This window comes from Nocardiopsis mwathae (assembly GCF_014201195.1).
GTDB classification, from domain to species: Bacteria; Actinomycetota; Actinomycetes; order Streptosporangiales; family Streptosporangiaceae; genus Nocardiopsis_C; species Nocardiopsis_C mwathae.
On sequence record NZ_JACHDS010000001.1, the window covers coordinates 3,619,545 to 3,733,906 of the forward strand.

A 114,362-nucleotide genomic window follows, 5' to 3' on the forward strand; every position below is an offset into this window, starting at 1 on the left:
GACGTCCTGGTCCAGCCAATACTCCGCCGGGGCGTTGATGAAGAGCTTGTCGTCGGCCTCCATCACCTGGGCTTCGTTCTCGTTCTCCTGGACCGTGCCGGAGACGGCGCCGGAGCCGGTAACGGTGAGCGCGACCTCGTTGACGGCGCCCTGGTCCTCGCCGGACGGGGCGACCTGGCCCTGCACGGCCACGGCCGGCATCTCGCCGAGCGCCTTGACCGCGGCGTCGAGCACCGGTTTGGCGTCGACGGGGGTGGGCGACGGCGACGGCTCCTCATCGCCGCCGGGGCGCAACCCGCTCAGGTCGATCGCGCAGCCCGACGCACCGAGTGCGAGCGCGGCCGTCACGACCGCGACCCTGAGGGGTCCGCTCGATCGGCGTCTGTTGAGATTGACCGGCGCCATCTTGCCTCCAGTCCCCCACGGCAACGGGGTACACGGGATCGTTCGGGCTGTGCTGTGTTCGGATCTTCGGACGCGCGGGAGCACGGTCACGGTTCCGGGTGGACACGGGGGCGCCCAAGGGTTCCTCCGCGCGCGGTGGGGAGATCATCCCTGACATGATCGGCGCGGTGCCCCCGTCGCCTGCCAAGCGTATCGAACCCCTCAGCTCCTCCTGGCACAGAGAAGATCACGAAGTGGACGGGTTCCGCCTACGAATCGTAGCCGCACTCACATACCACATCGGCCACGTGGCCTTATCCGGTCACACGTGGCCTACAGGGCGCGGAACCGCCCGACACACACCAGGACCGGCGAGGGCGTTCCCCCACCGGTCCGGCGTCTTCCACCTTGCGGCGAACCGCGGTGCTCGGGGTGTGCTCAGCGCTGAGCACACCGGAGGACCTACCGCAAGGTCACCTCCTCGCCCGGAGGCGTCGGCGAGGAGAGCTTGTCTCCGCCTTCGAGCTCGTCGAGCTCGTCGAAGGCGTAGGCGCTCTCGGCGTGCAGCTCGTGGTCCAGGCCGTTGGTCTCGATGTGCTCGGCGATCCGGAAGCCCATGGCCAGGTCGATGACCTTGCCGATGACGTAGGTCACAACGAAGGAGTAGATGAGGACCGCGACGACCGCGATGACCTGGACTGCCAGGAGGGCCAGCCCGGAGGTGTCGATGAAGCCCTGCCCGGCGAGCAGCGGACCGAAGAGGCCGTTGGGCTCGCCGTCACCGGTGATCGAGGAGGCGAACAGGCCGATCAGGAGCGAGCCGATGATGCCGCCGACCAGGTGGACGCCGACCACGTCCAGGGCGTCGTCGTACTTGAAGCGGTACTTCCAGCTGATCGCGTAGGCGCACACGCCACCGGCGACGAGCCCCAGGGCGATGGCGCCGAGCGGGGTGAGGTTGGCGGCGGCCGGGGTGATGGCCACCAGGCCGGCGATGGCGCCGGAGGCGAAGCCCAGGGCGGTGGTCTTGCCGTAGCGCAGCAGCTCCACGAGCATCCACGCGCCCACCGCCGCGGCGGTGGCGACCTGGGTGTTGACCAGTGCGAGCGCGGCGACCTCATCGGCGGCGTAGGCCGAGCCCGCGTTGAATCCGAACCAGCCGAACCACAGCAGGGCGGCGCCGAGCAGGACGAAGGGCAGGTTGTGCGGGCGCATCTCGGTGGACCCGAAGCCCTTGCGCCGGCCCAGCACGAAGGTCAGGGCGAGCGCGGCCGCACCGGCGTTGATGTGCACGGCGGTGCCGCCGGCGAAGTCGATGACCTCGGCGCCGCCGATGCTGAGCGACTCGAACCAGCCGCCGCCCCACACCCAGTGGGCGACGGGGAAGTAGACCAGCAGCGACCAGACCGGGACGAACACGAGCCAGGCCCCGAACTTGGCGCGGTCGGCGATCGCGCCGCTGATGAGGGCCACGGTGATGACGGCGAACATCATCTGGAATCCGACGTCGACGAGCTCGGGGTGGCCGTCGTCGGCGACCTCGCCGACGAGGCTGTTGAGCCCGGCGTACTCCAGTCCGCCGATGAAGGGGGTGAGCGGTCCGGCACCGCCGCCGTAGGTCAGCGAGTATCCGACGACCACCCACAGGACGCTGACGATGGCGATGCTGGCGAAGCTCATCAGCATCATGTTCAGCACGCTCTTGGCGCGGGACATGCCTCCGTAGAAGAAGGCCAGGCCCGGTGTCATCAACATCACCAGCGCGGCGCTGACGAGCAACCACGCGGTGTTGCCGCTGTCGATCATGTCGCCTCCGAGAAAAACGAGGTGGGGGGTGTGCGATGCGGAGATCCGAGGAGATGGAGGGCGAGCACGTCGTCGGGCCCGGCGGGGATCTTCGTCGGGACGTAACCCTCCTGCCAGCGTGTTTCTCCGTGCGGCAGGCGGTATTGCGCGTATATGAAGAGATGGACCCGCGTGTTACGGGTAGGTGAATCGACAGGTCGAACCACCACACAGGGGAAATAGCGCTCCCTCGGCGCGGTGCGGCGACGGGCGTCAGGGAAGGGAGGCGTCGGCGGAAGCGCCGGAGGGCGTTAAGAACGCGTGAAGCCGGCGGGACCACCCGCCCGGATCGGGAACGATTTTCACTGGATTCGAAAACCACTGAAATTTGTGAATCTCATGAATCGAAACGGACCCCCATGACCGCACACCGCAGGACCGTGATCTCGGCCAGGGGCCTGACGAAGAGCTACGGCCGCACCCGGGCGCTGGCGGGCGTGGACCTCGACGTGCGCCAGGGCGAGATCTTCGGCTTTCTCGGCCCGAACGGGGCCGGGAAGACGACCGCCATCCGCATCCTGCTCGACCTGATCCGGCGCGACGGCGGCGAGGTGACCCTGCTCGGGCACGACCCGCGCACCGCCGGGGCCGGGCTCCGCGCCGACATCGGCTACCTGCCCGGTGAGCTGGCCATGAGCACCCGACGCTCTGCCCGCGAACTGCTGACCTACTACGGGAACCTGCGCGGCGGCGTGCACCCCTCCCGCATCGGCGCACTGGCCGAGCGCTTCAAGCTGGACCTGGACAGGCCCGTCCGCGGCCTGTCCAAGGGGAACAAGCAGAAGGTCGGTCTGGTGCAGGCGTTCATGCACGATCCCGCGCTGCTCATCCTGGACGAGCCCACCAGCGGGCTGGACCCGCTGCTGCAGCAGGAATTCCTGGCGCTGGTCCGCGAGACCCGCTCCGAGGGCCGCACGGTCTTCATGTCCTCGCACGTGCTCTCCGAGGTGCAGGCGGTCTCCGACCGCGCCGCCATCATCCGCGACGGACGCATCGCGGCCACCGAGAACATGGAGGAACTGCGCGACCGGGTGGCCCGCGAGTTCACCATCCGCTTCGCCGAGGAACCGTCCGCGGACGAGGTGGAGCGGTTCGGCGACGAGGCCGACGTCCAGGACCTGGCGGTGCACGGCGACACGCTCACCTGCGTCGTGCACGGCAGCCCGGACGCGCTGATCAAGCTCGCCGCCCGACACACCGTGCTGATGCTGAACAGCGAGGAACCGGACCTGGAACGGCTGTTCTTCACCCACTACGACAACGGCACGGGTGAGGAGGGGACACAGCGGGATGCTGATGCGTAACGTCTTCGGCAAGTTCCTTCAGGACATGCGGCGGTCGATCATCGCCTGGGCCGTCGCGGTCGCGGCGGTCACCGCCATGTACAGCGCCTTCTGGCCGGCCATGGCGGACTCGGCCGAGCTGATGGACGCCTACGTCGAGGCCATGCCCGAGGTCGCCCGGGCCATGGGCTGGGAGGACATGTCCTCCCCTGCCGGCTACCTCAACGCCACGGTCTTCGGGCTGCTCGCGCCCCTGCTGATGGTGATCGCCGCCATCGCGTTCGGCACCCGGGCCATCGCCGCCGACGAGGAGGAGGGCAAGCTGGAACTGGTCCTGGCCCACCCGGTCGGCCGGGTGAGCGTGCTGCTGCAGCGGTTCGCCGCGGTCGTGGTCGCCCTGGCCGTCATCGGGCTGGCCGCCCTGGCGACCCTCCTCCTGCTCGAACCCCTTCTCGACCTCGGTATCGGGCCCTACCACCTGTTCGCGGCGACCGCCACGACGGTGCTGATCGCGCTCGTCTACGGCTCGGTCGCGCTGGCCGTCGGCGCGGCCACCGGCCGTCGGTCCTACGCCCTGGGCGGCGCGGTCCTGCTCGCGGCGATCGGCTACCTCGGCAACACTTTCGCCCTGCAGGTCGAGGAGCTGGAGTGGATGCGGTTCCTCTCGCCGTTCTACTACGGGTTCGACCCGAACCCGCTGGTCAACGGCTTCGACCCCGCCTACGCCGCCGTGCTCGTCGCCGTTCCGGTCGTGCTGGTCGCCCTCGGCCTGGGCGCGTTCACCCGCCGCGACATCGCGGTCTGAACACCGCACGGCCGGTATCGGCACCGGTCGATAACGTGGCAGGGCCCGGTCGGGCGCACCCCGACCGGGCCCTGCCACGAGGGCGGCCACCCGCCGCCGTCGGGCGGTCAGTCCTCACCGAGGATCGCGTCGACGAACGCCTCGGCGTCGAAGGGCGCCAGGTCGTCCGGTCCCTCGCCGAGCCCGACCAGCTTGACCGGGACACCCAGTTCGCGCTGCACCTGGATGATGATGCCGCCCTTCGCGGTGCCGTCCAGCTTGGTGAGCACGATGCCGGTGATGTTGACGGCCTCGGCGAACACGCGTGCCTGGCGCAGCCCGTTCTGCCCCGTGGTGGCGTCGAGCACCAGCAGCACCTCGTCGACCTGGGACTTCTTCTCCACGACGCGCTTGACCTTGCCGAGCTCGTCCATCAGGCCGGTCTTGGTGTGCAGGCGCCCCGCGGTGTCGATGATGACCGTGTCGGCGCCCTCGTCCATGCCGCGCGCCACCGCGTCGAAGGCGACACTCGCCGGGTCGGCGCCCTCGTCCTTGCGGACCACCGGGGCACCGACGCGCGACCCCCAGGTCTCCAGCTGGTCGGCGGCGGCCGCGCGGAAGGTGTCGGCGGCACCGAGCACCACGCTGCGCCCGTCGCCGACCAGCACGCGGCCGAGCTTGCCGGTGGTGGTGGTCTTGCCGGTGCCGTTCACCCCGACGATCATGAGCACCGCGGGCCGGTCGCCGTGCGGGTCGGTGCGCACGGCGCGGTCGAGCCGGGGGTCGATCTGCGCGATCAGCTCCTCGCGCAGCATCCCGCGCACTTCCTCGGGAGTGCGGCCGCCCTGCACCTTGACCTTGGTGCGCAGGTTGTCGACGATCTGCGAGGCCGCGGTCACGCCGACGTCGGCGGTGATGAGCGTGTCCTCGATCTCGTCCCAGGCGTCGTCGTCGAGCTTGTCGGCGGAAAGGAGCGACAGCAGCCCCTGCCCGAAGGTGCTCTGCGAGCGGGCGAGCCGGGCGCGCAGCCGCACCAGCCGCCCGGCCGACGGCGGCGGGGTCTCCAGCTCCGGAGCCGCCGGGGCCTCGACGGGCGGTGCCTCCGCCGTGGCGGTGGCGGGTGCCCCGGCCGGTTCCTCCCGCTCCTCCGGTTCGGCGACGGCGGTGCCCGCTTCCGCGGTCGTCGCGTCCGTCACCTCGGCGGACGGCTTCTCGTCGGTGACCCCGGGGCGCCGGGGCCGGATCAGGAAGACGCCGCCGAACACCAGGACGGCGATGAGGAAGATCGCAACGGCGAAGATCGAGTAGTCCATAACGTCGTCCAGTTTCGCAGAAGCACGGGCACGATCGGATCACTGCGGGGGTGACGTGGGATGACATCACATCGAACGGTCGCGTGTCCCCCGCAGCACGATGATGAAGAACGGAGCGCCGAGGAAGGCCGTCACCACCCCCAGCGGGAGTTCGGCCGGGGCGATGACGGTGCGCGCCACGATGTCCACCAGCACCAGGAAGGCGCCGCCGACCAGAAGTGACATCGGCAGGATCATCCGGTAGCCGGTGCCCACCAGTCGGCGCACGATGTGCGGAACGACGATGCCCACGAACCCGATCAGCCCGCTGACCGCCACCGCCGCCGCGGTCGCCAGGGAGGCGGCGGAGATCACGATCAGCCGCACCGCCGTCGCATTGAGCCCGAGACTCACCGCCTTCTCGTCGCCGAGCGCGAGCATGTCGAGCAGGTAGCCGCAACCGAGCAGCACCACCATGGCCGCGACGGCATACGGCGTGACCATCACGATGTCATCCCAGCCGCTCCTGCCCAGTCCGCCCAGCACCCAGGCGTAGATGCGCTGCAGCTCCTCGATGCGCATCTGCTGCAGCAGCGTCTGTACCGCCGACAGGAAGGAGGAGACGGCGACGCCGGCGAGCACGAGCGAGGCCGTGCCGCCGCGCGCGGTGCTGTGGCCCAGGGCGTAGGCGGCGGCGACGCCCAGCAGAGCGCCGAGGAACGCCGCGACCGGGACCAGGGCGCGTGGTGAGTCGAACACGTCGCCACCGAAGGCGATCACCAGGGTCGCCCCCAGCCCGCCCCCGCTGGCCGCCCCCAACAGGTAGGGGTCGGCCAGCGGGTTGCGGAACACGCCCTGGTAGGCGGCGCCCGCACAGGCCAGCAGGCCGCCCACCATCGCGCCGAGGACGACACGCGGTAGGCGCAGCTCCACCAGGACCGCGGCCTGGCGGTCGTCGAGCGGGGACTCCATTCCCGGCCAGACGGGGGCGAGCAGGGCCCCGGCGATGTCGAGCGGGGTGATGGAGGCCGCCCCGGCGGCCACGCCGAGGACCATCGCCGCCACGAGGGCGGCGAGTCCGCCGAGGAGCCACGCCCACGACGGCCGGGAACGTCCGAACAATGGGGTCTAGCGCTCCTCGCCCGACGCGGCCAGGACGGCGTCGGAGACCTCCTGGGCCAGGTCGACGACGCGCGGCCCCCAGCGGGAGGAGATGTCCTCGTCCAGCTGCACGATGTCGTCGTCCTGCACGGCGCTGACCTTGTCGAAGGCGGGGCGCTCGGCCACATCCTCGACGGCGTCCGCGCCGCCGTAGGCGAGGAAGATCAGGTCGGGGTCGGCCTCGACGATGAACTCCGGGGAGAGCTGCGGGTAGCCGCCGGAGGAGGCGGCGTCGTCGGCCTCGTCCGCGATGTTGGTCAGACCGAACTCGTTGTAGATCTGCCCGATGAAGGTGTCGGAGGTCGCCGAGTACATGGTGTCGTCGACCTCGTGGTAGTAGCTCAGGTCGGTGTCGCCGAGCTTCTCCTTGGTCTCGTCGACGATGCCGGTGATCTCGGACTCGACCCGGTCGGCCTCGGCGTCGGCGCTCTCGGCCTCGCCGGTGACCTCGCCGAGCAGACGGATCTGGTCGTAGGTGTCGTCGAGGGTCGTGGCCGCGTCCAGGACCAGGACCGGGATTCCCAGCTTGTCCAGCTGCTCGGCCGCGTCCTCGGCGCTCCCGGCGAGGATCACCAGGTCGGGGTCCTCCTCGGAGATCGCCTCGACGCTGGGGGTGAAGCCGGAGAGGTCGGTGGTGGGCGCCTCCTCCGGGTAGTCGGAGTACTCGTCGGCGGCGGCGACCTGGTCGCCGGCGCCGATCGCGAAGAGCATCTCGGTGGTGCTGGGCGACAGCGAGACGATGCGCTGCGGCGCCTCGTCGATGGTCACCTCACCGCGGGCGTCGTCGACCGTGACGGGGAAGGCACCGCCGGAGTCGCCGGCCCCGGCGCCATCGGCGGTGTCGGGGCCGCCGCAGGCGGCGGTCAGAACCAGCGCGGCCGGCAGGAGGGCGGCCGACAGGCGGCGTGCGTTGCGCACGGGTCTCCTTCGAGGGACTCAAGGGCTGGGGGAAGGCTCCGAGTCCGCCGGTGTGGTGACGGACCGTCCTTTCCCACGAGGACAGGTGTCGTCGGCGGCTGGGCGAGGCGGCCTGGCTCGTCCCGGCACCCGGTCACGGGCGTCGGGCTCCACAGTTGCGGGACAGCGCCGGATTCCCCGACCACCTCACGGCGGCCGACCGGACTTCGCTCACCCAGTGCCGTTGTGCCGCCGGTACGTACCGCCGACACAACGTGTCCACTTTATCCCTTGTGGCCACTTCCATGGCGGGCCCATCGGCCTTCCCGGCCGCGACCCACGCCCCGTTTCGGGCAGAACGCCTTCTCCCCCGGTGATCTCGGGAGATCGGGAGATCGGTCGGACTCTCCGCCACGATTCGAACCGTTCTCCCGAGGTCACCGGAGGCAGGGGCGCCCACCCGCGCGAATCCGGGGCCGACCGGTGTCAGCGGCGGTCGAGGCGCTGGCTGATGACCTGGGAGATGCCGTCGCCCTGCATGGTGACCCCGTAGAGCGCGTCGGCCGCCTCCATGGTGCGCTTCTGGTGGGTGATCACGATCAGCTGCGAGCAGGACCGCAGCTCGTCGAAGATCACCAGAAGACGCTGCAGGTTGGTGTCGTCCAGGGCCGCCTCGACCTCGTCCATGACGTAGAAGGGCGAGGGCCGGGCCTTGAAGATGGCGGCGAGGAACGCGACCGCGGTCAGGGAGCGTTCGCCGCCGGAGAGGAGGGAGAGGCGCTTGACCTTCTTACCCGGGGGCCGGGCCTCGACCTCGACGCCGGTGGTGAGCATGTCGTCGGGCTCGGTGAGGACGAGCTTGCCCTCGCCTCCCGGGAACAGGCGGCCGAAGATCGCCGCGAACTCGCGTTCCACGTCGGCGTAGGCGGCGGTGAAGACCTCGCGGACCCGGGCGTCGACCTCCTCGACGATGCCCAGCAGCTCGCGCCGGGTCTTCTTGATGTCCTCCAGCTGCGCGGTGAGGAACGCGTGGCGCTCCTCCAGGGCCGCGAACTCCTCCAGGGCCAGCGGGTTGATCTTGCCGAGCTGGTTGAGCTGCCGCTCGGCGGTGCGGGCGCGCTTCTCCTGGACCTCCCGGACGAAGGGGACGGGCACGGCCTCGCCCTCGGGCGCGTCGGTCGGCGGCGGCACCGGGACGCGGGGGCCGTACTCGGCGATGAGCGTGGGCACATCCACGCCCATCTCCTCCACGGCCTTGGTCTCCAGCTGTTCCAGCCGCAGCTTGCGCTCGGCGCGGGCGACCTCGCTGCCGTGGACGACGTTGACCAGCTTCTCCAGCTCCACCGAGAGCTCCCGTACGCGCGCCCGCACGGTCTTGAGCTCGGCGTCGCGCACCGACCGCTCCTCCTCGGCCGTCGCCCGCTCGGCGTCGGCCGCGGCCAGGGAGGACTCGATGCGCCGGAGGGACTCGGCCGCCCCCTGGGCGACCGCCTTGGCGATGACGGACTGGCGGCGGCGGCGTTCGCGGCGGCGCGCGGCACGCTCGCGGCTCTGGCGCTCGGCGGCGGCCGCACGCATCAGGCTCTCGGCGCGCCCGGCGATGGACCGGACGCGCTCCTCGGCGGTGCGGACGGCGAGCCGCCCCTCCATCTCGGCTGCGCGGGAGGCGGCCGCGCGCTCCGCCAGGGCGTCGCGCTGCCCGGTGTCGGGTTCGCCGTCGTCGACGGGCTCGGCCTCGGCCTCGGCGAGGCGCTCCTCCAGTTCGGCGAGGCGGTCCAGGTCGCTCTGGCGCCCGGCGGCGGCCTTGGCCGCGGCGGCGGTGTAGCGCTCCACCTCGGCGGCGGCCGAGCGGGCCTGCCCGCCGAGCTTGCCGACCTGCTGGGCGACCTCGTTGCGGCGCTTGGCGGAGGCGCGGCGGCGGACGGCGATCTCCTCCACGGCGGCGGCCGCCTCGGCACGCTCACGCCTGGCCTCGTCCAGGTCGGCGGCGGCCCGCTTGGCGGCGCTGACGGCCTCCTCCAGGCGCTCGACGGCCTCGTCGACGGCGGCCTGCACCTCCAGCAGGCTGGGGGCGGAAGAGGAGCCGCCGTGCACCAGGGCGGCGGTGAACACGTCGCCGTCGGAGGTGACGGCCCGCACACCCGGGTGGGCGCCGATCACCGCGCGGGCCTGGGCGGCGCCGGCGACGAGGACGACCCGGTCCAGCAGCGCGGCGACGGCCTCGGCCAGGGACGGCGGAGGGGTGACGGCGTCGGCGGCGTAGCGCAGGCCGTCCGGCAGCCGCGGCCACCGGTCGCGCGGGGGCACGGTGCCGCCGCTCCCCGCCGATGCCGCGACGACGATCCCCGCGCGCCCGGCGTCGTCGTTCTTGAGCAGGTCGAGTGCGGCCGCGGCGGCGGGCGCGTCGGCGACGGCCACGGCGTCGGAGGCCACGCCGAGCGCTGCGGAGACGGCGGTCTCGTGGCCGGGCTCGACCTCGATCAGGGCGGCGAACGAGCCGAGCAGGCCGGGCAGCCGCTCGGCGGCGGAGAGCAGGGCGGCGGCGCCGTCCTTGCGGTCGAGGCCCATCTCCAGGGCCTCCTTGCGGGCGGCGATCGCGGCGCGCTCGCGCTCGGCCATGCTCTCGGCGTCGCGCAGCTCGCTGACCCGCGCCTCGGTGGCGGCCAGTACCTGCCGGGCATGCTCGTGGGAGGCGTCGAGTTCGGCGTCGCCCTCGTCGAGCCCGGCGGAGTCCTCGGCGGCCTGCTCGTATTCGGCCTGGGCGATCTCGGCGCGCTCGCGGGCCTCGGCCGCGGCGTCCTCCAGACGCTCCACCTCGGCCTCGCTGGCGGCCAGGCGGCTGCGCAGCGCGTCGACGCGGCCGCGGAGCTTGGCCATGCCCTCCCGGCGGTCGGCGGCTGCACGCGCGAGGTGGGCGATACGCCGCTCTTCTTCCTTCAGGCCGTCCTCGGCGGCGCTGCGCTCGGCGACGGCGGCCTCCAGGCGCTCTCGGGCATCGTCCAGGCGGAACTCCAGCTCCTCCTCCTGGGCGCGCACCTCTTCGGCTTCGGCCTCCATCTCCTCCGGTTCGCGGCCGTGCCGTTCCTCTTCGGGCTGGGCGGCGAGGTTGCGGTGGCGTTCGGCGGCCAGGCCCGCCACGGCGCTGAGGCGCTCCTTGAGCCGGGACAGACCGTGGAAGGTGTCCTGGGCCTGGGAGAGGACGGGAGCGGCGGCGGCTGCGGCGGCGTCCAGCTCGGTCTCGCGGGACTGGGCGTCGGCGAGCGCCTTCTCGGCGGCCTCGCGGCGGGCGCGGACGGCCGACTCGTCGGCCTCCTCCTTCTGCAGCGCCTCGGTGAGGGTGACGATGTCGTCGGCGAGCAGCCGGAGGCGGGCGTCGCGCAGATCGGCCTGGATGACGGCGGCGCGGCGGGCGAGCTCGGCCTGGCGGCCCAGCGGTTTGAGCTGACGGCGCAGCTCGGCGGTGAGGTCGGTGACGCGGTCGAGGTTGCCCTGCATCGAGTCGAGCTTGCGCAGCGCCTTCTCTTTGCGCTTGCGGTGCTTGAGGATGCCGGCGGCCTCCTCGATGAGCGAGCGCCGCTCCTCGGGGCCGGCGTGCAGGACGGTGTCGAGTTGGCCCTGGCCGACGATGACGTGCATCTCGCGGCCGATGCCGGAGTCGCTGAGGAGATCCTGGATGTCGAGGAGGCGGCAGGTGTCGCCGTTGATCGCGTACTCCGAGCCGCCGTTGCGGAACAGCGTCCGCCTGATGGTGACCTCGGAGTACTCGATGGGCAGGGCGCCGTCGGTGTTGTCGATGGTCAGACTGACCTCGGCCCGGCCGAGCGCGGGGCGGGAGGACGTCCCGGCGAAGATGACGTCCTCCATCTTGCCGCCGCGCAGCGACTTGGCGCCCTGCTCGCCCATGACCCAGGCCAGGGCGTCGACGACGTTGGACTTGCCGGAGCCGTTGGGGCCGACGACACAGGTGATTCCGGGCTCGAAGCGCAGCGTCGTGGCCGACGCGAAGGATTTGAATCCCCGCAGCGTGAGGTTCTTCAGGTACACGCCCGGCGGCCCTCCTCCCCTGCGCGCCCCCGCACGCCTGTGTTCATCGGCTCGTGCCCCACAAGGGTGCCATGAACGCCGCGCGGATGCCGCCTGATCGCCGCGGTGTCGGCCATGGTCATAGCCACAGCGGGGTGGCGCGACGGTGTTCGGGGGGCGGGCCGGGGGAATAGGGAGTCCGACCCTGGGCATAGCCGATTGCAGGATCCACCGAAGGTTGTGGGAATCGCCCCGGGGGTATGCCCTAGAGAAAGGGTCAAGGGTCGGAAAAGAACGGGCAAGGAGAACCCCTACACGAACCCTAGGGACGCCGGAACGCCGGGCGTCCCTTGACCGGCCGTTGTGTCAGGGCGGGTTCGCGATATGCGGGGTGGGCGTTACGCGAGTGCGGGCTCGCGATCGGTCGCACTTACCGTGACGTCGGTGACGGCTGCCGAAAGCTGATCGTTGTGGGCCTGAAGTCGTCCGATCTCGTCTTCGAGGTCACGTACTCGCTTCTGCAGCCGACGCATCTCCTGAACCATACGAGGATCAGGACCGCCAACGTGGCCGAACAGAGCCTTCGCCATGATGTGGGTCCTCCACACTGAGTGACCAGACTGTTGGCACGCACATTTGAGCCACGAATCCGCGGGCGGGCGCTGCTCGCCGTCCGCGTCGTGAAAGGAAAGGCGCGCGGTCTGCCTTCCAGCGTCTCACTATGGGCGCCCCTGGTCAAGATTGACTGAAACCGTAAGTAACCAAACAGTAACCGGGCATGTCACTTCGCGCGATTCGGCATCGGGTACCCCCGGTCGGATGCGCCCCGAACCGTCGCAGCAGCGGGCAGGCGGATCACGACGCGGCGCAACGGCGCCCACGAATCGCGTTGTCCTTCCAGCATACTCACCGCTCCGCGAATCCGGAGAAGGAACCCCCCGGTTTTCCCCAACGTTCAACGACCGAATCCACACGACCAGGCGTCTCACCGCTGCGCAGGTAGCCGAGCAGTTGCTCACACGCCTCTCGCGCCCCTTCCGCGACGACCTCCACGCGGCCGTCGGACAGGTTGGTGGCCGCACCGACCAGCCCGAGCTCCAGTGCGCGGGCCCGCACCGACCAGCGGAAGCCGACCCCCTGCACACGCCCGCGCACCCATGCGGTCATCCGCACATCGCTCACCCGTTCATCCCCGTTCATTCCTCGACTGCGGTCAGCGGGGAGCGGGTCCGCTCGGCACCCGCACGCCCCGCGGCCGGGGCTGGCACTTCGGGCAGCTGAACGACGACCGGTTCATGAAGGCGTCGCGACGGATCGGCGTGCGGCAGCGCTCGCACGCCGAACCCGCGCGCCCATAAGCCTTCAGGCCCCGCTCGAAGTAGCCGCTCTCCCCGTTGACATCGACGTAGAGCCCGTCGAACGAGGTACCCCCCTCGACCAGTGCCTCCCCCAGCACCGCCCGCACGTGTCCCAGCAGCTCGGCCACCTGCCGCCGCTGCAGCCCGCCGGTGGCTCGTGCCCAGTGCAGCCGGGAGCGCCACAGCGCCTCGTCGGCGTAGATGTTGCCGATCCCGCTGATCAGCGACTGGTCCAGCAGGGCGCGCTTGATCTCGGTGCGCTTGCGGCGCAGCGCCGCGGCGAACGCGTCGTCGTCGAAGGCGGGGTCCAGCGGGTCGAGCGCGATGTGCCGGACGGCGCCGGGCACCGCGGCGCCCCCGGCATCGGTGACAAGCGGTTCCACCATCAGGTGGCCGAACGTGCGCTGGTCGACGAAGCGCAACTCGGTACCGCGGTCGTCGAAGCCGAACCGCACCCTCAGGTGCTTCTCGTCCGCGCGCTGCGGCGGCTGCACCAGCAGCTGGCCGCTCATGCCCAGGTGCGCCAGGAGCGCCTCGCCGGAGTCGAGCGTCAGCCACATGTACTTGCCGCGCCGCGCGGTCGCGGTGATCTTGCGCCCGGCCAGCCGCCGGGCGAAATCCCCGGCTCCGCTCAGGTGGCGGCGCACGGAGCGGGGATGCAGCACCTCCACGGCCTCGACCGTGCGGCCGGCCACCCACCGGTCCAGGCCGATCCGCACCGACTCGACCTCGGGGAGCTCGGGCATGTACGCCTCAGTTCGCCTTCTCGTCGGCCTGCCGGTGCCGGGCCTCCTGGGCTGCGGCGCGGGCGCGGATGGCCTTCCACGCCGACTCGGCGGCCTGCTGCTCGGCTTCCTTCTTGCTGCGCCCCTGCCCCAGGCCGTAGTCCTCGCCCGCGACGCGCACGGTCGCCCGGAACGTCTTCTGGTGGTCGGGCCCGCTCTCGTCGACGTGGTACTCGGGCACGCCCAGCAGCTCGGAAGCGGTCAGCTCCTGCAGCGAGGTCTTCCAGTCCAGGCCCGCGCCGAGCCCGGAGGCCGTGGCGATCAGCGGATCGAACAGGCGGTGCACGAGCTTGGAGGCCTCGTCCAGGCCGCGGTCGAGGTAGACCGCACCGATGATGGCCTCCAGGGTGTCGGCGAGGATGGAGGACTTGTCCCGGCCTCCGGTGCCCTCCTCGCCACGGCCCAGCCGGATGTAACGCCCGATGTCGAGGCTGCGCGCCACGTCGGCCAGGGCACGCATGTTGACCACGGCCGCGCGAAGCTTGGCCAGCTGGCCCTCGGGCAGGTCCGGGTGCTCCCGGAAGAGCGTGTCGGTGACGACCAGGCCCAGCACCGAGTCACCGAGGAACTCCAGGCGCTCGTTGGTGGGCAGGCCGCCCTTCTCATAGGCGTAGGAACGGTGCGTCAGCGCGCGGGTGAGCACCTTGGAATCCAACTCGATGCCGATCGCGCGATGGAACTCCCGCGCCTCGGCCGCACTGAGCTGCGTGGCCACTGGACCTATTCACACCCCTTATTCCGGCGCCGCGCGTACCTTCGGCCCGAAGGGCGAACAGCCGTGGCCGAGGGGGCGACCGCGCCGCGCGTCCTGGGAGCCGATCCGGGAGCCCTGAGAACGAGGTGAGCGTCGCGGAAAGCAGGTCCTCCCGCCTCCGCGACGGCCACCACGGCCTCGGGTATGCCCGTGTCGGCGCATCCACTTCTCTTGTCCACATTGTTCGGCACACCCTCGGGTAGCCGAAAGGGCGGGCCCGGTTGACCGGGCCCGCCTCAGCACGCGCTTACGCCGGGTTGATGACCTGGCGGTTGTTGTAGGTGCCGCACGTCGGGCACGCCACGTGCGGGAGCTTGGGGTCGCGGCAGCGCGGGCAGTCGACCAGTACCGGGCGCGACGCCTTCCACTGCGAACGGCGGGTGCGGGTGTTGCTCCGCGACATCTTCCGCTTCGGGACAGCCACTTCAATCCTCCTGGGTCACCCGCGCGGTCGCGGGAAATCTCTCCTACATCCCCGCGGTCGCGGGAAAACGCTCGTGTTCCACCGGATCGTCCAACGCGCGCCGTGCGCGCGGTGCCTCACATCCGCGAAACCGAAGAACTCATCGGTCGCCGAGCCCGTCGCTCAGCTTCCGCAGTGCCGCCCACCGGGGGTCGACACGTTCGCCGTGGTCGTGCTCGGGGCCCGCCTCGGCAAGCTTCTCACCGCACTCGACGCACAGACCGGGACAGTCGTCCCGGCAGAGCGGAGAGAGCGGCAGGGCGAGAACGACCGCGTCGCGGACCACCGGTTCGAGGTCGAGAACTTCGCCCTCAAGATAGTAGTCCTCTTCGTCGTCCTTCGCGTCCACCCCGTCCGCGGCCCGACCCCTCAAGGCCTCGTCCTCTCCCGGGTAGTGGAAGAGCTCCTGGAAGGAGGCCTCAAGCGAATCGGATACCGGGTCCAGACAGCGGGAGCACTCCCCTGCCGTGACCGTCTGCGCCGTACCCGTGACCAGCACGCCCTCCATGACCGCCTCAAGCCGGAAGTCCAACTCGATGTCGGCCCCCTCGGGCACACCGGCCATCCCGGTCGCGAACGACTCGGGGGCGGGAGCGACACGATGCATGGTCCGCATCGAACCCGGCTGGCGCCCCAGAGGCCGGGTGTCGACCGCGAAGGGGGAACGGAGATCTGAAGGAGACAGGGTGATCGCGCTTTCGGTCATCGGGGTCCGTCGGCCCGCTCGCGCGGGCGACGGTGTGGTCGGTCACCGACACCGATCCGGCTCTGACAAGCAGGGGTCGCCCCCGCAACCGGATCCGTGACCATGGTCAACCCTGGATTCTACCGATCGGTCCAGGCCTCCCCCAAATCAGCGGCTCGGCTCCCCGCCCCGCCGAACCTCGGCGTACTTCTCCCGCAGCCGCGCCTCCACATAGGGGCTGACCAGGCTGCTGACGTCGCCGCCGTACTGCGCGACCTCCTTGACCAGGCTGGAGCTGAGGAAGGAGTACTGCGGGTTGGCCGTCATGAACATCGTCTCAACACCGGAGAGCCGGTAGTTCATCTGGGCGATCTGCAACTCGTAGTCGAAGTCACTGACCGAACGCAGGCTGCGGATGATCATGTCGATGCCGTTGGCACGGCAATAGTCCACCAGCAACCCGTCGAACTCGGCGACCCGCACGTTGTCGAGCTCGCGGGTGCACTCCCGCAGCATGTCCAGCTTCTCCGGGACGGTGAACAGCCCGCGCTTGTTGACGTTGTTCAGGACCGCGGCCACCACCTCGTCGTACTGCCGCGCGGCGCGACCGATGATGTCGATGTGACCGTTGGTGACCGGGTCGAACGACCCGGAGCAGACGACACGGCGCACGGTGCACCGCTCCTCTCTGGCGACCGGTGGGTGCGGGCGGTCGTTCCCTGCGGGGACGCGGGCGCCCGGACGGTCAGGTGGGTTCGGGAATGTCGGCGGCGCGACCGTACCAAAGGGACGCTTCACCGTAACGCCGGACCCTGTCCCCAACGTACCCCTCGGGCCACCGCGGCTCCGCGCCGCGGCTCGCGCGTTCGAGGACGACCAGCGCGTCGGGTGCCAGCCAGCCGCGGTCCCGCAGCAGCGCGAGCACGACCTCGACCTCGGCCTCACCGATCGCGTAGGGCGGATCGGCCACCACCAGGTCGTAGGCGCCGCCGCTCGGGCCGCGCTCCAGCACCCGCTCGACCTTCTCCGCCGCCAGCCCCGCCCCGGCCAGCCCCAGCGTGGCGATGTTCTTCCGGATGACCGCCGCCGCCCTGCGGTCGGCCTCGACCAGCAGCGCGTGCTCGGCCCCGCGGGACAGCGCCTCCAGCCCGATGGCGCCCGACCCCGCGTACAGGTCGAGCACGCGGACCCCGTCGAACGAGCCGAGGTCGTGCAGCGCGGAGGCGAACAGGGCCTCGCGGGCCCGGTCACTGGTGGGCCGGGTCGTGCGGCCGTCAGGGACCGCGAGCCTGCGCCCGCCCGCGGTGCCGGCGATGATGCGGGTCATGTGCGACACGTTAGCGCGCCCCGGGCTGCGCGGCCGTGCGGCGGCCCCGCGGCTCCGACGGCGCCGGCGGTCAGGTCTTCTCCAGGTACTCCGCTCGCTCCTCGGTGAGGAGTTCCTCCAGTGCGGCCGCCAGCAGCGGGTGCCCGGCCAGCTCGGGGTCGGCCTCGGTGTACTGCTGGGCCTCGCCGCGCGCCTCGCGGATGAGCTCCTCGTCACGCAGCAGGGTGAGCATCTTCAGCGAGGATCGCTTCCCGGACTGGGCGCCGCCCAGGACGTCGCCCTCCCGACGCTGCTCCAGGTCGACTCGCGACAGCTCGAAGCCGTCGGTGGTCCTCGCCACCGCGGCCAGCCGCTCGCGGGCCGCGCTCTCGGCGTCGGCCTCGGTGACCAGGAGGCACAGGCCGGGCAGCCGGCCCCGGCCGACCCGGCCGCGCAGCTGGTGGAGCTGGGAGACACCGAAGCGGTCGGCGTCCATGATCGCCATGACGGTGGCGTTGGGGACGTCCACCCCGACCTCGATGACGGTGGTCGCCACCAGCACGTCCACCTCGCCGGCGGCGAAGCGGCGCATGACGGCGTCCTTCTCCTCGGCGGCGAGCCTGCCGTGCAGCGCGGCCACCCGCAGGTCGGACAGCGGCCCCCCGGCGAGCCCGGCGGCGACGTCCGACACCGCCAGCGGCGGGCGCCGCGCGGCCGCCCCGGCGTCCTCGTCCACGGGGACGGCCGACTCCTCGGGCGCGTCGCCGTCGCCGTTGTCGTCCCCGCCGATGCGCGGGCAGACCACGTAGGCCTGCCGCCCCTGGCGCACCTCCTCTCGGATCCGCTCCCAGGCGCGCGCCAGGTAGTGCGGTTTGTCCCGGGCCGGGACGACATGCGTGGCCACGGGCGAGCGACCGGACGGCAGCTGGGTGAGGGCGACGACGTCGAGGTCGCCGTAGACGGTCATGGCGACGGTCCGCGGGATGGGTGTGGCGGTCATCACCAGCACGTGCGGGCGCCCATCGGCGGCCTTGGCACGTAGGGCGTCGCGCTGCTCCACGCCGAACCGGTGCTGCTCGTCCACGACCACCAGTCCGAGGTCGGCGAAGCCCACCCGGTCCTGGAGGAGGGCGTGGGTGCCGACGACGATCCCCGCGGCGCCGGAGGCGGCGTCCAGCAGCGCCTCTCGGCGGGCCGCGGCCCCCTGGGACCCGGTGAGCAGGGCGACCCGGGTGGCCCGCTCGGCACTGTCGGTGCTGTTTACGCGCTCAGCCTCCTCCCTCGCCTCCACCGCCCATGCGGATCGGCCTTCGGCAGCTGGCATCGGCGGCTCCGCTCGCTCGTTCGGCCTCGCGTCGCTGCCGCCTGCGCGCTCAGCCTCCTCCCTCGCCTCCACCGCCGACGCGGATCGGCCTTCGGCGAACGGCAACGACGGCTCCACTCGCTCGCACCGCTTCGCGTCGCTGCCGCCTGCGCGCTCAGCCTCCTCCCTCGCCTCCACCGCCGACGCGGATCGGCCTTCGGCGAACGGCAACGACGGCTCCACTCGCTCGCACCGCTTCGCGTCGAGCTGCCCGGCTCGGGCCATCGGCCCCAACATCGCGCTGATGGACCGGTGGTGCTGCTGGGCGAGGACCTCGGTGGGGGCGAGGAGTACCGCCTGCCCCCCGGCGTCGACGACCTGGAGCATGGCGCGCAGCGCGACCAGGGTCTTGCCGGCGCCGACGTCGCCCTGGAGCAGCCGGTGCATGGGGTGGGTGGAGTCGAGCCCCGCCGCGATGATGTCGCCGACCTGCCTCTGGCCGTCGGTGAGCGTGAACGGCAGTCGGGCGTCGAACGCGTCGAGCAGCCCGCCGGAGCAGCGGGGCCGGGGCCGGGCCGGCAGCGCGGCGGCCTCGTGGCGGCGGCGGGCCAGGGCGAGCTGCAGCACGAACGCCTCGTCCCATTTCAGGCGCTTGCGGGCGCGGCCGATGCCGGCCTGGTCGGCGGGCCGGTGGATCTGCTCCAGCGCCGTGTGCAGGGGCTGGAGGCGGTGGCGTTCGCGCAGGTCGGCGGGGAGCGGGTCAGGGATGTCGTCGATCTGGTCGAGCAGGGTGCGCAGGCACCGCTCGATGTCCATGGAGGAGATGTCCTTGGTCGCCGGGTAGATCGGGATGATCTGGTCGGTGAACTCGCGGACGCGCTGTTCCTCGTCGCCGTCCTCGGGCAGCATCTCGTACTTGGGGTGGGCGAGCTGGACGGTGCCGCGGTAGTCGTTGACCCGCCCGGCGAACAGGCCCCGGGCACCGACGCGCAGGTACTTCAGGTGGTACCCGGCCTTCTGGAAGAAGACCAGGGTGAGCCGGTGGGAGCCGTCGGTGATGACGACCTCCAGGCGCTCGGTCCTGCGCCCGGTGGCGCGCTGCCGGAATTCGCGGCGGCGCACGCTGTGCACGTCGGCCACGACCGTGACGTCCTCGCCCTCGGCCAGCGCGCCGAGCGGGGTGAGCTCACCGCGGGTGGCATACCGGCGCGGGTAGTGGCGCAGCAGGTCGCCGACGGTGTGCAGGTCGAGTTCGGCGGCGAGCTTCTTGGCGGTCGTGTCGCCCATCGTCCTGCGCAGCGGCTCGTCCAAAGCGATCACCGGTGTTCTCCTCACGCACAGCCCTGTCCACGGGTGCCGCGGCCCCACCCGCGCCCCCTGCACCACGGTAGAACGTGTGTACAGCGAAGAGGGGACGAAGGCCGGTGGCGGGCCCGCGGCGATCCGGGCGTGACTCCGGGGGACGCGCACCGGGTTATACTCGATCCAGCATCCCCACCTGCGGCGCCGCCCTACCGGCCGCCCGCACGGGGCTGCGGGGACCGGCCTGCCGGTTCCCGGCAGCGCGTATACGGTCCATCGCGCCGGTGCCCCTCCTCCGGTTGGGGGAAAGCGTCGGCTGTCGTGTACGCTTCCACGGTTGGCGCTCCCGCGCCGACTGTGTTCGCTTTACTCATCAGACCTCTCTCGGGTCGTTCACCGCGCGTGCGCCAGCGAGCGGACCCGAGCGCTTGAATGGAGTTACCGTGGCTTCCGTCTGCGACGTCTGCGGCAAGGGACCAGGGTTCGGTAACCGAGTTTCCCACTCGCACCGCCGCACCCGCCGCCGCTGGAACCCCAACATCCAGACCGTGCGCACCCGCGTGGGCGGTACGCCCCAGCGCAAGAACGTGTGCACCTCGTGCATCAAGGCCGGCAAGGTCGACCGCTGAGCCCGGCGGACGGTCGCTGACGACCTGAATTCCATACGCGCGTCTGAGGGCGCCACGGCGGACTCCGCCGTGGCGCCCTCAGGCGTTCGTCCTGCCCTCGTCCGTTGTTCTCGGGGGTACCGACCGAATCCTCGCCGGTGTTCGGTCGATACCCCCGAGAACAACGGGCAGGAAAGGCGCTACAGGTCGCAGAAATCGCCGTTGAGGGAGCAGCTGGTGGGGTTCCGGGCGGAGCCTTCGGCGGTGAAGTACATGGTGACCGAGTCGCCCGGAGCGAGCGCCGCCTGCCCGCCGAGGGGGCGGGCGATCAGCCCGCTCGGCGTGGTCTCCCAGGAGGCGTCCCAGGCCGATCCCAGGGTGAGGTCGGCGAATCCGAGGACCAGCTCCCAGCTCTCCAGAGCGGTGGGGCTGGTGTTGGTGATGGTGACGGCGCCCGTGAAGCCGGTGTCGGTGGTCTCGACGATCCGGTAGGTGACCGCGCCGGACGCCGACGCTCCCTGACCGGGCGGGGCGGTCCCGGCGGCGGAACGCGGCTGGTCGCCGCCGTCCGGGACCGCCGAGGCCGACGACTCGGCCTTGGGCGGCTCCAGCCGCTCGCTCGTCCCGGCGCCGGGCCCGGTCTCGTTGCCCGCGGGAGGGTCGCTGAAGCGCAGGTAGATCTGGGTGGTGCTGTAGCCGAAGAGCGTGAGTGCCAGGGTGACGCCGGAGATCAGCAGGACGGTGAGGAGACGCGGCGGCTGGACACGCTTGGGGACGGTGCTCTCCAACACGTACCCGACGCTCGCCAGTGGGCTGGTGTTCTCCGGCTCGGACCGGTGCGCGCCGCGCCGACTGCCGCCAGCCCCGCTATGCCGCCCCATGTACCGCCTTCCGACACATCCGCGCTTGATGCGGCTGTCCTCGCTGCCTTCCAGGTTGACACCGCGCCTGGTGACATCCGTGCCCGGTCGCGCCGACGGGCCCTCGCTCGCTCGTCGCCCCGCCGACCGGTGTCGGTTCCGGCGTCGTCGCGGGCGTGCACTGCATTCTCCCCATTCTCCCCCGGGCCGTTCGGGGCAGCAGCTTAGCGTGATTTACCCCTTAAAACCGACACCCCTCGACCCGTTACCCAATACTGACCCAGAGTGACGGAAGTTTTCCACCGAAATAGTCGTGACGCTTCCTCCGCCCACCTCGTCCTTGTCTCGGCCCGGCCCACCGAGGGGGTGCGAGGGGCCCGGGCGGTCAGCCGAAGTGCCGCCACCCGGCCGCGTCGGTCGGGCGGCCGTCGACCGTGACGGCGGGGGCGGCCGCCGCATCGGCCTCGGCACTCCGCGGCGCCACCGTACCGATGCGCGTCCATGCGTCGGGCAGCTCGGTGCCGGGCGGGAAGGTGGCCGCCAGGGCATGGTCCTCGCCTCCGGCGAGCATGAGCGCCGTCGCGTCGGCCGACCGCTCCCCGGCCAGCGCGGCCGCGGCCGCGCGCAGCTCGGGAGGGGGGACCAGGGCGGCGCGCTCCAGGTCGATCGTCACGCCCGAGGCGGCGCAGAGGTGCCCGAGGTCCTGCACCAGCCCGTCGCTGACGTCGAGCATCGCGGTGGCGCCCAGCAGGGCCGCCCGCGGCCCCTCGGCGTACGGGGGACGCGGGCGGCGGTGCTCGCGCAGGCACGCCTCGGGGGCGTCCAGGCCCCGGTCCAGCAGGGCGAGCCCGGCCGCCGACAGCCCGAGCCGCCCGGCGACCGCGACGACGTCGCCGGGACGCGCCCCGTCCCGGCGCACCTCCGCTCGGCCGCCCAGGTCGCCCAGCGCGGTGACGGACACCACCACGGTGTCGGAGCGCACCGTGTCACCGCCGACCACGGTGCCGCCCGCGGTGGCGCACTCGGCGGCCACGCCGGCGGCGAACTCGTCGGCCCAGTCCACGGCCAGGTCGGCGGGGACGCCCAGACCGATGAGGAGTGTGGTCGGCCGCGCGCCCATGGCGGCGACGTCGGCGAAGTTCTGCGCGACGGCCTTGTGGCCGATGTCGCGGGGCGTCGACCAGTCGCGGCGGAAGTGCCGACCCTCGACGAGCATGTCGGTGGAGGCCACGACGCGCCGGTCGGGCGCCCTGACCACGGCCGCGTCGTCCCCCGGCCCCAGGATTACGTCGTCGGTTCGGGGGAATCTCGCCGTCACGCGCTCGATCAGGCCGAACTCACCCAGGTCCCCAATGGTGCTCGCCACAGACCACAGGGTACGGTGACGCTCGCGCCGTAGTGGTCTAGACCCCGCGGCGGTCCGGGTGGCCCGGTGCCGACGGGCACGTTCGTCATTGTCCTGGAGGGGTTTCATGGTGGAGGCATACATCCTTGTGCAGACCGAGGTGGGGCGCGCCGCCGACGTCGCGCGCGAGATCGCCGCGATCGACGGCGTAGCCCAGGCTGAGGACGTCACCGGGCCCTACGATGTGATCGTGCGCGCGTCCGCCGACGACATCGACTCGCTGGGCCGGCTGGTGGTGGCCCGGATCCAGCGGCTCGACGGTATCGCCCGCACACTGACCTGTCCGATCGTCAAGATCTGAGTTCTCAGGAGTGCGGTGACGTGATGCGACGCGGGGCGACGGTGAGCGGAACGGGTGCGGTGCTGGCGCTCGGGCTGGCCTTGGCGGGCTGCACCGCCGGTTCGGTCGAGGTTCCGCCGCCCGACCCCGAGGGCCAGGCGGCGGACCAGTGCCGCGCGCTGGTGAAGCGGGTGCCCTCCGCCCTGTTCGGCGAGAACCGGGTCGAGGTGAGCCCCAGGTCCGACTTCGCCGCCGCATGGGGGGATCCCCCGATCGCGCTGCGCTGCGGGGTGGACCGCCCCGCCGGGCTGCGGCCCGACTCGGAGCTGATGGTGGTCAACGACATCGCGTGGCTGCCGGAACCGGAGGACCGCCCCAACCTGTTCACCGTCGTGGGGCGGGAGGCCTACGTCGAGATGTCGGTGCCGCCGTCCTACGGTGCACCGGCCGAGGGGCTGGTGGCGATCAGCGACCTGGTCGCCGACGAGATCCCCGCGCTCCCCGACGGGGAGCTCTAGGGCGTGTCCGGTGGATCGTGCCCCGGCCCGCGCCCCGGCCGGGAACGTCGGTCACGTGTTCCCCGCCCCTAGGGCGTGTTTGACGGATCATTTCCGGCTCGCGGCCACCGGAACGACGCTCGCTGCGCCGCTCCACTCGTAAAGCCGACCTGGATCGACTTCGTGCAGCGGCTTGCGAGCGCCGCCCCGGACGGCCGCTCACTTACCGGAAAGCATCCGCCAAAAACGCCCTAGTCTTCGTGCGGGTCCTGCTGCCCGGCCTGGTTCAGCGCGTCGAACCCGCCGGCCTCGTCGAACTCCTTCGCGGTGAAGCCGATCGCACCGGAGCAGGAGCCGCCCGGCTCGGGCACGTTCGGGCTCTGCTCGTAGGTGCGCAGGAACTTGTCCAGCCGGTCGTCGTCGGCGCCGTCGAGTCGCACCTGCTTGCCCCAGGCGGAGGCGACGACGGGCGCGGGGAGGTCGTCCTCGAATGGGCTGACCAGGACGTAACTACCGGGCGTGTAGCGGTCTTCGAGCTTCTTGACGTCGTCTTCGGGCAGGTCCGGCCGGTAGGTGATCCACACCGCGCCGTGCTCCAGGGAGTGCACGGCGAACTCGTCGACGACCGGCTCGGTGTAGACGCCGCAGTTCTGCCAGGCCGCGTTGTGCTCGCCCCCCGCGGGCGGGGTCTGCTCGTAGTCGACCTCGGCGGGCACGTGGCCCCGGTCGACGTCGAAGGACTCCAGGCCTTCGAGGTTGCCGCGGTCCCAGGCGGTGTAGGCACCGAATCCGACGAGGCCGAGCACGATGAGTCCGGCCATGGTGACCCCGGCGCCCGTCGCGATCTTGCGGCGGCGTTCCTGTCGCTCCCGCTGGGCGCGCATCTCGGCGGCTCGGCGCCGACGTTCCTCGGACTTCTTGCTCACGGTGTCTCCCTGGGGCGGCGACGTGCGGACTTTCCCTATGCTTTGCCTACATGCCCGAAAACGTCGGCTGAGGCAGGATGGTTCCGTGGGAAATGAAACCGAGACCGAAGGCGCGCCCGACCGCCCGCAACGGTCAGGGGCGGGACGCCCGGTACCGCTGTGGCTCGCGGCGGCCGTGGCGGCCCTCGCCCTCCTCGGCGGTTTCCTGCTGGGGCGCCCCGCGGTCCCGCTCGATACCAGCGCCGACGCGGGCTTCCTGCGCGACATGAGCGTCCACCACTCCCAGGCCGTCGACATGTCGATAGTGATCCTGGAGAAGACGGACGAGCCGAAACTCCGTACGGTGGCCCAGGACATCGCCCGCACCCAGCAGTCCCAGATCGGCCGCATGCAGGGGTGGCTGGTGCAGTGGGGCCTGAACATCCGCGGCGCCCAACCCCCCATGACCTGGATGGCCGGCCACGGCGCCCACGGTTCCGGCGAGGCGCCGGACACCATGCCCGGCTGGGCGTCGGAGGAGGAGATGAAGCGCCTGGAGGAGGCCGAAGGCGTCGAGGCGGAGGTCCTCTTCCTGCAGCTGATGATCGACCACCACAGGGGCGGCATCGACATGGCCGAAGCCGCGGTGTCGGCCGCCGACCGGCCCCTCGTCACCGACTTCGCGGCGGGCATGGCCGAGGCCCAGCAGGCAGAGATCGAGCTGATGGAGGACATGCTCGCCGACCGGGGTGCCTAGGGCGTGTTCCACGAAACACGCCGAGAACGGCGATGACCGGGACGAAGGGCAGGACGACGCCGGGGGAATCGACGCCTGCGGCCGTGATCACCGGGGGTCGGGGAGCCGCAGGTGCCAAGGAGGCACCTGCGGCTTCTTCTTGCGTGTGGGGCCGGTGGTACCGGACCGGCACCGCTGTGGACGGGGGACCTTCGGCTCCCCGTGGGCGCACCGAGTGACCTGGGATATCGCGTCCGTCCGGCTCTGCTCGGGCTTCGGGACGCAGGTCTAGCGTCACCACAGGGAGGCATCGGAGTCCGCGGCCGCGTACGCACGACACGCGCAGGTCCCAGGGTCACGCGTGATCCACGCCTCCCGGCCCTCGCTCGATCACTGACATTGGGTAGTACTACACTTCGTAGTACTACGGCCCGTCGCCCATAGGTCCCTGGAGAGGCGCTCAGATGGACGCGTTGGATCTCGCGCGGTGGCAGTTCGGACTGACCACCGTGTACCACTTTCTGTTCGTACCGCTGACGATCGGGCTGTCCGTCATCGTCGCCGCCCTGCAGACCGCGTGGTACCGCACCGGCAAGCACGAGTACCTGCAGGCGACCAAGTTCTTCGGGAAGCTCTTCCTGATCAACTTCGCCATGGGCGTCGTCACCGGCATCGTCCAGGAGTTCCAGTTCGGAATGAACTGGAGCGCCTACTCGACCTTCGTCGGCGACGTGTTCGGCGCCCCGCTCGCCATGGAGGCGCTGCTCGCGTTCTTCCTGGAGTCCACCTTCATCGGCCTGTGGATCTTCGGCTGGGACAAGCTCCCCCGCCGCGTCCACCTCGCCTGCATCTGGGCGGTGGCCGTCGGCACCAACCTCTCCGCCTACTTCATCCTGGCCGCCAACGCCTGGATGCGGAACCCCGTCGGCTACCGGATCAACCCCGAGACCGGCCGCGCCGAACTCACCGACATCTGGGCCGTCCTGGCCAACCCGCAGGCCTGGTCCACCTACCTACACGTCGTCTCGGCCGCGTTCATCACGGCCGGGCTGTTCGTCGTGGCCGTCAGCGCCTTCAAGCTCTGGCGCAACCGCGCCGAGAACGACACCGGCGAGCCCGGCGTCGTCCCGCCGAAGAACGACCACGAGCTGTTCCGCAAGACCATGCGAGCCGGCATGGTCGTGACCCTCCTCGCCGGGATCATCGTCGTCTTCTCCGGCGACCACCAGGCCAAGCTCGCCGCCGAGTACGAGCCCATGAAGCTCGCCGCCGCCGAGGCCCTGTGGGACACCGAGGAGGGCGCCGACTTCTCCGTCTACGCGGTCGGCGACACCGACGCGGGCGTCAACACGATCGACGTCACCATCCCCAACGTGCTGAGCTTCCTGGCCACCGGCGAGTTCGACGGCGAAGTGCACGGCATGAACAACCTCCAGAACGCCTACGAGGAGCTCTACGGTCCGGGCGACTACATCCCCAACGTCTTCGTCACCTACTGGTCGTTCCGGCTGATGATGGGGCTGGGCCTGGCCGGCGTGGCCCTGTCCGCCATCGGTCTGCTGCTCACCCGCAAGCAGCGGATGCCCGAGCCGCGCACCACCCCGGCCTGGCTGCCGGGCTGGACGAAGAACGGCTTCTACTTCGCCGCCATGCTGGCGCTGCCCGCCGCCCTGGCCGCCAACATCTTCGGCTGGCTGCTGACCGAGATGGGCCGCCAGCCCTGGACCGTCCGCGGCGAACTGCTCACCGCCAACAGCGTCTCCCCCGGTGTGAGCCTCGGCATGGTGGCCACCAGCCTCACCCTGTTCACCCTCACCTACGGGGTACTCGCGGTGATCGAAGCCGGGCTGCTGTGGCGCTACATCAAGGCCGGACCCTCGCACGTCGTCCCCGACCTCGATGAGGACGGCGACGACGGCGACGGCGACTCCGGCGACCGCCCCGTCCCCGCGTTCGTCTACTAGGAGCCGCCGCAATGGACCTCGACCTCGCACTCATCTGGTTCCTCGCCATCGCGATCCTCTGGACCGGCTACTTCGTCCTGGAGGGATTCGACTTCGGCGTCGGCATGCTGCTGCCGGTCATCGGCAAGGACAACACCGACCGCCGGGTCATGATCAACTCCATCGGCCCGATCTGGGACGGCAACGAGGTGTGGGTGATCACCGCGGTCGGCGCCACGCTGGCCGCCTTCCCGGCCTGGTACGCCTCCATGCTCAGCGGCTTCTACCTGCCGATGCTGATCATCCTGCTGGCGCTGATCGTGCGCGGCGTCGCCTTCGAGTACCGCGGCAAGGGCGACACCGATCGGTGGCGCGCACGGTGGGACGCGGCCATCATCTTCGGCAGCACCGCCCCGGCCCTGCTGTGGGGCCTGATCTTCGCCAACCTGATCCGCGGCCTGCCCATGGACGCCGACCACGTCGTCTCCGCCGGGCTGCTCGACATGCTCAACCCCTACGCCCTGCTCGGCGCGGCCACGACGATGTCGCTGTTCGTGCTCCACGGCGCGGTGTTCCTCACCCTCAAGACCGACGGCGAGGTCCGCGTGCGCTCCCGCGCGCTGCTGATCCGCGTCGCCTGCGTGGCGATCCCGGTGACACTGGCGTTCCTCACCTGGACCCAGCTGGCCTACGGCAAGCCGTGGACCTGGCCGGTCGCCGTCGTCGCGGGCACCGCACTGGTCATCGGGGTGATCCTGGGCGCCCGGGGCCGCGAGGGCTGGTCCTTCACCGCCACCGCCGCCACGATCATCGCGCTCTCGGTCGTCATCTTCGGGGCGATGTTCCCGACGGTGCTCCCCTCCACCACCGACCCCGCCTACAGCCTCACCATCGCCAACGCGTCCTCCGCGCCCTACACGCTCACCGTGATGTCGTGGGTCGCGGTCGTGTTCCTCCCGCTGGTGCTCGCCTACCAGGCGTGGAGCTACTGGGTGTTCCGCAAGCGCGTCACCCGCGAGCACATCGAGCCGGTCCCCGCTTACGGTGGATCCGGCAGCGGTGACGCCGACGGTCCCGCCGCATCGCCCGGCACCGGCTGAGAAAGGATCCGCGTCCCGCGATGAAGCCCCTCGACCCACGACTCGTCCGCACCGCGCGGGCGGTCCGGGTGCACCTGGTCGTCACCGTCGTCAGCGGACTGGCGATCACCGCTCTGATCCTCGCCCAGGCGTGGCTGCTGGCGCACGTCATCGCCGGTGTCACGGCCGGGGCGGGGGCGGACGGCCTGTCGTGGGCGATCACGGCCGTCGCGGCGGTCGCGGTCGCCCGCGGGGTCCTGTCGTACGGGGCCGAGGCGGCGGCCCTGCGCTCGGCCGCGCAAGCCAAATCGCAGCTGCGCCGCCGCCTCGTCGCCCACGTGACGGGGACGCACACAAGCTCCGACGCCGCCGCATCCCCGGATGCGGACGGCGTCGGGACCTCGGGGCCGGTCTGGTTGTCAGGGCAGGCCGGAACCGATCAGGGGGCGGGCACTCCCCGCGCCGGTGAACTGGTCACACTCGCCACGCGTGGCCTCGATGCGCTGGATGACTACTTCGCCCGGTATCTGCCGCAGCTGGTGCTGGCGGTGCTCGTCCCCCTCTCCGTCCTCATCGTCGTGTTCAGCGCCGACATGCTGTCCGGCGCCATCATCGCGGTGACGCTGCCGCTGATCCCGATCTTCATGGCCCTGGTCGGCTGGCACACCCAGGCACGCACCGAGCGCCAGTGGCACCTGCTCAACCGCCTGGGCGGGCACTTCCTCGACGTCGTCGAGGGGCTGCCCACGCTCGCCGTCTTCCGCCGCGCCAAGGCCCAGGCCGAGATCATCCGCCGCATCACCGACGAGCACCGCCGCACCACCATGTCGACGCTGCGCGTGGCGTTCCTGTCGGCGCTGGTCCTGGAGCTGCTGGCCACGCTGTCGGTCGCGCTGGTCGCGGTCGAGGTCGGGCTGCGGCTGATGTACGGGATGCTCGACTACCAGACCGCGCTGCTGGTGCTGATCCTCGCCCCCGAGGCCTACCTGCCGCTGCGCGAGGTGGGGGCGCGCTTCCACGCCAGTATGGAGGGCGTCGCCGCCGCCGAGCAGGTGTTCAAGGAGCTCGACCGCGGCCGCGGAACCCCCGTCGGCCGGCGTGGCGGCCACCGAGCGGCCTCGCCTGCGCCCACCGCTCCCGCGGGCCCCGCGCGGATCGACCTGGAGCGGGTGTCCCTCACCTACCCCGGCCGCGACGTTCCCGCGCTGCGCGAGGTCGACCTGAGTATCGAGCCGGGGCGCCGCCTGCTGCTCACCGGCCCCAGCGGGTCGGGCAAGAGCTCGCTGCTGGCGCTGCTGCTGAGGTTCACCGAGCCCACCGAGGGAGCGATCCGCGTGCAGGACGCGGCCGCCCACCCCGCGGCGGCTTCCGGAGACGGCGCCGGGTGGACGCCGCTGGCCGACGTCCCCGTCGAGCAGTGGCGGCGGCGGATCGCCTGGGTCCCCCAGCACCCCTACCTGTTCGACGACACCGTCGCCGGCAACATCCGCCTCGGCGCCCCCGATGCCGCCCTCGACGAGGTGCGGCGCGCCGCCCGCCTCGCCGAGGCCGACGCCTTCGTCGCGGCCCTCCCGGACGGCTACGACACCCGGCTGGGCGAGCGCGGCGCCCGGCTCTCCGCCGGGCAGCGCCAGCGCATCGCCCTGGCCCGCGCGTTCCTGCGGGACGCCCCCGTCGTGCTGCTCGACGAGCCGACCGCGCACCTCGACCCGGACAACGCCGCGGCCGTGCGCACCGCCGTCGGGCGCCTGCTGGAGGGCCGTACCGGCATCATCGTCGCCCACGACACCGGCTGGGCCGACCTGGTCGACGCCGTCGTGCACGTCGATGCCGGACGGGTCGGCACCGGACTGGAGGCCCGGCCATGACCGCGACGCCCGACACCCTGCCGACGCCGGACGCCGGACGCGATCCGCTGCGGCGGATGATCGCGCTGGCGTGGCCGCGCGGCCGCCGATTCGCGCTCGGCGTGCTGCTGGGTGCCCTGGCCACGGGGTCCGGCGTGGCGCTGCTCAGCGTGGCCGCATGGCTGCTGGCCACCGCGGCCGAGCACCCGCCGATCACGGCGCTGAGCGTGGCGGTGGTGGCCACCCGTGCCCTGGGCGTGTCCCGGGGCCTGACGCGCTACCTGGAGCGCCTGGTCACCCACGACGCCGCGTTCCGGACGCTGGCCGACGTGCGGGTGCGGGTCTACGAGCGTCTCGCCCGCACCGAGCCGGTTCGTCGGTTCCGCTCCGGAGACCTGGTCTCCCGGCTGGTCAGCGACACCGACGCCACCCAGGACCTGCTGGTCCGGGGGCTGACTCCGCCGCTGGTGGCGGTGCTGACCGGCGGCGTGGCGGTGGCGTTCTGCACGGCGCTGCTGGCCCCCGGCGGCCTGCTGCTCCTCGCCGGGCTGCTGCTGGCCGGGCTGGCCGTCCCACTGATGGCCGCGGCACTGGGTCGGGGGCCGGGTCGGCGCCAGGCCGCGGCGCGCGGCGAACTGTCCACCGCGCTGGTCGACACCCTCCATGGCGCCCCCGACCTGGTCGCCTACGGTGCGATGGACCGGGCGGTGCGACGGGTCGAGGAGGCCGACGCCGAGCTCACCCGGGTCGCCCGCCGCGACTCCGCGCTGCTGGGCTTCGGCGCCGGGGCCACCGCACTGATCACCGGACTGACCGTGTGGGGCGCGCTGGCCCTGAGTGTCGCCGCGGTGGAGGACGGCACACTGCACGCGATCCCGATGGCGGTGCTGGTGCTGACCACGCTGGCCGCCTTCGAGATCGTGGCCCCGCTGCCGGCGGTGGCCGCCCGTCTGGGCGCCATTCGGGCCGGCGGGGAGCGGCTGTTCGGCGTGCTCGACACCCCGCCGTCGGTGACCGCGCCCGGGTCGGGCACCGTGACCGAGCGCCCCCTCCTCGACGGTTCGGCCGACGCGACCGCACTGCGCGTCCGCGGCCTGCGGGTGCGCTACGGCCCCGAGGAGCCCTGGGCGCTGGACGGGGTGGACCTGGACATCGCCCCCGGACGCACGGTGGCGGTGCTGGGGCCGAGCGGCGCAGGGAAGAGCACCCTGGCCGCGGTCCTGCTGCGGTTCCGCGATCCGGACTCCGGGACGGTGGAGCTCGGCGGCACCGACATCACCGGCGTCCCGGTGGACGAGGTGCGGCGGGTGATCAGCGGAGTGCCCCAGGACCCGCACGTTTTCGCCAGCACGCTACGGGAGAACCTGCGGCTGGCCCGGCCGGGCTGCACCGACGAGGAGATCCGGGCGGCGCTGCGCCGCGCCCGGCTGGCCCACGAGGTGGAGGCCATGCCCGACGGCCTGGACACCGAGGTCGGTTCGCACGGGGCGCGACTCAGCGGCGGCATGCGCCAGCGGCTGGCGCTGGCCCGCGCGCTGCTGGCCGCGCCCCGGGTACTCGTGCTCGACGAGCCCACGGCCCACCTGGACCCCGACACTCGCGACGCCGTGGTCACCGACCTGCTCGACGCGGCGGAAGGGTACTCGACGCTGCTGATCACCCACGACCTCGCGGGGCTGGACCGGGTGGACGAGGTCTACGTGGTCGCCGAGGGGAGGGTGCTGCAGCACGGCACCCCCGCCGAACTGGCCGCACGCGAGGGCTGGTACCGCGACGCCTTGGCGGCGGGGACGGGCTGAGCCCCGGGCCGCACCGCGGTGGTCACAGCTCGACGGGCGCCGATCCGAACGCCACGGAGAAGCGCTCGCACCAGATGACGACGCTGGTCATATCGTCGATGTCGGCGCCGGCGGGGATCTCGTAGTTGGCGTTGCCGTGGGTGCCCTTCAGGGCGCCGAGGGGCACGTAGTCGCCGTTGTCGTATTTGAACCAGTCGCCGCCGGCCTCCTGGTCGGTCAGCCACACCTTGAGGTCGGGGCCGTCGCTGGAGGCCAGGTCCTCCAGGCGGACGATGCGGCTGCCGTCGGCCAGTTCGACGATCTTCGCGGTGCCGGTGGTCTCGTGCTCCTGGCTGACGAACTCGCCCTCGGAGAGTACGCGGGGTTCGGCGTCGGCGGTGTCCTCCGCGCCGTCCTCCCCCGGTCCGGCCCCGTCGCCCGGTGCGGCGGGGGCGGCTGCGGGCAGCTCCTCGTTCACCGTCGAGCTGGTGAACACCCGCCAGGGCTGGAAGGCCCACAGCCCCACGCCGACCACGACGGTCAGTACGGCGGCGGTGGCCCAGATCAGCGGACGCAGCCGCTTGGAGATGGTCAGGGACATCACGGGTCTCCTGTCGGTTCCGGGGACGGCTCTCGGGTGCGGACGCGGTCGGTGGGGCCGCGCCTGTTGTTCGGAGCCGACCCCGTCAAGGAGACGTTCACAGCGACGCTATTTCTGTCGTCTTCGAGGGGACCTCAGGGTCACAGGAGTTCTCGGAGCTCGTCTGCGCTCAACCCGGCCTGGGTGGGGATCGACGTCATCGTGCCACGCTTGATCTCCTTATGCAGCGGCACGATGACCCGCCGACTGTCTCTCCGCAGCTTCACATGATCGCCACGAGTACCGACCTGTGTGAACCCGATCTTCTCCAGGGCACGCACGACCTTCTGGCCTGAAGTGATCGGCAATCGCGAAGGACTCACGCGGACAAACGCACATCCACGGACGTGACGAAGCCGGGTTCATCGGGAGTTTCCATCGGAAGTTCTTCGTCCTCGAAGTACAGTTCGAGGGCCTCTCTCAGGTTCTCGACGGCTTCCTCGATGGTCTCGCCTTGCGAGGCGACCTCGACCTCGACAGCCCGAGCGACGTATCCGCCGAGCTCGGAGTCAGGCGTGATGGTCGCGGTCAGACGCAGGGTGCGCTCCATGGGGCCAACTGTACATAGCAACTGAATCGATTGCCTGTTGACTGTGCATATACGTAGAGGCGATCGGTGCAGGGGCCTCCAGCCAGTCGGGACGCCGCAGCCGCTCCTGCGCCCCAACAGTTAACCGAAACCCCACCCTCCGACGGTTCTCATGCGATGATTGTCAGCTCATCCGGTGCGACGTTCCGTGAGGAAATGTCGGCGGCCGGTCATAGGGTCACCACTGTTGAGACGGTCGTCAGGGGCGGTTGAGGCCTCTGCCGGGGTAGGACGGGCCCCGGCAGGGCCCTGAGTCGCCCGCGTCCGCGTGTCAGGCGCGCGCGGACGGTAGGGCGGCCTCCTGCGGTGCCCCGCCGCCGCCCGCGGGGTCGATGCGCCCGGTGCGCGACGCCCAGCGTTCGAAGACGACGGTGCCGAACGGCGGCACGCTCGCCACCAGCCCGAGCACGGCGGTCAGCGTGCTCCAGCCGAGCCGGTACCAGGCCAGCACCGCGACCGCCACGTAGACGATGAACGCGACCCCGTGGATCGGGCCGAAGATCTGCACGCCGATCTCGTTGTGCACGACCACGTACTTGAAGAACATCCCGACCAGCAGCCCGGCCCAGGTGACGGCCTCGACGGCGGCGATGGCCCGGAAGGCGGTCAGGACCTGCCGGGGAGAGACGGTGGACGCGAGGGACACGTGGGCTCCTGTTCGATGCGGACGTCGCGGACGGGTGCCGGCGCGCAGGTCACGAGGGGTGGGGGCGGAGGGCGACCGCGGGTTCGGGCCACCGGTTCCGCACGGAGACTATCCGAAAACAACCTGTACGGTCGGTTCGCCGCTACAGGGGTGGTTTCACCGGGCGACGGCGCCGCCACACACCACGAGCACGCTTTCCGACAGACCCCTGCGTCACCGGGAACCGGCTGGAACTCCGCCCGCATCCATCGTAGGACCGGGTTTCGGTTACGACATATCGGGCTTTACGGACACCAGGGCACCCGGCGGACGCGCAGGTCAGCGGAACGCCGGGAATCCACTCGAAAAGACCTTCGAAAGACTCTTGAAGCATCCGCCATGACCTGCACGTATGCCGCCTGTATCGCCCGCCCGCACCAGACGTGCAACCGCCTGCAGCGCGGCGTTTGCCGGAATTCCGCCGCGAGCATGTCCACGGTGAGACGCGCTGGTTGGCACCAACCCCTTCCCCACGCGACTTCCCACGTCAGGCAAGCGACCGGAGGAACACACGACGTGCCTGAGCTCGCGATTGCCCCGAACCTCCTCTCCGAATTCTCCCGGCTCGACACCGGAGCCCAGACAGCGGCCCTGACAGCCGTCCAGGCCTACCTCACCGGCGGCGGCGAACCCCTGGAGCAGCCCGCACAGGCCGCCGACCCCCGGGTCCGCCTGCTGCGCATCGACCCCCACTGGTCCGGCGTCGTCGCCCCGGCCGCCGACGGCGCCGACTGCCTGGTGGCCATCCGCCCGCATGACGAAGCCGTCGGCTATGCCCGCGCGTTCACCCCCGCGGGCGAACCCGCACTGGCGGTCGCCGACCCGCGCCCCGTACCTGCACCCGCTCCGCCGAGGGTGACCGGCCCCGACGAGATCGCCCCCGACCTCGACCGCCCCTTCGGCGACTGGCAGATCACCCTGCACCCCAGCCAGCACCGCCTCGTCGACGCCCGCTTCGCCGGGTCCGCACAGGTCACCGGCGGCCCCGGCACCGGCAAGACCGTGCTGGCCCTGCACCGCGCCGCCCATCTGGCCAAGCGCGACGCCGCCCGCTTCCCCGGCGAGAACCGGCGATCCATCCTGCTCACCACGTTCAACCGGCTGCTCGCCCAAACGCTCTCCGGTCAGCTCGACCGCCTCCTCCCCGACCCCGACGTGCGCGCCCGCGTCGAGGTCGTCACCGTCGACGGCCTCGCCCGCGGGGTCGTCTACGAGCACACCGGGCGGACCCCCGAGGCCGTCGGCAAGGAGACGCTGAGCGAGCGGTGGCGCGAGGCGGCCTGGGCCGACGGCGTCCCCTACTCGGGGCGGTTCCTCACCGACGAGTGGGAGCAGGTGATCCTCGCGCAGAACCTCACCACCATGCCCGCCTACGTCCGCTGCGAACGCAGCGGACGGGTGCTGCACCTGGCCCCCGAGCACCGCGCCCACGTGTGGGACACCATCCAGCGCTACGCGGCGCGGCTGCGCGTCGCCGGCGAGTGGTCCTACCCGCAGATCGCGTTGGAGGCCGCGCGCCTGTTGCTCCGCTCGGGGGCACGCTACCGGCACGTCATCGTCGACGAGGCCCAGGACCTTCACCCCGCGCAGTGGCGGATGCTCCGGGCGGCCGTCCCCGCGGGGCCCGACGACCTGTTCATCGTGGGCGACCCTCACCAGCGCATCTACGACAACCGCGTCTCGCTGGCCTCGCTGGGCATCAACGTACGCGGCCGCAGCCACCGGCTGCGTGTCAGTTACCGGGTCACCCAGGAGATCCTGGACTGGGCCATGCCGACGCTGGGCCGCCCGACCGCCATCGGTATGGACGACAACGCCGACACGCTGGTGGGATACCGCTCGCTGCTGCGCGGCACCGAGCCGGTGCTGCGCGGTTGCGCCGACCGCGGCGAGGAGAGGGCGGCGCTGGGCGAGTGGGTGCGCGTGTGGCTGGAAGCGGGGGTTCCCCCGTCGGCGATCGCGGTGGCCGGGCGCAACCACTGGATCGTCCGCCAGATCGGCAAGGAGCTGCAGGCACTGGGTATCCCGACCGCCCCGCCGGACTCGCCCGAGGGGACGCGGGCGGTGCGCGTGGGCACCCTGCACTCTCTCAAGGGGCAGGAGTTCCGGTGCGTGGCGGTGATCGGCATGAGCGAGCCGCTGCTGCCGCCCAAGGCCGCGCTGGATGCCGCCGAGGGCGACCCGGTCGCGTGTGAGCAGGTCCACCAGCAGGAGCGCAACCTGCTGTTCGTCGCCTTCACACGGGCCCGCGACGCGCTGTACGTGTCCTACGTGGGCGCGCCCAGCCGCCTGCTGCCCGGCGCCGCGGGGCAGCCTCAGCAAGCCTGACCACCGGGTGTCCGGCACCGGTTCGGTACCGGACACCCGGTCCGCACCGCCCCGGGCGGGTTCGGGCGGCCGAACGCCCGTTGCGGGCACGCACTCAGCCGCTGTCAGGGCGCACCCGCTCCCTCAGGCCGTCGATGGCGAGGGTGCGCGCCTGGGCCAGCGGGCGGTCCACCTTCAGGTCGGTGACGACCATGTAGGGCAGGAGCAGCGGCGGCGGGAAGTCCGGCGTGAAGACCAGCCGGATGCCGAGGATGCGCGCCTCCAGGCGGGTCACGTGCAGCACGACGTCGCCGGACAGCTCCATCGAGGGCAGCGCGAGCGTCTTCAGGGCGCCGTCGTGCCGCGCCCACAGCTCGCCGTCGCGCAGCTCGCCCTTGCGCATGGAGATCTTCAGGTAGCGGCGGGGGCCGTCGGTCGTCGGGTAGGAGACGACGCCCTCGAACCGCGCCCCGCTCATGGTGAAGCGCCGTCCGGAGAGCCCGGACTCGGCGACGGCGGCGGTGAACCGGGAGTCGGCCGGGGCGGACCGCACCTGCGGGGCGTCGCCGCGCTCGCGGGCGGCCTCGCAGGCGGCCACGGCGTCGAGGAACTCCTCCTCGCTCTGCGCGACGGACTCCTCCCCCACGCCGATCCGGCACTCCCCGTCGTCCCGCGCCTCGACGCCGCCCGCGTCGTCGGTGTCGTCCGCGCCGTCGGTGTCGTCCGCGCCGTCCTCGGCGTCGCCGGTGTCGGTGCCGGGGGCGGTGTCACCCCCGTCCTCGGCGCCGGACGGCTCCCGGCCGCCGTCCTCACCGCGAGGGGCGTCCCCCTCCCCCCGGGAAGGAGAGGGGGAGGGGGACGCCGAGGGAGGAGTGGTCGCGGGTCCGGGAGCCGCGGGGGCGGTCTCCTCCTGGCCGCCGCCGGGCAGGAACCAGTCCCAGGGCCAGGACGGCGGATGGGGTGCGGCCCCGGGGAGGGCCAGGGTGAGGGCGATCGGGAGGGCGGCCACGGCCCGCAGGTCCCCGCCGTGCCGCCGGTCGCGTTCGACCGGGAGCAGGTCCGTATCCGCGGCGTCGGCCTCGTCCTCGTCCTCGTCCGCATCCTCTTCTTCGGTCCGGTCCCGGCCACGGCACCCGCGTTCGGGATCCCAGGCGATCAGCAGCGCGCCGCCGACGATGCCGAGCAGCATGCCGATGACGAACCCGCCGAAGTTGGAGGCCAGGAAGGAGGCGAGGGAGAGCAGGGTCGCGGTGACGCCGAAGAAGACGCGCTGCTGGGGCTGGACCCACACCAGCAGGCCCAGGGCGATCAGCAGCAGCCCGATGAGGTACCCGGCGATGCCCGCGATCCCGGCGTAGATGACCAGGTTGACGGGGAGGACCAGGGACTGTGCGGCCGGCGCGACCAGGAGCTCCACGCCCGCGGCGGCCACCAGCAGGCCGCCCCAGAACGGGCGGGAGCGGCGCCAGTCGCGGAATGCGCTCCGCCCGGTCCGCGCCGCCCGGCGTCCGCGGGTGGCGGCGCGGGGCCGGAACATCGCCCGCGGCGGCAGCCCCCGGCCCGACCCGTGTTCGGTGTCGGCCATGGGACTAGAAGCACTCGTGGTTGCCGGGCTTCGCGGCGAGCCGGAGCCCGGCGAGCTTGAGGGTGCCTGCGTTGACCGACCACGCGGTGAGTTCGAGGTCGTCGATCACGGTTCCGTCGGCCTGCAGCCCGAAGGCCCCGCGCGGGCCGTTGCCGCCGGACACCTTGTCCAGGGTGCTGGCGTCGCGGCCGATCTCGATGGTGTCGAAGGTGGCGTTGCCGTCGAGCTGCTCGACGTCGACCAGCATCCCGGAGGCTGCGACGGGCTTGCTCTGCCCGGCGGTGATGAGCAGGGTGGCCTGTCCGATGGGGAGGTCCACGAGCGAGGACATGCAGAGGTTGTCCAGTTCGGCGCTGTCGATCACGGACAGGCCGACGGGCCGGGAGGTGTCGTCGATCGAGGTGGCGACGTCACCGTACTGGGCGAAGCCCTGGCCGCGCAGGGAGTCGGCGGAGAGCTTGAAACTGTCGCCGGAGACCGCGAACGAGGCGGCGAGGAGGCCCTGGGTGGTGGCCGCGCCGAGGATGACCGCCGCGGCGAGGCCGGGGATGACCGCGAGGCCGAAGCGGCGCCAGCGGGTGCCGCCGTCGGGGGCCTGGGGGATGGAGTCGTCGGACATGAGGCTCGCCTCCTTGCTCCCGCACCGCAGGTGGACGGCGGTGCCGAGGGATGGGGGTGTTGCGCCGCACACTGCCCCGGGGGTTACATGGACCACGCCTACTCGCAGGTAGGTGACGAACATTACAATAGCGAATGTCACACTTCCAAGTGCCATTTTTTGCCTTGTACGTAACAGATCGGTCGCGGACCGCGACCATCCCCCTCCCCGCCCCGATTCCGCCCCGCTGAAAGGTGTCCGCCCGTGCCCACCGAGAGGAAGCGGCCGCAGCCCCGCGCAACCGACGGCGAAGCCCGGTTCGACTACGACGTCGTCGTCATCGGGTCCGGCTTCGGCGGATCGGTCAGCGCGCTGCGCCTCACCGAGAAGGGCTACCGCGTCGCCGTCCTGGAGGCCGGCCGGCGCTACACCCCCGACACCCTGCCCAGGAACTCCTGGGACGTGAAGAACTTCCTGTGGGCGCCCGCCCTGGGCATGTTCGGGATCCAGCGCATCCACCTGCTGCGCGACGTCATGATCCTGGCCGGGGCCGGGGTGGGCGGCGGCTCGCTCAACTACGCGAACACGCTGTACGAGCCGCTGGACGACTTCTACTCCGACCCGCAGTGGCGGGACATCACCGACTGGCGCGCCGAGCTGGCCCCCTACTACGACCAGGCCAAGCGGATGCTGGGGGTGCGCACCAACCCGACCATGACGCCGCACGACGTGCACCTGAAGCAGGTCGCCGAGGACATGGGGGTGGGCCACACCTTCCGGCTCGCGCCCGTGGGCGTGCACTTCGGCGACGGGCGCGACGGTGCCGCGGAGTCGGCGGCCGAGCCGGGAAGCCTGGTCGGCGATCCCTACTTCGGCGGGGCCGGGCCCAAGCGGCGCGCGTGCATCGAGTGCGGCGAGTGCATGACCGGCTGCCGCCACGGCGCCAAGAACATGCTCACCGAGAACTACCTGTACTTCGCCGAGCGCAAGGGCGCCGCCATCCACCCGATGACCACGGTCGAGCGGCTGCGCGAGCGCCCGGCCGCGCGCGGCGGAGGCTACGCGGTGGACACCCTGGTGACGGGCGCACCGCGGCGCAAGGAGAACGCGCGCACGTTCACCGCCCGCCAGGTCGTCGTCGCCGCCGGGACCTACGGCACCCAGCGCCTCCTGCACGCCATGCGCGACCAGGGGCTGCTCCCCCGCATCTCCGACCGGCTCGGAACCCTGACCCGCACCAACTCCGAGGCGATCAACGGGGCCATGACCCGCAGCGTCGACCCGCCCGAGGACTTCAGCCGGGGCGTGGCCATCACCTCCTCCATCCACCCCGACCATCGCACCCACGTCGAGCCCGTGCGCTACGGCAAGGGCTCCAACGCCATGGGGCTGCTGGCGACCATCCAGGTGCCCGGCGGCGGTCCCGCCCCGCGCTGGATGAACTTCCTGCTCCGGGCGGCCCGACACCCCTACGTCTTCGCGCGCAGCTTCTCGGTGCGGCGCTTCTCCGAGCGCAGCATCATCGGGCTGATCATGCAGTCCCTGGACAACTCGCTGACCACCTACACCAAGCGGGGGCTCCTGGGCGGGCGCACCCTGACGTCGCGCCAGGGCCACGGCGAGCCGAACCCGACCTGGATCCCGCAGGGCCAGGAGGTGATGAGCCGGCTGGCCGAGCGCATCGACGGGTTCCCCGGCGGCACCGTGGGCGAGATCGCCAACATCCCGCTGACCGCGCACTTCCTGGGCGGCTGCCCGATCGGTGGGAGCCCCGACGAGGGCGTGGTGGACCCCTACCACCGCCTCTTCGGCCACCCGGGGGTGCACGTGGTCGACGGGTCGGCGGTCTCCGCCAACCTCGGAGTGAACCCCTCACTGACGATCACCGCGCAGGCCGAGCGGGCGATGTCGTTCTGGCCGAACAGGGGCGAGCAGGACCCGCGCCCCGCACCGGGCACCGCCTACCGGCGGGTGGACCCCGTCCACCCGCACGACCCGGCCGTACCCGCGGGCGCCTTCGCCGAGCTGCGCTTCGGCCGCAGCCTGACGCTGGAGGTCGTGGACGCGCCCGACCAGCGAGCCCACCACTGAACTTCCACCGGCGATGTCACCGGTTCCCCGTTGATCTCGGCGAAGTGCACCGGAAATCGCCGATCATTCGGTGCACTGCGCGGAGATCAACGGGGGCGGGTCGGGGTCAGGCGGGGTTCTGCTGCTCCGGCTCCTCCGCGTTCTCGGTGCCCAGGTGCTCCAGGACGTCGGCGAAGTGATCGCCCATCGCGTCGTTGAGGTGCCGGGCCATGGACCTGGCGAGCATCGCGTCCACCGCGGTCTCGGCGAGCGGGCGCAGGCGGCGGACCAGGGCGGCGGCCTCGGCGACGTCCTGGCCGGCGAGGATGCCTTCGGGAGCGTGCCGGGCGAGGATGTGCTCGGCGACGGTGTGCACGAGTTCACCGGCCGCCGTGTCGACGCGGCCCCACAGCCGCTCGGCGATGTCGAGCACCGTGGCGACGCTCATGCCGGCGGCGACGAGCTCGGCGCCGGCGTTGAGTAGCCGCGGGCTGGGCACGCGGAACCGGATGCCCTCGCGTTCGATCAGGCCGAGGCGGAGCGCGCGGGCGATGTTGGGCGGGGTGATCTCGCCGTTGAACAGCTGGCTGAGTTCGGCGACGGTGATGTAGGTGGGGATCTCGTCCGACCACGGATCGCCCACGGCCGACTCGAAGCCGAGGATGTCGTTGAGGTCGCCGCCCCGCTCCCACACCGTGACGAGCTCATGGATGTTGGCGAAGGTGTACCCGCGTTTCAGCAGTTGGCCGATCAGCCGCAGCCGTGCGAGGTGCGCCTCCGTGTAGATGCCCACGCGCCCTTCGCGGCGCGGTGGCGAGAGCAGCCCCCGGTCCTGGTAGACGCGGACGTTGCGCACGGTGGTCTCGGCAAGCCGGGCGAGCTCATCGATGCGGTATTCGGCCATGCGTCCACCTTATGGACCGCGGGAAGCGCGTGCTCGCCCGTCGGGCACGGCGTCGCGGACCGTGCCCGGACCGGATCCTCCGCAACTCGGCGAACTTGACCCATTGCATCGTGACAATGACCATTGTAACGTTCAGCCAACGCACAACGTGTGGAGGAGGTCACATATGCCAGCTGCGACACCGCGGCGCCTGAGGGCACTGCGCACCCTGGAGGGACGCACCGCGATCGTCACCGGCGCCTCCGGCGCCTTCGGCGGCGCCACCGTCCAGGTCCTGCGCCACCTCGGCGCCCACGTCGTCGGCATCGACCGCAAATCCACCGACGACACCGTCCTCGCCTGCGACATCACCGACGACGAGCAGGTCCGGGCGGTCGTTCCCGAGGCGGTCGACCGGCTCGGCGGCCACCTGGACCGGCTCATCCACTACGCCGGGGTCGGCCCCGCCGTCGACGTCGGCGCCGCCCCTGACAGCCACGTGCACGAGGCGCTTGAGGTCAACCTCCTGGGCGCCTGGCGCGTCACCGCCGCCGCCATGCCGGCGCTGCTCCGCCGCCGGGGCCGGGTGATCCTCACCGCGTCCCTCCTCTCCGGTCTCCCCCTCCCCTTCGCCGGGGCCTACACCGTCTCCAAGCGCGCGCTCACCGCCTACGCCGACACCGTGCGCGCCGAGTACGGCACCCACATCGGCGTCACCACCGTCTACCCCGGATACGTCGACACCCCCATCCACGACAGCTCACGCGCCGCCGGCGTCTGCCTGGACGGCCTGGTCCCTCCCGAACTCGCGCGCCACACGGTCATGCGGGTGGTGCACGCCGCCGCCGCGGCCCGACCGCCGCGCGACCTCGCCTCCACCGGCTTCGGCACCGCCGTCCTGCGCTTCACCCGGCACTGCCCCGGCGTCACCGACCGGCTCGCCGCCGCCCAGATCTCCGACCTCGTGCGCTGCGGCCACTTCGGCGACGCCGAAATCGCCCGCGGCCTGCACGAACGCCACGGCTCGCCGCTCGCGGCCGCCTCCGCGGCCCCCTGACCGCCCCAGCCCGCTCGACGCCCCACTGGAGTACCCGCCATGACCGTTCAGGACGAGCCACGGATCACCGACCGCGAGGACATCGCCAAGCGCCTGCTGCGCTCCTCTGCCAAGGCGTCCTTCGACCCGCTGGTGGAGATCGACTGGGACGCCCCCATCGACCGCGACCGCTACGCGACCCGCCCGGAACGGGTCTCCCTGTACGGCACCGAGTTGTGGGAGCGCCTCACCGAAGAGCAGCGCAAGGAGCTCAGCCGCCACGAGGTCGCCAGCATCGCCAGCATCGGCATCTGGTTCGAGACCATCCTCATGCAGATGCTGGTCCGGCACGCCTACGACCGGGACCCCACCTCCAACCACGTGCAGTACGCCTACACCGAGATCGCCGACGAGTGCCGCCACTCGGTCATGTTCGCCAAGATGGTGGGCAAACTCGGCGCGCCCCACTACAAGCTCGACCCCGTGACGCAGTTCCTCGGCCGCGTCTTCAAGTCGATCGCGCACGGGCCGCTGATCTTCGGCGGGGCGCTGTTCGTCGAGGAGATCCTGGACCAGATCCAGCGCGAGGCCATGGTCGACGAGAGCCTGGAGCCGCTGGTGCGCGCCGTCTCCCGCATCCACGTCGTGGAGGAGGCCCGGCACATGCGCTACGCCCGCGAGGAGTTCGCCCGCACCTGGCAGCGGCACAACCCCGTGGCCCGGGCCTACAGCAGGCTCGTCCTCGGCCTGGTCGTCTACTACTCCACGACCCGGCTGATCAACCCCCGGGCCTACGCCCACGTCGGCCTGGACCCGCGCGAGGCGCGCCGTGCGGCGCGCCGCAACCCCCACTGGATCGACACCAAGACCTGGGCCGCGCGCAAGGTCGTGGCGACCCTCGGCGGCGCCGGAGCGATCTCCGGCCCCGGCAGGTACTTCTGGCGCAAGGCCGGCCTGCTGGGACGCCCGGGGAACCGCCCGGCCGTGCCCACCCGCGCCGCGGCCCGATGAGACCGCCGGCCCGGAGACCCATGCGCCGGGGGTCCGGGCCGGCTTCCCCCTTCCTCCTTCCCCTGCCCCCTCCCCCCCTTGTGAGAGGATCCGTCGCCGTGACCGAACAGGAGACGACGCCCCCGCACCACCGGGTCGCCATCATCGGCACCGGGTTCGCGGGCATCGGAATGGCGGTCCGCCTCAAGCGGGCCGGGCTGCACGACCTGGTGCTGCTGGAGCGGGCCGACGACATCGGCGGCACCTGGCGCGACAACACCTACCCCGGCGCCACCTGCGACGTGCCGTCCCACCTCTACTCCTTCTCGTTCGCGCCCAACCCCGGTTGGAGCCGCAGCTTCTCCCCGCAACCGGAGATCTGGGACTACCTGCGCCGCGTGGCCAAGGACGAGGACGTCGTCCGGCACGTCCGGTTCCACCACGAAGTGACGGCCGCCCACTGGGAACCCGGCGCCAACCGCTGGCGGGTGGAGACCACCGGCGGCACCATCACCGCCCAGTTCCTGGTCAGCGGGTCGGGCGCGCTGGCCGACCCGGCCACGCCCGACATCCCCGGGATGGACGCGTTCCAGGGCACGGTGTTCCACTCGGCCACCTGGAACCACGACCACGACCTGAGCGGGCGCAGCGTCGCCGTCATCGGCACCGGCGCCTCCGCGATCCAGTTCGTGCCGCAGATCCAGCCGAAGGTCGGCGCCCTCCACCTCTTCCAGCGCACCCCGCCGTGGATCATCCCGCGCACCGACCGCGACATCACCCGCGCCGAGAGCTGGCTCTTCCACCACCTGCCCGTCACCCAGCAGGTCGCCCGCAAGAGCATCTACTGGGCGCGGGAGAACTACGTCTTCGGCTTCGTGAAGAACCCGCGGCTGATGAAGCTCGTCGCCCGGCTCGCCACCGCGCACATGAAGCGGCAGGTCCACGACCCCGCGCTGCGCGCCAAGCTGACGCCGTCCTACCTGCCGGGCTGCAAGCGGATCCTGATCTCCAACGACTACTACCCCGCGCTGACCCGGCCCAACGTCTCGGTGGTCACCGACGGGATCGCCGAGGTGCGGCCGAACTCGATCGTCAGCAGCGACGGCACCGAGCGCGAGGTGGACACCGTCATCTTCGGCACGGGCTTCCGCGTCACCGACATCCCCATCGCCCACCGCGTCTTCGACGGCGACGGCGTCTCGCTGGCCGAGCACTGGGGCGGCGACGGGGAGGACGCCCAGGCACTGCGCGGCACCACCGTCGCCGGCTTCCCCAACCTGTTCGTGCTGGCCGGTCCGAACACCGGGCCGGGGCACACCTCGCAGGTCTTCCTGATCGAGGCGCAGATCAACTACGCGATGTCCGCGCTGCGCTACGCCTGCCGCAACCGGATCGACCGGCTCGTCCCCCGCCCCGAGGCGCAGGCCGCCTACTGCGCGCGGGTGCAGCGCAAGATGCGCGGGACGGTGTGGGTCACCGGCGGCTGCGACAGCTGGTACCTCAACTCCCAGGGCCGCAACACCACGCTGTGGCCCGGGTTCAGCTGGGAGTTCGCGCTGCGGACCCGCCGCTTCGACCCGGGCGAGTACCACCTGCGCAGGGAGGCGGCCTCGGCCCGCGCGCGCAAGGGGAGCGCCGTGTCGGGAGCAGGCCGATGAGCGGCATGGACGCCGATGAGGAGGAGTACCGGGGACCGGTCACCCTCCTCATCGGCGGCGCGGAGCCGGACACCGAGCCGGTCAGCGCCACCGTGGACGCGCACCTGGCCGGACACTTCGACCCGCTCACCGGCGGCTACCGGTGGGTGGGGCGGCTGGCCGCCGACCCGGCGGTGAGCGCCGCGTTCGTGGCCGGGCGCACCCAGGTCACCGTGCGCGCGGCCGACGGCCGCGAGGGGCGCGGGCGGCTCGGCGAGCCGAACGTCTGGGGCGGTCACACCGTCACCGGGACCGGCACGCCCCCGTTCGCCGTCCCGGAGGTGGATCCGGACGCCGAGGACGCCTGAAGGCGTCCTCCCGAGACTCGCACCGGGCGGCCGGGATCAGTGAAAAGGCAAGGGGACCGCCGGCCGCCCGGTGCGACCCCGCCCCCGTCTCTCCGTTGATCTCGGGGATATCGGGGTGATACCGGCGAGTATCACCCCGATATCCCCGAGATCAACGGGAGGACAGGGGGGAGGACGGCGCCGCCCGCGGACAGGTCCGGTGGGTGGGTCACCTCACCACTGGTCCTCCATGCGGAAGAACGCGGCGCCCACGTGGTCGGTCTGAGCGGCCGCGTACCCGGGCTTGATGGTCCCGTTGATGAGGTCCAGACGCTCGTCATGGCCGATGAACGCCGACTTCATCGCGTTGACCGTGAACCAGCGCAGGGTGTCCAGGCCGTAGTCGAAGGCCTCGACGAGCCGGGTGAACTCACCGCTCATCGATGTTCCGTCGAGCAACCGGTTGTCGGTTCCGACGGTGACGCGGAAGCGCAGCCGCCGCAGGACGTCCACCGGGTGGTCGGCGATGTCGCGGACCGCGCCCGTGCTCACGCTCGACGTCGGGCACAGCTCCAGGGGGATGCGCTTGTCGCGCACGTAGGCCGCCAGGTCGCCGAGCTTGGCGCTGCCGTCATCGGCCACCGCGATGTCGTCGACGATGCGCACGGCCTGGCCGAGCCGGTCGGCACCGCACCACTGGATGGCCTCCCAGATGGAGGACAGGCCGAAGCCCTCACCGGCGTGCAGGGTGAGGTTGAAGTTCTCCCGCTTGATGTACTCGCAGGCGGAGATGTGGCGCGTCGGGGGATACCCGGCCTCGGGGCCGGCGATGTCGAAGCCCACCACGCCGAGGTGCCGGTAGCGGACGGCGAGGTCGGCGATCTCCAGGGAGTCGGCCGCCTGGCGCATCGCGGTCAGCAGCAGCCGCACGTCGATACGGCGGCCGAACAGGCGCGCCTTGGCGGTGCCGATCCGCAGGCCCTCCAGGACCGCATCGACGACCTGCTCTCGGGTGAGTCCCTCGCGGGTGTGCTGCTCGGGGGCGACCTTGACCTCGGCGTAGACGACCCCGTCCTCGGCGAGGTCCTGGGCACACTCGGCGGCGACCCGGCTCAGCGCGGGGGCGGTCTGCAGCAGGTCCAGGATGGGGGTGAGGCGGGCCAGGTGGGCCTGCTGGGTGCGGACCTCCTCCGGTGCGGTGCGGGCGGCGAACCAGGCGCGCAGCCGCTCCGGGGCGGTCTCCGGGAGGCCCTGGTAGTCGGACTGCGCGGCGAGGTCGAGCAGGGTGGCGGGGCGCACCCCGCCGTCGAGGTGGTCGTGCAGCAGCACCTTGGGCAGGCGGCGGATCGTGTCGGTAGCGGGTCGAGTCATCGTCCTCCTCGTCGAGGGGTGGGTGAACGTGGATAAATTTCCGCGATTCTAGACGATCTGCCCCGGTCGTGCCGCGTCGACGCCCTGTGACTCCCCTCTCCCCGCCCCCGCCCGGGGTGGCGGTGTCACATCCGGGAGGGGGCCGCACCCGTCGGCATCACATGCTCGGAGACCTCGGAGCGCACCTGCTGCAGGCGGGCCTGCGCGGCGCGGCGGAGCTTGCGCAGGCACTCCACGGCGGTGGTGTCGTCGCCGACCAGGCCGCCCTTGGTGACCAGGGGGGCGCCGTCGAGCGGGCCGCCGCTCAGCGTCCCGTGCACGGTCAGCGGGACCACCTCGCCGCCGACCGCCAGGGCGTGCACACCGAGCTCGTCGAGCAGGCTGGAGGTGACGTCGGAACCGGTGATGTAGAGGCCGCTGGGCAGGGCGTGCTGCCCGTGCTCGGCCGCGACGTCGTGGACGACCTCGGCGACCAGTTCGGCCAGGCGCTGGGGCAGGCGGCGCCGGGCTTCGAGGGGGGTTCCGGGGGCGCCGTCGCGCTCCTGGGGGGCGGCGCCGCGCAGGATGACGACTTCGGGGAAGATCGCCGAGGTGAGGTGGTCGGTGAGCGATCGGGCGACCTCGTCGAAGTGGTCGTCCTTGGGGTCGGCGAGGCGGGCCGGTTCGAAGTCGACGAATCTGGCCGGACCGATCCGCGCGACGGTGTCGAGCTGGCGGCGGGTCAGCCCGGTGTTGCTTCCGGTGACGGCGAGCAGCGGGCCGGGGGACCCCGCCTGGCCGCGCAGGCGCAGCGCGTAGGCGAGCAGGGTGCTGGTCGGACCCGGGTCCACCGCGACCCACACCGTGCCGTGGCGGCGGTGCGCCTCGGCGGCGGCCTCGGCGATCTCCTCCAGATGGCGGTCCTCCAGCGCGTCGCAGAGCACGATCGGCTCGTCGCCGGTCATCAGTTCGGCGGTCAGCAGGGTCTGGGTGACCTGGCGGATGGGCATGTGGCGGACGGGCAGGTCGGTCTGCCAGGCGAGGATCGCGGTGACGTCGGCGGTGGTCATCGGGCTGAACGGGTCGGTGGCCAGCTCCGTGTGGTCGATGGGGACGCCGTTGAGGAGCTGCACGCCGTCGACGGTGATCCGGCCGGAGGCGGGGAAGGCCGGCACCATCAGCGCCCGGACCGGTGTGTCGGCGGGGACGCGCTCGCGCACCGCGCGCCAGGCGGCCTCGACCTCGGCGCCGACGTTGCCGCGCAGGGTGGTATCGGTGCGCTTGACGATCAGGCCGACCGGCCAGACCGCCTCGATGACGTCGGTGACCAGGTCGGAGGCCTGCTCCGGCGGGAGGTGGCGGCTGTCCAGGTTGGCGACGACGACGTCGTACTCGTCGGCGACCGCGCTGACGTGCTCGGGAGTCACCGTGGCCACGCGCATCCCGGTACGCGCGAATCGTGCACCGGTGGCGGTGGCGCCGGTGAGATCGTCTGCGACGACGAGGACCTGGACCACGGCGAGGCTCCTAGATGTCAATCGTGTTTCACGGGCGGGTCAACCCCAACATATGGGGAACCGCCAGGGCAGGCCCAGGCCATGGATGCGATCGCGATCAGTCGCGGACGCTGCGTGAGCGGAGGCCCAGGCCGGTGAGTGCGGCGGCGGCGCACAGCCCGACGACGTAGAGGACGACCGCCCGCCAGCCTGAGTGGTCGTAGAAGACGCCGCCCAACCAGCCGAAGAGACTGGAGCCGAGGTAGTAGGCGAGGGTGTAGAGGGCCGCGGCCTGGGCGCGGGTGGCGGCCGACGCGCGGTGCCCGACCCAGGCGGCTGCGGTGGCGTGGGCGGCGAAGAAGAAGAACGTGAGCACGAGCAGCCCGAGGATGATCGCCGCCAGGGACGGCACGAGCAGCAGGCACGCCCCGGCCGCCATCGCCACGACGCACGCGAGCAGGACGGGGTGGCGGCCGATGCGCTCGGTGACCCGCCCGACGACCGCCGAGCCGAAGGTCCCGGCCAGGTAGGCGACGAACAGGAACGCGACCAGGGTCTGGGAGAAGTGGAAGGGGGCCCCGGTCATGCGGAACCCCAGGTAGTTGTAGACGGTCACGAACGCGCCCATGAGGAAGAGCGCCTGGCAGTAGAGGGCGACGAGCCCGGGATCGGCCATGCCGGTGAGAATGCGCCGGAACAGGCCGGGGCCGGCCGAGGCGCGGGACCGGGGCGTGAACCCGGCCGCGCGGGGCACGGCCGCCAGGTAGACGATCAGGGCGAGAAGCGCGAGCAGCGAGTCGGCGCCCACGCCCCAGCGCCACCCGCCGATGTCGGCCACGGCCCCGGCGACGAGGCGCCCGCTCATGCCGCCGACGGTGTTGCCCGCGATGTAGATCCCGGCGACCCGGCCGAGGTGGGCGGGGTGGATCTCCTCGGCCAGGTAGGCCATGGCCACGGCCGGGACGCCGCCCAGGGCCGCGCCCTGGAGCGCCCTGAGGAGCAGCAGTACCCACAGGTCCGGGGAGAAGGGCGCCAGCAGCCCGAGCACCGTGGAGACGGTCAGGGCCACGGTCATCACCCGCACCCGCCCGAACCGGTCGGCGATGCCGCTCCAGACCAGCACGAACCCGGCCAGCCCGGCGGTCGCGAACGAGACGCTGAGGGCGACGCCGGCGGCGGAGGCGTCGAAGCTCGCCGCGAGCCCGGGAAGGACCGCCTGAACGGCGTAGAGCTGCGCGAACGTCGCGATACCGGCGGCGGTCATCGCCACCATGACCCTCCGGTACCCCGGGGTCCCGGCGCGATGTCCGACCCGGTCGTGTGGTCCGTGCCCGGCAACGGTGTCGCTCACCCACCCGACATTAGAGGTCGGATCATTCGTTCACCCCACTCGGGCCCCGAACAGCGCGAAGGGCCTCCTCTGGCGCGCGGATGCGCTCCGCGCCGGCGGGCTGGCCGGACTCGGCCACGTCAGGGGGCGGTCATGACCGCTCCCATCCGCATCACAGCGGTAGTAGGTGATGTTGAAGGCTGACCTACCGCCCCTCGGTCCCGTCGCCGTCGTCACCGGCGTTTTCGCTGATCAGGGCGGTGGCAGGGAGGGGCATCGTGCACCGCAGCGAAGACGAGATCCTGGCCCAGGCGAACGGCGCCGTGTCCGCCGCGTATGGGGGAAGCCCCCGGGCGAACTCGTTCATCGCCAGGAGGATGAGGAAGAACGTCCACGAGATCGACCTGGTCATCCCGCTGCCCTTCGACGACGCGGTCGAACACGTCGTCCGCGTCCTCGAAGGCACCGGCCAGCGGATCGAGCCGCCCCACGCCGAACCGGAGGACCCGGGGCAGACGATCCGGGTGCTGACCGGCGGGGGGATCTGGGACATGAACCCGGTCGTCGTCACGGCGCAGGTGACCGAGACGCGCAAGGACGTCTCCGGCGTCCACCTCCGCGCGGCCGCCAAGGAGGGCGCGATCAGGCAGCGCGCCGGGGAGAAGACGGCCAAGCGCCTCGCCTCCTGGCTGGTCACCTAGGCCTCGGCCCTCCCCCGGCGAAGAACGCCGCCCCCGGCCGTGAGAACCATCCCGGCCCCGGGACCGGAGCGGGCGGCCATCCCCCACCTGCGCGCCGCTCGCGTGTCGTCCCCAGCCGAGCTCGTGACGGAACGTAGCATTCGAGTCCCCCCTTACGGCACCCGGATCGAGCCACCAGGGAGGAACGGCCATGGAGGGCACCGTCAAGGAGTTCAGCGCGGAGGACGGCTACGGGTTCATCACGCCCGACGAGGGCGACGAGGACGTGTTCGTCCACTTCAGCGGAATCAGGTTCCCCCAGTCGGGGATCCTCGCCGACGGGCAGCGGGTCGAGTTCGACCTCGTCGAGGGCGAACGGGGCCCCCACGCCCAGCGGGTGAGGGCGCTCTAGCTCCGGACCGGCACCGGCCGAGCACCGAGCAGCGGGGCGGGCGCCCGTGGCGCGCGGGGCACCGGGCCGCGGGTCCCGTACTTCTCGCCGCCGCCCGGGTCGGCTTCGTCTTCGGCGGGGTGACCGCCGCAGGTGCCCTCCTCCCGGCGTCGGCGGGCTCCCCGGCCCCGCTCCTGTGGATCGTCCCGGTCGCCGGATACGTCGCGGTGCTGGCCCTCTTCATCCGCGCCACGGTCGTCGCGGACAGGAACGGCAAGCTCGCGACCGAGGTGGACGAAGGGGAAAGGGGACGGTGAGGCCGCCAGGGCTCAGGCGGCGTCCAGGTCGGAGGCGAGCATGTCGGCCAGCTTCTCCAGAGTCGGCTCGGCGTCCGGGTCGGGGCAGGCAAGGGTGACCTGCTCGCCGCGCCCCACTCCCAGCGTCATGACGGCGATCACGCTGCGGGCGTCCACCGGGGCGCCTCCGTCGGACTTGGCGATGGTGATGGGGAGGCCGGTCGCGGTGACCGCCTCGACGAACAGGGCGGCGGGGCGGGCGTGCAGGCCGTGTTCGGCGCCGATGACGGCGGTTCGCTGCGGCATGGGATGTCCTAGCGTCGGGTGTGCGGTGGCGGGGCCGCTGGGCGGCTGCGGTGGTGGCCTTCAGAGGGAGTCGATCCGCCGCTCCAGGACGGGCTCGGGGACGACGGTGATCGAGTCGGCGGCGACGGCGTCGGGGCTCGGGACCGTGGTTCCGGGCAGGGAGACGGCGGCGGTTCCCCACGCCACGGCGTGGCGGAGGCGCTCCTGCGTGTCCGGCCCGGCGGCCAGGTAGCCGGCCAGGGCGCAGTCCCCGGCGCCGACCGTGCTGCGGGGCCGCACCCGGGGGCCGCTCGCCCACCAGCAGTGCGTCGCCTCGACGAGCAGTGCGCCGTGCCGCCCCAGGGTCACGAGCACCGCCTGGTTGCCGCGCGCCACGACCTCCCGGGCGGCGCCGACCACCGCCCCCACTGTCGGCAGGGGGCGGCCGATCATCGCTGCGAGCTCGTCGAGATTGGGCTTGAGCAGCGCGACCGATCCGGCGCGGGCCGCCGCGGTCAGCGGTGTCCCCGACGTGTCCAGGGCGAGCGGCACCGCGTGCTTGTCCGCCAGTTCCGCGATGCGGACGTAGAGGTCGGTCGGCGCCCCTGACGGCAGGCTTCCACTGGCCACCAGCCAGCGCGGCCCGCGCCCGAGTTCGTCATCGACGGCGGCCAGCAGGTCCTCGATCTCGGCCGGGGTGAGCACCGGACCGGCGGCATTGAGTTTGGTGGTGGTGCCGTCGGCCTCGGTGATGGCGACGTTGCTTCGGGTCTCGCCGCTGATGGGCACGGCCCGGCACGGCAGGTCCCCGAGGAGCGCGGTGAACTCCGCGCCTCCACCGCCGCCGACGGGCAGCACCGCCCGGGTGGGGACACCGCTGCCGCGCAGCGCGCGGGAGACGTTGACGCCCTTCCCGCCCGCCTGCGCGCAGGTGCTGCGCACGCGCAGGACCTCGCCGCGGACGAGCCCGTCGACCTCCAGGGTGTGGTCGACGCTCGGGTTCGGTGTGACCGTCACGATCATGCGAGCTCGATTCTCGGGTCCGACACCCCCAACCGAATGTTGGGTTGTCTTTGATTATGTGTGTTTCACGAGGGGTGTCAACACCGCTTCGGCGGAACCGGGCACACCTGGCGGACCGGAACACCCGCCCCAAACCCCCTGCAGCCCGGGCCGACGATCGCAGAAGTCGCACGTCACATCGGACCCCGCGGGCACGCCACAGAGGGCGGCCGGGGGTTCCGTGTCCGTGGGCGTGCTGGGATATTGGACGAAGACACCACTTGTGTGTCCCACGCAACACGTCTAAGCTCACACAAACCAACACCGAAACACAGGTGATCCCACATGTACGCCGAAGAACGCCAGAAGGCGATCCTGGAACGCGCCCGCCGCGACGGCCGGGTCGACGTCACCGGTCTCGCCGCGGAGTTCGACGTCACCTACGAGACCATCCGGCGCGATCTCACCGCGCTGGAGCGCCACGGCGTCCTGCGCCGGGTGCACGGTGGCGCGATCCCCGTCGAGCGGCTGGGCTTCGAGCCCACGCTCAACATGCGCGATTCGGTGATGACCCAGGAGAAGGAGCGGATCGCCAAGGCGGCCCTGGCCGAACTGCCCGACGAGGGCGCCGTCCTGCTCGACGCCGGCTCCACCACCGGCCGACTCGCCGAGCAGCTGCCGACCGACCGCGAACTCACCGTGGTCACCAATTCCCTCTCCATCGCGCTCACCCTCACCCCGCGCACCAACATCACCCTGATGCTGCTCGGCGGGCGGATGCGCACCCGCACCCAGGCCACCGTCGACGCGTGGGCGCTGCGCGCCCTGGAGGAGTCGTTCGCCGACGTCGCGTTCGTCGCCACCAACGGCATCTCCGTGGAGCGCGGACTCACCACCCCCGACCCGGCCGAGGCCGAGGTCAAGCGGGCGATGATCCGGTCCGCCCGCAGGGCCGTCCTGCTCGCCGACCACACCAAGGTCGGCAACGACCACTTCGCGCGCTTCGCCGCACTCGACGACATCGACCTGTTCATCACCGACAACGGACTCGCCGACGGACTCGCCGACGAGATCCAGACGGCGGGACCGGGGGTTCTCGTCGTCTGACCCCGCCACCGCAGGTGGGGCGACCGTCGCGCGACCCGCGGGTCGACCGCCGCCATCACCGGCCCGGCGGGCAGCCCGACAGGCCGGACCATCTAGGAGGTATCCCCCATGTCCGGATCGCCCAACCAACTGCTCAGCAAGAGCAGCGCCGGCGTCCAGCGCTTCGGCGGCTTCCTGGCGAGCATGGTCATGCCCAACATCGGGGCGTTCATCTCCTGGGGCCTGATCACCGCCATGTTCATCGAGACGGGGTGGGTGCCCAACGAGCGCCTGGCCGAGCTCGTCGGCCCGATGATCCTCTACCTGCTGCCGCTGCTCATCGCCTACACCGGCGGCCGCCTCGTGCACGACCAGCGCGGCGGCGTCGTCGCCGCCGTCGCCACCATGGGCCTGGTCGTCGGATCCGAGATCCCCATGTTCCTCGGCGCCATGGTCATGGGGCCGCTCGCCGCCTACCTGATGAAGCGGTTCGACCGCCTCGTGCAACCGCGCATCCGCCCGGGCTTCGAGATGCTGGTCAACAACTTCAGCGCCGGCATCCTCAGCGGGACCATGGCGGTGGTCGGCGTCTACGCCGTCGGCCCGGTCGTGCAGGGCGTCACCCGCGCCCTGGGCGCCGGGGTGCAGTTCCTGATCGACATGCACCTGCTGCCCGCGGTGTCGATCATCGTCGAACCCGCCAAGGTCCTCTTCCTCAACAACGCCATCAACCACGGCGTGTTCGGCCCGCTGGGCGTGGCCCGCGTGGCCGAAGAGGGCAGGGCCATCGAGTTCCTCATCGAGACCAACCCCGGCCCGGGCCTGGGCATCCTGCTGGCCTGCATGCTCTTCGGCCCCAAGGTGAGCCGGGCCACCGCCCCCGGCGCGATCGTCATCCACTTCTTCGGCGGTATCCACGAGATCTACTTCCCCTACATCCTCGCCCAGCCCAAGCTGATCCTGGCCGCCATCGGCGGCGGGATGTCCGCGGTGGCCACGTTCCTGCTGCTGGACACCGGGCTGATCTCCACCCCGTCGCCGGGCAGCATCATCGCCTACATGGCCGTCACCCCGCGCGGCGAGCACCTGTCCGTCCTCGCGGGCGTGGCCGTCGCGACCGTCGTGTCCTTCCTCATCGCCTCGGCGCTGCTGGGCTTCGGCCGGGGAGAACGCAAGGCGCAGAAGGCACAGCAGGAGGCACAGGAGGAGAAGAAGGAGAAGGAGAGCCAGGAGGAGGGCGCGGCGCAGGCGCCGCGCAGCGAGCAGTCGAACCAGGAGGAGTCCGCGACATGAGCACCATCCACGGCAGCGACATCAAGAAGGTCATCGTGGCCTGCGACGCGGGGATGGGCAGCAGCGTCCTGCTCACCACCCAGCTGTCCCGCGCCCTGGCCGCCTACGGAGTGAGCGTCGAGCACTCCCCCGTCGACCGGGTCCCCGACGACGCCGACGTGGTGCTGTGCCACTCCGGCCTGGCCGAACGGGCCCGCGGCCGGGTCCCCGGGACCGTCGTCGTCCCGTTCCAGATGTACCTGGGCGACCCCGCGTTCACCCGGTTGGAGGAGACGATCCGGGACGGAGGCACCCTTGCCGACTGAATCCGCCCTACGCGCCGAGGCGGTGCGCCTGGGGTGCACCGCAGCCGGCCGCGACGACGCCATCGACCAGTGCGGCGCCCTGCTGCGGGAGATCGGCGCCGTCGAGCCCGGCTACCCGGCCGCCATGCACGAGCGCGAGGCCTCGATCTCCACCTACATCGGGGAGGGCGTGGCCATCCCGCACGGAACCGACGCCGCCCGCCCGCTGGTCCGGCGCACCGCGCTCGCCGTCATCCAGTTCCCCGGCGGCGTGGACTGGGGCGGTGCCACCGTCCACGTCGCCATCGGCATCGCCGCCTCCGGTGACGAGCACATGGGCGTGCTGTCGTCCCTGGCCAGGGTGCTCAGCGACCCCGAACGGGCGGCGCGGCTGCGCGGCGCCGCCGACACCCGGACCGTGCTCGACCTGCTCGCCCCGACCGGCCCTGCAGACCCGAACCACCCGACCGAGAACTGAGGACCACCATGCTCGTCGCCCGCTTCTACGCCCCCGGGGACATCCGCCTGGAGGAGGCACCCGAGCCGCACGCCGGCCCCGGCCAGCTCAAGATCGCCGTGGCCAACTGCTCCACGTGCGGAACCGACGTCAAGATCCACCGCCACGGCCACCACCACATCCGCCCGCCGCGGGTGATCGGCCACGAGATCGCCGGGCGGGTCACCGAGGTCGGCGACGGCGTCACCGGGTGGACGCCCGGCGACCCGGTCCAGGTCATCGCCGCGATCCCGTGCGGCGGCTGCGCCGAGTGCGGCTCCGGACGGTTCACCGTGTGCTCGCGGCAGGAGTCCATGGGCTACCACTACGACGGCGGTTTCGCCGAGTACATGATCGTCCCGGAGGCGGTGCTGGCCGTGGACGGGGTCAACCGCATCCCCGAGGGGGTGGGTTTCGCCGAAGCATCGGTGGCCGAGCCGCTGGCCTGCGTCCTCAACGGACAGGAGATCGCCGGGGTCGGGGAGGGGGATACGGTCGTCGTGGTCGGCGCCGGACCCATCGGCTGCCTGCACGTGCGGCTGGCCCGGGCGCGCGGGGCGTCCGCCGTCTACCTGGTCGACCTCAACCGCGGCCGACTCGACATGTCCGCCGCCGCCGTGCGGCCGGACGCCGCGATCTGCGGTTCGGAGACCGACCCCGTCGCCGACGTGCTCCGTCTGACCGGGGAGCGGGGTGCCGACGTGGTGATCACCGCCGCGGCCTCCGGCAGGGCGCAGGAGGACGCCCTGCGGATGGTCGCGCGCAGCGGCCGGATCAGCTTCTTCGGCGGACTGCCCAAGGACGACCCGATCATCTCCCTCGACTCCAACCTGGTCCACTACCGGGAGATCTCGATCTTCGGGGCCAACGGGTCCAGCCCGGACCACAACCGCCGGGCGCTGGAGCTGATCGCGTCCGGCGCCGTTCCGGTCACCGACCTCATCACCGAGCGGATGCAGCTCACCGACGTGCACAAGGCCATCGAGACGGTCGCCTCAGGCACCGCCATCAAGGTGACCATCCAGCCCTGACCGCGACCATCGACCGGGCCCACGAGGGAAGGCACATGCCCACGACCGACCGACGCCACCCCACCGGCGACCCGCAGCCGACCCACCCGGGCACGGCCACCGGCCCCGGCTCCCCCGCCGCCCCCCGCCTGCGCGGCATCCCGGCCGCCCCGGGAAGCGCGGCGGCGCCCGTCGCCCGGATGGCGGCCCCGCCCCGCCTGCCGGACGACCGGCCCGCCGCCACCGACCCCGCCGCCGAACGCGCGGCGGCCCGCAGCGCACTGGAACGCGTCGCCGACGATCTCCGGGCGCGCGGCGCCGACGCCGGGGGCGAGGGCGCGGCCGTGCTCGGCGCCCAAGCGCTGATGGCCCGCGACCCCGAACTGCTGCGCCGGATCGACGAACGCATCGGCCAGGGCGAGCCGACAGCCTGGGCGGTGCGCGACGCCTGCGCCGCCTACCAGGACCTTCTCCGCCAAGCCGGGGGCTACCTCGCCGAGCGCGCCGCCGACCTGGCCGACATCGCCGACCGCGCGGTCGCGATCCTGCTGGGCCTGCCCATGCCGGGACTTCCGGACCCGGGAGGCGACCACGTGCTGGTGGCCGACGACCTCGCCCCGGCCGACACCGTCCGGCTCGACGCGCGCCGTGTCCGGGCCATCGTCACCCGGCGCGGCGGCCCGACCAGCCACACCGTCATCCTCGCCCGGTCGCTGGGCATTCCGGCGGTGGTCGGGTGCGACGGAGCCGAGAGCCTCGCCGACGGGGTCCGGGTGGCGGTGGACGGGGACACCGGGGTGGTGGACGTCGACCCTGATGAGGAGGAGGTGGCGCGGGCCGAACAGCGCGCCGAGCGCCGTCGGCGGTCGCTGGCGGGTGCGGTCGGGCCGGGTCGGACCGCGGACGGGCACCCGGTCGCGCTGCTGCTCAACGTCGGGGAGGGCGATCCCGACCGGGCGGCCGCCCACGACAGCGAGGGCGTGGGGCTGCTGCGCACCGAGTTCCTCTTCCTCGACCGCGCCGCAGCGCCCTCGGTGGATGAGCAGGTCGGCACGTATACCCGGCTGTTCTCGGCCTTCGGCGGCCGCACGGTCACCGTCCGCACGCTGGACGCCGGGTCGGACAAGCCGCTGTCGTTCGCCGCCACCGGCGAGGAGGACAACCCCGCGCTGGGGGTGCGCGGCTTCCGCACCGCGCGGGTCCACCCGGATCTGCTCACCGACCAACTGGCGGCGATCGCCGCCGCGGCGCGTGCCACGGGGGCGCGCGTGCGGGTGATGGCGCCGATGGTGTCCACGCCCGCCGAGGCCGCCGCGTTCGCCGCCCTGGCCAGGGGCGCGGGCATCGGCGAGGTCGGCGTGATGATCGAGGTACCGGCGGCGGCCCTGCTGGCCGACCAGGTCCTGGGAGAGGTCGACTTCGTGTCGATCGGCACCAACGACCTGGCGCAGTACACCATGGCCGCCGACCGGACACTGGGCAGCCTGCCCGACCTGCTCGACCCGTGGCAGCCGGCGCTGCTGACCATGGTCGCTGCGGTGGGCGCGGCCGGGGAGCGCCGGGGCCGCCCGGTCGGCGTCTGCGGGGAGGCCGCGGCCGACCCGCTGCTGGCCCTGGTCCTGGTCGGGTTGGGCGCGACGAGCCTGTCGATGTCCGCCCCCGCCCTGCCCGCGGTGCGCTACGCCCTCGGCCGCCACACCCGCGCCGAATGCCGCGACCTGGCCGACCTCGCCCTGACCGCCGAGTCCCCGGCCCACGCAAGAGACCAGGTCCACACGGCGGTCCACCCGGACCTGAGGGAGTGGTGAGTCGACCGGGCGATCTCGGTACTCCCTCCGGTGGGGGTCGGCCGTCGGAGGACGGCGCACACCGATCCGCACGCGCGCAGCGGCTTACCGGGCCGGTTCGCCTGGATGCGACCGCCGGCGCTCCTCGGTCTGTGCTGGAGAGCGGGGGTGGCGGCGGTCAGGCCTCCTGGGGTGTTCGCAGGCTCACGCGCTCGCCGGTCTCGGCGCTGCGGCGGGCCGCCTCGATGACCTCCAGGCCGTGGACGACCTCGTGCGGTTCGACCGGGATCGGCTCGCCCTCGGCGACGGCGTCGCGCAGGGCGGCGTAGAAGGCCGGGTAGGCGCCGCGCTCGGACGGCACCGGGCGCAGGTCCCCGTCGGCGCCGATGCGGCCCCAGCCGGATTCGGGCTCGACACCCCAGTCGGCGCCGGTGTCGTCCGGGCGTTGGCCCGCCCCGAGGCGGTCCTCCTGGCCGTCCAGGCCGTCGATCGTGAACGCCGCGCGGTCGCCGAGCACGCGGAAGCGCGGGCCGGTCTGGGCGGTCAGCGCGCTCATCCACAGGTGCGAGCGGACGCCGTTCACGTGGGTGAGGGCCAGGAAGGCATCGTCGTCGGCGGCGACACCTGCGCGGCGGGCGTCGAGTTCGGCGTAGACGGAGTCGACCGGCCCGAACAGGTTGATCGCCTGGTCGATGAGGTGCGGGCCGAGGTCGTAGAGGATCCCGGCGCCGTCCTCGGCTCCGCCGCGCTCGCGCCAGGTCGCCTTGGCCGTCGGCCGCCACCGCTCGAACCGCGACTCGAATCGGTGGACCCGCCCCAGCTCACCATCTTCGATGAGCTTCCACAGGGTCAGGAAGTCGCTGTCCCAGCGCCGGTTCTGGTAGACGGTGAGGACGTGGCCGAGCCGCTCCGCCTCCTCGGTGAGAGCGCGGGCGTCGGCGGCGGTGAGCGCGAACGGCTTGTCGACCACCACGGCCATCCCGGCCTGGAGGGCGGCGCGGGCGAGCGGCGCGTGGGTGGCGTTCGGGGTGGTGATGACGGCGATCTCGAACTCGCCGCCGCGCTGCCACAGCTCCTCGGCGGAGTCGAGCACGGCGGCGTGCGGGTACCGGGCTCGCACGGCGGCCTGCCGCTCCGGGTTCCCCGTCACGACCGCCGACAGCCGCAGCCCGGGGGTGGCGTCGATGAGCGGCGCATGGAACACCTCGCCGCCCTTGCCGTAGCCGATGACAGCGCCATGCAGTTCACGTTCGGCACCGTTCGCAGAGCTCATGACCTTCACGCTATCGAGCCGCTCCGCCTGGATTCGCCGCCTGGCCGCCCCGAGTGTTCAGGACGACCGGCCCTGCACACGGCATAGGCGAGCATGGCAGCGAGCTGGACTCCGACGGCCACCAGGACGGTGCCGCCCAGGGACCAGGTCGACAGCGGACCGGCGAGTGCGGACCCGATGGCAAAGCCGGTGATCTTGAAGCTCGCGCCGGTGGTGAAGATCTGGCTCCGGAGGCGGTCGGGGGCGTCGCGGTGGCGGATCGCGAAGAGCGCGGTCAGCTGCGGGCCCTCGGCGGCCCCGACGATGACGGCGCCGGTGATGAGCAGCGGCGCCGCGTACCCGGCCGCTCCGATGGCGGGGGTAGCCGCGGCCGCGGCGAGGAGGAGGCCGCCCGCGAGCACGACCGTGCTGAGCCAGAGGATGCGGTCCGGGGCGCCGAGCCCACCCGGTCGGCGTGCGAGCAGGGCGTTGGCGGCGAGAGCGGCGCCAGCGACCACGGCCAGCAGCAGGGCGCCGTGGCGGGCGTCGCCGAGGACGCGTTCGGCCAGTAGCGGGCAGAGCACGACGAACATCCCCGCACCGGCGCAGGAGATCGTCGACGTGGCCGTTGCGCGCAGCAGGGTGCGGCGGGCCGCGATCGCGCGCAGGCCCGCGGCGATGTCGGAGGTGACGCTCCTGCGCTGCGGTTGCCGTGCGGCCAGGTCGGCGGCGGGCGGTCCGGGCAGGGTCCATGCCGCGGGTTCCTGAGCCGTGCTGACCTGCACGACCTCACACTTCTGAATGCTTACGCCTTCTCGTCGTCCAAATGGAGCGCCTGAACTCCGGACGCCTCAAGCTCTTCCAGAGACGGCGTCCCCTCCATCGACTCCACGTCGATCCCGGAGGCAGCCAACTCCGCCCGCGCGATCACATTATTGCCCCCGGCCGTATTCTCTTCCTTCTCCGCATCGGGCCGACGCCAATGGATTTCTACTCGCTCCGCAGGATCGTACTTTCCTCCCATGGGCTGGCCTGACGCGTTCACCGGCCGTTCCTTGATTACAACGCGGCGAACGAAAAGCTTGATGATTTCTTGCTTATCCTCAAGCGAGGCAGACGCCCACCACGAACCTTCCCCAATGGGATCGCCATCATGTACCGTCCAGACAGACAAGGGAATTCCTGCGCTCTCTTCCTCATTCAGAGCAGAGAGCTTGGTTTCCAGCGTCTTGCGTGATGCTTCGATAGTGGCCTTATCTTTAAGGAATTCCGCACGCCCCACCTTGCCGCCATACAGTCCTTCACGGCGGGCCTCATAAAGTTCAGATTCCGCGTCGTCCAGAGCCGACAATTCTGCGCGCAGCTCGGACCTTTCCCTGGCGTTCTCGGGATTGTCGACTGTGTCAGCCCACCGGCGCGTTGCTGCCGCGAGTAGCCCTAGGTCGTCTGGATCAGCCTCGTCCAGCGAAGTGAGTCGTGCCATCAATCGCCTAGCGATGTGTTCATCTAGAAGTGCTTCTTGAATCACGTTTGCGCTGTGCGCTTCCATCGTTCCCCGTGGCCGCCTGCATTGGTAACGCGTGGGGCCGCCGGACGACATGCGCCAACCACAAGAACAGAAAAGCGTGTCGATCCCGGATAGCAGCTTCAAACTCCCCGTTCCGCCGGAATGCCCAGCGCGCATGTCCAATACTTCTTGAAGCTCCCACCACTTCGCAGGTTCGATGATTGATTCATGCGATTTTATAGGGTTCCCGTCGGCGTCTCGCTGAATTACGTACCGGTAAGTAACCTTTCTCCGCCCCGGATTTCGCGCGCCTTCAGGAACAGCCGAGTATCCTGCCAACCGGGGATCTCGAAGCATTCTTCGAAGACCCCCCGGGTGCCATCTACTACCTTCTTCCTTGCCCCTTGGATTACGAGTAGGGACACCCTCCCTATTAAGACGCTCCGCCTCCGATCGGAGGCTTTTTCCATTCTTTCCACGCCCATCCCCAAGGATGCCATCCGCGACGCTGGCAAGGACAGGGCCTTCCTCGGGATGAGGTTCGAATATACGCAAGCGAATTGCATCACCCCCCTCCCCTTGAGTTACCCACTTTGCCCGGAGGCCGTACCCAACGTGCCCCCCGACAAATCCACCAGCTTTCTTGATCTCCTGTTTCGCTTCCGCGATAAACACACTCTTGTTCTCTGATTCCTGTTCCGCCAACGCGGCAACCAGAGCAAAGAGAGCCACCCCAAGAGGTGACGAAGTGTCAAGAAACGGCTCAGAAACAGAAATCAGTACGACGTCGCATTTCTTCAGCCTGTCGTGAATTTCAAGGGCATCCCGGGCACCTTTTCGCGTGAGACGCGACAGAGCGAGGACAACGACCGCCTTGAACTTCCCGGCCGCTGCGTCTCTCATCATCCGGTCAAAATCCGGGCGGACAACGTGTGGGTTCCATCCGGAAATTCCTAGGTCCGCGTAGTGACCGGCATGGACCATACCGCGCCCCTCCCCCGTGGAAATAGCGCGCTCTTTCTGGGCTACGGGGGAGGCTGCGGACCCGTCCTCCCGACGGTCGCTCTGCCTCGCGTAGGTCACGAAGGGGAGGCCAGTCAAGTCGGCGGCACCGAACAGCGATTGGGACATGGTGGCGAGTGTAGGCCAAGCAACTGCTCAAGGAGGCGCATTGGGCTGACCGAATCCGGACATACGAACGGGGGCCGCCGCCCCAAGCGATGGCCCCCGTTCCACCCTGCCGTCACGCAGCCACAGAGACCTCGTTTTGCGCAGGCTCTAGAGCGATCTCCAGGACCTCCCGAACGTCGCTCACAAGGTGAACGTTGAGCTGTTCCAAGACGTCCTCGGGAAGGTCGTCAAGATCCGGCTCGTTGCGGGCCGGGATGATCACATTCGGGATTCCGGTGCGCAGGCTTGCGAGCAGCTTCTGCTTCACGCCGCCGATCGGCAGCACCCGGCCGGTCAGCGAGACCTCACCGGTCATGCCCACATCCGAGCGCGCGGCGCGCCCGGACAGCAGGGAGGCCAGCGCCGTGGTCATGGTGACGCCCGCGCTCGGGCCGTCCTTGGGGATCGCGCCCGCAGGGACGTGGATGTGCACGCCGCGGTCCTTCAGGTCGCCCACCGGCAGCTCCAGTTCAGCGCCGCGCGAGCGCAGATAGGACAGGGCGATCTGGGCGGACTCCTTCATCACGTCGCCGAGCTGCCCGGTCAGGGTCAGCCCGTTCGCGCCCGACTCGGCGTCGGCCAGGGAGGCCTCGACGAACAGCACGTCGCCGCCGACACCGGTCACCGCGAGCCCGGTGGCCACACCCGGGACGGCCGTCCGATCCGCCGACTCGGGGGTGTGCTTGGGGCGGCCGATGAAGTCGGCCAGGTCGTCGGCGCCCACCGGCACGGGTAGCTCGCGCTCGCCCAGCGCCTCGCCCGCCGCGACCTTGCGCAGCACGCGGGCGATGGTCCGCTCCAGTCCTCGCACGCCCGCCTCGCGCGTGTACTCGGCGGCGATCCGGCGCAGCGCATCCTCGCCGAACTCGACCTCGGAGGCGTCCAGGCCCGCCCGCTCCAGCTGGCGCGGGAGCAGGTGGTCGCGGGCGATGGTGACCTTCTCGTCCTCGGTGTAGCCGTCCAGCTGCACCAGCTCCATCCGGTCCAGCAGCGGGCCGGGGATGGTCTCCAGCGCGTTGGCGGTGGCCAGGAAGACGACGTCGGACAGGTCGAGGTCGACCTCCAGGTAGTGGTCCCGGAAGGTGTGGTTCTGCGCCGGGTCCAGGACCTCCAGCAGGGCGGCCGTGGGGTCGCCGCGGAAGTCGCTGCCGACCTTGTCGATCTCGTCGAGCAGCACGACCGGGTTCATCGAGCCGGACTCCTTGACGGCCCGGACGATGCGGCCCGGCAGGGCGCCGACGTAGGTGCGCCGGTGGCCGCGGATCTCGGCCTCGTCGCGGACGCCGCCCAGCGCGACCCGGGTGAACTTCCGCCCCATGGCGCGCGCCACGGACTCACCCAGCGAGGTCTTGCCGACACCGGGCGGGCCGACGAGGGCGAGCACGGCGCCGCTGCGCCGCCCGCCGACCACGCCCAGGCCCCGGTCCTCGCGGCGCTTGCGCACCGCCAGGTACTCGACGATGCGCTCCTTGACGTCGTCGAGGCCGGAGTGGTCGGCGTCGAGGATGTCGCGGGCGCCGGCGATGTCGTAGGCGTCGTCGGTGCGCTCGTTCCACGGCATGTCGAGGACGGTGTCGAGCCAGGTGCGGATCCAGCCGGACTCGGGTGAGGAGTCGCCGGCCCGCTCCAACTTGTCGACCTCGGCGAGGGCGGCCTTGCGGACGTGCTCGGGGAGGTCGGCGGCCTCGACACGCTCGCGGTAGTCGTCCTCCTCGCTGCCGGGCTTTCCGGACAGCTCGTTGAGCTCCTTGCGGATCGCCTCCATCTGGCGGCGGAGCAGGAACTCGCGCTGCTGCTTCTCCACGCCCTCCTGGACATCGGCGTCGATGGTCTCGGCGACGTCGAGCTCGGCCAGGTACTCGCGGGTCCACTCGCTGAGCAGGCGCAGCCGTTCGGCGACGTCATAGGTCTCCAGGAGCTGCAGCTTCTGGGCGGTCTTGAGGAACGGGGAGTACCCGCCGCGGTCGGCCAGCCTGCCGGGGTCGTCGAGCTGCTGGATGCCGTCGAGGATCTGCCAGGCGCCGCGCTTCTGCAGGTAGGTGGTGAGCAGTGTCTTGTACTCGCGGGCCGCTTCGGTGACCTTCCCGGGGTAGCCGCCCTCGGGCGCCTCCTCGGTGTGGATGTCGACGGACACCCACAGGGCGGCGCCGGGGCCGGTGGTCCCGCTGCCGACGCGGGCGCGCGCGGTGCCGCGGAGAACGGCGGCGGGTTCGCCTTCGGGGGTGCGGCCGACCTGCTCGATGACGGCGACGGTACCGACACCGGCGTAGGAGCCGTCGATGCGCGGCACGATCAGCACGCGCGGCTTGCCGGCCTTGGTTCCGCTGTTCACCGCGTTCCCGGCCGAGGTGATGCCGGGGACCTTGGCCCCTCGGTCGTCGCCGGTGTCTCCGGCGCTCCCCGCCTGTGCGGCGTCGATCGCGGCGCGGACCTCGGAGGCGGAGATGTCCACGGGCACGACCATGCCGGGCAGGACCACGTCACCGTCGAGGGGGAGAACGGGCAACGTCACGCTGGACTGGGCTTCACTCATCAGACCCTCCTTGTTGAGTCACTAAGACTCAATAAAGGAGAGTCGGGTTTTGTTCCCCTGCGCGTGTTCGCCGTGAGCGATCACGTGGGAGTGTGCGGTGGGCGTTCCGGGGACGAATGCGGAAGAGCGCCGCGCGCACCAGGGCCGCAGGGCGCGGAAGCCGGGAGGGCGGTCGACCATGACGGGTTCGCCGGACGGGGACGGGTGGACGCACGACCGCGTGGGGGCCGCGCGCCGCGGCGAGAATCCGATGGTGCTGCTGCGGATGCGCACCGGTTGGGCGGTGATCGGCGACACCCAGCACCTGCCGGGGTACTGCGTGCTGCTGTTCGACGGGGAGGCCGATCACCTGACCGACCTGACGCGCGCCCGGCGCGCGGAGTTCCTGTTCGACCTCGCCCTCCTCGGCGAAGCCGTGGAGAACGCATGCCGGGCGCGGGATCCGGAGTTCTCCCGCATCAACTACGAGGTACTCGGGAACCACTGGCCGCACCTCCACGGACACGTGCACGCCCGCTACCGGTGGGAACCGGACCGATTCCGCGGCGGCCCGGTGTGGCGCTACGGCGTCGAACGGTACGCCGAGCAGCACCGCACCGGCCCCGAGCACAGCGACCTGCGCGCACGGCTGGCGACCGCGATCACGACCATCACCGCCGGGGCCTACTGACGGCCGACGGACCTGCCCTGCCACAGCCGGCCGAGGCAGGGCGCAGCCGGGCGGACGGCCGAACACGTCTCCTCCCCCTCTTGACCGCTGCACCCCCGACGTCGATACTCAACCCATAAGTTGAACAATCGAGAGGTTGAATAGGGTATGGCAGAGGATCAGCTCAGCCTGACGTTCGCCGCACTCGCCGACCCCACCCGGCGGAAGATCCTGGCCCGCCTGGCCGAGGGTGAGGCGACGGTCAACGAACTCGCCGCGCCCTTCTCCGTCAGCCTCCAGGCGATCTCCAAGCACCTGAAAGTGCTGGAACGCGCCGGCCTCATCAGCCGCGGCCGCAACGCCCAGTGGCGGCCCTGCCGACTGGAGCCGGCCCCGCTGCTGTCGGCCTCGGAGTGGATCGAGCGGTACCGCGCGAGCTGGGAAGAGCGGTTCGACCGGCTCGACCAGGAGATCAAGAAGCTCCAGCAGCGCATGCAGGCCAACAACGAGAACCACGGGAATCAGCAACAGGACCGACGGCACGAAGGGAACGAGCACCATGACCGATAAGCCCGACCCGACCGACAGGACCGAACTCATCGTCGAACCGGGCCGCCACGACATCGTGGTCACCCGCGTCTTCGACGCCCCGCGCGAGGTGGTCTACGCGGCGTTCACCGACCCCGAACTGGTTCCCAAGTGGTGGGGGCCCTACGACCACACCACGGTCGCCACCCGCGCCGAGGTCCGCCCCGGCGGCCAATGGCGCTACATCAGCCGCGACCCGGAGGGCAACGAATACGCCTTCAAGGGCGTCTACCACGACCTCGTCGCTCCCGAGAGCGTCGTCTCCACCTTCGAGTTCGAGGGTGCGCCCGGCCACGTCGAACTCGACACCGCCACCTTCGAGGAGATCGACGGCAAGACCCGGTACACGAGCGTCTCCGTCTTCCAATCCATCGAAGACCGCGACGCCATGGTCGCCTCCGGCATGGAATCCGGCCTCCGCGACACCCTCAACCGCTTCGCAGCTCTCGTCGAGGGCACTGGAGCCCGCTAGGAAATCGTGGGCCGGGCACCGAACACCACCCGACCCACGATCGGGCGACCCTTATCGACACCGGACTCAGAAAGAAGCCCGACCTATCTCTAGTCGCCCTCTCGTTCGATCGAGAAAGAAGGAAACCCCAAAATAAAAATACACAAAACCATGGCAAGTGTGGTGATCCAATCATACCCCAGACCCCCTTTCATGTGCCTGCCCCATATTCCCGAAAAAGCTGCTAGCGCAATTGAGAATCTTACACCCGAATATGGACGCACCACTCTCCCGATCAGCACACTTAATGAGACAGGGCCCTCCGCAATCCGCCCCGGCGACCCGGGAGCAAGAACATGCCCTTTGCTTTCCAAAAAAGCAGCCGCCACCGCAAAGAGAAGCCAGATCGCGAAGTGTAAAACCCGAGAAACATGATAGATCCCGACCCCCACGCCCACTAGGAGGACGATCACCACAAAGAACGAGCACCCATTCATGCGCCCCCATTTCAGAATCCAGGCATCAGAATCCTGTCGGAGTTCAATATTCAAGGCAACCAATAGGCCCAGATGATGGAATCAGGCGACTTCCAGGGATACGGGTACGTCCCGCTCCGACAGAAACCGAAGAAGGGAAGGCAAGCAAGAACGACAAGACGTGGAATTCCGAGATATCAGGGATTCGAGCACCGGCCGGGCGGGCGATCGCCTGGATCAATTCTTGGAATATCCTACACACCGACCATCGGCATCCCTTGAGTACTTACGCGACACCGCTTCAAAGCGACCATTGGAGCTTGGGGCATTTCTTCACTTTGATTTTCCAATAAGCCTCTTTTGCTTGCTATAATCCAGCAATTATTTGCGCAACCCCCACAGAATTATCAAGCCAGACGCCACCACGAAACCAGCCCCTCCCCAATACCGCGAGAAGTACTTCAGAATCAACGGCTGCTTCGAATATCCTATCACCACCTTCTCTAACTTCTCATCACTAGCGCAAAGAACCCAGAGTCCAATAGCCCCGAGCAACAGACCCAACACCAGACCCAGCGCCACGTCCGCCATCCGCACACCCTCACTTTCCCAGCCAAAGCCCCAGAGTTAGAACAGGCGATCCGCCCTCCCATTAGGGTGGATTCCACCCATATTTGGTGTCGATCTGGAACACTGCAAATTCTCCAATTTCAGACCCGAAGTCTCCAGTTCCAGTTATAGAAATAGCTTCGCTAGAAGACATATGGCGCATAGTGAAGATGATTCAGGCTTTATTCGACCCGAGTCACCCATACCTCGACATCCCGTCCCATGTGAGTATCACAAGCAAGGAAATGGATATCGATGCAACATAGGCACAAACATAAACAGCCCTCGACATCGCCTGAAAAAGAGATTCCTCGGAGTAGCCTAGACTCCACAATCTAAATTTTTCTATGCCAAACAGAACCATCTGCGAGGCCTTATAGAAGAACAAAACCAATCCCAGGCTCATGACCAGAACAGGAACACCAGATCCAATGATCTTGAGGAGATTCGCCAGGGAGTGCGCTACGGGTATCGAGAAGCAGCAGACAGCAAAAGCAAACCAGAACTTGGTTCCATATATGAACTCAGCAGACTCGCAGTCCACCCCCTCATTCGAGGCCTTTCTCCCTCCCTCCCTCAGCTCAAGCAGCGGCCTGCGGAGCGAAGGAACTAGTTTACCGACACACCAATGAGGAATGCCGAACACACCAAGATCCCGAAATTCCCAATGCTTCACACTTCTCACTCAATCTACAGTCGAAGTTCAGGAGACATCTCCATAGATGGATCTAGCCGTGTTGAAACCTCCATATGCGAAGTCTACGCGCGAACTCCATTCAGCAAGCGGCCCAAAAGTCTTGTTGTGGTTCCTATACTTAGATGCGTTTTGCCTTCTGCTCTTCTTATACACCTTCCCCTTGCTTCCACCAATGCCCTTGGGATACCAGTCCGCTAGCTCCTTGTAATACTTCCCTCTTGACAATAGGTATCCCGCACCTCTCCCTGCGCCAAATGTACCGGCAGCTATCATGTCCCAATACCAGCCTTCTTCGTCATTGAAGAACTTGTAGGTGGCCCTGCCAGCCGCGATCCCTGCCGCTCCTACCGCGCAGAGTGCACATCCGAACATACCCGCCACGCCGAGAACGAGTCCGGCATCATCCAATGCCTGGCCCCAATTGAAGCCACCGCCCTTGTGGGTATATCGATTGACGGCCCAGTCTCCGACCCCGCTCTTACTCTTGTTGAGAGCTGCACCCCTGGGGTCGGCGTAGGAAGTGTTGGCATAGGGGTCGACCCGCGGCTTCGGCTTGGACTTCGGCTTTACGTAACCCGGCTTGTAGGAGGGGTTCTTCTTGTATACGAGCCCCTTGCCCTTTCGAAGGGTGGGGACGTAGGGCTGCCTGTAGCGCGGGGTGTAGTAGTGGGAAACAGGGATTGCCGCGCCGTAGTAGCGATACTGCGTGGTCTGACGCTTGATGTCGTCGACGTCTCGGCGCCCGGACGGCCCTGAGGAGGGCCTGACAGTGTAACCCCCCGGAAGCAGCAGGCCGCTCGGGTCGCTCCATGACACAGGGTTGTTGTTGGAGTACGCGTAGCCGTTCATCTGCTGGGCGTCGTGGATATCCAAGATCGGGTCCACCGAGATGAAGCGGCCGAGGGTGGCATCGTACATCCGGGCGCCCAGTTGGGCGAGGCCGGTGGACTCGTCCTTGGTGCCTCCGACGAAGCCCTTGTCGCTGGGCCACGTGCCCGTGGATCCCCGTTCCTCACCGAAGGCGGTGAAGCGGCGCTGGACGGTTTCACCGCTGGCTGCGTCGACGGCCAGCAGTCCGGTCCCGTGGTGGTCCGAGGCCAGCCAGTGCAGTTTGCCGGAATTCTCCTTCACCGCGACGGTCTCGCCGCCATGCTGGTAGAAGCGTGTCGCCTCGACAGTGTCGTCGCCAGCGGTCCACTGAACCTCCGTACCCGGGAGGTACAGCGTGGTCACCGGCCCCTCGCGCCGGATCAAGCGGTCGCCGTCGGCGTCGTAAAGGTAGTCGGTCTCGGTGGCTCCGTCCTTGACCTTGACGAGTTCGCCTTCGGCGTCCCAGGTGAGCTCCTGGTCCTTGTCACCGGTCACACGGCGGGTCATGTTGCCCGAGACGTCGTACTCATAGGTCGAGGTCTCTGTCTCTCCGCCACCGGAGCTTTCGACCTTGGCCACGCCGTGTGCCGGCCCCTGGCCCTCTGCAGGCGCCGTGTAGCTGCGCACGATGCCGCCGGAATCGGTGTGTCGAACCTCTTCGGTTCGGTTGCCCGTCGCGTCGTAGGCGTAGGAGTGCCAGTAGGGGGCTGCCCCACCCAACTCATCGGTGGACGGCTCGCCCTCACAGGCGGTCTCCCCGTCGGCGTTCGGGGTCCACGCATCCGTCAGGCGGCGCTGGTGGTCGTAGGTGAAGCACTGGACGTCCTTGAGCAGGCCTTCTGCGGTCGGCTCATCGCTGATCCGGAGGATGTTGCCGATGTCGTCGTAGTCGTAGCTCTGCTTGCTCAGTGATCCACTGCCCGCCTGCGGCGTGACACTCGCCTCGGACAGCCGGTCCGTGGTCAGGTCATAGTCGTAGGTGACCCATGTCTTCTTGCCACCGGCGAAGGCCCCCAGGCTGAACTCACGCTGCGTGAGTTTGCCGACCTTGCTGTACTTGACGCCGGTGACGATCCGGGACAGGCCCTTGACCTCTGTCGGGCGTCCCAGGTCGTCGTATCCGTATGCGATCGCTTCCTTATCAAGGCCGCCGACCTTCGGCAAGGTCTCGCCACCCACACTGCCGTCGGCCTTGAAGTGGCGGGAGAAGTTGTAGGTTCCCGCGAGTTCTCCTTCCCTGGCCGGGACGGTGATCCTCTCCCATAGCGGCCGGTTCAGCTTGTCGTAGCGGACGACCTCGGAAGTGTAGGCCTCACCCTCGACGTAGCGAGTGGAGGACGTCAAGAGCCCCTTGGCCTTGGTGTCGTAGACCCACTTGGCACGCAGTGCACCCTCGGCCGAGTCGTCACGCCGCTCGGTCACGCGGCCGAGGGCGTCGTAGGCCTGGACGACTGTCTCCCCGCGGGCGTCGGTTCCGGAGACCTCGCGGTCCAGCGCATCGTAGGTGAACGTGGAGGTCCCGGCATCGGGGTCGTCCTCCTTGACCTTCCGCCCACGCAGGTCGTAGGTGTACCGCCAGGTGTAGCCACCCGGGTCGGTCACCGTGGCGATCTGGTCGCTCTTGGCATAGGTGTACGCGGTGGCGTCGTAGTCGCCTTCGGGCGTGGTCCCGTGGTGACGGCGTACCTCGGCCGTCCGGCCGCGCGCGTCGGTGATGGTGGTCGTCCCCGTCCCGCCATCGGGCACGGTGACCTTGGTCCGGTCTCCCAGGTGCTCAGTGCTGGTCCGCCAGCGCTCGGTGCCTCGCGCGACGTGGATGACATCGGTCGCGCGGCCTGCACCGTCGTACACGGTCTCGGTCTGGCGGTCGATCTCCTTGTCGTTGTTCACAACGAACAGCGACTCGCCGGGGTCACCATCACTGAAGTACGGCTCACGCTTCTTGACCTGGAGTCCCCGAGAATCATGGAAGACGTCGGTCAGGACGCGGCCGCCGACTCCACTCGGCTCCTGTGTCTGGCGGAGCCGCAGCATCCCGTCATAGAGCTCGTAGCTGGTGATGTATTCCCCGGCCGGGTTGAACCTGTGCGTGACGACAGTGGTGGGCGCATCGTTGCGCACGTTGTACTCGAACTTCAGGTTCGGGTCGGGGTGGTCGGCCTTGGCCCGGTCGGCAAGCCACACCTGTGTCAGGCGCCCCAGCGGGTCATAGGTGAGGTCGGTGCGGTTGCCGTTGGCGTCGATCTCGGCTGTTGCGCTGGACCGGACGTCGAGGTGCTTGGTCGCGGTGTGGCCGAGCGGATCGGTCGTGGTGACGGTGGTCGCCGCACCGCCCTTGAGCGCTGCCGTGTACTTGGTCGCGGTGGTGTTGCCGAGTGCGTCGGAGTCCGTCAGGACGCGCCCGTAGGAGTCGTAGGTGGTCTCGGCCGTCGTCTGGTACTTGGGGGTGTCGCCGTTGTAGTCGGCGATGCGTTCGGTTCGGGTGGCGAGGCCCCGTGTGGGCGCTTCGCCGAACTTCTTGCCGTCGTAGGAGGTCCGCTCGTCACTGATGACGTCGTCGGGACGTGAAACGGAGTTTCCGCACCCGGCATCCACCGTCTCCACGCGCGCGACGGTGTTCAACAGCCACTTATCGGTGTTGCGCGCGTAGGTGATGCGCGTACAGCGGTCATCGCCCTTGTCAGTGACATCGCCCTGGTCGTTGGTCCGAGTGACGAACCCGTGGTCATCGAAGGTGTTGACCGTCTTCGTCCTGCGCCACCCCTTCTCCAGCGCCGTATACACTTCCGTGGACTCGATGTCCGTCAGGTGGGCGCGCACCGTCCCCCACTTGTAGGTGCGCTCGGCGGTCTGTTTCTTCCACGGTGTCGTGATGGTCTTGGTGACCACGTCACCGCCCACGCCGTTGCGGGTGATGACCTCGCGTGTCTGCCCGTTGAAAGCGGCGTGGTCGGTCTTCTTGCCACCCTCGGAGTCGGTGATGCTCACCGAACGCTTTCCTGAGGGCTGCTTGTCACCGTCCATCCCTCGGTAGAAGAGGTGCTCGGTCTCCGTTCGGGTTTCGTCGCCTCGGCCCTGACGGACCTTCACCCTCTCGAAGCCGCGAAACTGTGACCAGGTCTTACGCTTCTCCGGGACGATGCCGTCGGCGTCGTCATAGTGCCAGGCGGCACCACCCACGTAGGAATAGGACGTGAGCACATCCGGCTGGTCGGCGACCAGGTCGCCCTCGACGATCTCCGTGACGACATACTTGTGGAACCAGTCCGTCAGCTCCTCTTCGCCCTCAGGCGTCCAGATCACCGGATAGCAGCGCTTGGTGTTCTCATGCGGTTTCGGGGTGGAGCCGGCCCTGCACTGCGGCGCCGAATAATTGACATGCACTTCCCCACCGGTCTCGGTGTAAATCGCGGTGATACGCCGCTTCAGCATGGGCGCGAGGCCGTCCCGGGTGGAGTCCACCCGGTTTTCGAACTCGGTGCCGTTGAATGTGATCTTGGGGTAGGACGCTTTGCCACCAACGTGGCCGGTGTGTGCGATGGACTCCAGCCACAGTGCAGGGTCCGTGCCATCGCCGGTCTTCGGAAACCTGTGCTCCAACTTCCAGGAGTCGACGGTGGCGTACTTGTCGCCGTTGTGCACCTGGGTGGTGACCTTGTCCAGCTTCTTGGTGGACCAGAAGGACGGAGAGTGCTTACCAGCGCACTTCTCGCCCTTCTTGCACTCCTGGTCGGTGGGCACGTCCGGCCAGTGCTTGGCGTTGGCCTTGGTGCGCTTGGACGGCGCGCAGTCGAAGCCGCCAGTGGGGATGCACCGCTCGCCGACGGAGAAGCTCACCCGAGCCGGGGCTGTGCCGTAGACGTCGTCAGACCGCAGGCCGTACTCGATCCGCTTGAGGTAGCCACCGCGTGTGTAAGGGGTGGCGGTGCTGGTGAAGTTGCGGCCGTAGTAGTTGGTCTCCTTCCCGTAGTAGTAGGTCATGACGTTGCCGTGCACGTCGACCACGTAGTCCAGGTTCCACTTGTAGGCCTGCTGGCACCACGAGTCGGCGAAGGACGAGGCGTGGCACGGCTCGCCCTTGTCGTTGCCGTAGACCGGGACCGTCCAGGCCGAGTTGGTCTCGGGCTTGCCCGAGGACCAACCGGGCAGGCGGTTGCGGCCGAAGAAGTACTGGGTGCCGTCGGTCGTGGTGACCTTCCAGTACTCGCCGTCGTTGTCGCCGTTCTTCGCACCGGTCAGCCGCTCGATCTTGGAGCCGTCGTCGTTGCGCGGGTGCCAGTTCCCGTCGGAGTCGATGATCAGCTCGGTGGAGGTCCCGTTGAGCGACATCGTCGCGTTCTGCCGACCCCAGCACTGGTCCGGGACGTCCTTGCCATCGTCCTGGCACAGCTTGTAGCGCCGCTCGATGTAGCCCGGCTGGTACTCGAACCCCTCACCGATCCAGGAGGTCTGGTTGTTGGAGGAGGCGGTGCGGCCGTCCACGCTCTGCGAGGAGTAGCCGAGACTCAGTTGGGGGATGAGGTCCCCAGCCACGCCAGGAGCGGCCATCGGGTAGGACCAGGAGAAATCGCCGGTCTGCACTCCGACGTTCCATTTCGAGGAGGGCGCCAGCGGGGTGGCGGAGTAGTCACCGGTCCCCTTGCCGCTCCCGCCCGCAGCCGTCACGGCAAGCAGTGTCCCGGCGCGCGGCGCGGCAGGAGCCACTGCCTTCAGCGTCTGCGTTCCCGGGTCGTTCACCGCTCCCAGGTCGACACTCGCCCCGCAACCACCGCCGACACAGTCATCCAGAGCCAGGAGTCGCAGGCGAGAACCGTAGTCGCCACCGTAGGCGGACGCGAAGTCGGCATAGTTGACGCCGACCTGGACGGGACCGACCTCATCACCGCCATCGGTCCGTGTCAGGCGCAGCAGGAGGCCATCGACGCCCATCCGTTCGGCCTGCCCACGGTCGAGAATCTGCAGCGAGGCATCCTCGACCGGCTCGGACTCCGTAGTGACGTCCTCGGCGGACTCCTCTTCCTGTGTGGAGTCTTCTTGCGCCTCCGGCTCCTCGGCTCCGTGCTCTGCAGAGTGATCGGAAGGATCGTCCAGGGGGGACGAGTCCGGGCCGTGCTCGGTCTCCCCGGCGTCTTCGGGCTCTCCGGCCTCATCCGCAGGGGCGGGGTTCCTCTCCGAGGGTCCAGGCCGGGGCTGTGCGAGGGCGTTCCGCGTATCCCCGCTGTCCCCGGCTGTGCCTTCGTCCCCATAGCCCTCGCCGAGCGGGTGCTGCCAATCCCTCAAATCGTCGTCGGAAGCAGGACCGAGGGACACGGTCCCGGACTCATTGGCGTCTGGCGCTGTGAAGGTTTCCGCATGGTCCGCATCGGTTCCTGGGTCGAGCCGTACTGACTCCGGTTCGGGCCACTCCGGCTCATCCAGCTCGGTTGCCGTCGTGGCCTCCGCGTCCTCGTGGTCAGGCACGCTCTGGACCACGTCAGTTCCTGGGACCGCGGCTTCCTCCTGGGTGCCGGGTCGGTGGTTGTTGGCGATCGCCGATGCGGGGAGCGCCGAGAGCAGTCCGCCGACCATGAGCAGCGACAGGCCATAGGTGATCGCACTCCGTGTTCGCGAACGCGGCGGCACGGTCGTCCGGGGGATGTCAGACACAGGAGTCCTCCTGGCCCTACGGACTGCTCTCCGCAGAGCCTTACGACAGCGGGGGGTGGTCATGTCGAGGTGGATGGTGAGCTACGGCATGGCCACGGCTCCCTGGATGACCTGCTCTATGTCGAGTTGGTCGAGCACGCCCTGATACACGTGGACCTCGTCGATGTCGCCACCCCAGGCACCCGCGAGTCGTCCTTCGAACCGTGCGGCACCGATCACCAGAGGCCCGTTCGCGTGCCAGGGGGTTTCCTGTGCCGCTGTCCCTTGTCGTTCGCCGTTCACATAAAGGGCGATCTCGCGGTTGGTGTGGTCGTACGTCGCAGCCAGGTGGGTCCAGGTGCCGAGCTCCGGTTTGTTCCTCGAGAGGGCGCGCGGCCAATCCCTGGCTCCCTCTGTGTCGGACGGAGCCATCTTCAGCACCCAGTTGTCCCAGTCGTAGGTGTTCTGCTGGCCGAGGTAGAAGCCGCTGTTCGACTTGCCGTCCTGGGAGACGGCGGTGGAGTTGGTGCCGGTCTCGTCCAGGCGCACCCAGGCGGCGACGCTGAAGCTGCGGTCGGTGCGGATCGCCGGGGAATCGGTGGTGATCCGCTCATCGGTACCGTTGAGGGTCACCCCACTCGACATGGTGTGGTCGTTCTCCGCCCTCCCCCACGCGGTCTCGGGGTCGCCATGCAGGGTGCCGATCAGCCCGTGGTCGCTGGAGTCGGCCACCGATGTGCCCGACGTCTCGTCCAGCTCCCAGCGGCCCTCCAACATCGGCGGACGGTTCGCGAGCCTCCACGTCTCGGGCTGCTCTTCGCTTTCGCCAACGGTTTCGTCGAGCACTGCGCGGTCCCAGACACGGACGTCGTCGATGGCGCCGGGCCAGGCTCCGCCGTCTGCACCCCGGTACTTGTCACCGCCGATCACCAGGGAGCCATCCGCCCGCCAGGGGCTCGTCACGGTGGCGGTACCGGACTGCCTGACCCCGTCGACGTACAAGTTCGCCTGACCGGTGGCGGAGTCGACGACAGCCAGAAGGTGCGTCCACACTCCGACCTGGGCAGGGTCGTCGGAGGGGACGGTCGCCCAGCCTGGAGCGTTGTGGGCGTCAGCGGGAGGCATCCTGAACACCCAGTTATCCCGACCCTGGGTGGCCTGGTAGCCGAGTATGAAGGCACTGTTGACATCGCCGTCCTGGGAGACCGCGGTGTGGTTTCCGTTCTTGCCGTCCAGTCGGACCCATGCAGCGACACTGAACGTCGTGGAGGTGTCGACCACCGGCCCCTCGGTGGCCAAACGCCCGTTCTCGCCGTCGGTGGCCACAGCGGTGCCGTTCAGTCGGTGCGAGGCGCCTTCCACCGCGCCCATCCTTCCGCGGGTCCACTCCACCCCGCCGAATCCCGCCGCAGCACGCCCACTCTTCGCCGAGTCTGCGGCTGTCCTCCCTTCACCCTCGTCGAAGGTGAAGTGCGCGAGGGGGTTGCTGGGCGGTGCGACGGTGAAGGTGTAGACGAGCACGCAGTCCGATGAGTTGCCGTGCGCATCGCTCGTGCGGGCATGGATGAGATTCGGCCCCGCCATCCGAGGCGTGATCGTCGTGGTGACCGAACCGCCGGGTGTGGACGGGGTGATCTTGGTGGAACAGGAGGCGTCGTTGACGCTGTAGTGGTAGGCGGCCGCGTCGTCCACGCCGTTGGCGGAGAACGTGAACTCGCCCGGTTTCCCGACGGTTCCGGTCTCCGTGTGTCCAGCGGGGTAGTCCTCGGAGGTCACCTTGGGGCCGGTCTCCGGGTTGGTGGTGTCGATCTTGATGTAGCACCAGTCGGACCACGGGTAGCCCCACACGGTCTGGTCGTGGGCGATCGCCCTATAGCCCAGCAGCTCTCCTTCCGGGAGGTTCCTGCCCGTAGCGCTGTAGTAGCTGCCCTTGGGCCACTTGGCGACGTCCTTGTAGGCGGTGTCCACGTGTCCGACACGGTCGCCCTTGCCCTCGATCTTCCACTCGAAGCGGGTCTTGAGCTTCTGGCCGTACCAGTGGGAGTCGTAGTCGCGCGTATAGGCGCGGAAGGTCGGCGAGGTGGTGTTGATCAGCCGCGGCTTCTTCGGGTCCGTGGAGCACACACCGCCGTGGGAGTCCGACATCTTGGCCGTCGAGGGCTGCTCGGGCTTGTTGTTGAACCTGACCACGAGCTTGGGGTTCTTGGCGAAGCGCCGCCAGTCCCAGTTGGAGCCCGACACCCTCTCGTTGCCGTACAGCCCGTAGGTCACCGACTGGTGCCCGGCCTGGGCCGCCGCCCGGTAGGCCTGGGTGGCGTCGAACTCCACGCCCTTGCCGCCGCAGGCCGGGCGGCCCTTGTCGACGTTGACCGTGTCCTGCTTGGTCATCTTCCCGGGCTGCTTGTTCCACGTCGTCTTCGACGAGAGCGCGTAAGTGCGCCACAGGGTGAAGGTCGCGTTCGTGCAGCCGAAGGCGTGGGTGACCTCGGCTCGCAGGGTGGCCGACTGGATCGTGGTCGTGGGCTTCTTGGTGCGCTCAAAGACGCTGAACCGCCAGAACGCCCGCTTGGTGTGGCCGTACTGCGGCTCATAGCCCACACCGGTGTCCTTGTCGGATCGGTTGTAGTACACGGTCGAGGGGTACTTCTTGTCGACATAGGCCCAGGCCTTGCGGCTGACCGACACCGACGGGTCGATGTAGACGGGGTACTCCGTCTTCGGGTCGGTCAGCATCGCGTGGTCAGGCACCAGCTTGATCGACGTCGGCGTCGTCCTGGCCTGCAGGAGCGCGGTGCGCGCGCCAGTGGCGGCTCGGTTGTTCAGTTCCTCCTCGGGGATGTCGTCGCCGGAGGAGTCCCACATCGCCGGGCTGGAGGCGGTGAACACCGACTCGCCGCCGTTCTCGCCCAGCGCTTCGAGGTTGCCCGCCTCATCGGCGTCCATCCGCACCCCGGTGGTGCCCAGCGCCAGCTCCAACTCGGCCAGCTCGGGGTTCTCGGCGGCCTCGCGGGTGTGCACGACCAGCACCTGGGAGAACCCGTCGGTGCCCGCGGTCAGCACCAGGTCGACCCCCGGCAGCACGTCAGCGTAGGTCGCCCGGTCCTCGTCGAGTTCGGGTGCGGGCAGCTCGCCGGGCCAGTCCAGCTCCACGGCCTTGGATCCCAGCCCCACCCGGGCCATGGGCACCTCCCCGCCGCCCGAGAACACCACGTCGGCCGACACCGCCTTCGGACGCACAGTCCCATCACCGGATGTCTCCAGGGTGGTGTCGATCGGAACCCAACCGCCCGGCGTGCGCACCCGCTCAGGCACCGCCGACTGCTCCAGCGTGAACGACCCGTCCGGTTCGGCGAAGACCTGCGACCGCTCGTCGGTCGCCGATTCGATCTCGACCCGCTCGCCCGTGGTCGCGGCCTGTGCGGCGGCGGAACTCCCTTCGGCGGCGTTCGGCGGCGCGTCGGGATCATCTGCTGCGCGCTCATCGGCGGTGGCGCCAGGGGCGGTGAGAACCGTGGCCATGACCGCGACAGCGACCATGACGGACATCCGGCGGTACATGGGGTGATTCCGTCCAGTAATCAGAGTGGGAACACCGACATGCCACCGAGAAGCGTGAGGAAGCGCGCGGCGCCTGAATCGGACGTGAAGCTAACAGTTCACCCGGAGTCGCCGTAAGTGGCGCACATCACAGGCGATCTCACCTTAGGTCGTCATATCATCACAAAACGTACCTCTACCTGCACCCCATCCCCCGCAAAGGCGAGCAGAATTCACATGGTGGCCGAATCCGGTCATGAAAACGCGTCAACCACTGCACGGGACATATCTGAGCGAACTCCCAAGAAGGGGGTCGGCGTGGATGGGCGGGGTTCACGCGCCGATGTCAGCCGACACCAGGTCGTTGAACCGCTGGTCGACGTAGTCGGCCATGGTCGGGGCGGCGGGGATCTCTCCGGCCCTGGCGAAAGCGTCGGCCAGGTCCTGTTCGGATGCGATCAGGGCGTCGTCGATGGGGCGGGGCACCGGGGAGCGCCGCTCGGCGGCTATCCGGGTGACCTGCTCGGGCAGGCCGGTGTGTTCGGACCACGCCGCGGCGTAGTCGTCCGGGTGGTCGGCGCTCCACCGGACCGCCCGGTGTACCCGCGACAGGTAGTCCTCCAGCGCCGCCGCGCGCGCCGGGTCCTCCAGGGCGTCGGTCGCGGCGACCTGGAAGGTGAAGGTGTTGCCGTACCCGTCCGCGTTGACCAGGATCCGTGCGTCCGCGCGGTCCTGGGCCTGGGCGATGTAGGGGTCCCACACCGCCCACGCGTCCGTGCGCCCCTCGGAGAAGGCCGCCAGGGCGTCGGCGGGCTGCACGTAGTCGACGTCGACCTGGTCGAAGCCGATTCCTGCGGCGTCCAGGACACCGAGGAGCTGGCCGTGGGCGGAGCTGCCCTTGGTCACCGCGATCGACCGGCCGGCGAGGTCGCCCGGGTCGTCGATGTCGGAGTCGGGCGGGACGAGGATCGAGGTTCCGTCGGGCGAGGATTCGAAGGCGGCGACGATCCGCATGTCCGAGCCGGCCGCCGCGGCGAAGACGGGCGGGGTGTTGCCGACCTGGCCGACGTCGACGGCGTCGGCGTTCACGGCCTCCAGCAGCGGCGGCCCGGCCGTGAAGGTGGACCACTCGATCGTGTAGGGGACGTCGTCGAGCTCCCCTGCGGCGTCGAGCAGCGCTTGGGCGCCGTCGATCTGGTCGCCGACGCGCAGCACCACGTCGCCGAGCCCGCCGGCCTCATCGGCGCCCGCCGCGCACCCCGCCCCGGTGAGGAGCAGCACCAGGGCCGTGGACAGGGCGGCGATCGGGGCCGGGAGGTGGGCGTGGGTCTTCGGAGTCATCGGTGGTGGTCCGTTTCGTCGTTCACGGGGTGGTGGGGGCTGCGCCGAGCGCGGTGAGCAGTTCGGCGCGGAGTGGCGCGGCCCGCGGGTCGTCCCGTCGGCGCGGCCGCTCCAGGTCGACGACGATGTCGTGGGAGATGCGCCCGTCGGTGAGGACGAGCGCGCGGTCGGCGAGCCGCAGTGCCTCGTCGACGTCGTGGGTGACGATCAGGACGGTCGGCCGGTGCCGCTCCCAAAGGTCGAGCACCAGGTGGTGCATGGTCGCGCGGGTCAGCGCGTCCAGGGCGCCGAAGGGCTCGTCCAGCAGGAGCAGCCGGGGTTCGCGGATGAGGGCGCGCGCCAGGGAGGCGCGCTGGGCCTGGCCGCCGGACAGGGTCAGCGGCCAGGCGTCGGCGCGGTCGGCGAGACCGACCTCGGCGAGCGCGGCCAGCGCCGCCTCACGCGGTGCGGGGACCGCGGCCCCCAGGACGACGTTGGCCCACACCTTCTTCCAGGGCAGCAGCCGCGGCTCCTGGAAGGCCACGGCGACGCCGCCGCCGGTGGCGACCTCCCCCGCGTGCTCGCCGTCGAGGCCCGCGAGCACGCGCAGCAGGGTCGACTTCCCCGAGCCGCTGCGCCCCAGCAGGGCGGTGAACTCCCCCGGCGCCAGGTCGAGGTCGAGGCCGCGCAGTACGTGGTCGCCGTCGAAGGTCTTCTCCAGGCCGCGCACGCGCACCGATGCCGCCGCGCGCTGCGCCGTGTTCAGGTCCGGTTGCGGGGCCGCCATGCCAGGGCCTTCCTCTCCAGGAGTCGGACGATCGCGTCGGTGGCCAGGCCGAGCAGGCTGTAGACGACCAGCCCGAGGACGACGACGTCGGTGCGCAGGAACTCGCGGGCGCTGTTGATCATGAAGCCCAGTCCGGCGTCGGCGTTGATCTGCTCGGCGACGATGAGGGCCAGCCAGGCCCCGCCGAGGCTGAGGCGCAGCCCGGTCAGCAGGCCGGGGAGGGCGCCGGGCAGGATGACGTGCCGGACGACCGCCGCGCGGCCGAGCCCCAGGACGCGGGCGACCTCAAGGTGCTCGGCGTCCACCCCGCGGACACCGGCGAGGGTGTTGATGTAGAGCGGGACGGCGACCGCGATGGCGACCAGGGCGACCTTGGGTGTCTCGCCGATGCCGAACCACAGGATGAACAGCGGGATCAGGCCGAAGATCGGGACGGCGCGCAGCATCTGCAGCGGCGGGTCCACCAGGTTCTCGCCCCAGCGGCTCATCCCGGCGACGACGGCGCAGGCAAGACCGACGGGCGCCCCCGCGGCGAATCCGGCGAGGACGCGCTGCAGCGAGGTCCCCGCGGCCGACAGGAGGGTGCCGTCCCGGGCCAGGTCGATCCCGGTGGTGGCGACGGCGGCAGGCGAGGGCAGCAGCCGCTCGGGGATGAGCCCGGCCGAGGCCGCCAGCTGCCACAGCACGAGGAGGGCCACCGGGCTGATCCACAGCTGCCAGGCTCCGACGCGACCTGTCCGCGGTGCGCGGGCGGCGGTGCCTTCGCTGCGCGGCGGGGACGGCGGCTCCGTTGAGGGCGGGATCCGTCCGTCGGGGGCGGGCGTCCGGACGGTGGACGTGGATGGTGGGCCCACGGGGTGCTCCTGGGACGTGTGGGAAAGGCGGGTGGGTCGGGCGGTGCGACGGGTCAGCGGTGGGGGGTGAATCCGCCGAAGGCGCCCTGGTGGTACACGAGCGGCGGGCGGGGTTCGCTGAGCTCGTAGCCGTGCTCCACCTCGCCGACCACGAGCCAGTGGTCGCCGATCAGTCGGCTGTCGTGGCGGCGGCACACCATGTGCACCGCCGTGCCGCCCAGCAGGGGGACGTTCTCGGCGCCGCGGCTCCAGGAGGTGGGCGCGGCGAACCGGTCGACGCCCTTGGCCGCGAAGCGCCACGCCAGGTCCTGCTGGTCGGCGGCCAGCAGGTGGACGGCGAAGTGCCGGGCTCTGCGGAGTTTCGGCCAGGTGGTGGAGGTGTCGGCGATGTAGAAGGCGACCAGGGGCGGTGCGAGGCTGACGCTGGTGAACGAGGTCGCGGTGAGCCCCACCGGCTCGCCCGATACGTCGGCGGTGATGATCACGACGCCCGCGGCGTGGTGCGCCATCAGTCCGCGGAGGCGGTCGGCGCCCAGGCTCGGCGGGTCCTGCGGGTCCTGCCCCGATGCGCCGCGGTGCGCGGCCGCGGACCGCAGCGGCATCGTCGGCACGGTGGTCATGTGCTCTCCCCCCGGTGTTCGTGGAACGGCGGGCGCCGGGATGCGGTGGCGCCGTCGGTGGTGGTCATGTCGGCCGGATGTCAGGTCGCCGCAGGGGCGGGGTCCCGGTCCGAGTCGGCGAGGGGGACGGCCGGGGCCGCCGCCGGGAGGGCGGAGGGCGGATTCCACAGTCCGCGCTCGCGCAGGATCGGCAGCACGCCCTCACCGAACCGGTAGGCCTCCTCCAGGTGGGGGTAGCCGGAGAGGACGAACTCGCCGAGGCCGAGCCGGTGGTACTCCTCGATCCGGTCGGCGACCTCGCGGTGGCTACCCACCAGTGCGGTCCCGGCGCCGCCCCGGACCAGGCCGATCCCGGCCCAGAGGTTGGGGTGGACCTCCAGCCGGTCGCGGCTGCCGCCGTGGAGTTCGCTCATCCGCCGCTGCCCCTCGGACTCGCTGGCGGCCAGACCCTGCTGGACGGACCGGACGGTGGCGTCGTCGACGCGGGACAGCAGCCGTTCGGCGTCCGCCCAGGCCTCGGCTGCGGTGTCGCGGGTGATGACGTGCAGCCGGATCCCGTAGTCCAGGGTGCGGCCGCGCTTGGCCGCCAGGGCCGCGACCCGGTCGATCTTGTCCGCGACCGCAGGAGGCGGTTCGCCCCAGGTCAGGTAGGTGTCGACGCGGGCGGCCGCCACCCGCAGCGCGGCCGGGGAGGAGCCGCCGAAGTACAGCGGCGGACGCGGGTCGGGCGGGCGGTGCAGGCGGGCTCCCTCGACGGAGATGTGGTGCCCGGTGAAGTCGACGGTCTGCCCCGACCAGAGTCGGCGCACGACGCGCAGGAACTCGTCGGTGCGCGCGTAGCGGGCGTCCTTGTCCAGGAAGTCGCCGTGGGCCCGCTGCTCGGCACCCTCTCCGCCGGTGACCACGTTGAGCAGCAGTCGGCCTCCGCTGAGCCACTGGAAGGTGGCGGCCATCTGGGCGGCCAGCGTGGGGGACAGCAGCCCGGGGCGGAACGCGACCAGGAACTTCAGCCGCTCGGTGGCCTCGACCAGGGTGGCCGTGGTCAGCCAGGCGTCCTCGCACCAGGCCCCGGTGGGGGTGAGCACGCCCTCGAAGCCGAACTGCTCGGCTGCACGGGCGACCTGGGCCAGGTAGCCGACGGTGGGCTCGCGGGCGCGCCAGGCGGAGTCGACGTCGACGCCGTGGCCCCCGCCGACGATGCCGCGGCCGTCGCCCTGCGTCGGCAGGAACCAGTGGAACGTCAGTGCCATGGGGAGACCGGTCCTTTCCGCTGATGGGGTGGGGCCGCGACACCCGGCCCGGGTGGGGCCTGCGGGCGGGTGCCCCCGATGGGCCCGAGACCACCCTGGCCCCACATCCCCACTTTGTCAACCAAAAAAGTAGGAAATACCCGATCCGCCCCGGCCGCAGCCGGGGAGCGCACCACCGGCCCGCGCCGGCCCACCGACCCCGCGGCCGCCACCGGCGGGAGCGGGGCAGGGGACCGATACGGGAAAACGCCGACCACCCTGCGCAACATGAGCAACACCGGTTTATATTCGCCACATCTTCAACAAAGACGAATGATTTTCATATGACGTCCGGATGAGGCCGTTGACCTGAGTCGGCCGGGAGGGGGACGTTTCCGAGGGAAACTCCCAGCTTTCGAATCGCCGTCCGGATAGCGGCTTCGACCTGCGATTTCGCGTACTGTGACGGAACTGTTAAGGGCGAAAACATAGACACGGGACGGGAAAGGGACTTGCATCGATTCCCCCGGTCTATACCAGTCGTGGGGGCTGTAGCAGGAGGTGCGAGCATGGCCATGCCCAACCGTCCACCGCGGGGAGTCGCTGTCACGGCTTCCGCGCTGTCACTGGTTCTCCTCGCCACCGGATGCGACTACATCGGCGGCACCGGCGCGACGACGGCCGGGCGGGACGGTGCCGGCTGCGAGCCCTTCGAGGAGTGGTCCGACGTCGAGGGCGGCACCGTCACCGTCTACGCCTCCATCCGCGACGAGGAGGGCGAGCGGATGCAGCGGGCCTGGCAGGACTTCGCAGAATGCACCGGGATCGACATCCGCTACGAGGGCAGCGGGGAGTTCGAGGCGCAGGTCCAGGTCAAAGTCGACGGCGGAAACGCACCGGACATCGCGTTCTTCCCGCAGCCGGGCCTGCTCACGCGGTTCGTCGATTCCGGCGACGCCGTTCCGCTGCCCGACGGCGTCGCCGAACGCGCCCGCGAGGGATACCCCGAGGACTGGCTGCAGTACGTCGAACACGGCGGCGAGCTCTACGGCACCCCTCTCGGCGCCAATGTGAAGTCGTTCGTCTGGTACTCGCCCGGGTTCTTCGAGCGGAACGGCTACGAGATCCCGGAGTCCTGGGACGCGCTCATCGACCTGAGCGACACGATCGCCGGCGACGGCGTCAAGCCGTGGTGCGCCGGCATCGAGTCCGGGGAGGCCACCGGCTGGCCGGTCACCGACTGGCTGGAGAACGTGATGCTCCGCGAGCACGGCCCCGACGTCTACGACCAGTGGATCGACCACGAGTTCCCGTTCGACGACCCCAAGGTGGTCCAGGCCCTCGACCGCGTCGACGGCATCCTGCGCAACCCCGACTACGTCAACGGCGGCCACGGCGGTGTGCAGAGCATCGCCACCACCTCCTCGCAGGACGGCGGGCTGCCCATCCTCGACGAGCAGTGCGGCATGTACCTGATGGGCTCCTTCTACGCCGCGCAGTGGCCCGAAGGCACCGAGGTCGCCGAGGACGGAGACGTCTTCGCCTTCAATCTTCCGGCCATCGACGAGGAGGTCGGCACGCCGGTCCTCGGCGGCGGGGAGTTCGCCGCCGCCTTCTCCGACCGCCCCGAGGTCGTCGCCGTGCAGGAGTACATCGCCACCGTCGACTACGCCGACCGCCGCGCCCAGGAGGGCGCCTGGTTCTCCGCGCACCGGGAACTCGACCTCGACGCGCTGGACAACCCCAACGACCGGTTGGCCGCCGAGCTGCTGCGCGACCCCGACACCGTGTTCCGCTGGGACGGCAGCGACTACATGCCGGCCGCCGTCGGCTCCGGCACCCTGTGGCGGGCCATGACCAACTGGATCAACGGCTCGGACACCGAGGAGGTACTCGGCTACGTCGAGGACTCCTGGCCGCGGGCGTGACGGCGGCGCACCGCACGCGGACACGGTGAAGGGGCAGTACTCAGGGGCAGTACTCAGGGGAGGGATCCGGCGGCACCCATGGCATTCGACATCTTCGCTGAGCTGCCCAAGCTTCTCTGGCTGGTCATCGCCGTGGCCGCGTTCCTCGCCGTCATCGGCGTCCTGCTCGTCGCCGTCGACGGCGGCCCGCGCACGCGCTACGACTGGTGGCAGGCGGCCTGCTTCCTGACCCCCGCCGGGATCCTGCTGCTGGTCGGCCTGGTCTACCCCGTCGTGCGCACCACCGTGCTCTCCTTCCACGGCCCGGGCGGCGACACACCGGTCGGCTGGGACAACTACGTGTGGATGTTCACCCGGCCCGAGATCCTGCTGGTCCTGCGCAACACCCTGCTGTGGGTGGTGTTCGCCCCTCTGCTGGCCACCGCCACCGGCCTGGTCTACTCCGTCCTCGTCGACCGCTCCCGCTACGAGTCCGTCGCCAAGTCGCTGCTGTTCATGCCGATGGCGATCTCCTTCGTCGGCGCCAGCATCATCTGGAAGTTCGTCTACGCCTACCGCCCGGCCGGCGCCGACCAGATCGGCGTGCTCAACCAGCTCGTCGTGTGGGCCGGGGGCGAACCGCGGCCGTGGCTGCTCGACGGCCCGCTGAACACGCTGCTGCTCATCGTCGTGCTCATCTGGATCCAGGCCGGATTCGCCATGGTCATCCTGTCGGCCGCCATCAAGGCCGTCCCCGCCGAGATCGTGGAGGCGGCGCGCATCGACGGCGTCAACGGCTGGCAGCTGTTCTGGCGCATCACCCTGCCGTCGATCTGGCCCACGGTGATGGTCGTGCTCATCACCATCTCGGTGCAGACCCTCAAGGTCTTCGACATCGTCCGCACCATGACCGGCGGCCAGTTCGGCACCTCGGTCATCGCCAACGAGATGTACGGCCAGGCGTTCCGCTACGGCCAGCTCGGGCACGGCTCCGCCCTGGCCGTGTTCATGTTCGTTCTGGTCATTCCGCTCGTGCTGGTCCAGATCCGCAATGCCCGACGCACCAGGGAGGCGCAGTCGCTGTGATCCTGTCCCCGCCCCGCGCCGCGCCCGAGCCCGCCCGGGCCGCTCCACGCCCCACCGCCGTCCAGCGCGTGCGGCGCCGGCTCTCGGGTTCGGGGGCCAGCGCCGCGGCCATCGTCATCGCGGTGCTGTGGACCCTGCCGACCGCCGGGCTGCTCATCTCCTCGCTGCGGCCCGAGGAGCAGATCAAGACCACCGGCTGGTGGACGTTCTTCGCCGAACCGGTGCTGACCCTGCGCAACTACGACGACGTCCTGTTCGGCGGAACCAGCCAGCGGCAACTGGCGAGCTACTTCGTCAACTCCTTCGTCATCGCGCTGCCGACCATGGTGTTCGTGGTCGTGCTCGCCGCACTCACCGCCTACGCCCTGGCCTGGATGAACTTTCCGGGGCGCGACTGGATCTTCATCGGGATCTTCGCACTGCAGATCGTCCCGCTGCAGATGTCGCTGGTGCCGCTGCTGAGCCTGTTCTCCGACGGCGTCACGATCGGCACCACCCAGGTCCTGCCGCCGTGGGACCTGCCCGGCGCCTTCCAGTTCACCCGGGTGTGGGTCGCGCACACCATCTTCGGGCTGCCGCTGGGCATCTTCCTGATGCACAACTTCATCACGCAGCTGCCGAAGAGCCTCATCGAGGCGGCGCGCGCCGACGGCGCCGGGCACGGCGTCATCTTCCGCCGGATCGTGCTCCCCCTGATCGTGCCCGCCCTGGTGTCGCTGTCCATCCTGCAGTTCCTGTGGGGGTGGAACGACCTGCTGGTGGCGCTGATCTTCGCCGGGGGCAGCGTCGAGGTGGCCCCGCTGACCGTCCGGCTCGCCGAGATGGCCGGGACGCGCGGTGAGGAGTGGCAGCGGCTGACCGCCGGCGCGTTCGTGTCCATGGTGGTGCCGCTGATCGTGTTCTTCTCACTGCAGCGCTACTTCGTGCGGGGGCTGCTCGCCGGAAGCATGAAGGGCTGAGCCGCGCGGGCGGTCCGAGGACCGACCGGCTACCAGCCCGTGGGCAGCCGACCGGTCCCCTTGCAGATGGGGCAGGTCGTGCCGGAGCGGGTCCGCCCGGTTCCGCCGCAGTCGACGCAGAACCCCTCCTTGCCGGTGATCGGGGCCATCGCGGCGTGGAAGCGGTTGACGACGGTGATGGCGGCGTCACCCAGGTCGCCGCCGATCGCCGGGTTGTGCAGGAGGTTGTAGGCGTGGTCGGCGATGACGCAGATCGCGTCGACGGTGCCGGTGACGACGGTCTGGCCGGAGGAGTCGGTCCTGGCTTCGGCGAGCGCCTGCTGCGCGGCCTGGTGGAAGGGGTTGGCGTCGCGGGTGGTGGCCACCGCCGTCGCGGCCATCCAGGCGGCGAACGGGCCGGGCAGGGTCAGGGAGAGCCGGGTGGGCAGTTCGTACCGCATCGGGGGCTCCTTCTGCAGGGATTCCGGCGGCTCGCCCCCGGGCGCCGGGTCCCCGATGCCGCGGGGGAATCCGCGCACGACGCGCGTGGCGGGGCCGCTACCGGAGGTCCTCACCCTACTACCGGCACGCTCACCCGGGGAGGGGCGCCGACCCCTATCCCTGTCGTGCCCTGTCGTGCCCTGTCGTGCCCTGTCGTCGAACGCGGCGCAGCGCACCGACGACCGGCGACCGTCGGGCCCGCTTCACCGCGGTCGACGCGGGCACAGGGTCAGCCGCCGACCTCGTACTCCTGGTCGCGCAGGCTGTCCACGATCCTCTCGATGACGTCGGAGTCGGCGGCGTCGGAGATCCCGGTGTCGGTGAGGACGGTGAAGGCGCGGACGGCGTCGTCCTCCGCGGGGTTGGGGACGACGACGGTGTGCACTTCGGCGGTGGGCGGCTGGCAGCCCTTCTCGGGGTCCTTCAGCTTCACGTCGACGATGGCGCGGTGCCCTTCGAGCCCGTTGTTGGAGAACGGCTCCACCGACCGCACCTCGGTCTCCCCCGGTCCGGCGTCGGTGGTGAAGCTGAGCTCGGCCCACTTGGAGGCCACACCCTCGGCCATGGCGGAGGTGTCCCGGGTCTCGGTGATGCCCTGTGCCCCGGTGACCGCCCGGTCGCCCCAGCCCTCGCAGGGCTTGTCCTTGTAGACGGCGACGCCGCTCATCGCGATCTCGGGCATGCCGTTCTCGTCCTCGCCCTGCCCGATGATGGTCCCGTCGCCCTTGGCCATCCAGTCGTCGTCGGACGGGGGCACCTCGTAGGTGAAGCCCCACTTGTCGGAGGCGACGGTCCGCCACCCCGGGTTGATCAGCCGCTCGGTCTCCCGGGGGGACGGCGACGGCCCGTCGGCGGGCTCGTCCTCGGGCTCCGCGGCGGGTGTGGCGTCCGGCACCGGCGGGGGCGCGGCGGCCTGCGGATCGTCGCTCAGCGCGTTCCACACCACCACGGCGGCGATGGCCACCGCCACGACCATGACCAGGGCCAGCAGGCCCAGCATGAGGGGGCTCGGCCCACCCGCGGAGCGCGGTGCCGCCGGCTGCGGGTGCCGCGGGTAGCCGTATTCGCCGTTGTCGCCGTTCTGCGGATGTCCTGGCCAAGTCACGGCGCCGACTCTAGAGGGTCTCCATAACTTCCCGGTCACCTGGGGAGCCGGAGCCGGAGCCGCGCGGCGTCGGCTCAGTCCCCGCGCAGGACGGCCTGGGCGGCGTTGAGTGCGGTGATGCGGTAGGCCGCGCCGAAGAGGCACACGTGCACCAGCAGCGGGTGGAGCTGGTGCAGGGGGATCCGCTCGCGCCACCCGGAGGCCAGCGGGAACGCCTCGTTGTAGCCGTCACGGACCCGGTCCAGGTGCGGCAGGCCGAACAGCGCCAGCATGGCGAGGTCGGCCTCCCGGTGGCCGCCGTGGGCGGCGGGGTCGACGATCACCGCGCCGTCGTCCTGCCAGATGACGTTGCCGCTCCACAGATCGCCGTGGATGCGGGCGGGCGGTTCGGGCCGGCCGGCCAGGTCGCCGATGGAGTCGACGGCCCGCTCGATGACGCGTACGTCGGCCGGTGTCAGCGCGCCGCGGTCGGTGGCACGGGCGAGGTAGGGCAGCAGCCGCTGCTCGGCGTAGAACTCCGGCCAGGAGTCGCGCGGGGTGTTGTCCAGGGGCAGCGGGCCGATGAAGCCGTCACGGGGCGCCCCGAAGTACTCGGCCGGTGTGGCGTGCATGGCGGCGAGCTGGTGGCCGAAGCGCTCGGCCGCCTCGGGGGTCGGCGGGGCTTCCTCCACCCACGGCAGCACCAGGGTGCGGTCGTCGGCGCCGAGCACCTCCGGTACCGGGGAGCCGAACGAGCCGCCCAGCCACGCCAGCCCCCGCGCCTCGGTGGCGAACATCCCGGCGAACTCCCCCTCGGGGGCGGCATCGGGCAGCGCCTTGACGAACACCCGGGCGCCGTCGTCCAGTTCGGCGCGGTACAGCTCCCAGGCGTGGCTCGACCCCAGGGGCGCGAGCGTCGCGACGGCGCGGCCGGTCAGCTCCGCGACCCGGTCGGCGACCGTCGGCGCCACCCGCTCCTCAGAGCGCACCGGGGGTGTCCCGGTCGTCGCGGCCGCGGGCGAGCCCGGCGCGGGGGCCGAAGCGGACGACCAGTTCGCCGGTCAGCCCCTTGGCGGCCGCCTCCACCATGCTCAAAACGGTGCTGAAGCCGTCGTCGCCCCCGTAATAGGGGTCGGGCACCTCGGGGTTGGGACCGCCGCCGGGCGCGAACGAGCGGAACAGCATGACGCGCTCGGCGGCCTCGGCGCGGTCGGGGGCGAGCCGCAGCACGTCGTCGAGGTTGTCGAGGTCCATCACGAGGATGAGGTCCCGTTCGGCGAACCAGTCGGGGTCGAACTTCCGCGCGACGTGGTCGGTGAGGTACCCGTGGACGCGCAGGGTCGAGGCGGCGCGCGCGTCCATCGGTGAGCCGATGTGCCAGCTCCCGGTTCCGGAGCTGTCGACCTCGACGAGGTCGCCGATCCCGGCGCGCTCCAGGTCGGCCGTCACGACCTTCTCGGCCATCGGGGACCTGCAGATGTTGCCCAGGCACACGATGGCGATCCGGTAGGGCCCGGCGGGGTCACGAGGTTCCGGCAAGCTCATGGTCATTACCGTAACCGAGGATCGACCGCCTGAACGGGACGAACGCTCCCGCGCGCGGACATCGCCCGGTCGCGCGGACCGGTCCGGGCACCGCGCCGCGGCGTTCCACCCCCGAAATCCCCTTCACCCCCGGATCACCGTTTTCGGGGGTGATGTCACCCCTTGGGCAGCCGCACCACGGTGACGAAGAAGTCGTCGATCTGCCGCACGACCTGGATGAACTGGTCGAAGTCGACCGGCTTGGCCACATAGGCGTTGGCGTGCAGCCGGTAGCTGCGCAGGATGTCCTCCTCGGCCTCCGACGTGGTCAACACCACGATCGGGATGTGCGCGAGCTCCTCGTCCTTCTTGACCTCCTCCAGCACCTCGCGGCCGTCCTTGCGGGGCAGGTTGAGGTCGAGCAGGATCAGGTGCGGGCGGGGCGCGTCGGCGTACTCCCCGTCGCGGCGCAGGAACCGCAGCGCCTCGACACCGTCGGAGACCACGTGCAGGCGGTTGCCCACCTTGTGCTCTTCGAAGGCCTCCTTGGTCATCAGGACGTCACCGGGGTCGTCCTCGACCAGCAGCACCTCTATGGGTTGCACCAAAGTGACCTCGCTCAACGTCTCAGACCTTCTCGGTACGGTCCCCGGAGTCACGGGGAGTGCTGTCGTCCCCCGCCTCATCGGGGCCGGAGACGTCGGTCGCGGCGGGGCGCGACGGGTCGGTGTCCTCCGTGCTCCCCTCCTCAACAGGCAGCGACCAGCATATGCGGGTCCCCGGGTGGTCCGAATCCGTGTCGAGCCAGATGCGGCCGCCGTGGAACTCGATGATCTTCTTGCACATGGCCAGGCCGATGCCGGTCCCGCCGTACTTATCGCGGGTGTGCAGCCGCTGGAAGATCACGAAGATGCGCTCGGCGTACTGGGGTTCGATGCCGATGCCGTTGTCGGCGCAGCAGAAGACCCACTCGCCCTCACGGCGCTCACAGCTCACATAGACCCGCGGCGGATCCTCGCCGCGGAACTTCACGGCATTGCCGACGAGGTTGAAGAACACCTGGGTGAGCAGGGTCCTGTCGCCCTCGATGGTGGGCATGTCATCGCCGGTGACGACCGCCCCGGCCTCGTCGAGCCGGGTCTCCAGGCTGCTCAACGCGTCCTGGAGGGCGACGTTGAGGTCCACATGGGTGAAGTTCTTGGTCCGGCCCACCCGCGAGAACGCGAGCAGGTCGTTGATCAGGGTCTGCATGCGCTTGGCACCCTCGACCGCGAAGTCGATGTAGGAGTCGGCTCGGTCGTCGAGCTGGCCCCGGTAGCGGCGCTGCAGCAGCTGGCAGAAACTGGCGACCTTGCGCAGCGGCTCCTGCAGGTCGTGGGAGGCGACGTAGGCGAACTGCTCCAGCTCCAGGTTGGACCGGCGCAGCTCCTCGGTCTGACGCTCCAGCAGCTCCGACTGCTCCTGCAACTGGCGCCGGGCCGCGCGGACCTCGTGCAGGTCGCTGACGATGCGCTCGCGCATGGCGTCGACGTCGCGGCCGACCCGCTCGATCTCGGGCGGGCCGTGCAGGGCGACGCGGTGGGCGTAGTAGCCCTCCGAGACCTGGGAGAGGTGCCCGGCGAGCTCGTCCAGCGGGCGCAGCACCCAGTGCTGCAGCATGACCCACAGGAAGACCGACATCACCACGACGACGAAGCCCACCAGCATGAGCAGCGCCACCACCTGCTGGGTGGCCACCGTCAGGCCGTCGCGGGCCTGGGTGAGCTCCTGGTCGATGCGGGTCTGGGCCTTGGTGCCGGCGGCGCGCAGCTCGTCGAAGCGCTCGCGGCCCAGGCGGTAGTCCTCGGCGCTGACCTCCTCGCCCTCGTGCACCTTCTCCAGGGTGGGGTCGGCGAAGTCCGTGGTCCAGGCGTCGCCGGCCTCCAGCAGCTCGTGGATGTCGGAGGCGATGTCGCTGTCGTCCCGGGCGATCCGGTCCAGGACGGGCTTGCTCTCGGTGATCGCCTGCTTGCCCTGCTCATAGGGGGCGAGGAACTCGATCTCGGAGGTGAGCGCGTACCCGCGGATCCCGTTGTCCTGGTTGAGGTAGGCGGACATGGTCTGCTGCACGGCGCTCTGGGCGGGGGTGAGCTGGTCCACCTGCCGGTTCAGCGACTCACGGGCGTTGAACGCGGCGAAGGTGATCGTCGACACCGAGGCGACGAGCACCACCGCGACGGAGGCCAGCAGGACCGTGACCCGGCGGCGCAGCGACCACGGCCCCCCGCTGCCCCCCAGGGGCGGCTCCATCGGACTCACCCTTCATCCCCGTGGGTGAGCAGCAGCATGGCGACGTCGTCCTGGAGCGGGCCGCCGTTGTGCCGCTCGGCCTCGTCCACCAGGTGCTCGGGCAGGTCGACGATGGAGCACCCGCTCTTCAGGACGCCGTCGAGGATGCGGCACAGCCCCTGCACCTCCAGGCGCGCGGGCGCGGCGCCGTCGTAGGCGTCGACCAGGCCGTCGGTGTAGAGCATGAGGGTGGCGCCCTCGGGGAAGGGGAACTCCTCGACGTCGACCTCGGCCTCGGGGAACACGCCCATCGGCGGGCGGGGCACGGCCGGCACCTCTTCGACCGCGCCGCCGTTGATGACCAGCGGCGGCGGGTGCCCGAACAGGCGGATCCGCGCCTTCTCGCTGGCCACGTCGAGGCTGACCTGGCAGAGCGTGGCGTACATCTCGTCCTGGGCGCGCTCGCTGGTGAGGATCTCCTCCAGCGCGGGCAGCACGGCGTCCTCGGCCACGCCGCCCATGACCAGGGCGCGCCAGGCGATGCGCAGGCTCACGCCGAGGGCGGCCTCGTCGGGGCCGTGCCCGCTGACGTCGCCGATGATGGCGTGGGTGGTGCCGTCCTTCTGCACGGCGTCGAAGAAGTCGCCGCCGACCAGGGCGCGCTTGCGGCCGGGGCGGTAGAAGGAGCGGTGGCTGAGCGGGGACTCGTCCAGCAGCACCTGGGGCAGCAGGCCGCGCTCCAGGCGCATGTTCTCGCGGGCGTGGAGCTCGGCCTCGCGCAGCTGGCGGGCGTTCTCGTCGGCGCGCTGGCGCTCGACGGAGTAGCGCAGGCTTCGGGCCAGGAGGGAGCCGTCGACCTGCCCCTTGACCAGATAGTCCTGGGCACCGGCCGCGACGGCGGCCACGCCCTCGTGTTCGTCGTTGAGTCCGGTGAGGACGACGACGGCCGCGGATTCGGCGGTGGTCAGCACCTCGCGCAGCAGGTCCATGCCGCCGGCGTCGGGCAGGTTGAGGTCGAGGAGCACGCAGCCGCGGAAGTCGTCGAGGTGCTCGCGCGCCTTGCCGAGCGTGTCGACCCAGGTGATGCGGGCGTCCAGCGCGGTGTCGGCGAGCAGCTCCTCGACGAGGAATGCGTCCTGCGCGTCGTCCTCGATCAACAGGATGTCGACCGATTCAACGGCGGCCGATGCGCGGCCGGTCCCCGCCGGCCCCGCGGAATCGGGATCTACCATGGTCACGGGCTCGTGTCCTGTTTTCCTTGTATCCACACATCGCCTCTACGTCGACCGGTCTTCCCCGGCACCATCGTCGTGCTCCACCCGGCGCACGGGGGTCCCTCCCACCCCCGGACCAGGATCGCGGGGCATCGGCCCCAGTGACTTCTCCGAGACGGTGACCGCCGGCTCAGCGAGGCCCGATGATCCTTTGCGGCAGTCAAACGATAATCGCCCGGCCCTTTTCGCCGCCAGCGGGATTGCACGAGAGACATCCAACGTCCTGACCGGCCGGGCCGACGCGCACCGCACCCTGGTGCAACGCCAGGATACCGGCCCCACCGCGCCGTCGACGTGGGCGTCATCCCACCCCGTTTTCGCGACACTGTGTCATCATCGACTTGACAGCCACACCCTTCTTGCTGACATCATGTCAGAAACGTGTCCGATATGGACAGGAAAGAGGGACAGGCGTGGAGACCCACCAGCACGCAGCGACGACGGAGCCGACCCCCGAGCCCCCCGCCCCCACCGACCCCTTCTCCGCCGAGCTGAAGTCCGCGACCTGGGCGCACCACGAGGAGGCCGAGGAGCACGCCTTCACCCGGGCGCTCCTGGACGGGACACTCCCCCGCGACGGCTACGCCGCCATGGTCGCCCAGCACTACTTCGCCTACGTCGCACTCGAAGAGGTCGGCCGCACCCTGGCCGACGACCCCGTCGCCGGGCGCGTCGTCTTCCCCGAGCTCTTCCGCGTCCCGGCGCTGCGCCGCGACCTCGCCGCGCTCTACGGCCCCGACTGGCGCGACCGCATCTCCCCCACCCCGCCCACCCGCACCTACGTGGCGCGCATCGAGCAGATGGCCGACCGACCGGGCGGCTACATCGCCCACCATTACACCCGCTACATCGGTGACCTGTCCGGCGGCCAGTTCATCCGCAGGGTCGCGGCGCGCGCCTACGGGCTGACCCCCGAAGAGGGCGTCTCCTTCTACGTCTTCGACGAGCTGGGCAGCCTGCCCCGGTTCAAGGCCGAGTACCGGTCCCGCCTGGACGCGCTCGACCTCGACGAGGCGACCCGGCGCCGGATCGTCCGCGAGACCCAGCTCGCCTATCAGCTCAACGTGGAGGTCCTCGCCGACCTGGGCCGCAGCCACGCACCTGGGGCGGCCGCCTGAATCGTGTCACCATAGGTGGCATGCCGAAGATCTCCGCGCCGACCATCGCCGCCCACCGCGCCCAGACCCGCGAGCGCATCCTGGAGGCTGTGGCGACCCTCACCCGCACCCAGGGGATCGACGGCATCTCCATGACCGACGTGGCGGCCGAGGCCGGCATCACCCGAACGGCCCTGTACAACTACTTCCCGGACAAGGCGGCGCTGCTGCTCGCCTTCACCGAGCAGGTCACCCACGGCTTCGTCGACCGCTACAGCCAGGAGCTGCCCGGCGACGCCACGGCGGCCGAGCGGCTCTCGGCGTTCGTCCGCTTCCAGCTGGAGGGCATCGCCGAGCACCCGCACCCGGCCGCCGCCGAACTGGGTGCCAGCCTGGGGCCCGATGCCTACCAGGCGCTGGCCGACCACGTCGCGCCGATGCAGCGGCTGCTCGTGCGGATCCTGCACGACGGCACCGAGGGCGGGGAGTTCCGCGAGTGCCCGGTGGAGGCGACCGCACGCCTGGTGCTGGCGATGATCGGCGCGCAGCGCGTCCCGCTGGTGAGCGACGAGACCACCATCGCCGACGCGCACGTGCTCGTGACCGCCTTCACGCTGCGCGCGCTGGGCGTCGACGAGGAGAAGGTGCGGCGATGCGTGTCGGAGCCCCCACAGAAAGTGACCGAGCGTCAGGACTGATCCGGTCGGCGGCCACGCTGCGTCATTGGGGCGCGGCCATAACCGGACGCATCTGAACCCGCCCCTCCCCAGCAGGCGCCCGATGCGGGAGAATCGGCGGGCGTTGGTGTCCGCTCACTCTCCGCAAAGGCCGCCGAGACGTGTCCCTCCTGCTCATCCTTGCCGGTGCCGCACTGGTCTGCATCGCGATGTTCAACCGCGTCCCGCGGCTGCTCCCCGTCGACCTGCCCGAACCGGGCACGGCCGACCGCAGCGGCCGCGTCGCCGCGCCCCCGCAGCGCGCCCGCTCCGGCGCCCAGGGCCTGCGCCTGGCGTTCGTCCCGGCCCGCCTCACCGAGACCGGCCGCGCCGTGCTCACCACGTTCGGCGGCAGCGTCCTCATCGCCGCCTTCTTCCTCGCCCTCTCCGGCGCCTGACCGCCTCGCGGGGTCAGCGCAGGCGGCGGAGCAGGAGCCGGGCCGCGGCCGTCGACGCCAGCGTGCCCGTGAGCGCGGCCGAGGCCGCCAGGAGGTTCCGGGTGGCGGCACGGCGCCGCGCGTCGTGGGCGGCCTGTTCACGCTCCGCCTCACCGAACCGGCCCCCGCACAGCCCGGGGTCGAACTCCAGCGGGCGCCAGCGGCGCGGCCAGGTCGCGGGCGGCCGGGCGGGCCCTTCGCGTACAGCCGACAGCCGCAGGCCGCTCACCACCGGGGTACGCGGTTTCAGCCGGACCGTTTCCCCGGGCCCGGTCGCGGCCGGCTCGGTGGCGCCGTCGGCGAGGCGTTCGGGCTCGGGGCCGACGTAGCGGAGCTCGCCGGGCGCGTTGTGCAGCAACTCGGCCAGCAGCTGGGCGCAGGCGCGGGCATCGCCCAGGGCCGTGTGCTGGCCGCTCGGCCAGTGCCCGCTGAGCGCGTGGCTGGCCCGGGGCAGGGCGTAGCGGTTCAGGTCGACCTGGGAGCGCAGGGTGCGCAGGGTGCACAGGCCCGGCAGGTCCGCGGGTAGCCCGGCCGGAACGAACTCGGCGGCCAGGAACGCCCCTTCGAAGTCGAGGTGGTGCCCGACGACCACGGCGCCGGAGAAGAGTTCGGCCAGCACGCCGACGAGGTCGGCGGCCTGCGGCGCACCGATGACGTCGCCGGGGCCGATGCTGTGGAACTCCTGGCCGGTGACCGGTCGGCCGGGGTTGACCAGCGTGTTGAGCTCGCGCGTGACCGTGCCGTCGCCGCGCATCCGCACCACCGCGATCTCGCAGACCCGCGCGCCCCGGTCCGGGTCCAGGCCGGTCGTCTCGACGTCGACGACCGCGTAGTCGAGCCCCCTGGCGCTGCGGCCCGCCGACCGGCTCCGGGTGAGGGCTCCCCTGCGGAAGGCCCGCGGACCGGTAGGGCCTTCGTCCGGCACCTCGACCATCCCCTGTCTGCTCGTGTTCACGGTGGGCCCGCGTGCGGTCCGCGGCCGATCCCGGCCGGTGCCGCGCCCCGGTCCACCCTGGCGGATCAGGGACCGACCCTACGGCACCCGCGGGATGAGAGTGGCCCGCGTGCGCGTTTATCCTCTGGTCTGGCACCCCGCCACATGATCCGACGATTGCCGCCGGATCGCCCCCGTCCACGCCGCCCGCCCCAACGACGCCCAGGAGCCCCCATGCCCACGCCGCAGCAGCACGTCTACGCCCCGCTCGCCGAGGTCATCCGCTCGGGGCTCCGGGAGGGCGTGCACTTCGGGACGGTCGTCGGGCTCACCGCCTCCGGCGAGGTCGGCTACGCGCGCGGCGACATCGAGGCCCCCATGTTCCCCCGGTCTTCGGCCAAGCCCCTCCAGGCGCTGGCGTCCCTGCGGGCCGGGGCGCCGATCACCGGCCCCGAGATCGCGATCGCCGCGGGCAGCCACAACGGTGAGGAGATCCACACCGACCTGGCGACGAAGATGCTCTCCGCCTCCGGGCTGACGCCCGACGCCCTGGGCTGCCCCGCCGACCGCCCGGTGTCGCCGCGCGCCCGCACCGCACTGGTGCTCTCCGGGCAGGAGCCGACCCGTCTGCACATGAACTGCTCCGGAAAGCACGCCGCGATGCTCGCCGCCTGCGTCGCCCGGGGCTGGGACACCTCCACCTACCTCGACCCCGGTCACCCGGTGCAGCGGGAGGTCCGCGCGGTCCTGGAGGAGAAGTGCGGCGAGCCCGTCGCGCACACGGCCGTCGACGGCTGCGGGGCGCCGCAGCTGGCCGTGTCCCTGATCGGGCTGGCCCGCGGCATCCGGTCCCTGGTGCTCGCCGACGAGGGCACCCAGGAGGCCGCGGTCGTGCGGGCCATGCGCGACTTCCCCGAGTACGTCGCCGGCGAGGGCCGCGACGACACCGCGCTGATGCGCGGCGTCCCGGGGCTGATCTCCAAGATCGGCGCCGAGGGCGTCATCGTCGTGGCCGCGCCCACCGGTGAGACCGTCGCGGTGAAGCTGAGCGACGGCGACCCGCTGACCCGCGCGCGCACCATGGTCGCGCTCACCGCGCTGCGCGCGCTCGGCGTCGACATCACGCCGGTCCGGCACATGCTGTCGGCTCCCGTCCTGGGCGGCGGCGAGCCGGTGGGCGAGATCCGCCCCCTCACGGACTGACCTCCCCCGCCGGTCTCGGCGAAGGTCACCGGGCACCGGCGGGCCCGCGGTGCGCTCCGCCGGGAGCGGCGCACGACGGAGACCGGGGCGGGAATCCCCCCGGCGCACCGCTCGTTGGGCTTTCACGGGGCCGGAGCCCGACGGGCGGCCGACGGCCCGGCGACACGGCCATCGACGGAGAACGGGGCGGAGCACACTCACATGCGCGACATCGTCATCGCCGGAGCGGGGATGGCCGGGCTGCACACGGCGGAGTCACTGCGCTCGGCCGGGTTCGACGGCACGGTCACCCTCATCGGCGACGAACCGCACCGCCCCTACTCCCGCCCTCCGCTGTCCAAGGAGGTCCTCACCGGGAAGGGTTCCCCCAGGAGCCTGCAGCTGCGCGAGGACGGCGAGATCGACGCGCTCGGCCTCGATCTGCGGCTGGGGCGCCGCGCCGAGCGGCTGCTCGCCGAGGAGCGGGCCGTTCTGCTCGACGACGGCACCCGCGTGGACTACGACGGCCTGGTCATCGCGACCGGGGCCCGGGCCCGCCGCCCCCGGACCGACCTGGCGGGCGTGCACACCCTGCGCACACTGGACGACGCCGAGGCGGTGCGCGCGGCGTTCGCGCGGCCCGGAGGGCACGTGGTGGTGGTCGGTGCCGGGTTCATCGGCTCGGAGGTCGCGGCGAGCGCCCGCGCGTGCGGCTGGGAGGTGACCCTGGTCGAGGCGGCACCCACCCCGCTCACCCGGGTGGTCGACCCGCGCGTCGGCACGGTCCTCACCGAGCTGCACCGCGACAACGGAGTGGATGTGCGGTTGGGCACCGGCGTCACCGCCTATGAGGGCCGCGGCCGGGTGGAGCGCGTCCGGCTGGCCGACGGCACCGCGGTGGAGGCGTCGATGGTGGTGGCCGGCCTCGGAGTGGACCTCAACACCGAGTGGCTGGCGGGGTCCGGGGTCAAGCTGGACGAGGAGGGCGCGGTGCTGTGCGACGCCCGCTGCGCGACGGCCGTGCCCGACGTGTATGCGGTCGGGGACCTCGCGAGCTGGCCGCACCCGCGCTACGGCGGCCGGATCCGCCTGGAGCACTGGACCAACGCCGGAGAGCAGGCGGCCGTGGTGGCGCACAACCTGCTGACCCCCGCCGAGGCGGAGCGGCGGGACTACACCCCGGTGCCCTATTTCTGGTCCGACCAGTACGGGATGAAGATCCAGCTGCTGGGCCGGGCCGCACCCGCCGACACCGTGGAGTTCGTGCACGGAGCGCCCGAGGACCGCAAGTTCGTCGCGTTCCTCGGACGCGCCGACGTGCTCGTCGGCGTCCTGGGGCTGCGCTCCACCCCGAAGACGATGCGCTACCGCACGCTCCTGGAGCAGCCGACCACGTGGGAGGACGCCCTGGCGGCGGCCGGACGCTAGTGTCCTGATTGGTTAGTTCGTTTATGGTTGTGGGATGAGTCTTCCCGGACCGAAACCGCCACCGCTGGACCTGTCCGAGGACGAGCGCACCGAGCTCCAGCGGTGGGTCAGACGCCGCAAGACCGCCCAGGACCTGGCCCTGCGGGCGCGGATCGTGCTCGCCTGCGCCCAGGGCATGTCCAACGCCCAAGTGCGGCGCGAGCTGGGGGTGTCGGCGCCCACGGTGACCAAGTGGCGGCAGCGCTTCGCCGAGCACCGCTTGGAGGGCCTGACCGACGAACCACGGCCGGGCCGGCCGCGCACCGTCACCGACGCCCAGGTCGAGGCGGTCGTGGCCGCGACCCTGGAGACCAGGCCCGCCCACGGCACCCACTGGTCCACACGCTCCATGGCCAAGCACACCGGCCTCACCCAGAACGCGGTCTGGCGGATCTGGAACGCCTTCGGCCTGCAACCCCACCGCACCGAGTCGTTCAAGCTCTCCACCGACCCGTTCTTCATCGACAAGGTCCGCGACGTGGTCGGCCTGTACCTGGACCCTCCCGAACGGGCGGTCGCGCTGTGCGTGGACGAGAAATCCCAGATCCAGGCCCTCAACCGCACCCAGCCGGTCCTGCCGATGATGCCCGGCATACCCGAGCGCGCGACCCATGACTATGTGCGCGCGGGAGTGACCAGCCTGTTCGCAGCCCTGGACACCGCCACCGGCCGGGTGATCACCTCCATCCACCGCCGGCACCGCGCCACGGAGTTCAAGAAGTTCCTGGCCAAGATCGACCGCGAGGTCCCTGCCGAGCTGCAGGTACACCTGGTCCTGGACAACTACGCAACGCACAAGACACCCGAGATCCGCAGGTGGCTGCTGCGCCACCCCCGGTTCCACCTCCACTTCATCCCGACCGGCTCGTCCTGGCTGAACCTGGTCGAACGCTGGTTCGCCGAGATCACCGAGCGGCTGATCCGCCGCGGCACCCACCGCAGCGTCCAAGCCCTGGAAAAGGACATCCGCGCCTGGGCCGCGTCCTGGAACGAGGACCCCCGCCCATATGTGTGGACCAAGACCGCCGAGGAGATCCTCGACAGCCTTGCCTTCTACTGCCAACAAATCAACAAACGAACTAACCAATCAGGACACTAGGGCGTGTTTGACGGATCATTCCCGGCTCGCGGCCACCGGAACGACGCTCGCTGCGCCGCTCCACTCGTAAAGCCGACCTGGATTGACTTCGTGAAGCGGCTTGCGAGCGCCGCCCCGGACGGCCGCTCGCTCACCGGAAAGCATCCGCCAAACACGCCCTAGGACGTGTCCCGTTGGATCGCGCCCTAATCTTCGATGCTGATGGCCTGTTTGGGGCACATCCGCACGGCCTCCTCCAGTCCGCCGCGCAGCTCCTCGGGCGGCTCCTCCTGCAGGATGTAGAGGAAGTCGTCGTCGCGAACCTCGAAGACCTGGGGCAGGATCCCCATGCAGACCGCGTTGCTCTCGCAGCGGTCGAAGTCCACGTTCACCCGCATGTGGCGCTCCTCACTTTCCCGTGTCTTTTCTCCGAGCCTAGCGGCGCTCCATGCGCGTGATCACGTGCGGCCCACCCCTATCCACCGCCTGTCCGCCCTCGCCTCCGATGACCTCGGGAGAACGGTTCGAATTCTCGTCGTGATTCGAACCGCTCGCCCGCGACCATCGGAGGGGTGGGGGTCAGGGACGGTCGGCGAAGCGGTCGGTCGCCTCGATGAGGTGGTGCAGGATGCCGGGTTCGCTGAAGGCGTGCCCGGCGTCGTCCACGATCGTGAACCGCGCCTCGGGCCAGGCCCGGTGGAGGTCGTAGGCGGTGCGCGCCGGGGTGCACACGTCGTAGCGGCCCTGGACGATCACGCCGGGGATGTCGCGCAGCCGCTTGGCGTTGGCGATCAGCTGGCCCGGGGTGAAGAAGCCGCCGTGCACGAAGTAGTGGTTCTCGATGCGGGCGAAGGCCAGCGCGTACTCCGGGTCGGCGTGCTGGGCGCGGATCTCCTCATCGGGGACGAGGGTGACCGTGGCGCCCTCCCACATGCTCCACGCCCGCGCCGCCTCCAGCCGGACCCCGGGGTCGGGAGAGTTGAGCCGCCGGGCGTAGGCGCCGATGAGGTCGTCGCGCTCGTCCTCGGGGATCGGCTCCAGGTAGGCCTCCCACTGCTCCGGGAAGAGGTGGGAGGCGCCCTCCTGGTAGAACCAGCGCAGCTCGTCGTTGCGCAGGGTGAAGATGCCGCGCAGGATCAGCTCGCTGACCCGGTGCGGGTGCTCCTCCGCATAGGCCAGTGCCAGCGCGCTCCCCCAGGACCCGCCGAAGACCTGCCACTTCTCCACGCCGACCATCCGGCGCAGCCGCTCCATGTCCCGGACCATCGCCTGGGTGGTGTTGGACTTCAGATCGACGTCCATGCCGCTGGCGTGCGGCGTGCTCCGCCCGCAGTTGCGCTGGTCGAACAGCAGGATGCGGTACTTCTCGGGGTCGAAGAGCCGCCGGTGTACCGGCCCGCACCCGCCGCCGGGGCCGCCGTGCAGGAAGACCGCGGGTTTGCCGGTGGGGTTCCCGCAGAGCTCCCAGTGGATCCGGTTCCCGTCACCGACATCGAGCATGCCGGTGTCGTAGGGATCGATCGGCGGGTACAGCGTGCGCATGGGGCATGCACCTTCCGTACAGACGTGGACGGTCGTGTGTGACAGAAAGAAGACAGGGCGAAAGGGGCGTGGATCCCGCCGGCGAGCGGGCACAGGGGGCGACGTCCCGCGGCAGCGGCGGCCGTCATGCCAATCCTAGACACCATTCCGCCGCCCGACGATCTTGAGCGGGTCGCCTCGGAAACGCACCTTTCGCCCGGGTAAGGTGACCAGAGTCACAGTGACGACGTGGAGGTTTCGCCCATGTCCAGCCCGGCAGCCCGCGAGTTCCGCTCCGCCCGCGACTTCCTCCTCGACCACCGCGAGGACCAGCACCTGGCCCACCGCGAATTCCGCTGGCCGCGGCCCGAGGAGTTCAACTGGGCGCTGGACCACTTCGACGTCGCGGCCGCCGAGCACCCCGACCGGATCGCGCTGTGGATCGTGGAGGAGGACGGCACCGAGACCAAGACGACCTACGGCGAGCTCGCGCAGCGCTCCGGGCAGGTCGCCAACTGGCTGCTCGCCCAGGGCGTACACCGGGGCGACCGGGTGCTGGTCATGCTCGGCAACCAGGTCGAGCTGTGGGAGGCGACGCTGGCCGCGATGCGCCTGGGAGCGGTCGTCGTCCCCGCCACCACGCTGCTGTCCGAAAGCGACATCACCGATCGGATCGAGCGGGGCGAGATCGCCCACGTGATCGTCAACGCGGTCGACACCCCCAAGTTCGAGGGGGTGGGCGGGCACTGGACGCGGATCGCGGTCGGGATCATGGAGGGCTGGCTCGACTACACCGACTCGCTCCACGCCGGTCTGGACTTCGCGCCGGAGGGCCCCACCCCCGCCGGAGACCCGCTGCTGCTCTACTTCACCTCGGGCACCACCTCCCGACCCAAGATGGTGCTGCACACCCACCTCTCCTATCCCGTGGGGCACCTGTCCACCATGTACTGGGCGGGCATCCGCCCCGGCGACGTGCACCTCAACATCTCCTCGCCGGGCTGGGCCAAGCACGCCTACAGCAGCGTCTTCGCCCCGTGGAACGCCCAGGCCACGGTCCTGGTGGTGAACCAGGCCGTGTTCGACGCCTCCTACCTGCTGGACCAGATCGTGCGGTGCGGCGTCGACACCTTCTGCGCGCCGCCCACGGTGTGGCGGATGCTGATCCAGGCGGACCTTGGTTCATGGAACGTGCCCATGCGCGAGGTGGTCGCGGCGGGCGAACCGCTCAACCCCGAGGTCATCGAACAGGTCCGGCGCGCCTGGGGGCTGACGGTGCGCGACGGGTTCGGGCAGACGGAGACGACCCTGCAGATCGGCAACGGCCCCGGGCAGGAGATCCGGCCCGGCTCGATGGGCCGCCCCATGCCGGGGTTCACCATCGCCCTGGAGGACCCCGTCACCGGCGAGGTCGGCGACCAGGGCGAGATCTGCGTCGACCTGGCCGACGACCCCGTCGGAGTGATGGCCGGCTACGGCGACAACCACGAGCGCACCAAGGAGGTCATGCGCGGCGGCCGCTACCACACCGGCGACGTGGCCACCCGCGACGCCGACGGCTACATCACCTACATCGGACGCGGCGACGACGTCTTCAAGGCCTCCGACTACCGCATCTCCCCCTTCGAGCTGGAGAGCGTGCTCATCGAGCACGAGGCCGTGGCAGAGGCGGCCGTCGTGCCCTCCCCCCACCCGGTGCGCCTGGCCGTCCCCAAGGCCTTCGTCACCCTCGTCGCGGGCCGGAGACCCGACGCCGAGACCGCGCGCGACATCCTCGGCTATGCCCGCGAGAACCTGTCCGCCTACAAGCGGGTGCGGCGGTTGGAGTTCGCCGAGCTGCCCAAGACCGTCTCCGGAAAGATCCGCCGGGTACAGCTGCGCCAGGCCGAAGAGGGGCGCGACGCCGAGGCCGGCGGCCGCAACGAGCACGAGTACTGGGAAGAGGACTTCCCCGACCTCAAGGACTGAAGGACTAAAGGGCTAAAGGACTAAAGGGCTAGAAGGCCGGGGAAAGGACGCGAGGACGACCGGCGCCGGAGGGCGTGCCCGGCGCCGATGACCCACGCCACAAACGTCGGGCAGTGGAAGCCTGACGTGCGCCGCCGCGTTAGTGTTGCCGAAGGCGAACAGCGGCGAACGAGGGGTAGAGGAAGACGGCATGCCGAACACCAACGACACCAGGGTCGAGAGCTACCTTCCGCTCGTCGCACCGCAGGACGTCCTGGCCGAACTGCCCATGGGCCCCGAGCGCAGCACCCTGGTGGAGGACGCGCGCGCCGAGATCAAGCGGATCATCGACGGCGATGACGACCGGCTGCTGGTGATCGTCGGACCGTGCTCGGTCCACGACACCGAGGCCGCGCTCGACTACGCCCGCCGCCTCAAGGACCTCATCCCCTCGCTCAGCGGCGAGCTGTGCATCGTGATGCGTGTGTACTTCGAGAAGCCGCGCACCACTCTGGGCTGGAAGGGCCTGATCAACGACCCCGGCCTGGACGAGACCTACGACGTGCACCGCGGCCTGCGCACCGCGCGCAAGCTGCTGCTGGACGTCGGCTCGCTGGGCGTCCCCTCGGGCACCGAGTTCCTCGACCCGATCACCCCGCAGTACATCGCCGACGCGGTGGCGTGGGGCGCGATCGGCGCGCGGACCACCGAGAGCCAGGTGCACCGACAGCTGAGCAGCGGCCTGAGCATGCCGGTCGGGTTCAAGAACGGCACCGACGGCGACGTGCAGGTCGCGGTCGACGCCTGCGGAGCCGCCGCCGCGTCGCACACCTTCTTCGGCGTCGACCCCAGCGGCGCCGGGTCGGTCGTCGTCACCCACGGCAACCCCGACTGCCACGTCATCCTGCGCGGCGGCCGTTCCGGCCCCAACTACGACGCCGAGAGCGTCGGCGCGGCGCTGGAGGTCATCGAGGGCTCGGACCTGCCCCGCCGGATCATGATCGACGCCAGCCACGCCAACAGCGGCAAGGACCACACGCGCCAGCCGAGCGTCGCCCACGCCATCGGCGAGCAGGTCGCCGCCGGGGAGAAGGGCATCGTCGGCGTGATGCTGGAGAGCAACATCGTCGAGGGTGCGCAGAAGCTCAACGGCGACCCGGACAGCCTCACCTACGGCCAGTCCATCACCGACAAGTGCATGGGGTGGGAGACCACCGAGAGCGTCCTGCGCGAGCTCGCCGAGGCCGTCCGCACCCGCCGCAAGGCCTGAGCGGACCCGCCGCTGGGCGCCGCCCGTCGCCGCTGCTAGGCTGGCCGCTAGTTGCTGACCCCGCACGGGAGAGTGTCCGCGCATCCAGCACGGGCCGCCGAAGGAGCAATTCCTCCCCGAAGACAACCTCTCAGGCGCACAGGACCGTACGGGCGAGACCACTCTGGAAAGCAGGAGCGCACCGCTCCTCGCCGAAGGTGCAAGCCACGCCGTGCGCGGGGTGAAGCTCTCAGGCACCGATGACAGAGGGGGAGGATGGCAACGCCTTTGCAGATACGACGTCCATCCTCTCGGGAGTGCCCATGACGGAGCCCGCAAGCGCCCCCCGCAGAACACCGCTGCACGCGGTCCACGAGCGGCTGGGGGCCAACCTCGTCGACTTCGCCGGGTGGCTGATGCCGCTGCGCTACGGCAGCGAGACCGCCGAGCACCGGGCGGTGCGCGAGCGCGCCGGACTGTTCGACCTGTCCCACATGGGCGAGATCGCCGTGACCGGCCCGCAGGCCGCCGCGTTCCTCGACTACGCGCTGGTCGGACACCTGTCCAAGGTCAAGGTCGGCCGTGCCCGCTACACCATGATCACCGCGGCGGACGGCGGTGTGCTCGACGACCTGATCGTCTACCGGCTCGGCGAGGAGGAGTACCTCGTCGTCGCCAACGCCGCCAACAACGACACCGTCGTCGCCGCGCTCACCGAACGCGCCGCCGGGTTCGACGTCCGGGTCGAGGACCGGTCCGCCGACTACGCCCTCATCGCCCTGCAGGGCCCCGAGGCCGTGCGGATCCTGGCCCCCCTCACCGACGCCGACCTGTCGGAGATCACGTACTACGCCGGCTACCACCACACCGTGGCCGGCCACCCCGTGCTGCTCGCCCGCACCGGCTACACCGGTGAGGACGGCTTCGAGATCTTCGTCCACCCCGGTTCCGACGCCCCCGCCGTGTGGGACGCGCTGCTCACCGCCGGCGAGCCGCACGGCCTGGTCCCGGCCGGGCTGTCCGCGCGCGACACGCTGCGCCTGGAGGCGGGCATGCCGCTGTACGGCAACGAGCTCAGCGCCGACATCACCCCCTTCGACGCCGGTCAGGGCCGGGTGGTCAAGTTCGAGAAGGACGGCGACTTCGTGGGCCGCGCCGCACTGGCCAAGGCCGCGGAGACCGAGCGCACCCGCCGCCTGATCGGCCTGGTCGGCCGCGGCCGCCGCCCCCTGCGCCACGGCCAGCAGGTCCTGCGGGACGGGTCCCCGGTGGGCACCATCACCAGCGGCGCCCCCTCCCCCACCCTCGGCAAGCCCGTCGCGATGGCCTACGTCGACGGCGACCTCGACACCGCCTCCGGCACGTTCACCGTGGACGTGCGGGGGCGCGCCGAAGAGGTCGACGTCGTCGAGCTGCCCTTCTACAAACGGGACCGCTGATGCCCCTGGCCGGCTGCGGCCAGGCGCGAGCCGCGGTGCGGGCGGCGTCGGACACCCGGCAGAATCTCCGCCGGGGCCGAGGGCGCGCCGCAACGTGTACAGGACACGACCGTGCGGGAGCTGTCCCGCGGTGCCGGACGACAACGAAAGATCTCCTGGGGAGTTGAATTGAGCGTTCCCGCTGAGCTGAACTACACGAAAGAGCACGAGTGGGTGGCCATCAACGACGGTGTCGCCACCGTCGGGATCACCGCCTACGCCGCCGAGGCGCTGGGGGACATCGTCTTCGTCGACCTGCCGGAGACGGGTGCCACGGTGGCGGCCGGCGACACCTGCGGCGAGGTCGAGTCGACCAAGTCGGTCAGCGACATCTACGCACCGGTGAACGGCGAGGTCGTCGACACCAACCAGGACGCGGTGGACAACCCCGAGATCATCGGTGAGGACCCCTACGGCCGCGGGTGGCTCTTCAAGGTCGAGCTCGCCGAGGACCCGGCCGACCTGCTGACGCCCGAGCAGTACACCCAGGTCACCGAAGGCGAGGGCTGATCACCATGACCGAGAAGAGCACCATCATCGACCAGACCCTGGCGCAGTACGACCCCGAGGTCGCCGCCGCCGTCGACGCCGAGCTCGCCCGCCAGCGCGACACCCTGGAGATGATCGCCTCGGAGAACTTCGCCCCGCGGGCGGTCCTGGAGGCCCAGGGGACGGTCCTCACGAACAAGTACGCCGAGGGCTACCCCGGCCGCCGCTACTACGGCGGCTGCGAGCACGTCGACGTCGTCGAGCAGCTCGCCATCGACCGCGCCAAGGAGCTGTTCGGCGCCGAGCACGTCAACGTGCAGCCGCACTCCGGCGCCCAGGCCAACACCGCGGTGTACTTCGGCCTGCTCAAGCCGGGCGACACCATCCTGGGCCTGGACCTCGCGCACGGCGGGCACCTGACCCACGGCATGCGGATCAACTACTCCGGCAAGATCCTCAACGCCGTGGCCTACCACGTGCGCGACGAGGACGGCACCGTCGACTACGACGAGGTCGAGGAGCTGGCCCGGGAGCACCGGCCCAAGATGATCGTCGCCGGCTGGTCGGCCTACCCGCGGCAGCTGGACTTCGCCCGGTTCCGCAAGATCGCCGACGAGGTCGGCGCGATCCTCTTCGTGGACATGGCGCACTTCGCCGGCCTGGTGGCGGCCGGGTTGCACCCCAACCCCGTGCCCTACGCCGACGTCGTCACCACGACCACGCACAAGACGCTCGGCGGCCCGCGCGGCGGGCTCATCCTCGCCAAGAAGGAGCTGGGCAAGAAGATCAACTCCGCGGTCTTCCCCGGCATGCAGGGCGGCCCGCTGGAGCACGTGATCGCGGCGAAGGCGGTCGCGCTGAAGATGGCGGCGGGCGAGGAGTTCGCGGACCGCCAGCGGCGCACCCTGGCCGGCGCGCGGATCCTCGCCGAGCGCCTCACCCGGCCCGACGCCATCGAGGCCGGCGTGAACGTGCTCACCGGCGGCACCGACGTCCACCTCGTCCTGGTGGACCTGGTGAACTCCCGGCTCAACGGCCAGGAAGCGGAGGACCGCCTGCACGAGATCGGGATCACGGTCAACCGCAACGCGGTGCCCAACGACCCGCGCCCGCCGATGGTCACCTCCGGGCTGCGCGTCGGTACCCCGGCGTTGGCCACCCGCGGCTTCGGCGAGGAGGACTTCACCGAGGTCGCCGACGTCATCGCCGAGGCGCTCAAGCCGGAGTACGACGCGGACGCCCTGCGCGACCGCGTGGTCGCCCTCGCGCGCAAGCACCCGCTCTACCCGGGCCTGTAGCGGGACATCCCCGCTACCCCCGGCGGAACGGGAGCGGTCGCGCGGCGCTGAGCCGCCGCGCGGCCGCCACCGCACTCGGACAGCCGGGCCGTGCGCCGTCGCACCGTGTTCGGCGCAGGGCCCGGCTGTCGGCGTTCGCGCCGCTGCCCCCCACCATCGTTCACGACAACCGCACCTGTTACTCAACGAGGAGGGCAGGATCCCATGGCCATCAGCGTCTTCGACCTATTCAAGATCGGCATCGGACCTTCCAGCTCACACACCGTCGGCCCGATGAAGGCGGCCCGGACGTTCGTCACGGGCCTGGCCGACGGCGGCCTGCTGGAGGACGTGGCGACCGTCCGCGCCGAGCTGTACGGCTCACTCGCACTCACCGGCAAGGGGCACGGCAGCGACACCGCCGTCATCCTCGGGTTGCTGGGCGAGACCCCGGAGGACGTCGACGTCGACGCCGTGCCGCGGCTGCTGGAGGAGGTGCGCACCACCGAGCGCCTGTCCCTCGGCGGCGACCGCGAGATCACCTTCACCCCCGCCGAGCACGTCGACTTCCGCCGCAAGGAAAGCCTTCCGGGGCACCCCAACGGCATGCGGTTCGTGGCGCTGGACGCCGAGGGCGCGGAGCTGCGCTCGCGCGTCTACTACTCGGTGGGCGGCGGCTTCGTCGTCGACGAGGAGGCGGCCGGCGCCGACCGGATCAAGGCGGACGACACCCCGCTGCCCTACCCGTTCGCCACCGCCGCGGAGCTGCTGGCGCTGTGCGAGGAGACGGGCATGTCGATCAGCTCCATCATGCTCGCCAACGAGCAGGCGTTCGGCCGGTCCCGCCGGGAGATCCACGACGAGCTGCTGGAGATCTGGGGGGTGATGCGGCAGTGCGTCCGCCGCGGCGTGATGACCGAGGGCACCCTGCCCGGCGGGCTCAAGGTTCCTCGGCGGGCGCACCGCCTCTACCGCCAGCTGGGCGGGCGGTGCGACGCCGCGGGCCTGGCCAGGCCGGACACGACCGACGTGAGCGACCCGATGCGCGGCAGCGACTGGATCACCCTCTACGCCCTGGCGGTCAACGAGGAGAACGCGGCGGGCGGCCGTGTGGTGACGGCCCCGACCAACGGCGCGGCCGGTATCGTCCCGGCGGTGCTGCACTACTACTCGCACTTCAGCGACGGCGCGAGCGACGAGGGCGTCGTCCGCTTCCTGCTGACGGCGGGCGCGATCGGCATCCTGTTCAAGGAGAACGCCTCCATCTCGGGAGCCGAGGTCGGCTGCCAGGGCGAGGTCGGCTCGGCCTCCTCCATGGCCGCGGGCGGCCTGGCCGAAGCCCTCGGCGGCACCCCGGCCCAGGTGGAGAACGCCGCCGAGATCGCCATGGAGCACAACCTCGGCCTCACCTGCGACCCGATCGGCGGCCTGGTCCAGGTCCCCTGCATCGAACGCAACGCGCTGGCCTCGGTCAAGGCCATCAGCGCCACCAAGATCGCCCTGCGCGGCGACGGCAGCCACTTCGTCTCCCTGGACAAGGTCATCAAGACCATGAGAGACACCGGCCGCGACATGCACGACAAGTACAAGGAGACCAGTAGAGGCGGGCTGGCCGTCAACGTCATCGAGTGCTGAGGGGGCGTCAGGCCACCTCGTGGAACGTGCGCAAGGTCGCCGCGACGTCCTCGATGTCGCCGAGCCTTCCCGTGGCGACGTCGAGGACGAACGCCTCCGCCCTGTCCTCGTCGACGGGTTCGATCAGCGGAGCCCCGTTCACCTCCAGGAAGGTGGCCGCGCAGTTCCACGCGGCCCGCTTGTTGCCGTCGACGAACACGTGGTTCCGGGCAAGCGACTGCATGAGTGCCGCGGCCTTGTCGAACAGCCCCGGATAGTGCTCCACTCCGAACGATGACGAGCGCGGACGATGTGCCGCGCTCTCAAGGAGCCCGTAGTCTCGCACTACCGCGTCGCCCTGCTCGTTCTGGCGCAGAGTGAGGGTCGTGATCTCGACTATGAGGGGTGCGTTCAGATAGACGACGGCGTCGGAGGACATCTACTGGGCGAGCCTCCGGTTCAGCCCAGCGGAGATTCGGGTCACCCGCGCTGCGGCCTCCATGACCCTCCGGCGCTGGATCGCGTGGAGGACACTCTCCTTGGCGAGCTTCTTGACGCTGGTCGACTCCGCCGCGGCCGCCTGGCGGATCTGCTCCATCTCTTCTTCGGAAAACTCGATGTTCAGCGCAGGCATACTCCCACCCCACTTGGTACCTAACTTGGTACCAGGTTACATCCATCAGAGGTGACCGCACAGGCGCTGTTGACCATTGCACTCGCCAAGGTCATCGAAGTGGCCCACGTTCGACGGCAGAGACCCCACCGGGCGCGGTGGCGGGGTGGGGTCTCCGGTCGGTGGTGTGGGTCGGGTGTCAGTGGGCGGTGAGGTGTGGTCGGTCGCCGGCACCGGGGACCTGGTCGGCGGGGCCGGACTTCATGGCTTCGATCAGCTTCCCGAGCCTCTGCTCCGGCAGGTGGCGGGCGAGGTCGGCCTCGCTGATGATGCCGGTGAGCCGGAAGTCGCGGATGACCGGGACCCGCTTGATGCGGTGCTCGATCATCCCCTGCAGGACGACGTCGATGTCGGCGTCCTCGTCCACCCAGAACGGCTTGCCCTGCGCCAGTTCGGCGGCGGTGGTCGAACGGCAGTCCCTGCCTTCGGCGACGCAGCGGATCACGATGTCGCGGTCGGTGATGATGCCCTTGAGCTTCCGGTCGTTACCGCAGATGGGGAGCGATCCCACCCCCAGGTTGCGCATCATCTGGGCGGCGACGTCCAGCGTCTGGTCCTCGTCGATGCACTGGACGTCTGAATGCATGATGTCTGCAGCGGTCGTCATGGATTCCCCCTGGATCTCGACGTCCCGCCCCAGCATTGGGCCTACCCCGACCCGCGCCTGGCGACACCCGGCCCCCAGCACGCAGCGGCCCCCGCTCCGAGACCGGAGCGGGGGCCGCGCCATCACGGGACGACGACCGGTCAGCCGCTGAAGTCCATGTGGAAGACCTCCCAGTGGTGGCCGTCCAGGTCGTAGAACGACCGGCCGTACATCCCGGTCTCCTCCACCATGGGCTCCTTGCCCGCGGTGGCGCCGGCGGCCAGGGCCTTCTCGATGAGGGTGTCGACCTCCTCGCGGCTGTCGGTGGACAGCGCGACGATGGCCTCCGTGTGTGTGGAGGCGTCACAGAGGCTCTTCTGGGTGAACGTGGTGAAGAAGTCCTCGACGAGCAGCATCACGAACGCGTCGTCGCCGACGATCATGCACGTGGCGTTCTCGTCGGTGAAGTCCTTGTCGAAGGAGAAGCCGAGTGCGGTGAAGAAGTCGATCGACTTCTTGAGGTCCTTGACGGGCAGGTTCAGGAACATTTTTCTCGCCATGCCGCAGAACCTAGCAAGGGGCTGTGACGAAAGTCGCGGATCCCCGCCGCACCCCTCCCCCTATTCGTCCCTTGATCGCGCGCGGCCGGCCGCGGGTCGGCGCCACCCGCTCAGGACTTCAGGCCGGGCCGGTCGCACACGTTGTCGATGTGGTTGTACAGGAAGCCGTGCGGACACTGGAAGAGCACCGGGATGTTCTTGACACAGGGGTGCAGCGCCGTCTCGTCGTAGGGGTCGGGGAACACGAGCCGGCCCTGCTTCAGGCCCTTGGCGACCGAGCACTCGTCGAAGAGCGCGGAGTGGGCAGGGACCACGACGGCCACCGACAGCAGGCTGCCCAGGAGTACGGCACCGCAGGCCGCGGCCAGGCGGCGGGGTGTGGAGTACACGAGAGCGATCTCTTTCCGTCATCAAACAACTACATAGAGTCATACTGCCAGATGGAGACCGCCCCCGCAGCCGATCGGCGCGAGGGATGAGGAGCCGCGACGAGAGGGCGCGGCGATAGGGGGTGGCAGGGGTGCCGCCGGGGTGGGCGGTCAGGTGGCGGTCGGGAGCGCCGCCGACTCGAAGGCCTCCCGCAGCACACCCTCGCGCTCCTCGTCGCCCGACAGTGGACATGCGGCACACTTGCGGTCACCGAACCGGTAGTAGAAACAGCACCCGCCACGCACCATGAACATCCGCTCGGACCGGCCCTCGGGCAGTCCCCGCAGCGCCAGCGGAAAGGGGCGCTGCTTGGGCGCGACGCGGACGCGGTCGGCGTTGATCCACTCCACCATGCGGCGCGCCCTCTCCCAGGCGGCCGACTGGTCCGCGCCGACCTCGTAGGAGGCCGCGATGAGCGCGGCGTGCGGGGCGTCGGCGACCGCACTCCACTGCGGCCGAGCGCCGAAGCGGGTGTGGGAGCGCACCGCCTCGACCACCGGTTCGAGGGCGGCCACGGCCCGGCCGACGAACCACGCGTCCAGCGCGTCCTCGTCGGCGACGCACCGGGCGCCGGGGCGGCGCCCCATCGGGTCGCCGTCCAGGACGGCGACCGCCCCCTGGCGCAGGGCCAGCCGGTCGAGGCGGCCGGTCGCCGGGTCGTGGCGGACCCACGTCCGGTCCGGCGCGAGGTCGGGGGCGCGCCCGGTCAGGTAGGCGGCCACACAGGCGAAGGCGAGTACCTGGCGGCCGGCGTCGGCGGCGAGGAACGCCGCGGCCGAGGTGGTGTGGCCGGCGCAGGAGCCCTCAAGGAGGAGGGTGATGAGCTCGGGGACCCGGTCGGGTACTCGGTCGAGCCGTGTCCACGCGGAGCCGCCGGGGGCCGGATCGGCGGCACCCAGGAGGTCGATGTCGATGTAGAGCTCGCGCGTGCTGGTCCAGCGCGCGACGCCGACCAGCGGATGGCAGCTCTGCACGGGGCCTCCCGATGCGTCGGAGGGGGTCAGGGGACTGCGAGCAAGGGGTAAGGGGGACGCGGGCGCGACCCGCGGGACCGTTCGATAGGTAAGCCTATCCTCACCCAACCGTGCTCTGCGCCGCCGACCCACCCCGTATCGGGCGCCTCCCCCACAATTCCCGGCGAACAGCAGGAACCACCACAGTCCGTTGGGTACGGTGACAGCACGCCACCCGTGACACGATGGGAGAACACGTGGGCAAGCGCCTGGTGCTGTGGGATATCGACAAGACCCTGATCGACGTCGACGGGATCGGCCTCGAAATCTTCTCCGCCGCGTTCGCCGAGTACAGCGGCCTCACCGGGCATCGGGACACCCGCGGCCCGGGACGTACCGAGTGGCGCTGGTTCCACGACACCCTGGTGGCCAACGGCGTGGACCCGGCCGACGACGGCTTCGTGCGCTTCCTCGACGTGCAGGACCGCCTCTTCGACGCGCGCGAGGCCGACATGGTCGAACGCGGCCGCGTCCTCACCGGTGCCGAGCCGATCCTGCGGCACTGCGCCGACTCCAGCGACATCGTCTCCTCACTGCTGACCGGCAACACGCGGCGCAACGCCGAGCGCAAGCTCACCGCGTTCGGCCTCCACCCGATGGTCGACTTCACGCTGGGCGCCTACGGCGACGACCACATGGAGCGGCCCGAACTCGTCTCCATCGCCCGCCGCCGCGTCTACGAGCGGACCGGCATCGAGTTCACGGCCGCGACCACCGTCCTCGTCGGCGACAGCGCCAACGACATCAGGGCCGCACAGGAGGGTGGCGCGCGCATCGTCGCCGTCGCCACGGGCGAGGCCGACGCCGCGGAGCTGCGCTCGCTCGGCGCCGACACCGTGCTCGACGACCTCTCCGATACCGACGCCGTGCTGGAGGCCCTGCACGGCTGAGGCGTCGACCGAGCCGGCCGAGAGGGCGGCGTGGAAAACGAGGAAGCGGCGCCGGAGGCTCCCCCCGAAGACCTCCGACGCCGCGGTCGGCGGCGAACCCTCTCCGCATGGCCCGGCAGGCGTTCCGGCCGTGCGGCGTGGGCCGCCTCAGTGGTTCGTCGTCCTCCCGGCCCCCGGCCCGGCAGGGGCGGGGCCGCGGTGCGGGTGTCCGTGTGTGGTCCGTGCGGCGGTCCGCACCCGGTGGTCAGCTCGTTCCGGCCACGACGTCCTCGACGGAGACGTGGACGACCCTCCCCATCGCCAGCGGCCGCACGTCCTCGCGGATCTCCGCTGCGATCTGCGGCGGCGGCCGCCCGTAGCGCACGACCACGCCGATCTCGACGGTGGTCGCCCGGACCGCGACCCCGATGATCCTGCCTTCGGGAGCCGGGGTGACCGTGGTGCGGAACGCACCCGGGGAGAGGTCGACGACATCCGGCAGCTCCCGGACTCGCGCCGCGATGCGTCGCGCGACCGTCGCCGCGTCGACGCTGCCCCCCATCGCACCCTCACTCGCGCTCGGACCACCGAACCCCCGCATCACACATGGTAACCAGTGAACTACTAGAAGTAGAGAATTCTGGGTGTGATCGATGAGAATAGCCTGCTGACAC

At 70.7% G+C, this 114,362-nt stretch carries 104 protein-coding genes and 1 riboswitch (1 of these 105 only partly in view); of the genes, 44 read left to right on the forward strand and 60 right to left on the reverse strand.

The window, feature by feature from the left end; genetic code table 11:
- Both HNR23_RS15550 and HNR23_RS15555 read right to left on the reverse strand, forming a co-directional pair.
- Positions 1 to 348 carry the start of a LolA-like protein gene (locus HNR23_RS15550; protein ID WP_343070575.1) on the reverse strand. Its footprint begins 813 nt before the window's first position, so the window shows 348 of its 1,161 coding nt (coding positions 1–348); the start codon lies at positions 346 to 348; its stop codon lies beyond the left edge, outside the window.
- 498 nt (positions 349 to 846) lie between these two features.
- Positions 847 to 2,190 carry an ammonium transporter gene (locus tag HNR23_RS15555; protein WP_184076269.1) on the reverse strand — a complete coding sequence of 448 codons (1,344 nt, stop codon included), beginning with the start codon at positions 2,188 to 2,190 and terminating at the stop codon, positions 847 to 849.
- A gap of 398 nt (positions 2,191 to 2,588) precedes the next feature.
- Between HNR23_RS15555 and HNR23_RS15560 the strand changes: the two genes are divergently transcribed.
- Both HNR23_RS15560 and HNR23_RS15565 read left to right on the forward strand, forming a co-directional pair.
- Positions 2,589 to 3,533 carry an ABC transporter ATP-binding protein gene (locus tag HNR23_RS15560; RefSeq protein ID WP_184076270.1) on the forward strand — a complete coding sequence of 315 codons (945 nt, stop codon included), beginning with the start codon at positions 2,589 to 2,591 and terminating at the stop codon, positions 3,531 to 3,533.
- Positions 3,520 to 4,317, forward strand: coding sequence for an ABC transporter permease (locus HNR23_RS15565; RefSeq protein ID WP_184076271.1), 798 nt, complete (start codon positions 3,520 to 3,522; stop codon positions 4,315 to 4,317). Before HNR23_RS15560 ends, HNR23_RS15565 begins: the two co-directional genes overlap by 14 nt.
- 107 nt (positions 4,318 to 4,424) lie before the next feature.
- Here HNR23_RS15565 and ftsY read toward each other — a convergent pair whose 3' ends face one another.
- The 13 genes from ftsY to HNR23_RS26850 all read right to left on the reverse strand — a co-directional run bounded on the left by ftsY (position 4,425) and on the right by HNR23_RS26850 (position 19,643).
- A complete protein-coding gene (ftsY, locus tag HNR23_RS15570) occupies positions 4,425 to 5,609 on the reverse strand; it encodes a signal recognition particle-docking protein FtsY (protein WP_184076272.1) in 1,185 nt (394 codons plus the stop codon).
- A 66-nt stretch (positions 5,610 to 5,675) separates the two neighbouring features.
- Positions 5,676 to 6,710, reverse strand: a complete 1,035-nt coding sequence (locus HNR23_RS15575) for a FecCD family ABC transporter permease (protein WP_246421776.1) — start codon at positions 6,708 to 6,710, stop codon at positions 5,676 to 5,678.
- 6 nt (positions 6,711 to 6,716) lie between these two features.
- Positions 6,717 to 7,667 carry a helical backbone metal receptor gene (locus HNR23_RS15580; protein ID WP_184076273.1) on the reverse strand — a complete coding sequence of 317 codons (951 nt, stop codon included), beginning with the start codon at positions 7,665 to 7,667 and terminating at the stop codon, positions 6,717 to 6,719.
- 465 nt (positions 7,668 to 8,132) lie between these two features.
- On the reverse strand, positions 8,133 to 11,690 hold the full coding sequence (smc, locus tag HNR23_RS15585; RefSeq protein ID WP_184076274.1) for a chromosome segregation protein SMC: 3,558 nt from the start codon (positions 11,688 to 11,690) through the stop codon (positions 8,133 to 8,135).
- Between the two features lie 377 nt (positions 11,691 to 12,067).
- Entirely contained in the window at positions 12,068 to 12,259 is a 192-nt protein-coding gene (locus tag HNR23_RS15590) for a hypothetical protein (RefSeq protein ID WP_026125550.1), read from the reverse strand.
- Between the two features lie 316 nt (positions 12,260 to 12,575).
- Positions 12,576 to 12,869 (reverse strand): acylphosphatase, encoded by a 294-nt coding sequence (locus HNR23_RS15595; RefSeq protein ID WP_184076275.1) that lies wholly within the window; start codon positions 12,867 to 12,869, stop codon positions 12,576 to 12,578.
- Between the two features lie 13 nt (positions 12,870 to 12,882).
- A complete protein-coding gene (gene mutM, locus HNR23_RS15600) occupies positions 12,883 to 13,773 on the reverse strand; it encodes a bifunctional DNA-formamidopyrimidine glycosylase/DNA-(apurinic or apyrimidinic site) lyase (RefSeq protein ID WP_184076276.1) in 891 nt (296 codons plus the stop codon).
- Positions 13,774 to 13,780: 7 nt separating this feature from the next.
- The gene (gene rnc, locus HNR23_RS15605; RefSeq protein WP_184076277.1) at positions 13,781 to 14,527 is read right to left on the reverse strand and encodes a ribonuclease III; all 747 of its coding nucleotides are present in this window, start codon (positions 14,525 to 14,527) and stop codon (positions 13,781 to 13,783) included.
- Between the two features lie 286 nt (positions 14,528 to 14,813).
- On the reverse strand, positions 14,814 to 14,990 hold the full coding sequence (gene rpmF, locus HNR23_RS15610) for a 50S ribosomal protein L32 (protein ID WP_184076278.1): 177 nt from the start codon (positions 14,988 to 14,990) through the stop codon (positions 14,814 to 14,816).
- 139 nt (positions 14,991 to 15,129) lie between these two features.
- Positions 15,130 to 15,735, reverse strand: coding sequence for a YceD family protein (locus HNR23_RS15615; RefSeq protein ID WP_184076279.1), 606 nt, complete (start codon positions 15,733 to 15,735; stop codon positions 15,130 to 15,132).
- Between the two features lie 147 nt (positions 15,736 to 15,882).
- Entirely contained in the window at positions 15,883 to 16,386 is a 504-nt protein-coding gene (gene coaD, locus HNR23_RS15620; protein WP_184076280.1) for a pantetheine-phosphate adenylyltransferase, read from the reverse strand.
- A gap of 73 nt (positions 16,387 to 16,459) precedes the next feature.
- Positions 16,460 to 17,041 carry a 16S rRNA (guanine(966)-N(2))-methyltransferase RsmD gene (gene rsmD, locus HNR23_RS15625; RefSeq protein ID WP_184076281.1) on the reverse strand — a complete coding sequence of 194 codons (582 nt, stop codon included), beginning with the start codon at positions 17,039 to 17,041 and terminating at the stop codon, positions 16,460 to 16,462.
- Positions 17,042 to 17,111: 70 nt separating this feature from the next.
- Positions 17,112 to 19,643 carry an ATP-dependent DNA helicase RecG gene (locus HNR23_RS26850; protein WP_343070576.1) on the reverse strand — a complete coding sequence of 844 codons (2,532 nt, stop codon included), beginning with the start codon at positions 19,641 to 19,643 and terminating at the stop codon, positions 17,112 to 17,114.
- Positions 19,644 to 20,068: 425 nt separating this feature from the next.
- Here HNR23_RS26850 and rpmB point away from each other — a divergent pair, with 425 nt between their 5' ends.
- A complete protein-coding gene (rpmB, locus tag HNR23_RS15640) occupies positions 20,069 to 20,254 on the forward strand; it encodes a 50S ribosomal protein L28 (protein ID WP_184076282.1) in 186 nt (61 codons plus the stop codon).
- A 179-nt stretch (positions 20,255 to 20,433) separates the two neighbouring features.
- On the opposite strand, the gene HNR23_RS15645 is transcribed toward rpmB, so the two are convergent.
- A complete protein-coding gene (locus HNR23_RS15645) occupies positions 20,434 to 21,024 on the reverse strand; it encodes a cellulose binding domain-containing protein (RefSeq protein ID WP_343070577.1) in 591 nt (196 codons plus the stop codon).
- Positions 21,025 to 21,478: 454 nt separating this feature from the next.
- Complete coding sequence (locus HNR23_RS15650) at positions 21,479 to 22,459, reverse strand: thiamine-phosphate kinase (RefSeq protein ID WP_184076284.1); 981 nt, start codon at positions 22,457 to 22,459, stop codon at positions 21,479 to 21,481.
- Positions 22,460 to 22,565: 106 nt separating this feature from the next.
- Here HNR23_RS15650 and HNR23_RS15655 point away from each other — a divergent pair, with 106 nt between their 5' ends.
- Entirely contained in the window at positions 22,566 to 22,799 is a 234-nt protein-coding gene (locus HNR23_RS15655) for an Lrp/AsnC family transcriptional regulator (protein WP_184076285.1), read from the forward strand.
- Between the two features lie 23 nt (positions 22,800 to 22,822).
- Positions 22,823 to 23,296: a DUF3515 domain-containing protein gene (locus tag HNR23_RS15660; RefSeq protein ID WP_184080395.1), complete on the forward strand. Its 474-nt coding sequence runs from the start codon at positions 22,823 to 22,825 to the stop codon at positions 23,294 to 23,296.
- A 230-nt stretch (positions 23,297 to 23,526) separates the two neighbouring features.
- Here the strand turns inward: HNR23_RS15660 and HNR23_RS15665 are convergent, their stop codons facing one another.
- On the reverse strand, positions 23,527 to 24,201 hold the full coding sequence (locus tag HNR23_RS15665) for a DUF3105 domain-containing protein (RefSeq protein WP_343070578.1): 675 nt from the start codon (positions 24,199 to 24,201) through the stop codon (positions 23,527 to 23,529).
- A gap of 85 nt (positions 24,202 to 24,286) precedes the next feature.
- On the opposite strand from HNR23_RS15665, the gene HNR23_RS15670 reads away from it, so the two are divergent.
- The 5 genes from HNR23_RS15670 (at position 24,287) to cydC (ending at position 31,584) form a co-directional block, all read left to right on the forward strand.
- Positions 24,287 to 24,937: a DUF305 domain-containing protein gene (locus HNR23_RS15670; RefSeq protein WP_343070579.1), complete on the forward strand. Its 651-nt coding sequence runs from the start codon at positions 24,287 to 24,289 to the stop codon at positions 24,935 to 24,937.
- Between the two features lie 443 nt (positions 24,938 to 25,380).
- Positions 25,381 to 26,880 carry a cytochrome ubiquinol oxidase subunit I gene (locus tag HNR23_RS15675; RefSeq protein WP_184076287.1) on the forward strand — a complete coding sequence of 500 codons (1,500 nt, stop codon included), beginning with the start codon at positions 25,381 to 25,383 and terminating at the stop codon, positions 26,878 to 26,880.
- Positions 26,881 to 26,891: 11 nt separating this feature from the next.
- On the forward strand, positions 26,892 to 27,959 hold the full coding sequence (cydB, locus tag HNR23_RS15680; protein WP_184076288.1) for a cytochrome d ubiquinol oxidase subunit II: 1,068 nt from the start codon (positions 26,892 to 26,894) through the stop codon (positions 27,957 to 27,959).
- A gap of 20 nt (positions 27,960 to 27,979) precedes the next feature.
- The gene (gene cydD / locus HNR23_RS15685) at positions 27,980 to 29,806 is read left to right on the forward strand and encodes a thiol reductant ABC exporter subunit CydD (protein ID WP_184076289.1); all 1,827 of its coding nucleotides are present in this window, start codon (positions 27,980 to 27,982) and stop codon (positions 29,804 to 29,806) included.
- A complete protein-coding gene (cydC, locus tag HNR23_RS15690) occupies positions 29,803 to 31,584 on the forward strand; it encodes a thiol reductant ABC exporter subunit CydC (RefSeq protein WP_184076290.1) in 1,782 nt (593 codons plus the stop codon). The genes cydD and cydC overlap by 4 nt, the downstream gene beginning before the upstream one ends.
- Before the next feature lie 22 nt (positions 31,585 to 31,606).
- Here the strand turns inward: cydC and HNR23_RS15695 are convergent, their stop codons facing one another.
- From HNR23_RS15695 to HNR23_RS15710, 4 genes are all read right to left on the reverse strand, one after another.
- The gene (locus HNR23_RS15695; RefSeq protein ID WP_184076291.1) at positions 31,607 to 32,164 is read right to left on the reverse strand and encodes a DM13 domain-containing protein; all 558 of its coding nucleotides are present in this window, start codon (positions 32,162 to 32,164) and stop codon (positions 31,607 to 31,609) included.
- Positions 32,165 to 32,304: 140 nt separating this feature from the next.
- Positions 32,305 to 32,511 (reverse strand): type II toxin-antitoxin system HicA family toxin, encoded by a 207-nt coding sequence (locus HNR23_RS15700; protein WP_221308135.1) that lies wholly within the window; start codon positions 32,509 to 32,511, stop codon positions 32,305 to 32,307.
- 11 nt (positions 32,512 to 32,522) lie between these two features.
- Positions 32,523 to 32,753, reverse strand: coding sequence for a type II toxin-antitoxin system HicB family antitoxin (locus HNR23_RS15705; protein ID WP_184076293.1), 231 nt, complete (start codon positions 32,751 to 32,753; stop codon positions 32,523 to 32,525).
- Between the two features lie 310 nt (positions 32,754 to 33,063).
- A complete protein-coding gene (locus tag HNR23_RS15710; RefSeq protein WP_184076294.1) occupies positions 33,064 to 33,438 on the reverse strand; it encodes a DUF3817 domain-containing protein in 375 nt (124 codons plus the stop codon).
- A gap of 555 nt (positions 33,439 to 33,993) precedes the next feature.
- Here HNR23_RS15710 and HNR23_RS15715 point away from each other — a divergent pair.
- Positions 33,994 to 35,805, forward strand: a complete 1,812-nt coding sequence (locus tag HNR23_RS15715) for a UvrD-helicase domain-containing protein (RefSeq protein WP_184076295.1) — start codon at positions 33,994 to 33,996, stop codon at positions 35,803 to 35,805.
- A gap of 94 nt (positions 35,806 to 35,899) precedes the next feature.
- On the opposite strand, the gene HNR23_RS15720 is transcribed toward HNR23_RS15715, so the two are convergent.
- Positions 35,900 to 37,369: a DUF6114 domain-containing protein gene (locus tag HNR23_RS15720; protein ID WP_221308137.1), complete on the reverse strand. Its 1,470-nt coding sequence runs from the start codon at positions 37,367 to 37,369 to the stop codon at positions 35,900 to 35,902.
- 4 nt (positions 37,370 to 37,373) lie between these two features.
- Complete coding sequence (locus HNR23_RS15725; protein WP_184076296.1) at positions 37,374 to 37,988, reverse strand: DUF6230 family protein; 615 nt, start codon at positions 37,986 to 37,988, stop codon at positions 37,374 to 37,376.
- A 243-nt stretch (positions 37,989 to 38,231) separates the two neighbouring features.
- Between HNR23_RS15725 and HNR23_RS15730 the strand changes: the two genes are divergently transcribed.
- Positions 38,232 to 40,058 (forward strand): GMC oxidoreductase, encoded by a 1,827-nt coding sequence (locus tag HNR23_RS15730; protein ID WP_184076297.1) that lies wholly within the window; start codon positions 38,232 to 38,234, stop codon positions 40,056 to 40,058.
- A gap of 106 nt (positions 40,059 to 40,164) precedes the next feature.
- Here HNR23_RS15730 and HNR23_RS15735 read toward each other — a convergent pair whose 3' ends face one another.
- Positions 40,165 to 40,941: a MerR family transcriptional regulator gene (locus tag HNR23_RS15735; protein WP_184076298.1), complete on the reverse strand. Its 777-nt coding sequence runs from the start codon at positions 40,939 to 40,941 to the stop codon at positions 40,165 to 40,167.
- A gap of 166 nt (positions 40,942 to 41,107) precedes the next feature.
- Here HNR23_RS15735 and HNR23_RS15740 point away from each other — a divergent pair, with 166 nt between their 5' ends.
- The 4 genes from HNR23_RS15740 (at position 41,108) to HNR23_RS15755 (ending at position 44,951) form a co-directional block, all read left to right on the forward strand.
- On the forward strand, positions 41,108 to 41,977 hold the full coding sequence (locus tag HNR23_RS15740; protein WP_184076299.1) for an SDR family NAD(P)-dependent oxidoreductase: 870 nt from the start codon (positions 41,108 to 41,110) through the stop codon (positions 41,975 to 41,977).
- 39 nt (positions 41,978 to 42,016) lie between these two features.
- Positions 42,017 to 42,967, forward strand: coding sequence for an AurF N-oxygenase family protein (locus HNR23_RS15745; RefSeq protein WP_184076300.1), 951 nt, complete (start codon positions 42,017 to 42,019; stop codon positions 42,965 to 42,967).
- 98 nt (positions 42,968 to 43,065) lie between these two features.
- A complete protein-coding gene (locus tag HNR23_RS15750; protein ID WP_343070580.1) occupies positions 43,066 to 44,604 on the forward strand; it encodes a flavin-containing monooxygenase in 1,539 nt (512 codons plus the stop codon).
- A complete protein-coding gene (locus HNR23_RS15755; RefSeq protein ID WP_184076302.1) occupies positions 44,601 to 44,951 on the forward strand; it encodes a DUF4873 domain-containing protein in 351 nt (116 codons plus the stop codon). The genes HNR23_RS15750 and HNR23_RS15755 overlap by 4 nt, the downstream gene beginning before the upstream one ends.
- Positions 44,952 to 45,164: 213 nt before the next feature.
- Here HNR23_RS15755 and HNR23_RS15760 read toward each other — a convergent pair whose 3' ends face one another.
- The 3 genes from HNR23_RS15760 to HNR23_RS15770 form a co-directional block, all read right to left on the reverse strand.
- Positions 45,165 to 46,301, reverse strand: a complete 1,137-nt coding sequence (locus tag HNR23_RS15760; protein WP_184076303.1) for an adenosine deaminase — start codon at positions 46,299 to 46,301, stop codon at positions 45,165 to 45,167.
- Positions 46,302 to 46,426: 125 nt separating this feature from the next.
- Positions 46,427 to 47,797, reverse strand: a complete 1,371-nt coding sequence (locus HNR23_RS15765; RefSeq protein WP_184076304.1) for a four-carbon acid sugar kinase family protein — start codon at positions 47,795 to 47,797, stop codon at positions 46,427 to 46,429.
- A 97-nt stretch (positions 47,798 to 47,894) separates the two neighbouring features.
- Positions 47,895 to 49,127 (reverse strand): MFS transporter, encoded by a 1,233-nt coding sequence (locus tag HNR23_RS15770; RefSeq protein ID WP_343070581.1) that lies wholly within the window; start codon positions 49,125 to 49,127, stop codon positions 47,895 to 47,897.
- A 257-nt stretch (positions 49,128 to 49,384) separates the two neighbouring features.
- Between HNR23_RS15770 and HNR23_RS15775 the strand changes: the two genes are divergently transcribed.
- The 3 genes from HNR23_RS15775 (at position 49,385) to HNR23_RS15785 (ending at position 50,494) form a co-directional block, all read left to right on the forward strand.
- A complete protein-coding gene (locus HNR23_RS15775) occupies positions 49,385 to 49,807 on the forward strand; it encodes a hypothetical protein (RefSeq protein WP_184076305.1) in 423 nt (140 codons plus the stop codon).
- A 190-nt stretch (positions 49,808 to 49,997) separates the two neighbouring features.
- Positions 49,998 to 50,198, forward strand: coding sequence for a cold-shock protein (locus HNR23_RS15780; RefSeq protein ID WP_184076306.1), 201 nt, complete (start codon positions 49,998 to 50,000; stop codon positions 50,196 to 50,198).
- Between the two features lie 119 nt (positions 50,199 to 50,317).
- On the forward strand, positions 50,318 to 50,494 hold the full coding sequence (locus HNR23_RS15785; RefSeq protein WP_184076307.1) for a hypothetical protein: 177 nt from the start codon (positions 50,318 to 50,320) through the stop codon (positions 50,492 to 50,494).
- Positions 50,495 to 50,506: 12 nt separating this feature from the next.
- Here the strand turns inward: HNR23_RS15785 and HNR23_RS15790 are convergent, their stop codons facing one another.
- Positions 50,507 to 50,779, reverse strand: coding sequence for an HPr family phosphocarrier protein (locus HNR23_RS15790; protein WP_184076308.1), 273 nt, complete (start codon positions 50,777 to 50,779; stop codon positions 50,507 to 50,509).
- A 60-nt stretch (positions 50,780 to 50,839) separates the two neighbouring features.
- Complete coding sequence (gene pfkB / locus HNR23_RS15795) at positions 50,840 to 51,781, reverse strand: 1-phosphofructokinase (protein ID WP_184076309.1); 942 nt, start codon at positions 51,779 to 51,781, stop codon at positions 50,840 to 50,842.
- Positions 51,782 to 52,105: 324 nt separating this feature from the next.
- On the opposite strand from pfkB, the gene HNR23_RS15800 reads away from it, so the two are divergent.
- The 6 genes from HNR23_RS15800 to ptsP all read left to right on the forward strand — a co-directional run bounded on the left by HNR23_RS15800 (position 52,106) and on the right by ptsP (position 57,737).
- Positions 52,106 to 52,867, forward strand: coding sequence for a DeoR/GlpR family DNA-binding transcription regulator (locus tag HNR23_RS15800; protein WP_184076310.1), 762 nt, complete (start codon positions 52,106 to 52,108; stop codon positions 52,865 to 52,867).
- Between the two features lie 108 nt (positions 52,868 to 52,975).
- Positions 52,976 to 54,139 (forward strand): PTS mannitol transporter subunit IICB, encoded by a 1,164-nt coding sequence (mtlA, locus tag HNR23_RS15805; protein ID WP_184076311.1) that lies wholly within the window; start codon positions 52,976 to 52,978, stop codon positions 54,137 to 54,139.
- Positions 54,136 to 54,444: a PTS lactose transporter subunit IIB gene (locus tag HNR23_RS15810; protein ID WP_184076312.1), complete on the forward strand. Its 309-nt coding sequence runs from the start codon at positions 54,136 to 54,138 to the stop codon at positions 54,442 to 54,444. The genes mtlA and HNR23_RS15810 overlap by 4 nt, the downstream gene beginning before the upstream one ends.
- Positions 54,434 to 54,901: a PTS sugar transporter subunit IIA gene (locus tag HNR23_RS15815; protein WP_184076313.1), complete on the forward strand. Its 468-nt coding sequence runs from the start codon at positions 54,434 to 54,436 to the stop codon at positions 54,899 to 54,901. Before HNR23_RS15810 ends, HNR23_RS15815 begins: the two co-directional genes overlap by 11 nt.
- Before the next feature lie 8 nt (positions 54,902 to 54,909).
- Positions 54,910 to 55,950: a zinc-dependent dehydrogenase gene (locus tag HNR23_RS15820; protein WP_184076314.1), complete on the forward strand. Its 1,041-nt coding sequence runs from the start codon at positions 54,910 to 54,912 to the stop codon at positions 55,948 to 55,950.
- A gap of 35 nt (positions 55,951 to 55,985) precedes the next feature.
- Positions 55,986 to 57,737, forward strand: a complete 1,752-nt coding sequence (gene ptsP / locus HNR23_RS15825) for a phosphoenolpyruvate--protein phosphotransferase (protein WP_184076315.1) — start codon at positions 55,986 to 55,988, stop codon at positions 57,735 to 57,737.
- 157 nt (positions 57,738 to 57,894) lie between these two features.
- On the opposite strand, the gene HNR23_RS15830 is transcribed toward ptsP, so the two are convergent.
- The 4 genes from HNR23_RS15830 to lon all read right to left on the reverse strand — a co-directional run bounded on the left by HNR23_RS15830 (position 57,895) and on the right by lon (position 64,178).
- Positions 57,895 to 58,989, reverse strand: coding sequence for a Gfo/Idh/MocA family oxidoreductase (locus tag HNR23_RS15830; protein WP_184076316.1), 1,095 nt, complete (start codon positions 58,987 to 58,989; stop codon positions 57,895 to 57,897).
- Positions 58,990 to 58,994: 5 nt separating this feature from the next.
- Positions 58,995 to 59,753: an MFS transporter gene (locus tag HNR23_RS15835; RefSeq protein WP_184076317.1), complete on the reverse strand. Its 759-nt coding sequence runs from the start codon at positions 59,751 to 59,753 to the stop codon at positions 58,995 to 58,997.
- Positions 59,754 to 59,773: 20 nt separating this feature from the next.
- Positions 59,774 to 61,606, reverse strand: coding sequence for a recombinase family protein (locus HNR23_RS15840; protein ID WP_184076318.1), 1,833 nt, complete (start codon positions 61,604 to 61,606; stop codon positions 59,774 to 59,776).
- 112 nt (positions 61,607 to 61,718) lie between these two features.
- Positions 61,719 to 64,178, reverse strand: coding sequence for an endopeptidase La (lon, locus tag HNR23_RS15845; protein ID WP_184076319.1), 2,460 nt, complete (start codon positions 64,176 to 64,178; stop codon positions 61,719 to 61,721).
- A 178-nt stretch (positions 64,179 to 64,356) separates the two neighbouring features.
- Between lon and HNR23_RS15850 the strand changes: the two genes are divergently transcribed.
- From HNR23_RS15850 to HNR23_RS15860, 3 genes are all read left to right on the forward strand, one after another.
- Entirely contained in the window at positions 64,357 to 64,848 is a 492-nt protein-coding gene (locus HNR23_RS15850; protein ID WP_184076320.1) for an HIT family protein, read from the forward strand.
- Positions 64,849 to 64,995: 147 nt separating this feature from the next.
- The gene (locus tag HNR23_RS15855) at positions 64,996 to 65,397 is read left to right on the forward strand and encodes an ArsR/SmtB family transcription factor (protein WP_184076321.1); all 402 of its coding nucleotides are present in this window, start codon (positions 64,996 to 64,998) and stop codon (positions 65,395 to 65,397) included.
- On the forward strand, positions 65,387 to 65,887 hold the full coding sequence (locus HNR23_RS15860; protein WP_184076322.1) for an SRPBCC family protein: 501 nt from the start codon (positions 65,387 to 65,389) through the stop codon (positions 65,885 to 65,887). The genes HNR23_RS15855 and HNR23_RS15860 overlap by 11 nt, the downstream gene beginning before the upstream one ends.
- Positions 65,888 to 65,976: 89 nt before the next feature.
- Here HNR23_RS15860 and HNR23_RS15865 read toward each other — a convergent pair whose 3' ends face one another.
- From HNR23_RS15865 to HNR23_RS15905, 9 genes are all read right to left on the reverse strand, one after another.
- Positions 65,977 to 66,417, reverse strand: a complete 441-nt coding sequence (locus HNR23_RS15865) for a hypothetical protein (protein WP_184076323.1) — start codon at positions 66,415 to 66,417, stop codon at positions 65,977 to 65,979.
- A gap of 730 nt (positions 66,418 to 67,147) precedes the next feature.
- The gene (locus tag HNR23_RS15870) at positions 67,148 to 67,636 is read right to left on the reverse strand and encodes a hypothetical protein (protein WP_184076325.1); all 489 of its coding nucleotides are present in this window, start codon (positions 67,634 to 67,636) and stop codon (positions 67,148 to 67,150) included.
- 18 nt (positions 67,637 to 67,654) lie between these two features.
- The gene (locus HNR23_RS27525; RefSeq protein WP_184076327.1) at positions 67,655 to 74,164 is read right to left on the reverse strand and encodes an RHS repeat-associated core domain-containing protein; all 6,510 of its coding nucleotides are present in this window, start codon (positions 74,162 to 74,164) and stop codon (positions 67,655 to 67,657) included.
- Between the two features lie 81 nt (positions 74,165 to 74,245).
- On the reverse strand, positions 74,246 to 77,701 hold the full coding sequence (locus HNR23_RS15880; protein ID WP_246421777.1) for a LamG-like jellyroll fold domain-containing protein: 3,456 nt from the start codon (positions 77,699 to 77,701) through the stop codon (positions 74,246 to 74,248).
- A 312-nt stretch (positions 77,702 to 78,013) separates the two neighbouring features.
- On the reverse strand, positions 78,014 to 79,021 hold the full coding sequence (locus HNR23_RS15885; RefSeq protein WP_184076329.1) for an ABC transporter substrate-binding protein: 1,008 nt from the start codon (positions 79,019 to 79,021) through the stop codon (positions 78,014 to 78,016).
- Between the two features lie 22 nt (positions 79,022 to 79,043).
- Entirely contained in the window at positions 79,044 to 79,787 is a 744-nt protein-coding gene (locus tag HNR23_RS15890; protein ID WP_184076331.1) for an ABC transporter ATP-binding protein, read from the reverse strand.
- On the reverse strand, positions 79,763 to 80,641 hold the full coding sequence (locus HNR23_RS15895; protein ID WP_343070583.1) for an ABC transporter permease: 879 nt from the start codon (positions 80,639 to 80,641) through the stop codon (positions 79,763 to 79,765). Before HNR23_RS15895 ends, HNR23_RS15890 begins: the two co-directional genes overlap by 25 nt.
- 53 nt (positions 80,642 to 80,694) lie before the next feature.
- A complete protein-coding gene (locus HNR23_RS15900) occupies positions 80,695 to 81,150 on the reverse strand; it encodes a flavin reductase family protein (RefSeq protein WP_246422180.1) in 456 nt (151 codons plus the stop codon).
- Between the two features lie 191 nt (positions 81,151 to 81,341).
- Positions 81,342 to 82,511, reverse strand: a complete 1,170-nt coding sequence (locus tag HNR23_RS15905) for an LLM class flavin-dependent oxidoreductase (protein WP_184076335.1) — start codon at positions 82,509 to 82,511, stop codon at positions 81,342 to 81,344.
- A gap of 548 nt (positions 82,512 to 83,059) precedes the next feature.
- Between HNR23_RS15905 and HNR23_RS15910 the strand changes: the two genes are divergently transcribed.
- The 3 genes from HNR23_RS15910 to HNR23_RS15920 all read left to right on the forward strand — a co-directional run bounded on the left by HNR23_RS15910 (position 83,060) and on the right by HNR23_RS15920 (position 86,442).
- Entirely contained in the window at positions 83,060 to 84,418 is a 1,359-nt protein-coding gene (locus HNR23_RS15910) for an ABC transporter substrate-binding protein (protein WP_246421778.1), read from the forward strand.
- Positions 84,419 to 84,496: 78 nt separating this feature from the next.
- The gene (locus tag HNR23_RS15915) at positions 84,497 to 85,483 is read left to right on the forward strand and encodes a carbohydrate ABC transporter permease (protein ID WP_184076338.1); all 987 of its coding nucleotides are present in this window, start codon (positions 84,497 to 84,499) and stop codon (positions 85,481 to 85,483) included.
- On the forward strand, positions 85,480 to 86,442 hold the full coding sequence (locus HNR23_RS15920; protein ID WP_184076340.1) for an ABC transporter permease subunit: 963 nt from the start codon (positions 85,480 to 85,482) through the stop codon (positions 86,440 to 86,442). The genes HNR23_RS15915 and HNR23_RS15920 overlap by 4 nt, the downstream gene beginning before the upstream one ends.
- Positions 86,443 to 86,471: 29 nt before the next feature.
- Here HNR23_RS15920 and HNR23_RS15925 read toward each other — a convergent pair whose 3' ends face one another.
- From HNR23_RS15925 to HNR23_RS15955, 7 genes are all read right to left on the reverse strand, one after another.
- A complete protein-coding gene (locus tag HNR23_RS15925; RefSeq protein ID WP_184080908.1) occupies positions 86,472 to 86,882 on the reverse strand; it encodes a hypothetical protein in 411 nt (136 codons plus the stop codon).
- 269 nt (positions 86,883 to 87,151) lie between these two features.
- On the reverse strand, positions 87,152 to 88,027 hold the full coding sequence (locus HNR23_RS15930) for a hypothetical protein (RefSeq protein WP_184076342.1): 876 nt from the start codon (positions 88,025 to 88,027) through the stop codon (positions 87,152 to 87,154).
- 74 nt (positions 88,028 to 88,101) lie between these two features.
- Positions 88,102 to 88,977: a fructosamine kinase family protein gene (locus HNR23_RS15935; protein ID WP_184076344.1), complete on the reverse strand. Its 876-nt coding sequence runs from the start codon at positions 88,975 to 88,977 to the stop codon at positions 88,102 to 88,104.
- A gap of 7 nt (positions 88,978 to 88,984) precedes the next feature.
- Positions 88,985 to 89,551: a low molecular weight protein-tyrosine-phosphatase gene (locus HNR23_RS15940; protein ID WP_184076346.1), complete on the reverse strand. Its 567-nt coding sequence runs from the start codon at positions 89,549 to 89,551 to the stop codon at positions 88,985 to 88,987.
- A 155-nt stretch (positions 89,552 to 89,706) separates the two neighbouring features.
- Positions 89,707 to 90,120, reverse strand: coding sequence for a response regulator (locus HNR23_RS15945; RefSeq protein WP_184080406.1), 414 nt, complete (start codon positions 90,118 to 90,120; stop codon positions 89,707 to 89,709).
- 37 nt (positions 90,121 to 90,157) lie between these two features.
- Entirely contained in the window at positions 90,158 to 91,819 is a 1,662-nt protein-coding gene (locus HNR23_RS15950) for a sensor histidine kinase (protein WP_184076348.1), read from the reverse strand.
- Positions 91,820 to 91,824: 5 nt separating this feature from the next.
- Entirely contained in the window at positions 91,825 to 93,030 is a 1,206-nt protein-coding gene (locus HNR23_RS15955; RefSeq protein WP_221308719.1) for a PP2C family protein-serine/threonine phosphatase, read from the reverse strand.
- Positions 93,031 to 93,485: 455 nt separating this feature from the next.
- On the opposite strand from HNR23_RS15955, the gene HNR23_RS15960 reads away from it, so the two are divergent.
- The 3 genes from HNR23_RS15960 (at position 93,486) to HNR23_RS15970 (ending at position 95,283) form a co-directional block, all read left to right on the forward strand.
- Positions 93,486 to 94,190, forward strand: a complete 705-nt coding sequence (locus HNR23_RS15960; protein WP_184076352.1) for a biliverdin-producing heme oxygenase — start codon at positions 93,486 to 93,488, stop codon at positions 94,188 to 94,190.
- Between the two features lie 20 nt (positions 94,191 to 94,210).
- Complete coding sequence (locus HNR23_RS15965; protein ID WP_184076354.1) at positions 94,211 to 94,867, forward strand: TetR/AcrR family transcriptional regulator; 657 nt, start codon at positions 94,211 to 94,213, stop codon at positions 94,865 to 94,867.
- Positions 94,868 to 95,007: 140 nt separating this feature from the next.
- Entirely contained in the window at positions 95,008 to 95,283 is a 276-nt protein-coding gene (locus HNR23_RS15970; RefSeq protein WP_184076356.1) for a hypothetical protein, read from the forward strand.
- Between the two features lie 13 nt (positions 95,284 to 95,296).
- Here HNR23_RS15970 and HNR23_RS15975 read toward each other — a convergent pair whose 3' ends face one another.
- A complete protein-coding gene (locus HNR23_RS15975; RefSeq protein ID WP_184080408.1) occupies positions 95,297 to 96,256 on the reverse strand; it encodes a 3'-5' exonuclease in 960 nt (319 codons plus the stop codon).
- 234 nt (positions 96,257 to 96,490) lie between these two features.
- Between HNR23_RS15975 and HNR23_RS15980 the strand changes: the two genes are divergently transcribed.
- From HNR23_RS15980 to HNR23_RS15990, 3 genes are all read left to right on the forward strand, one after another.
- Positions 96,491 to 97,459: an asparaginase gene (locus HNR23_RS15980; protein ID WP_184076358.1), complete on the forward strand. Its 969-nt coding sequence runs from the start codon at positions 96,491 to 96,493 to the stop codon at positions 97,457 to 97,459.
- Between the two features lie 201 nt (positions 97,460 to 97,660).
- Complete coding sequence (locus HNR23_RS15985; protein ID WP_184076360.1) at positions 97,661 to 98,866, forward strand: NAD(P)/FAD-dependent oxidoreductase; 1,206 nt, start codon at positions 97,661 to 97,663, stop codon at positions 98,864 to 98,866.
- Positions 98,867 to 98,900: 34 nt separating this feature from the next.
- Positions 98,901 to 100,004 (forward strand): IS630 family transposase, encoded by a 1,104-nt coding sequence (locus HNR23_RS15990; protein WP_184076362.1) that lies wholly within the window; start codon positions 98,901 to 98,903, stop codon positions 100,002 to 100,004.
- Between the two features lie 185 nt (positions 100,005 to 100,189).
- Here the strand turns inward: HNR23_RS15990 and HNR23_RS15995 are convergent, their stop codons facing one another.
- Together HNR23_RS15995 and pip are read right to left on the reverse strand one after the other, a co-directional pair.
- Positions 100,190 to 100,381, reverse strand: coding sequence for a ferredoxin (locus HNR23_RS15995; RefSeq protein WP_184076364.1), 192 nt, complete (start codon positions 100,379 to 100,381; stop codon positions 100,190 to 100,192).
- A 181-nt stretch (positions 100,382 to 100,562) separates the two neighbouring features.
- A complete protein-coding gene (gene pip / locus HNR23_RS16000; protein ID WP_184076366.1) occupies positions 100,563 to 101,525 on the reverse strand; it encodes a prolyl aminopeptidase in 963 nt (320 codons plus the stop codon).
- Between the two features lie 243 nt (positions 101,526 to 101,768).
- Between pip and HNR23_RS16005 the strand changes: the two genes are divergently transcribed.
- From HNR23_RS16005 to HNR23_RS16030, 6 genes are all read left to right on the forward strand, one after another.
- Positions 101,769 to 103,472 (forward strand): AMP-binding protein, encoded by a 1,704-nt coding sequence (locus HNR23_RS16005; protein WP_184076368.1) that lies wholly within the window; start codon positions 101,769 to 101,771, stop codon positions 103,470 to 103,472.
- A gap of 190 nt (positions 103,473 to 103,662) precedes the next feature.
- Complete coding sequence (locus tag HNR23_RS16010) at positions 103,663 to 104,721, forward strand: 3-deoxy-7-phosphoheptulonate synthase (RefSeq protein ID WP_184076370.1); 1,059 nt, start codon at positions 103,663 to 103,665, stop codon at positions 104,719 to 104,721.
- A gap of 55 nt (positions 104,722 to 104,776) precedes the next feature.
- Positions 104,777 to 104,878, forward strand: a riboswitch (glycine riboswitch).
- A 145-nt stretch (positions 104,879 to 105,023) separates the two neighbouring features.
- Positions 105,024 to 106,139: a glycine cleavage system aminomethyltransferase GcvT gene (gene gcvT / locus HNR23_RS16015; protein WP_184076372.1), complete on the forward strand. Its 1,116-nt coding sequence runs from the start codon at positions 105,024 to 105,026 to the stop codon at positions 106,137 to 106,139.
- A 168-nt stretch (positions 106,140 to 106,307) separates the two neighbouring features.
- Positions 106,308 to 106,688, forward strand: a complete 381-nt coding sequence (gene gcvH, locus HNR23_RS16020; protein WP_184076374.1) for a glycine cleavage system protein GcvH — start codon at positions 106,308 to 106,310, stop codon at positions 106,686 to 106,688.
- Positions 106,689 to 106,693: 5 nt separating this feature from the next.
- Positions 106,694 to 107,965, forward strand: a complete 1,272-nt coding sequence (locus HNR23_RS16025) for a serine hydroxymethyltransferase (protein WP_184076376.1) — start codon at positions 106,694 to 106,696, stop codon at positions 107,963 to 107,965.
- 204 nt (positions 107,966 to 108,169) lie between these two features.
- The gene (locus tag HNR23_RS16030) at positions 108,170 to 109,579 is read left to right on the forward strand and encodes an L-serine ammonia-lyase (RefSeq protein WP_184076378.1); all 1,410 of its coding nucleotides are present in this window, start codon (positions 108,170 to 108,172) and stop codon (positions 109,577 to 109,579) included.
- Between the two features lie 7 nt (positions 109,580 to 109,586).
- On the opposite strand, the gene HNR23_RS16035 is transcribed toward HNR23_RS16030, so the two are convergent.
- The 6 genes from HNR23_RS16035 to HNR23_RS16060 form a co-directional block, all read right to left on the reverse strand.
- A complete protein-coding gene (locus HNR23_RS16035; RefSeq protein ID WP_184076380.1) occupies positions 109,587 to 109,997 on the reverse strand; it encodes a type II toxin-antitoxin system death-on-curing family toxin in 411 nt (136 codons plus the stop codon).
- Positions 109,998 to 110,192, reverse strand: a complete 195-nt coding sequence (locus HNR23_RS16040) for a hypothetical protein (protein WP_184076382.1) — start codon at positions 110,190 to 110,192, stop codon at positions 109,998 to 110,000. It abuts the gene before it with no gap.
- Between the two features lie 178 nt (positions 110,193 to 110,370).
- On the reverse strand, positions 110,371 to 110,838 hold the full coding sequence (locus tag HNR23_RS16045) for a CBS domain-containing protein (protein WP_184076383.1): 468 nt from the start codon (positions 110,836 to 110,838) through the stop codon (positions 110,371 to 110,373).
- 140 nt (positions 110,839 to 110,978) lie between these two features.
- Positions 110,979 to 111,377: a VOC family protein gene (locus HNR23_RS16050; protein ID WP_184076384.1), complete on the reverse strand. Its 399-nt coding sequence runs from the start codon at positions 111,375 to 111,377 to the stop codon at positions 110,979 to 110,981.
- A 110-nt stretch (positions 111,378 to 111,487) separates the two neighbouring features.
- Positions 111,488 to 111,766, reverse strand: a complete 279-nt coding sequence (locus HNR23_RS27530; RefSeq protein WP_184076385.1) for a carbohydrate-binding module family 14 protein — start codon at positions 111,764 to 111,766, stop codon at positions 111,488 to 111,490.
- Positions 111,767 to 111,916: 150 nt separating this feature from the next.
- Entirely contained in the window at positions 111,917 to 112,780 is an 864-nt protein-coding gene (locus tag HNR23_RS16060) for a hypothetical protein (RefSeq protein ID WP_184076386.1), read from the reverse strand.
- A 224-nt stretch (positions 112,781 to 113,004) separates the two neighbouring features.
- On the opposite strand from HNR23_RS16060, the gene HNR23_RS16065 reads away from it, so the two are divergent.
- A complete protein-coding gene (locus tag HNR23_RS16065) occupies positions 113,005 to 113,709 on the forward strand; it encodes an HAD family hydrolase (RefSeq protein ID WP_184076387.1) in 705 nt (234 codons plus the stop codon).
- Between the two features lie 244 nt (positions 113,710 to 113,953).
- Here the strand turns inward: HNR23_RS16065 and HNR23_RS16070 are convergent, their stop codons facing one another.
- The gene (locus HNR23_RS16070) at positions 113,954 to 114,250 is read right to left on the reverse strand and encodes a hypothetical protein (protein ID WP_184076388.1); all 297 of its coding nucleotides are present in this window, start codon (positions 114,248 to 114,250) and stop codon (positions 113,954 to 113,956) included.
- Positions 114,251 to 114,362 lie beyond the last annotated feature (112 nt).

Bases quoted from the DNA above. Each gene is read 5' to 3' on its own strand.
- HNR23_RS15755 (WP_184076302.1), top strand. From the start codon at position 44,601: ATGAGCGGCATGGACGCCGATGAGGAGGAGTACCGGGGACCGGTCACC.
- HNR23_RS15985 (WP_184076360.1), top strand. From the start codon at position 97,661: ATGCGCGACATCGTCATCGCCGGAGCGGGGATGGCCGGGCTGCACACG.
- HNR23_RS15615 (WP_184076279.1), bottom strand. From the start codon at position 15,735: ATGACCGAAAGCGCGATCACCCTGTCTCCTTCAGATCTCCGTTCCCCC.
- HNR23_RS15980 (WP_184076358.1), top strand. From the start codon at position 96,491: ATGCCCACGCCGCAGCAGCACGTCTACGCCCCGCTCGCCGAGGTCATC.
- HNR23_RS15760 (WP_184076303.1), bottom strand. From the start codon at position 46,301: ATGACTCGACCCGCTACCGACACGATCCGCCGCCTGCCCAAGGTGCTG.
- HNR23_RS16025 (WP_184076376.1), top strand. From the start codon at position 106,694: ATGACCGAGAAGAGCACCATCATCGACCAGACCCTGGCGCAGTACGAC.
- HNR23_RS15910 (WP_246421778.1), top strand. From the start codon at position 83,060: ATGGCCATGCCCAACCGTCCACCGCGGGGAGTCGCTGTCACGGCTTCC.
- HNR23_RS16065 (WP_184076387.1), top strand. From the start codon at position 113,005: ATGGGAGAACACGTGGGCAAGCGCCTGGTGCTGTGGGATATCGACAAG.
- HNR23_RS15820 (WP_184076314.1), top strand. From the start codon at position 54,910: ATGCTCGTCGCCCGCTTCTACGCCCCCGGGGACATCCGCCTGGAGGAG.
- HNR23_RS15840 (WP_184076318.1), bottom strand. From the start codon at position 61,606: ATGTCCCAATCGCTGTTCGGTGCCGCCGACTTGACTGGCCTCCCCTTC.
- HNR23_RS15860 (WP_184076322.1), top strand. From the start codon at position 65,387: ATGACCGATAAGCCCGACCCGACCGACAGGACCGAACTCATCGTCGAA.
- pip (WP_184076366.1), bottom strand. From the start codon at position 101,525: ATGCGCACGCTGTACCCGCCGATCGATCCCTACGACACCGGCATGCTC.
- HNR23_RS15885 (WP_184076329.1), bottom strand. From the start codon at position 79,021: ATGACTCCGAAGACCCACGCCCACCTCCCGGCCCCGATCGCCGCCCTG.
- HNR23_RS15855 (WP_184076321.1), top strand. From the start codon at position 64,996: ATGGCAGAGGATCAGCTCAGCCTGACGTTCGCCGCACTCGCCGACCCC.
- HNR23_RS15850 (WP_184076320.1), top strand. From the start codon at position 64,357: ATGACGGGTTCGCCGGACGGGGACGGGTGGACGCACGACCGCGTGGGG.
- HNR23_RS16040 (WP_184076382.1), bottom strand. From the start codon at position 110,192: ATGCCTGCGCTGAACATCGAGTTTTCCGAAGAAGAGATGGAGCAGATC.
- HNR23_RS15780 (WP_184076306.1), top strand. From the start codon at position 49,998: ATGGAGGGCACCGTCAAGGAGTTCAGCGCGGAGGACGGCTACGGGTTC.
- HNR23_RS16050 (WP_184076384.1), bottom strand. From the start codon at position 111,377: ATGGCGAGAAAAATGTTCCTGAACCTGCCCGTCAAGGACCTCAAGAAG.
- HNR23_RS15900 (WP_246422180.1), bottom strand. From the start codon at position 81,150: ATGGCGCACCACGCCGCGGGCGTCGTGATCATCACCGCCGACGTATCG.
- mtlA (WP_184076311.1), top strand. From the start codon at position 52,976: ATGTCCGGATCGCCCAACCAACTGCTCAGCAAGAGCAGCGCCGGCGTC.
- lon (WP_184076319.1), bottom strand. From the start codon at position 64,178: ATGAGTGAAGCCCAGTCCAGCGTGACGTTGCCCGTTCTCCCCCTCGAC.
- HNR23_RS15955 (WP_221308719.1), bottom strand. From the start codon at position 93,030: ATGGTAGATCCCGATTCCGCGGGGCCGGCGGGGACCGGCCGCGCATCG.
- HNR23_RS15745 (WP_184076300.1), top strand. From the start codon at position 42,017: ATGACCGTTCAGGACGAGCCACGGATCACCGACCGCGAGGACATCGCC.
- HNR23_RS15810 (WP_184076312.1), top strand. From the start codon at position 54,136: ATGAGCACCATCCACGGCAGCGACATCAAGAAGGTCATCGTGGCCTGC.
- gcvT (WP_184076372.1), top strand. From the start codon at position 105,024: ATGACGGAGCCCGCAAGCGCCCCCCGCAGAACACCGCTGCACGCGGTC.
- HNR23_RS16070 (WP_184076388.1), bottom strand. From the start codon at position 114,250: ATGGGGGGCAGCGTCGACGCGGCGACGGTCGCGCGACGCATCGCGGCG.
- HNR23_RS15915 (WP_184076338.1), top strand. From the start codon at position 84,497: ATGGCATTCGACATCTTCGCTGAGCTGCCCAAGCTTCTCTGGCTGGTC.
- HNR23_RS15675 (WP_184076287.1), top strand. From the start codon at position 25,381: ATGGACGCGTTGGATCTCGCGCGGTGGCAGTTCGGACTGACCACCGTG.
- HNR23_RS15950 (WP_184076348.1), bottom strand. From the start codon at position 91,819: ATGGAGCCGCCCCTGGGGGGCAGCGGGGGGCCGTGGTCGCTGCGCCGC.
- HNR23_RS15890 (WP_184076331.1), bottom strand. From the start codon at position 79,787: ATGGCGGCCCCGCAACCGGACCTGAACACGGCGCAGCGCGCGGCGGCA.
- HNR23_RS16035 (WP_184076380.1), bottom strand. From the start codon at position 109,997: ATGTCCTCCGACGCCGTCGTCTATCTGAACGCACCCCTCATAGTCGAG.
- HNR23_RS15660 (WP_184080395.1), top strand. From the start codon at position 22,823: ATGCGACGCGGGGCGACGGTGAGCGGAACGGGTGCGGTGCTGGCGCTC.
- HNR23_RS15695 (WP_184076291.1), bottom strand. From the start codon at position 32,164: ATGTCCCTGACCATCTCCAAGCGGCTGCGTCCGCTGATCTGGGCCACC.
- HNR23_RS15940 (WP_184076346.1), bottom strand. From the start codon at position 89,551: ATGAGCTTGCCGGAACCTCGTGACCCCGCCGGGCCCTACCGGATCGCC.
- HNR23_RS15965 (WP_184076354.1), top strand. From the start codon at position 94,211: ATGCCGAAGATCTCCGCGCCGACCATCGCCGCCCACCGCGCCCAGACC.
- HNR23_RS15880 (WP_246421777.1), bottom strand. From the start codon at position 77,701: ATGTACCGCCGGATGTCCGTCATGGTCGCTGTCGCGGTCATGGCCACG.
- HNR23_RS15990 (WP_184076362.1), top strand. From the start codon at position 98,901: ATGAGTCTTCCCGGACCGAAACCGCCACCGCTGGACCTGTCCGAGGAC.
- HNR23_RS15740 (WP_184076299.1), top strand. From the start codon at position 41,108: ATGCCAGCTGCGACACCGCGGCGCCTGAGGGCACTGCGCACCCTGGAG.
- HNR23_RS15975 (WP_184080408.1), bottom strand. From the start codon at position 96,256: ATGGTCGAGGTGCCGGACGAAGGCCCTACCGGTCCGCGGGCCTTCCGC.
- HNR23_RS16030 (WP_184076378.1), top strand. From the start codon at position 108,170: ATGGCCATCAGCGTCTTCGACCTATTCAAGATCGGCATCGGACCTTCC.
- HNR23_RS15555 (WP_184076269.1), bottom strand. From the start codon at position 2,190: ATGATCGACAGCGGCAACACCGCGTGGTTGCTCGTCAGCGCCGCGCTG.
- HNR23_RS15905 (WP_184076335.1), bottom strand. From the start codon at position 82,511: ATGGCACTGACGTTCCACTGGTTCCTGCCGACGCAGGGCGACGGCCGC.
- rsmD (WP_184076281.1), bottom strand. From the start codon at position 17,041: ATGACCCGCATCATCGCCGGCACCGCGGGCGGGCGCAGGCTCGCGGTC.
- HNR23_RS15560 (WP_184076270.1), top strand. From the start codon at position 2,589: ATGACCGCACACCGCAGGACCGTGATCTCGGCCAGGGGCCTGACGAAG.
- HNR23_RS15735 (WP_184076298.1), bottom strand. From the start codon at position 40,941: ATGGCCGAATACCGCATCGATGAGCTCGCCCGGCTTGCCGAGACCACC.
- HNR23_RS15725 (WP_184076296.1), bottom strand. From the start codon at position 37,988: ATGTCCGACGACTCCATCCCCCAGGCCCCCGACGGCGGCACCCGCTGG.
- HNR23_RS15790 (WP_184076308.1), bottom strand. From the start codon at position 50,779: ATGCCGCAGCGAACCGCCGTCATCGGCGCCGAACACGGCCTGCACGCC.
- HNR23_RS15830 (WP_184076316.1), bottom strand. From the start codon at position 58,989: ATGAGCTCTGCGAACGGTGCCGAACGTGAACTGCATGGCGCTGTCATC.
- HNR23_RS15720 (WP_221308137.1), bottom strand. From the start codon at position 37,369: ATGGCCGACACCGAACACGGGTCGGGCCGGGGGCTGCCGCCGCGGGCG.
- HNR23_RS15590 (WP_026125550.1), bottom strand. From the start codon at position 12,259: ATGGCGAAGGCTCTGTTCGGCCACGTTGGCGGTCCTGATCCTCGTATG.
- ptsP (WP_184076315.1), top strand. From the start codon at position 55,986: ATGCCCACGACCGACCGACGCCACCCCACCGGCGACCCGCAGCCGACC.
- HNR23_RS15595 (WP_184076275.1), bottom strand. From the start codon at position 12,869: ATGAACGGGGATGAACGGGTGAGCGATGTGCGGATGACCGCATGGGTG.
- HNR23_RS15995 (WP_184076364.1), bottom strand. From the start codon at position 100,381: ATGCGGGTGAACGTGGACTTCGACCGCTGCGAGAGCAACGCGGTCTGC.
- HNR23_RS16045 (WP_184076383.1), bottom strand. From the start codon at position 110,838: ATGACGACCGCTGCAGACATCATGCATTCAGACGTCCAGTGCATCGAC.
- HNR23_RS16005 (WP_184076368.1), top strand. From the start codon at position 101,769: ATGTCCAGCCCGGCAGCCCGCGAGTTCCGCTCCGCCCGCGACTTCCTC.
- HNR23_RS15925 (WP_184080908.1), bottom strand. From the start codon at position 86,882: ATGCGGTACGAACTGCCCACCCGGCTCTCCCTGACCCTGCCCGGCCCG.
- HNR23_RS15655 (WP_184076285.1), top strand. From the start codon at position 22,566: ATGGTGGAGGCATACATCCTTGTGCAGACCGAGGTGGGGCGCGCCGCC.
- cydD (WP_184076289.1), top strand. From the start codon at position 27,980: ATGAAGCCCCTCGACCCACGACTCGTCCGCACCGCGCGGGCGGTCCGG.
- mutM (WP_184076276.1), bottom strand. From the start codon at position 13,773: ATGCCCGAGCTCCCCGAGGTCGAGTCGGTGCGGATCGGCCTGGACCGG.
- ftsY (WP_184076272.1), bottom strand. From the start codon at position 5,609: ATGGACTACTCGATCTTCGCCGTTGCGATCTTCCTCATCGCCGTCCTG.
- HNR23_RS15705 (WP_184076293.1), bottom strand. From the start codon at position 32,753: ATGGAGCGCACCCTGCGTCTGACCGCGACCATCACGCCTGACTCCGAG.
- cydB (WP_184076288.1), top strand. From the start codon at position 26,892: ATGGACCTCGACCTCGCACTCATCTGGTTCCTCGCCATCGCGATCCTC.
- HNR23_RS16010 (WP_184076370.1), top strand. From the start codon at position 103,663: ATGCCGAACACCAACGACACCAGGGTCGAGAGCTACCTTCCGCTCGTC.
- pfkB (WP_184076309.1), bottom strand. From the start codon at position 51,781: ATGATCGTGACGGTCACACCGAACCCGAGCGTCGACCACACCCTGGAG.
- HNR23_RS15800 (WP_184076310.1), top strand. From the start codon at position 52,106: ATGTACGCCGAAGAACGCCAGAAGGCGATCCTGGAACGCGCCCGCCGC.
- cydC (WP_184076290.1), top strand. From the start codon at position 29,803: ATGACCGCGACGCCCGACACCCTGCCGACGCCGGACGCCGGACGCGAT.
- HNR23_RS15565 (WP_184076271.1), top strand. From the start codon at position 3,520: ATGCTGATGCGTAACGTCTTCGGCAAGTTCCTTCAGGACATGCGGCGG.